Annotated in this window: 103 protein-coding genes, 1 tRNA gene and 1 pseudogene (1 of these 105 running past the window's edge); 60 read left to right on the top strand and 45 right to left on the bottom strand. The window is 43.6% G+C overall.

The window, feature by feature from the left end; all coding sequences use genetic code 11:
• Nucleotides 1–285: 285 nt before the first annotated feature.
• The 3 genes from BW716_RS10150 to BW716_RS10140 are packed head-to-tail and all read left to right on the top strand — an operon-like array spanning nucleotide 286 to nucleotide 2,186.
• Nucleotides 286–825: a hypothetical protein gene (locus BW716_RS10150; protein WP_083722421.1), complete on the top strand. Its 540-nt coding sequence runs from the start codon at nucleotides 286–288 to the stop codon at nucleotides 823–825.
• Nucleotides 826–844: 19 nt separating this feature from the next.
• Nucleotides 845–1,261 carry a nucleoside deaminase gene (locus tag BW716_RS10145; protein WP_083722420.1) on the top strand — a complete coding sequence of 139 codons (417 nt, stop codon included), beginning with the start codon at nucleotides 845–847 and terminating at the stop codon, nucleotides 1,259–1,261.
• Nucleotides 1,262–1,280: 19 nt separating this feature from the next.
• Nucleotides 1,281–2,186, top strand: a complete 906-nt coding sequence (locus BW716_RS10140; protein ID WP_083722419.1) for a hypothetical protein — start codon at nucleotides 1,281–1,283, stop codon at nucleotides 2,184–2,186.
• Nucleotides 2,187–2,392: 206 nt separating this feature from the next.
• On the opposite strand, the gene BW716_RS10135 is transcribed toward BW716_RS10140, so the two are convergent.
• Both BW716_RS10135 and BW716_RS10130 read right to left on the bottom strand, forming a co-directional pair.
• Nucleotides 2,393–3,151 (bottom strand): SDR family NAD(P)-dependent oxidoreductase, encoded by a 759-nt coding sequence (locus BW716_RS10135; protein WP_083722418.1) that lies wholly within the window; start codon nucleotides 3,149–3,151, stop codon nucleotides 2,393–2,395.
• A 182-nt stretch (nucleotides 3,152–3,333) separates the two neighbouring features.
• Nucleotides 3,334–3,684, bottom strand: coding sequence for a helix-turn-helix domain-containing protein (locus BW716_RS10130; RefSeq protein WP_083722417.1), 351 nt, complete (start codon nucleotides 3,682–3,684; stop codon nucleotides 3,334–3,336).
• Nucleotides 3,685–3,791: 107 nt separating this feature from the next.
• Between BW716_RS10130 and BW716_RS10125 the strand changes: the two genes are divergently transcribed.
• The 6 genes and pseudogenes from BW716_RS10125 (at nucleotide 3,792) to BW716_RS10100 (ending at nucleotide 8,155) form a co-directional block, all read left to right on the top strand.
• The gene (locus BW716_RS10125) at nucleotides 3,792–4,544 is read left to right on the top strand and encodes an SDR family NAD(P)-dependent oxidoreductase (protein WP_083722429.1); all 753 of its coding nucleotides are present in this window, start codon (nucleotides 3,792–3,794) and stop codon (nucleotides 4,542–4,544) included.
• A 171-nt stretch (nucleotides 4,545–4,715) separates the two neighbouring features.
• Nucleotides 4,716–5,657, top strand: a complete 942-nt coding sequence (locus BW716_RS10120; protein WP_083722416.1) for an amidohydrolase family protein — start codon at nucleotides 4,716–4,718, stop codon at nucleotides 5,655–5,657.
• Nucleotides 5,658–5,671: 14 nt separating this feature from the next.
• Entirely contained in the window at nucleotides 5,672–6,571 is a 900-nt protein-coding gene (locus BW716_RS10115) for an AraC family transcriptional regulator (protein WP_083722415.1), read from the top strand.
• Nucleotides 6,519–6,764, top strand: a pseudogene (locus tag BW716_RS10110) (helix-turn-helix domain-containing protein); the annotation flags it as partial. The gene BW716_RS10115 and the pseudogene BW716_RS10110, both read left to right, overlap by 53 nt.
• Nucleotides 6,765–7,359: 595 nt before the next feature.
• On the top strand, nucleotides 7,360–7,848 hold the full coding sequence (locus tag BW716_RS10105; protein ID WP_235643589.1) for an SRPBCC domain-containing protein: 489 nt from the start codon (nucleotides 7,360–7,362) through the stop codon (nucleotides 7,846–7,848).
• A gap of 64 nt (nucleotides 7,849–7,912) precedes the next feature.
• Nucleotides 7,913–8,155, top strand: a complete 243-nt coding sequence (locus BW716_RS10100; protein WP_083722414.1) for an Atu4866 domain-containing protein — start codon at nucleotides 7,913–7,915, stop codon at nucleotides 8,153–8,155.
• Between the two features lie 11 nt (nucleotides 8,156–8,166).
• Here the strand turns inward: BW716_RS10100 and BW716_RS10095 are convergent, their stop codons facing one another.
• Nucleotides 8,167–9,696 (bottom strand): FAD-dependent oxidoreductase, encoded by a 1,530-nt coding sequence (locus tag BW716_RS10095; protein WP_083722413.1) that lies wholly within the window; start codon nucleotides 9,694–9,696, stop codon nucleotides 8,167–8,169.
• Nucleotides 9,697–9,759: 63 nt separating this feature from the next.
• On the opposite strand from BW716_RS10095, the gene BW716_RS10090 reads away from it, so the two are divergent.
• On the top strand, nucleotides 9,760–10,710 hold the full coding sequence (locus BW716_RS10090) for an AraC family transcriptional regulator (RefSeq protein WP_083722412.1): 951 nt from the start codon (nucleotides 9,760–9,762) through the stop codon (nucleotides 10,708–10,710).
• A gap of 148 nt (nucleotides 10,711–10,858) precedes the next feature.
• On the opposite strand, the gene BW716_RS10085 is transcribed toward BW716_RS10090, so the two are convergent.
• The 3 genes from BW716_RS10085 to BW716_RS10075 all read right to left on the bottom strand — a co-directional run bounded on the left by BW716_RS10085 (nucleotide 10,859) and on the right by BW716_RS10075 (nucleotide 13,089).
• On the bottom strand, nucleotides 10,859–11,584 hold the full coding sequence (locus BW716_RS10085) for an SDR family oxidoreductase (protein WP_083722411.1): 726 nt from the start codon (nucleotides 11,582–11,584) through the stop codon (nucleotides 10,859–10,861).
• Between the two features lie 93 nt (nucleotides 11,585–11,677).
• A complete protein-coding gene (locus BW716_RS10080) occupies nucleotides 11,678–12,814 on the bottom strand; it encodes a nucleotidyltransferase family protein (protein WP_083722410.1) in 1,137 nt (378 codons plus the stop codon).
• Nucleotides 12,814–13,089: a PqqD family protein gene (locus BW716_RS10075; RefSeq protein WP_083722409.1), complete on the bottom strand. Its 276-nt coding sequence runs from the start codon at nucleotides 13,087–13,089 to the stop codon at nucleotides 12,814–12,816. Before BW716_RS10075 ends, BW716_RS10080 begins: the two co-directional genes overlap by 1 nt.
• Nucleotides 13,090–13,139: 50 nt before the next feature.
• Here BW716_RS10075 and BW716_RS10070 point away from each other — a divergent pair, with 50 nt between their 5' ends.
• The 4 genes from BW716_RS10070 (at nucleotide 13,140) to BW716_RS38435 (ending at nucleotide 16,649) form a co-directional block, all read left to right on the top strand.
• Nucleotides 13,140–14,084: a hypothetical protein gene (locus BW716_RS10070; protein WP_143708812.1), complete on the top strand. Its 945-nt coding sequence runs from the start codon at nucleotides 13,140–13,142 to the stop codon at nucleotides 14,082–14,084.
• Complete coding sequence (locus BW716_RS10065) at nucleotides 14,081–14,500, top strand: lasso peptide biosynthesis B2 protein (RefSeq protein ID WP_083722407.1); 420 nt, start codon at nucleotides 14,081–14,083, stop codon at nucleotides 14,498–14,500. Before BW716_RS10070 ends, BW716_RS10065 begins: the two co-directional genes overlap by 4 nt.
• Nucleotides 14,501–14,503: 3 nt before the next feature.
• Nucleotides 14,504–16,318 (top strand): asparagine synthetase B, encoded by a 1,815-nt coding sequence (locus tag BW716_RS10060; RefSeq protein WP_083722406.1) that lies wholly within the window; start codon nucleotides 14,504–14,506, stop codon nucleotides 16,316–16,318.
• A 202-nt stretch (nucleotides 16,319–16,520) separates the two neighbouring features.
• The gene (locus BW716_RS38435) at nucleotides 16,521–16,649 is read left to right on the top strand and encodes a hypothetical protein (RefSeq protein ID WP_255373864.1); all 129 of its coding nucleotides are present in this window, start codon (nucleotides 16,521–16,523) and stop codon (nucleotides 16,647–16,649) included.
• A gap of 12 nt (nucleotides 16,650–16,661) precedes the next feature.
• Here BW716_RS38435 and BW716_RS10055 read toward each other — a convergent pair whose 3' ends face one another.
• From BW716_RS10055 to BW716_RS10020, 7 genes are all read right to left on the bottom strand, one after another.
• Nucleotides 16,662–17,531 carry a formyltransferase family protein gene (locus tag BW716_RS10055; protein ID WP_083722405.1) on the bottom strand — a complete coding sequence of 290 codons (870 nt, stop codon included), beginning with the start codon at nucleotides 17,529–17,531 and terminating at the stop codon, nucleotides 16,662–16,664.
• Between the two features lie 5 nt (nucleotides 17,532–17,536).
• Nucleotides 17,537–18,112, bottom strand: coding sequence for a phage tail protein (locus tag BW716_RS10050; protein WP_083722404.1), 576 nt, complete (start codon nucleotides 18,110–18,112; stop codon nucleotides 17,537–17,539).
• Nucleotides 18,113–18,140: 28 nt separating this feature from the next.
• Entirely contained in the window at nucleotides 18,141–18,686 is a 546-nt protein-coding gene (locus BW716_RS10045; RefSeq protein WP_083722403.1) for a phage tail protein, read from the bottom strand.
• A 35-nt stretch (nucleotides 18,687–18,721) separates the two neighbouring features.
• On the bottom strand, nucleotides 18,722–19,270 hold the full coding sequence (locus tag BW716_RS10040) for a phage tail protein (RefSeq protein WP_083722402.1): 549 nt from the start codon (nucleotides 19,268–19,270) through the stop codon (nucleotides 18,722–18,724).
• Between the two features lie 165 nt (nucleotides 19,271–19,435).
• On the bottom strand, nucleotides 19,436–20,305 hold the full coding sequence (locus tag BW716_RS10035) for a helix-turn-helix transcriptional regulator (RefSeq protein ID WP_083722401.1): 870 nt from the start codon (nucleotides 20,303–20,305) through the stop codon (nucleotides 19,436–19,438).
• 430 nt (nucleotides 20,306–20,735) lie between these two features.
• On the bottom strand, nucleotides 20,736–21,263 hold the full coding sequence (locus tag BW716_RS10025) for a DinB family protein (RefSeq protein WP_083722399.1): 528 nt from the start codon (nucleotides 21,261–21,263) through the stop codon (nucleotides 20,736–20,738).
• Nucleotides 21,264–21,326: 63 nt separating this feature from the next.
• On the bottom strand, nucleotides 21,327–22,247 hold the full coding sequence (locus BW716_RS10020) for a LysR family transcriptional regulator (RefSeq protein ID WP_083722398.1): 921 nt from the start codon (nucleotides 22,245–22,247) through the stop codon (nucleotides 21,327–21,329).
• Nucleotides 22,248–22,336: 89 nt separating this feature from the next.
• On the opposite strand from BW716_RS10020, the gene BW716_RS10015 reads away from it, so the two are divergent.
• Complete coding sequence (locus BW716_RS10015; protein WP_083722397.1) at nucleotides 22,337–22,933, top strand: NAD(P)H-dependent oxidoreductase; 597 nt, start codon at nucleotides 22,337–22,339, stop codon at nucleotides 22,931–22,933.
• A gap of 231 nt (nucleotides 22,934–23,164) precedes the next feature.
• On the opposite strand, the gene BW716_RS10010 is transcribed toward BW716_RS10015, so the two are convergent.
• Entirely contained in the window at nucleotides 23,165–23,986 is an 822-nt protein-coding gene (locus BW716_RS10010) for a hypothetical protein (RefSeq protein WP_083722396.1), read from the bottom strand.
• A gap of 92 nt (nucleotides 23,987–24,078) precedes the next feature.
• Between BW716_RS10010 and BW716_RS10005 the strand changes: the two genes are divergently transcribed.
• A complete protein-coding gene (locus BW716_RS10005) occupies nucleotides 24,079–24,882 on the top strand; it encodes a siderophore-interacting protein (RefSeq protein ID WP_083722395.1) in 804 nt (267 codons plus the stop codon).
• Between the two features lie 6 nt (nucleotides 24,883–24,888).
• Here BW716_RS10005 and BW716_RS10000 read toward each other — a convergent pair whose 3' ends face one another.
• The 7 genes from BW716_RS10000 to BW716_RS09970 all read right to left on the bottom strand — a co-directional run bounded on the left by BW716_RS10000 (nucleotide 24,889) and on the right by BW716_RS09970 (nucleotide 29,867).
• Nucleotides 24,889–25,719 carry an AraC family transcriptional regulator gene (locus tag BW716_RS10000; protein WP_083722394.1) on the bottom strand — a complete coding sequence of 277 codons (831 nt, stop codon included), beginning with the start codon at nucleotides 25,717–25,719 and terminating at the stop codon, nucleotides 24,889–24,891.
• A 66-nt stretch (nucleotides 25,720–25,785) separates the two neighbouring features.
• Nucleotides 25,786–26,562, bottom strand: coding sequence for an alpha/beta fold hydrolase (locus BW716_RS09995; RefSeq protein WP_143708811.1), 777 nt, complete (start codon nucleotides 26,560–26,562; stop codon nucleotides 25,786–25,788).
• Between the two features lie 22 nt (nucleotides 26,563–26,584).
• Entirely contained in the window at nucleotides 26,585–27,163 is a 579-nt protein-coding gene (locus BW716_RS09990) for a histidine phosphatase family protein (protein ID WP_083722392.1), read from the bottom strand.
• 49 nt (nucleotides 27,164–27,212) lie between these two features.
• Nucleotides 27,213–27,878, bottom strand: a complete 666-nt coding sequence (locus BW716_RS09985) for a response regulator transcription factor (RefSeq protein ID WP_083722391.1) — start codon at nucleotides 27,876–27,878, stop codon at nucleotides 27,213–27,215.
• Nucleotides 27,879–27,929: 51 nt separating this feature from the next.
• Nucleotides 27,930–28,670: a sensor histidine kinase gene (locus BW716_RS09980; RefSeq protein ID WP_083722390.1), complete on the bottom strand. Its 741-nt coding sequence runs from the start codon at nucleotides 28,668–28,670 to the stop codon at nucleotides 27,930–27,932.
• A 15-nt stretch (nucleotides 28,671–28,685) separates the two neighbouring features.
• Nucleotides 28,686–29,348 (bottom strand): hypothetical protein, encoded by a 663-nt coding sequence (locus BW716_RS09975; protein ID WP_083722389.1) that lies wholly within the window; start codon nucleotides 29,346–29,348, stop codon nucleotides 28,686–28,688.
• Nucleotides 29,349–29,867 carry a hypothetical protein gene (locus tag BW716_RS09970; protein ID WP_083722388.1) on the bottom strand — a complete coding sequence of 173 codons (519 nt, stop codon included), beginning with the start codon at nucleotides 29,865–29,867 and terminating at the stop codon, nucleotides 29,349–29,351.
• A 318-nt stretch (nucleotides 29,868–30,185) separates the two neighbouring features.
• On the opposite strand from BW716_RS09970, the gene BW716_RS09965 reads away from it, so the two are divergent.
• Nucleotides 30,186–30,803 (top strand): MarR family winged helix-turn-helix transcriptional regulator, encoded by a 618-nt coding sequence (locus BW716_RS09965; protein WP_083722387.1) that lies wholly within the window; start codon nucleotides 30,186–30,188, stop codon nucleotides 30,801–30,803.
• A 155-nt stretch (nucleotides 30,804–30,958) separates the two neighbouring features.
• On the opposite strand, the gene BW716_RS09960 is transcribed toward BW716_RS09965, so the two are convergent.
• The gene (locus BW716_RS09960; RefSeq protein WP_083722386.1) at nucleotides 30,959–32,404 is read right to left on the bottom strand and encodes a PLP-dependent aminotransferase family protein; all 1,446 of its coding nucleotides are present in this window, start codon (nucleotides 32,402–32,404) and stop codon (nucleotides 30,959–30,961) included.
• Between the two features lie 157 nt (nucleotides 32,405–32,561).
• On the opposite strand from BW716_RS09960, the gene BW716_RS09955 reads away from it, so the two are divergent.
• Nucleotides 32,562–32,831, top strand: a complete 270-nt coding sequence (locus BW716_RS09955; protein WP_083722385.1) for a helix-turn-helix transcriptional regulator — start codon at nucleotides 32,562–32,564, stop codon at nucleotides 32,829–32,831.
• 79 nt (nucleotides 32,832–32,910) lie between these two features.
• Here BW716_RS09955 and BW716_RS09950 read toward each other — a convergent pair whose 3' ends face one another.
• A complete protein-coding gene (locus BW716_RS09950) occupies nucleotides 32,911–34,341 on the bottom strand; it encodes a PLP-dependent aminotransferase family protein (RefSeq protein ID WP_083722384.1) in 1,431 nt (476 codons plus the stop codon).
• Between the two features lie 117 nt (nucleotides 34,342–34,458).
• Between BW716_RS09950 and BW716_RS09945 the strand changes: the two genes are divergently transcribed.
• From BW716_RS09945 to BW716_RS09900, 11 genes are all read left to right on the top strand, one after another.
• A complete protein-coding gene (locus BW716_RS09945) occupies nucleotides 34,459–34,989 on the top strand; it encodes a helix-turn-helix transcriptional regulator (protein ID WP_083722383.1) in 531 nt (176 codons plus the stop codon).
• A gap of 145 nt (nucleotides 34,990–35,134) precedes the next feature.
• On the top strand, nucleotides 35,135–36,028 hold the full coding sequence (locus tag BW716_RS09940; RefSeq protein WP_179091073.1) for a DNA-3-methyladenine glycosylase: 894 nt from the start codon (nucleotides 35,135–35,137) through the stop codon (nucleotides 36,026–36,028).
• On the top strand, nucleotides 36,007–36,537 hold the full coding sequence (locus BW716_RS09935) for a methylated-DNA--[protein]-cysteine S-methyltransferase (protein WP_235643578.1): 531 nt from the start codon (nucleotides 36,007–36,009) through the stop codon (nucleotides 36,535–36,537). Before BW716_RS09940 ends, BW716_RS09935 begins: the two co-directional genes overlap by 22 nt.
• A 378-nt stretch (nucleotides 36,538–36,915) precedes the next feature.
• Nucleotides 36,916–38,313 carry a pyridoxal-dependent decarboxylase gene (locus tag BW716_RS09930; protein ID WP_083722381.1) on the top strand — a complete coding sequence of 466 codons (1,398 nt, stop codon included), beginning with the start codon at nucleotides 36,916–36,918 and terminating at the stop codon, nucleotides 38,311–38,313.
• Between the two features lie 42 nt (nucleotides 38,314–38,355).
• The gene (locus BW716_RS36710) at nucleotides 38,356–38,499 is read left to right on the top strand and encodes a hypothetical protein (protein ID WP_179091072.1); all 144 of its coding nucleotides are present in this window, start codon (nucleotides 38,356–38,358) and stop codon (nucleotides 38,497–38,499) included.
• A gap of 11 nt (nucleotides 38,500–38,510) precedes the next feature.
• Nucleotides 38,511–39,425, top strand: a complete 915-nt coding sequence (locus BW716_RS09925; RefSeq protein ID WP_083722380.1) for an EamA family transporter — start codon at nucleotides 38,511–38,513, stop codon at nucleotides 39,423–39,425.
• Nucleotides 39,409–40,362, top strand: a complete 954-nt coding sequence (locus BW716_RS09920; protein WP_083722379.1) for a GNAT family N-acetyltransferase — start codon at nucleotides 39,409–39,411, stop codon at nucleotides 40,360–40,362. The genes BW716_RS09925 and BW716_RS09920 overlap by 17 nt, the downstream gene beginning before the upstream one ends.
• A gap of 161 nt (nucleotides 40,363–40,523) precedes the next feature.
• Nucleotides 40,524–41,081, top strand: coding sequence for an NUDIX hydrolase (locus BW716_RS09915; RefSeq protein WP_083722378.1), 558 nt, complete (start codon nucleotides 40,524–40,526; stop codon nucleotides 41,079–41,081).
• A gap of 79 nt (nucleotides 41,082–41,160) precedes the next feature.
• Complete coding sequence (gene rlmB / locus BW716_RS09910; RefSeq protein ID WP_083722377.1) at nucleotides 41,161–41,964, top strand: 23S rRNA (guanosine(2251)-2'-O)-methyltransferase RlmB; 804 nt, start codon at nucleotides 41,161–41,163, stop codon at nucleotides 41,962–41,964.
• Nucleotides 41,965–42,061: 97 nt separating this feature from the next.
• The gene (locus BW716_RS09905) at nucleotides 42,062–42,907 is read left to right on the top strand and encodes a hydroxymethylglutaryl-CoA lyase (protein ID WP_083722376.1); all 846 of its coding nucleotides are present in this window, start codon (nucleotides 42,062–42,064) and stop codon (nucleotides 42,905–42,907) included.
• A 2-nt stretch (nucleotides 42,908–42,909) separates the two neighbouring features.
• On the top strand, nucleotides 42,910–43,887 hold the full coding sequence (locus BW716_RS09900) for a GSCFA domain-containing protein (RefSeq protein WP_083722375.1): 978 nt from the start codon (nucleotides 42,910–42,912) through the stop codon (nucleotides 43,885–43,887).
• A gap of 154 nt (nucleotides 43,888–44,041) precedes the next feature.
• Here BW716_RS09900 and BW716_RS09895 read toward each other — a convergent pair whose 3' ends face one another.
• The gene (locus BW716_RS09895; RefSeq protein ID WP_083722374.1) at nucleotides 44,042–45,526 is read right to left on the bottom strand and encodes an MFS transporter; all 1,485 of its coding nucleotides are present in this window, start codon (nucleotides 45,524–45,526) and stop codon (nucleotides 44,042–44,044) included.
• A gap of 283 nt (nucleotides 45,527–45,809) precedes the next feature.
• Between BW716_RS09895 and BW716_RS09890 the strand changes: the two genes are divergently transcribed.
• Nucleotides 45,810–47,993: a patatin-like phospholipase family protein gene (locus BW716_RS09890; protein ID WP_179091071.1), complete on the top strand. Its 2,184-nt coding sequence runs from the start codon at nucleotides 45,810–45,812 to the stop codon at nucleotides 47,991–47,993.
• Nucleotides 47,994–48,118: 125 nt separating this feature from the next.
• Here the strand turns inward: BW716_RS09890 and BW716_RS09885 are convergent, their stop codons facing one another.
• The gene (locus tag BW716_RS09885; protein WP_083722372.1) at nucleotides 48,119–48,715 is read right to left on the bottom strand and encodes a tRNA-(ms[2]io[6]A)-hydroxylase; all 597 of its coding nucleotides are present in this window, start codon (nucleotides 48,713–48,715) and stop codon (nucleotides 48,119–48,121) included.
• Nucleotides 48,716–48,771: 56 nt separating this feature from the next.
• Between BW716_RS09885 and BW716_RS09880 the strand changes: the two genes are divergently transcribed.
• The 3 genes from BW716_RS09880 (at nucleotide 48,772) to BW716_RS09870 (ending at nucleotide 52,879) form a co-directional block, all read left to right on the top strand.
• Nucleotides 48,772–49,884 (top strand): 8-amino-7-oxononanoate synthase, encoded by a 1,113-nt coding sequence (locus tag BW716_RS09880; RefSeq protein ID WP_083722371.1) that lies wholly within the window; start codon nucleotides 48,772–48,774, stop codon nucleotides 49,882–49,884.
• 418 nt (nucleotides 49,885–50,302) lie between these two features.
• Nucleotides 50,303–52,726 (top strand): penicillin acylase family protein, encoded by a 2,424-nt coding sequence (locus tag BW716_RS09875; protein ID WP_083722370.1) that lies wholly within the window; start codon nucleotides 50,303–50,305, stop codon nucleotides 52,724–52,726.
• Between the two features lie 80 nt (nucleotides 52,727–52,806).
• Nucleotides 52,807–52,879, top strand: a tRNA-Lys gene (locus BW716_RS09870).
• Between the two features lie 575 nt (nucleotides 52,880–53,454).
• Here BW716_RS09870 and BW716_RS09865 read toward each other — a convergent pair.
• Nucleotides 53,455–54,285 (bottom strand): hypothetical protein, encoded by an 831-nt coding sequence (locus tag BW716_RS09865; RefSeq protein ID WP_083722369.1) that lies wholly within the window; start codon nucleotides 54,283–54,285, stop codon nucleotides 53,455–53,457.
• A gap of 530 nt (nucleotides 54,286–54,815) precedes the next feature.
• On the opposite strand from BW716_RS09865, the gene BW716_RS09860 reads away from it, so the two are divergent.
• The 10 genes from BW716_RS09860 to BW716_RS09815 all read left to right on the top strand — a co-directional run bounded on the left by BW716_RS09860 (nucleotide 54,816) and on the right by BW716_RS09815 (nucleotide 68,035).
• Nucleotides 54,816–55,349 (top strand): RNA polymerase sigma-70 factor, encoded by a 534-nt coding sequence (locus BW716_RS09860; RefSeq protein WP_083722368.1) that lies wholly within the window; start codon nucleotides 54,816–54,818, stop codon nucleotides 55,347–55,349.
• Between the two features lie 53 nt (nucleotides 55,350–55,402).
• Nucleotides 55,403–56,578, top strand: coding sequence for a FecR family protein (locus BW716_RS09855; protein ID WP_083722367.1), 1,176 nt, complete (start codon nucleotides 55,403–55,405; stop codon nucleotides 56,576–56,578).
• A 74-nt stretch (nucleotides 56,579–56,652) separates the two neighbouring features.
• Nucleotides 56,653–60,750, top strand: coding sequence for a SusC/RagA family TonB-linked outer membrane protein (locus tag BW716_RS09850; RefSeq protein WP_083722366.1), 4,098 nt, complete (start codon nucleotides 56,653–56,655; stop codon nucleotides 60,748–60,750).
• A 24-nt stretch (nucleotides 60,751–60,774) separates the two neighbouring features.
• A complete protein-coding gene (locus BW716_RS09845) occupies nucleotides 60,775–62,145 on the top strand; it encodes a RagB/SusD family nutrient uptake outer membrane protein (RefSeq protein ID WP_179091070.1) in 1,371 nt (456 codons plus the stop codon).
• A 28-nt stretch (nucleotides 62,146–62,173) separates the two neighbouring features.
• Nucleotides 62,174–63,163, top strand: a complete 990-nt coding sequence (locus BW716_RS09840) for a DUF1735 domain-containing protein (protein ID WP_179091069.1) — start codon at nucleotides 62,174–62,176, stop codon at nucleotides 63,161–63,163.
• 2 nt (nucleotides 63,164–63,165) lie between these two features.
• The gene (locus tag BW716_RS09835; protein ID WP_083722363.1) at nucleotides 63,166–63,663 is read left to right on the top strand and encodes a TlpA disulfide reductase family protein; all 498 of its coding nucleotides are present in this window, start codon (nucleotides 63,166–63,168) and stop codon (nucleotides 63,661–63,663) included.
• A 5-nt stretch (nucleotides 63,664–63,668) separates the two neighbouring features.
• Nucleotides 63,669–64,781 (top strand): TlpA disulfide reductase family protein, encoded by a 1,113-nt coding sequence (locus BW716_RS09830; RefSeq protein WP_083722362.1) that lies wholly within the window; start codon nucleotides 63,669–63,671, stop codon nucleotides 64,779–64,781.
• A gap of 6 nt (nucleotides 64,782–64,787) precedes the next feature.
• Nucleotides 64,788–65,672 (top strand): serine protease, encoded by an 885-nt coding sequence (locus BW716_RS09825; protein ID WP_083722361.1) that lies wholly within the window; start codon nucleotides 64,788–64,790, stop codon nucleotides 65,670–65,672.
• A 5-nt stretch (nucleotides 65,673–65,677) separates the two neighbouring features.
• Nucleotides 65,678–66,829, top strand: coding sequence for a TlpA disulfide reductase family protein (locus BW716_RS09820; RefSeq protein ID WP_083722360.1), 1,152 nt, complete (start codon nucleotides 65,678–65,680; stop codon nucleotides 66,827–66,829).
• A gap of 9 nt (nucleotides 66,830–66,838) precedes the next feature.
• Complete coding sequence (locus tag BW716_RS09815) at nucleotides 66,839–68,035, top strand: TlpA disulfide reductase family protein (protein WP_083722359.1); 1,197 nt, start codon at nucleotides 66,839–66,841, stop codon at nucleotides 68,033–68,035.
• A 192-nt stretch (nucleotides 68,036–68,227) separates the two neighbouring features.
• On the opposite strand, the gene BW716_RS09810 is transcribed toward BW716_RS09815, so the two are convergent.
• Nucleotides 68,228–68,764, bottom strand: a complete 537-nt coding sequence (locus tag BW716_RS09810; RefSeq protein ID WP_083722358.1) for a hypothetical protein — start codon at nucleotides 68,762–68,764, stop codon at nucleotides 68,228–68,230.
• Complete coding sequence (locus BW716_RS36705; protein WP_179091068.1) at nucleotides 68,765–68,908, bottom strand: hypothetical protein; 144 nt, start codon at nucleotides 68,906–68,908, stop codon at nucleotides 68,765–68,767.
• 229 nt (nucleotides 68,909–69,137) lie between these two features.
• On the opposite strand from BW716_RS36705, the gene BW716_RS09805 reads away from it, so the two are divergent.
• From BW716_RS09805 to BW716_RS09790, 4 genes are all read left to right on the top strand, one after another.
• Nucleotides 69,138–69,821, top strand: a complete 684-nt coding sequence (locus BW716_RS09805; protein WP_083722357.1) for an RHS repeat domain-containing protein — start codon at nucleotides 69,138–69,140, stop codon at nucleotides 69,819–69,821.
• Between the two features lie 8 nt (nucleotides 69,822–69,829).
• Nucleotides 69,830–70,192, top strand: a complete 363-nt coding sequence (locus BW716_RS09800; protein WP_083722356.1) for a hypothetical protein — start codon at nucleotides 69,830–69,832, stop codon at nucleotides 70,190–70,192.
• Nucleotides 70,193–70,383: 191 nt separating this feature from the next.
• Nucleotides 70,384–70,710: a DUF3592 domain-containing protein gene (locus BW716_RS09795; protein WP_143708810.1), complete on the top strand. Its 327-nt coding sequence runs from the start codon at nucleotides 70,384–70,386 to the stop codon at nucleotides 70,708–70,710.
• A 242-nt stretch (nucleotides 70,711–70,952) separates the two neighbouring features.
• Nucleotides 70,953–71,354 carry a hypothetical protein gene (locus BW716_RS09790; RefSeq protein ID WP_143708809.1) on the top strand — a complete coding sequence of 134 codons (402 nt, stop codon included), beginning with the start codon at nucleotides 70,953–70,955 and terminating at the stop codon, nucleotides 71,352–71,354.
• A 492-nt stretch (nucleotides 71,355–71,846) separates the two neighbouring features.
• Here BW716_RS09790 and BW716_RS38960 read toward each other — a convergent pair whose 3' ends face one another.
• A complete protein-coding gene (locus tag BW716_RS38960) occupies nucleotides 71,847–72,206 on the bottom strand; it encodes a transposase (RefSeq protein ID WP_083722353.1) in 360 nt (119 codons plus the stop codon).
• Nucleotides 72,207–72,742: 536 nt separating this feature from the next.
• On the opposite strand from BW716_RS38960, the gene BW716_RS09780 reads away from it, so the two are divergent.
• From BW716_RS09780 to BW716_RS09770, 3 genes are all read left to right on the top strand, one after another.
• The gene (locus tag BW716_RS09780; protein ID WP_083722352.1) at nucleotides 72,743–73,039 is read left to right on the top strand and encodes a hypothetical protein; all 297 of its coding nucleotides are present in this window, start codon (nucleotides 72,743–72,745) and stop codon (nucleotides 73,037–73,039) included.
• Nucleotides 73,040–73,050: 11 nt separating this feature from the next.
• Nucleotides 73,051–73,434, top strand: a complete 384-nt coding sequence (locus tag BW716_RS09775) for a DUF2750 domain-containing protein (RefSeq protein ID WP_083722351.1) — start codon at nucleotides 73,051–73,053, stop codon at nucleotides 73,432–73,434.
• Between the two features lie 726 nt (nucleotides 73,435–74,160).
• Nucleotides 74,161–74,628, top strand: a complete 468-nt coding sequence (locus BW716_RS09770; protein WP_083722350.1) for a hypothetical protein — start codon at nucleotides 74,161–74,163, stop codon at nucleotides 74,626–74,628.
• Here the strand turns inward: BW716_RS09770 and BW716_RS09765 are convergent.
• The 12 genes from BW716_RS09765 to BW716_RS09715 all read right to left on the bottom strand — a co-directional run bounded on the left by BW716_RS09765 (nucleotide 74,625) and on the right by BW716_RS09715 (nucleotide 92,926).
• Nucleotides 74,625–76,985 (bottom strand): ABC transporter permease, encoded by a 2,361-nt coding sequence (locus BW716_RS09765; RefSeq protein WP_083722349.1) that lies wholly within the window; start codon nucleotides 76,983–76,985, stop codon nucleotides 74,625–74,627. The genes BW716_RS09770 and BW716_RS09765 overlap by 4 nt on opposite strands.
• 10 nt (nucleotides 76,986–76,995) lie before the next feature.
• Nucleotides 76,996–79,353 (bottom strand): ABC transporter permease, encoded by a 2,358-nt coding sequence (locus tag BW716_RS09760; protein ID WP_083722348.1) that lies wholly within the window; start codon nucleotides 79,351–79,353, stop codon nucleotides 76,996–76,998.
• Nucleotides 79,354–79,646: 293 nt separating this feature from the next.
• Nucleotides 79,647–81,713, bottom strand: coding sequence for a cellulase family glycosylhydrolase (locus BW716_RS09755; protein ID WP_083722347.1), 2,067 nt, complete (start codon nucleotides 81,711–81,713; stop codon nucleotides 79,647–79,649).
• Nucleotides 81,714–82,007: 294 nt separating this feature from the next.
• Nucleotides 82,008–82,184, bottom strand: coding sequence for a hypothetical protein (locus tag BW716_RS36700; protein ID WP_179091067.1), 177 nt, complete (start codon nucleotides 82,182–82,184; stop codon nucleotides 82,008–82,010).
• Between the two features lie 4 nt (nucleotides 82,185–82,188).
• Nucleotides 82,189–82,641 carry a hypothetical protein gene (locus BW716_RS09750; protein WP_083722346.1) on the bottom strand — a complete coding sequence of 151 codons (453 nt, stop codon included), beginning with the start codon at nucleotides 82,639–82,641 and terminating at the stop codon, nucleotides 82,189–82,191.
• Between the two features lie 153 nt (nucleotides 82,642–82,794).
• Nucleotides 82,795–83,382 (bottom strand): RNA polymerase sigma factor, encoded by a 588-nt coding sequence (locus BW716_RS09745; RefSeq protein WP_220388737.1) that lies wholly within the window; start codon nucleotides 83,380–83,382, stop codon nucleotides 82,795–82,797.
• A 118-nt stretch (nucleotides 83,383–83,500) separates the two neighbouring features.
• Complete coding sequence (locus BW716_RS09740) at nucleotides 83,501–84,610, bottom strand: TlpA disulfide reductase family protein (protein ID WP_083722345.1); 1,110 nt, start codon at nucleotides 84,608–84,610, stop codon at nucleotides 83,501–83,503.
• 18 nt (nucleotides 84,611–84,628) lie between these two features.
• Complete coding sequence (locus BW716_RS09735) at nucleotides 84,629–86,047, bottom strand: PKD-like family lipoprotein (RefSeq protein ID WP_179091066.1); 1,419 nt, start codon at nucleotides 86,045–86,047, stop codon at nucleotides 84,629–84,631.
• 1 nt (nucleotide 86,048) lies between these two features.
• Nucleotides 86,049–86,888 carry a DUF4843 domain-containing protein gene (locus BW716_RS09730; RefSeq protein ID WP_179091065.1) on the bottom strand — a complete coding sequence of 280 codons (840 nt, stop codon included), beginning with the start codon at nucleotides 86,886–86,888 and terminating at the stop codon, nucleotides 86,049–86,051.
• Nucleotides 86,875–88,323 (bottom strand): RagB/SusD family nutrient uptake outer membrane protein, encoded by a 1,449-nt coding sequence (locus BW716_RS09725; protein ID WP_083722342.1) that lies wholly within the window; start codon nucleotides 88,321–88,323, stop codon nucleotides 86,875–86,877. The genes BW716_RS09730 and BW716_RS09725 overlap by 14 nt, the downstream gene beginning before the upstream one ends.
• A 5-nt stretch (nucleotides 88,324–88,328) precedes the next feature.
• Complete coding sequence (locus tag BW716_RS09720) at nucleotides 88,329–91,676, bottom strand: SusC/RagA family TonB-linked outer membrane protein (RefSeq protein WP_083722341.1); 3,348 nt, start codon at nucleotides 91,674–91,676, stop codon at nucleotides 88,329–88,331.
• 194 nt (nucleotides 91,677–91,870) lie between these two features.
• On the bottom strand, nucleotides 91,871–92,926 hold the full coding sequence (locus BW716_RS09715) for a FecR family protein (RefSeq protein WP_083722340.1): 1,056 nt from the start codon (nucleotides 92,924–92,926) through the stop codon (nucleotides 91,871–91,873).
• Nucleotides 92,927–93,075: 149 nt separating this feature from the next.
• Between BW716_RS09715 and BW716_RS09710 the strand changes: the two genes are divergently transcribed.
• Nucleotides 93,076–93,780 carry a DUF4198 domain-containing protein gene (locus tag BW716_RS09710; protein ID WP_083722339.1) on the top strand — a complete coding sequence of 235 codons (705 nt, stop codon included), beginning with the start codon at nucleotides 93,076–93,078 and terminating at the stop codon, nucleotides 93,778–93,780.
• 69 nt (nucleotides 93,781–93,849) lie between these two features.
• Here BW716_RS09710 and BW716_RS09705 read toward each other — a convergent pair whose 3' ends face one another.
• Nucleotides 93,850–95,352: a CotH kinase family protein gene (locus BW716_RS09705; RefSeq protein ID WP_179091064.1), complete on the bottom strand. Its 1,503-nt coding sequence runs from the start codon at nucleotides 95,350–95,352 to the stop codon at nucleotides 93,850–93,852.
• 155 nt (nucleotides 95,353–95,507) lie between these two features.
• Nucleotides 95,508–96,380: a RimK family alpha-L-glutamate ligase gene (locus tag BW716_RS09700; protein WP_083722337.1), complete on the bottom strand. Its 873-nt coding sequence runs from the start codon at nucleotides 96,378–96,380 to the stop codon at nucleotides 95,508–95,510.
• A 169-nt stretch (nucleotides 96,381–96,549) separates the two neighbouring features.
• Between BW716_RS09700 and BW716_RS09695 the strand changes: the two genes are divergently transcribed.
• The gene (locus BW716_RS09695) at nucleotides 96,550–97,632 is read left to right on the top strand and encodes a DUF695 domain-containing protein (RefSeq protein WP_083722336.1); all 1,083 of its coding nucleotides are present in this window, start codon (nucleotides 96,550–96,552) and stop codon (nucleotides 97,630–97,632) included.
• 451 nt (nucleotides 97,633–98,083) lie between these two features.
• On the opposite strand, the gene BW716_RS09690 is transcribed toward BW716_RS09695, so the two are convergent.
• Complete coding sequence (locus tag BW716_RS09690) at nucleotides 98,084–98,674, bottom strand: hypothetical protein (RefSeq protein WP_143708808.1); 591 nt, start codon at nucleotides 98,672–98,674, stop codon at nucleotides 98,084–98,086.
• 51 nt (nucleotides 98,675–98,725) lie between these two features.
• Nucleotides 98,726–100,579: a glycoside hydrolase family 2 protein gene (locus BW716_RS09685; RefSeq protein WP_083722334.1), complete on the bottom strand. Its 1,854-nt coding sequence runs from the start codon at nucleotides 100,577–100,579 to the stop codon at nucleotides 98,726–98,728.
• Nucleotides 100,580–100,777: 198 nt separating this feature from the next.
• On the opposite strand from BW716_RS09685, the gene BW716_RS09680 reads away from it, so the two are divergent.
• The 8 genes from BW716_RS09680 to BW716_RS09645 all read left to right on the top strand — a co-directional run.
• A complete protein-coding gene (locus tag BW716_RS09680; RefSeq protein WP_083722333.1) occupies nucleotides 100,778–103,018 on the top strand; it encodes a glycoside hydrolase family 38 C-terminal domain-containing protein in 2,241 nt (746 codons plus the stop codon).
• A complete protein-coding gene (locus BW716_RS09675; protein ID WP_220388736.1) occupies nucleotides 103,015–105,258 on the top strand; it encodes a GH92 family glycosyl hydrolase in 2,244 nt (747 codons plus the stop codon). The genes BW716_RS09680 and BW716_RS09675 overlap by 4 nt, the downstream gene beginning before the upstream one ends.
• Before the next feature lie 11 nt (nucleotides 105,259–105,269).
• Nucleotides 105,270–106,658, top strand: a complete 1,389-nt coding sequence (locus BW716_RS09670; RefSeq protein WP_220388735.1) for an SGNH/GDSL hydrolase family protein — start codon at nucleotides 105,270–105,272, stop codon at nucleotides 106,656–106,658.
• Between the two features lie 8 nt (nucleotides 106,659–106,666).
• Nucleotides 106,667–107,479, top strand: coding sequence for an alpha/beta hydrolase family protein (locus BW716_RS09665; RefSeq protein ID WP_083722332.1), 813 nt, complete (start codon nucleotides 106,667–106,669; stop codon nucleotides 107,477–107,479).
• Nucleotides 107,480–107,676: 197 nt separating this feature from the next.
• Nucleotides 107,677–109,458 (top strand): RagB/SusD family nutrient uptake outer membrane protein, encoded by a 1,782-nt coding sequence (locus tag BW716_RS09660; RefSeq protein WP_083722331.1) that lies wholly within the window; start codon nucleotides 107,677–107,679, stop codon nucleotides 109,456–109,458.
• Nucleotides 109,459–109,477: 19 nt separating this feature from the next.
• A complete protein-coding gene (locus tag BW716_RS09655; RefSeq protein ID WP_083722330.1) occupies nucleotides 109,478–109,900 on the top strand; it encodes a DUF5004 domain-containing protein in 423 nt (140 codons plus the stop codon).
• Nucleotides 109,901–109,907: 7 nt separating this feature from the next.
• The gene (locus tag BW716_RS09650) at nucleotides 109,908–110,924 is read left to right on the top strand and encodes a DUF4961 domain-containing protein (RefSeq protein WP_083722329.1); all 1,017 of its coding nucleotides are present in this window, start codon (nucleotides 109,908–109,910) and stop codon (nucleotides 110,922–110,924) included.
• Nucleotides 110,925–110,926: 2 nt separating this feature from the next.
• A protein-coding gene (locus BW716_RS09645; RefSeq protein WP_179091063.1) for a SusC/RagA family TonB-linked outer membrane protein crosses the window boundary here: on the top strand, nucleotides 110,927–111,991 show its start. Its footprint extends 2,013 nt past the window's final position; 1,065 of the gene's 3,078 nt are visible here — the first part of the coding sequence; its start codon is at nucleotides 110,927–110,929; the stop codon falls past the right edge of the window.

Genomic DNA, 111,991 nt, shown 5'->3' with positions numbered 1-111,991 from the left:
AAAAGTATAAACAACTTCAGGAATAATATTTAGAGGTCTATACATTTCTATTTCCAATTTACAAATTAGCGCATTGTTTGCCTCTAAAGGCGGAATCGCCTTTAGAGCTATAGTGCAACTATACTGCTATAAGGGCATCATAAGTACATTAAAAGGGCATCTTAATATCAAATCGATATTGAGGTGCCCTTTTAATGATGTATTAGTACTCATTTAGTGCTATAGTTGCACTATATAACCAGACTTATCTTTATATTTGATCTTATAACCCCAAAAGTGTTTGTTATGGCTCTAGTAAAAGACAATTTACTTCTTTATGCCGTCCGGGGCAGCCTCGGCGATCAATTCACGATTTACGAAAGGAATGACCAGATTATCATTGCCAAGAAACGTGGTCCGTCAAAGAAAAAGCCGACTAAAAAGCAGCTGGAAGCCCGGTATAAGATGAAAATAGCGGCAGCTTATGCTATAGCGATCCTGCAGGATCCTGAACTGAAGGCTTATTATAAGTCGCTGGCAGGCCCGGGGCAGAATGCTTATAATATGGCGGTGAAGGATGCTTATAAGGCTCCGGAGATTCAAAATATCCGGTTCGAAGAAGAGACTGTGGTAGTGACTGCGAAAGATGAATTTAGGGTAGCATCTATAGATATTCGTGTAGTTGATGCTGCCGGCAGCATACTCGAAAGAGGAAAGGCTGTTTTAGGCCGAAATGGCGTGGATTGGCATTATAAGATAGCGAACCTGCCACCCGGTGGCAAGGTCGTCGTAGTGGCGGTAGATCTGCCCGGAAATGAAACCGTGAGGGAAGTGAGATTAGAATAGTGAATATGTATATTTGGGTATGGAAGATCATGCCTTTTATTTGAATCGCTGTCTGGAACTCGCGCAAATAGCCGCCGGGGTAGGAGAGAGCGCGGTAGGTTGTGTCATAGTAAAGGATGGAATAATAATCGGAGAAGGCAGTGAACAAAGCCGCCGTCTGAAAGATGTAACCCGCCATGCCGAAGTGGTAGCGGTTTTGGATGCTGTACATACGCATGGTTCAGGCTCATGCGAAGGAGCCTCTTTATACTCTAATGTGGAGCCTTGTATTCTTTGTGCTTATGTGATCAGGCATTATAAAATCGCACATGTTGTATTTAGCAATTACTGCGGGGAATTGGGTGGTACGGCGCAGCCTTTTAACATGCTGACTACCGATGTGATTAAAAAATGGGGCCCTGCACCGTTCGTGGAGGTCTTATCTGGTAATCAATAAATTAAATTTAACCTATAAAATGAAATTCATCCTTAGCCCACTCATTCTGTTACTTCTTGTAGCCGGTTGTAAAAAAGATACGCCTGGTTCCCCCGGAGAAAACAACCCGGATTCTGTCAGCATTATCACCCAGGCATTATATTATCAAACCAATCTGGCTGCCGCCCCGGATACAATTTCCGTTAATTATAATGCAGACCATAGAATTGAAAAAATAAACCAGGCATATCATTCATCACCCGGTATTGGCACCTGGACCTTTACCTACAATGCAAATGGAACAATTGCAAACGTTAAAGGTGGCAGGTTATATTGGGAATCAAAACAGGATTATTACCTTTATTACAATAATTCAAAACGGCTGGATAGCTTGCTGATTAACGATGTTTCCTTTGATGGTGATAGCGTTCGCCTCAAAAACGTGTACACTTACGACGCTAATAGTCATATAAAAAGTTCTTACACCATTGTATCAAATGGAGGCACTTCTACCGGTTTTTACACCGGCGATACGATCGCAAAAGCGGTGTTTTCCTTCAGTAATGATATCGACTCAGTTAATTATAATTTGTATAGCTACCAACATATCAATACGGATCCTCCCGTTACGAATGTATTTACTTCTGCTGATGCAGTTCACTTTAATAAGACTGTGGTGGATATAAGTACTTTAGATAACTCACTCCTTTTCTGGCTTTCTATCAAAAGTAATGTATATGCACCTTTAAATTTGTTCAATCCTTTCTGGTATCAGTATATAAATCCTGATATACTGATGGCAAGAGGAGGAACAATTAATACAGAGACGTATGATTTTAGTACGACTAAAAGCGTGAATGGCGATATTGCAGTTGTATCATTCGTAGATGCCAGAGGTGCGTATTCAAGACTTATTAAATTAGCGTATACCAGAATTCCTTATTGATTGATGAAAAATAACCTTGTATGTAGCCGCTTTCCTTTTGGAAAGTAGGGATGAATTTATGAAGAACCACCTTTGCTACCTGCTTTTAGTGAACGTAATTTTATAATCGGCTGATCGCTGCAGGTTCAGTAGGCGTCAACCCAAACCTGGATTTGAACGATTACCGGGTGCTGCACTTTGCTAAGTCCGCACCCGGTATAAATAGTTTACCACGGAATGTTGGTATTTCCCCACCGGGTAAATGTACCACCTGGTTCATCAGGACCAAATAAAGCCACTCTAACTACTTCACGTGATCCATCTTCGAGCGTCTCTGTTCCCTGAAAATTATTCAGTGCTGTACTTGTGAATTCAGGTGATACAAGATTCACCTTGATACCGTCGTTTTCATGCTCGATCATCATTGACAATGCCATGATGTTAAATGCGCTCTTCGACCCTGCATACGCCGGGCTAAACATTTTCCGGTATGGAAAAGAAGGATCCGCATTTAATGTGAGAGAGCCTGCGCTACTCGATACATTCACAATACGCGCATCCTTTGAAAGCCTTAACAGCGGCAACATAGCCTGGTACACCGCCAGTGCACCAAATACATTTGTCTCCCAGATGGCACGTACCTCATCCAAAGAAACAGTGCTTACACCATATTTAGCTGCATAATTCTCCAGCGTAATCTCATTTCTTCCTGAACGGGAAATAGCGGCATTATTCACCAACAGGTCAAGACGACCAAACTCACTTTCAATACGTTTGGCTGCTGCCTGAATAGAAGTGGCATCCGTCACATCCAATTGGATAGGAATCGCACCTGCTCCGATTGATTGAGCGGCTGTTTCACCGTTTTGGTAATTACGGGATCCGACAAGTACAATATGACCATGAGCCGCCAGTTCTTTTGCAAGCTGGAAACCAACTCCCTGATTTGCGCCTGTTATTAAGGCAATTCTTTTCGTGTTGTCCATAATTTGAAATTGATATTCCAAAGGTCAAAAGAAGAGAATTGGCAATTGTAGCTCAATCGGGGATTTATGTAGTAATTTAAAAATATAAGGATCGGTCCGGAAGATTGCCGGAATATAGGCATATGTGACTATGCGGATAACACTTACTTTGCCAGGTATTTTTTTATGTTTCCCAACCTACACTACTTCCCGATAATCTCCATCCGGTGTTTGATCCCCCAATCCTTCAGGTTTACGATAATCGTCTTTAACGATAGCCCATGTTCAGTCAATTCATATTGAACAGTGATCGGTTGTGTCTCTAACACCGTTCGTTTGATCAGCCTATTTAATTCCAGTTCTTTCAGCTCCTTGCTCAGCATTTTATTAGAAATCCCATCTATATCGGCTAATATATCCGAGAACCTTCTTTTGGAATAAAAGCAGATAGAGGAGAGGATGGATATTTTCCATTTGCCACTGAGCACATCCATTGAATCCTGCACGGCTCTCATCTCTTTTTTATGGTCGCGTTTTACGTTTGTACAATCCATGATTTGTCACTTTGTTACCTCCAGGTTACTGTAACTTTTAGTTACAAAATTACCAAAATAAACCGGTATCAACTAGTTTTGTATCTCAGCATTAAATGATCAACAAAATGAAACTAAAGAACAAAGTAGCGATCGTAACAGGCGCATCAAAGGGAATAGGCGCAGCAATTGCTAAGCATTTTGCAGCAGAAGGAGCAAAGGTGGTTGTCAATTATGCATCCAGCAAAGAAGGAGCGGAAAAGGTAGTAAAAACCATCACAGATAACGGCGGTACTGCTATTGCTGTACAGGCCGACGTAGCAAATGAAGCGGATGTAAACAGGTTGTTTGAAGAAACAAAGCATGCTTTCGGTACACTGGATATATTGGTAAACAATGCAGGCATTTATCAGTGGGAACCGATTGAGCAGGTAACGGCAACGGCCTTTCATAAGCAATTCAATATCAATGTTTGGGGATCTATTCTCACCATTCAGGGTGCATTGAAACTATTTGGAGAGAAAGGTGGCAACATCATCAATGTTAGCTCTGGTGCGGCCAGAACACCTATGGCTACAGGATCTGTGTATTCTGCATCAAAAGCGGCGTTAGATGCTATTACAGTGGCATTGTCAAAAGAACTGGGAGGGAAGAATGTTCGTGTCAACTCGCTGCTACCTGGTACTGTAGAAACAGAAGGAACACATACCTCAGGAGTGATTGGTAGTGATTTTGAAAAGAAATTAGTGGCGAATACCCCACTGGGTCGTATGGGACAGCCGGAGGATATTGCAAAGGCGGCAGTGTTTCTGGCTTCAGATGAGGCAGCGTGGGTAACGGGAGAGAAGTTGGCCGTTTCTGGCGGGATTTATGGATTTTAAGATAGATAGCCTTCAGGTATTTGTATGGCCTGAAGGCTATTGCTCATGACACAAAGGTCATTACTTATGGCCCGAAGGTTGTTCCCCCAAATTCTGCTATCATTACCCCAATCTCTTTATTGATATCCAGCACAGACTTTGTTCTCTTTGCATTGATTTAAAACCAATGACATGAGAATAGTTACTTTAGAAGAGCACGTCTCCTTCCCGGAATTATCAATATCGAAACCAACCGCTGCCGCACAGCATATGCAGGCAAAACTGGCAGACATTACAGGTGAACGCCTCAGCTCCATGCGGGCAACCGGTATAGCCATGCAGGTGCTCTCCGTAGAAAATACTGATGTATACGCGCTGCCTGATAGCGAAGCACCCGCCTTTGCCACAAAATACAATGATCTGCTGGCTGAAAAAATGAAAGACCACCGGGAATCATTCACCGCATTTGCCCTCCTCCCCATGACCACACCGGCAGCAGCAGCTGATGAGCTGGAACGTACTGTAAAAACGCATGGTTTTCAGGGTGCCATGATTAAGGGCACCATTCTGGGTGAGTTCCTGGATGCGCCTAAGTTTGCCCCTGTATTCGAAAGAGCGCAGCAACTGAACGTACCTCTCTATATTCACCCCGGTGTACCCCCACAGGCAGTGATCGATGCCTATTACAGCAATGTTGGCGACACTACCGGGCCTAATGAAGCAATTGCCTGCTACGGCTGGGGATGGCACTCAGAAACAGCGATTCATATACTCCGCCTATTTGCTGCCGGCATTTTTGACAAATACCCTGATCTGAAGATCATCATAGGTCATATGGGTGAAATGCTGCCTATGATGTGGACAAGGATGAATGGTATTTTTAAACAAGGTAAACGCTCGCTGATCGAGACCTTCAAAGCACAACTCTTTATCACCACCAGCGGTATCTTTACACAACCTCAACTCCAACTTGCCATAGATACTATTGGTATAGACAATATCCTGTTTTCCATAGATTACCCTTTTAGCACGAACCAGATGGGGATCGATTTCCTGCACAACATTCAGCTCCCTGCGGAACAGATTGCCAAAATTGCACATGGAAACGCAGATAGATTACTGAGACTTAAATAGGCTATTTTTGGGGTATGAACAGTGTTCCAATAAGTAAATTACAGGATAGAAGCAACCTGGGATTTGTGCTGAAACCCTTTTCCCCTGATAAGGATGAGGATGAAGCTGATCGCCGGCAATCTACGGATTTAGGTGCACACCGGGATGATCACTATATATTTTTTGTCATTGTAGAAGGTTCCGGTACTACAGTGGTAGATTTTGAGGAAAAGAAGGTGGGCCCTAATTCACTTTATTATATCCTGCCGGAACAAATACATTATCGCATCAAATCGAAAAAGGCAAAAGGTTGGTACCTGGCCGCAGATCCTGCTTTGGTAGATCCTGCATGCAGGAATATGATCGAAAGCTGGGCAGGGCAACATGAACCGATCACTTTAACGCCGGAGGAGATAATGGATTTTGATTTATTGCTGGGTATTTTACATCGTAAAACACGGGCTTTACAACAAAACGTGTTGCATGCATTGCTGCGCACTTTCTTTGAAATGGCTGCCAGTGCTATTCAGCAGTCTTCAACAATTATAGCGGACAATTCAAGACCTGCGCTGTTGTCTATGGCGTTTAAAAAACTGTTGAGCGAAAATGTTATAAAATATAAAAGCCCTGCTGATTATGCTGAGATGCTTCATATTTCGGAGCCGTACCTGAATGAGGCGTTGAAAAAGATAACCGGTTCCACTGTTTCATTCTGGATAAAATACAAGGTAGTTACGGAGGCTAAGCGTCTGTTATACTTTACGGATTTGAATGTAAAGCAGATAGCCGGAGAGCTGGGGTTTGATAATCATTCTTATTTTTCGCATATCTTTTTGAAGGAAACGGGTATGACGGCATTGACATTTCGGAAAAGGTTTCGGGAGGGAGAAAGAAAATCACCAGGTACTGGAACGATTAGAGCAGTTATTAAATGATTATTTCAATAGCTCCAAAGAGTTACCAACAGTGGCATATGTGGCGCAGACGCTGAATTTGTCTCCGAAATATTTAAGTAGCTTGCTGAAAGTATTGACAGGACAAAATACCCAGCAGCACATCCATGAAAAATTAATTGAAAAGGCGAAGGAGAAACTATCTACTACAAACTTGTCTGTCAGTGAGATCGCTTAGGTAGGGTAGGGCGGATGGAATTATACAGATGTAGGAAGTTTTGATACATTTTTACCTAAGGAGAGAGAACCGCGGAATTACCTGTTTTTTTATCCGCTACTGGAAAACCGAATACCTACTTCGGAAAATTTCTCCGGACCCTACTCAGCGTCTCCCGCGTTAATCCTAAATAAGAAGCAATCATATGTAAGGGTACTCTTTGAGCTAATTCCGGATACGTCTGAACAAAATTCCCGTACCGCTTTTCCGCCATATCACTAATATTACTTAAGATGCGACTTTGACTCGCATCAAAACTCCTGCTATCCGGTCTATCCTTAAACACCTGTAAATTAGGGATCGTTTTTACCAGTTCGTCAAAATCGCTCTTACTAAATATAGTGAACGAAGCATTCAAAGAAGGTGCGCTGAAAGGAGATTTTTATCCTCCTTTATTGCAGGCATGGGGTTCCTGATTAGTTTGGACAATTTTTGGGAATGCGCTATCTTGTAGTGGACAAAGCATATATTGTCCATCTTTATTTAAAGGAATATATGCCACAGGGAACCTATCAGATAGCGCCGAATGGCTCCATTATTAAATCCACCCATCATGAATAACTTATTGTTCGACTTCATCCCAAATAAGGGTAATAATACCCTGACCATCAAACGTGAGTTCTTAGCTGATCGTGCAAAGGTATGGGACCATTATACCAAAAGTGAATTACTGGAACAGTGGTTTGCCTCCCCGCCTATGCACATGCGGACTAAATTAATGAACTTCCGCGAAGGCGGACGCTGGCATTATGCTATGTCAGAGCCAAATGGCCCTGTGTATTGGGGATTGACGCAGTATAAAACCATTCGTCCTAAAGAGGAGCTTTCATTTTCAGATGCTTTCTGTGACGAAGAAGGTAAGATCAATACAGACATTCCCAGTGCAGACTGGACCATCACATTTACGGAAGAAGGGGAGAAGACGTTGGTACAAAGTGTCCTTACTTTCAAATCACTTGCAGACCTGGAACAGATCCTTGAAATGGGTATGGAAGATGGTATGAAGTCTACTTATGCCACACTGGATAATTTGCTTGTTTGAATTTCGTAAGTATTTGTTTCCGTCCTGCAATAATGCACTCCGTTGCTCAGGCTAATTTTGTTGTATGGAAAATCAAAAATACCTGGGTATGTGGATGACTGCTGATAAATATATCAGGCAGGAATTATTACCCAATGGCAGATATGACGAAGCACGCGGCACCCGGCAAAGCGCCTATACGGGCCGCTATGAAATCAAAGGTGATCATATTGACTATTGGGATGATACTGGTTTTACGGCAGACGGAAAATTTGTAGATGATGATACCTTACATCATGGAGGGTATATTTTCTACAGGGAAAAATGAGGTTTGCGGAACTATATGTTCCGCAAACTACAGATCTTTTTGATAGTTTTCGCTAACTGCTCACATGGATGTAAGGCGTTTAATCTCGCTGCCACAAAATCATCTGGTCTTATTAATATTGCATCGGTAGGTGTAGCCTGTGTTAATGTCATCCATGGTTCGTTCGCAGGTAATTCTACCAGTTTTACCTGGATATGTGATAGTTTACTTGCTGCCCGCCAGTATTCAAAATGTCCGTTCGCTATTAAGACAAATTGTCCTTTCACCCAGTCGAGAGAGGAACTTCCATCTTCCAGCCACATATGGGGAATACAGGTACCGGGTTCACCTCTGAAAAGTTGTGATGGTCTCACAACAGCAGTAGAGTCATATGCATAATCTGGCAGTCCCAATAGCTTTTCTCCATATTGCATCATCTTTGATTCATCGATCAACCCGTTTTTATCTGCCATTTCTCCTGATAGATTTGCATAGAATGCACCTACAGGTTGGCGTTCAGTGTGATAGGTATCCAACAATGCATCTCCTGCCTGGTGTTTTAAAACAGCGGCCAGTTTCCAGGCCAGATTCTGTACATCCTGTATACCTGCATTCGCACCTTTGCCGGCATAGGGTGTCATGGTATGAGCAGCATCTCCGGCAATGAAGATCTTATTCACCCGCAATTGGGTGGAAATCCGGACCGTAAGTTGCCAGGGGAGGATGCTGAGAATAGACATTTTCAGATCTGGAATACCAATCACTTTCCTGAGAATTTCATCCACGGGTACTTCTCCTTTTTCAGGATCATAACGTAAATGGAACGTCCACCTGTCAGCATTGTTTATAGCGAGCAAAAAGCCTGTAATTTCAGACGTTTCTATTAAGAACTGGCTGAACTCCCTGCCGCGTACTAACGTGCTTAGATCAGCCTCAAAATAGATATTAAGGAGATCCATCCAGGCACCATGACCGGCAAGGGGGATCTCCAGTTGTTTACGTATCATACTATTCGCACCATCGGCGGCAATCATATAATTTGCCTGAATGGTATATATTTCCTCCGTTTCCCTGTTCTTTACTACGGCTGCTACTGAGTTTTCATCCTGCTGGAATGTCAATAGCTGATGGTTAAATCGCAGATCATGGTGCTTTGCCTTTTGATAGATAATGGCTTCGCTGATATCCTGTGTACAGCGACAAACACTTTCAGGTGATTTTTCGCCCAGCGCTTTCATGGCTGCAAATTGCTTTGGAAAGTTTGCATTCCCGATGATGTCTGATTTTGTCGTGTTCAGAGTTTCTACCAGGTTGATACCGCGTAATATTCCCCAGGCCGGTGCCAATGCTTTTCCGCCTTCACGCAGTTCCTCACTTAATCCAAGGCCTCTGAACAACTCCATGGTACGGATATCGATCGTTCTGGCGCGGGGATGAATGGAAGTACCTTTGTGCTTTTCAATCAAAATGAAATTGACTCCCTGTTGTGCCAGAAATAATGCTGCTGTCAAACCCGTAATACCACCACCTACAATAAGAACCTGTGTGCTATCTTGTTTCATTTCTCTATTTTTATGCAAATTTCAGGGGAGCGCCTCTTGTGATTGTGCACAAAACGGATTAAAATGTACCATGATCTGCTTGAACAGCTAAAAACATTTGAATATAAAAGGGTGGAAGGGCAATTCGACGCCAGAACAGGGGTATTGCAAATTTATAGAGGAGCGGATTTCATCATTTCTGATTCAGAGATGATAACTGTGGCGGATACCCCATCATGGGAGCATTACAATAGTCCGGGATGGGCAGAGTTTACATTCGTGGTAAAAGGGAGTATCCTGCAAACGCAGGTGGGGTTATATGAAAACCGGGTACTTCCTCAGGGGAGCCATAGCTTTCTGTTTAATCCTGATACGCTGGAAGTGAACCAGTTGATGGGGAAGGGGGATTTTAGGATTATCAGTATCCTGATGCCTGCCGAGAGGGCGATAGCCTTATTCAATGAATACTTACCTGAATTCCCGCATGTAGCGCAGCAATTAATATCCGGCAAGGCGCTTTTTCATGAATCACCTGATCTCCGGTTTTCTGATCGGATAGCGAATATTCTCAACCATCTATGGGAGTCTCCGAAACAGCCCCAGCTACAAAAGCTCTATTTTGAAAGTATGGTGAATGAGTTGTTTTGTTTGCAATGGGAGTCGATGCTGCATGAGCCGAGGGTACATACCGGAATAAAGTTACGGGCTTCTGATATTGAAAAACTGCATTATGCTGCTGGTATTCTTGCCCGATCGTATCAGGAGCCGCCATCGCTGGAGGAGTTAGCGAATAAGGCTCAGTTGAATGAGTATAAACTTAAAGCGGGGTTCAAACAATTGTATGGTACGTCTGTATTGAACTATGCGTTGAATTTAAGGTTGGAACAGGCGCAGCAAATGATAAAGGATACAGATAAGACTATTTCTGAAATTGCTTATGAATTGGGGTATGCGCATTCACAACATTTTCAGCGGGCGTTTAAAAAGAAGTTTGGGATCACACCGAATAGCTTCAGGAAATTATTTAATACCTGACAGCGTATCATCTTCCGGTTTTGGAAACCTGGTTATTGTAAACCCAACACTATATCTGATAAGTTGCCCGTTATGATAAACGTATTAAAAATTATAAAGTAACTTATTAAAAAAGCCGCCTCAAAAATCGAGACGGCTTTACAATATCTTACCATGGACTTACCCCTGTTTCCGGCGCATTATCATCACTAAAAAACTGCCCTGTCAATCCATCCTGCCCTAACTCCGCTGCTTTTACCACTCTCGCTGCTGCATCCTTCACTGTTCCCGGACCACTATGATTATTAAAATCCGTAGCCGTATAACAAGGATCCACCGCGTTTACCTTAAACGCTGTATCCCTTAGTTCATACGCCAACACAATTGTATAAGCATTCATCGCTGCCTTAGAAGATACATACGTCACCGGCTTCACCTGGTAATGTACATAATTCGGATCACTCTGACAGTTCAAAGAACCTAACCCCGATGTCACATTCACAATACGTGGCGCAGCCGACTGTTTCAGCAGATCTATAAACGCCTGTGTTACTTCTATCACTCCAAAGAAGTTCGTTTCAAATACCTGTCTGAAGACATTGATATCCGTCTTTGTACTACTCTGGGGCATTCCTCCACTTATACCGGCATTATTAATTAATACATCCAGCTTAGTCACCTTAGCTCGCGCAGCCTGTATAGATGATAGATTATCTACATCAATCAGCAAGGTTTCCACCTGATCCAATCCTTCATCGCGAAGTTTGTGTACTGCCTGCTCTCCCTTCTCCATATCCCGACACCCCAGGTATACATAATACCCTAATTTCAATAACTGCCTGGCCGTTTCAAAACCAATACTCTTATTTGCTCCTGTTATCAATACTGTTTTCATAATAAGTGATTTAACAGTAGCAAAATTACACGCACTCTCCACTACCGCCGGAACACATCCAACGGTTTTAATGGTACATTTTCCGGATTCGCATCAACTCCAGCTAAAAACTTTCTTAAATCTCCCGGAGATGTTCAGCAATCGAATTATTTTGGCTAGATAATATAGCTTAAATGAAGGTAGTTGAACGTTGTTAATATCCCTCTCATTGGGTAAAGCGAAGTAACACACCGCCCTTGCCATTGACCGGAGTTTGTGGAGAATAGATGGACTAAACCGTATATGCATATAGATTCTCTCCCAATTAGTACGGGGTGTGGCGGTCAGTTGCCATTCAGTAATCAGAGTGGCACATTTAAGCAGCGTTCTGTCCGCCGTACCCGCCGGTGCCGGACAATTCAACAACTGCGAAGTTAATTCCTGCCCAAGGCGTTCATAACGTCGTAACTTTGGTGGCACATCCATCACCCGGTCCTGAGACAACATGACTATATCAACCAGGGATCTTAGATTCGGATAATAATCACTGGCACCATGATTTAACACCATCAGTCTGTAATATTGCTCGTGGGTAAAAGGAGAGGAGTCTTTCCCAAGCAACTCATCGAATCCAAGAGATTGATCCATCATGAAATTAGTGGGCCGATAGTGGAACTCAAATCCAAATAACCGACCCAACGGGCTCCGCTTATAAAAACAAATGTCTTTTTTGTTTGTTACAAAATCTGTAGGGAAGCGTCGTAAATATTCAACCTGGCTACATACATATCCTTCTGCCTTCATTACGTTTACCATGGCGGATAGTTGCCCGGGGGCAATCATCATATCCATATCCGTGAATTCACGCAAACTGATATCTCCACCATATACTACCTTTGTAAAATCCAGTCCTTTATACATCCTTACCGGAATTCCCTGCTGGCCCAATACCTGCTGAATACGTGCGGACTCTATCTGCCGTTCAAAAGCAAATACAGATAGTGCATGACAATAATTTCGAAACCTGATTAAGGTTGATTCGGGAAGATGGGTATTATTCAACACTCTGTAAACGATAGGACGTACCCGGTGCAAAGTTGCTACCCGGTACACTTCTTCCCAGTCAATATCACCATGCGCTACAAAATGCTCCAGATCTGTTACGGCAGCTGTTTTAATAAATACTCTGCAACAGAGAATGACACAGGCTATTTCAGGAGAATAGGTTTGGCTGATTGCATCAATCTCCATTATTGTATATTTAGCATATGGTGCTGACGTAATTTTTGCAAAAACTTCAGGGTATCCCCTTCACATTGTGCGGTAGAAATATCAAACTCTTCTACCAGCGATTTGATCAGATCCTTTATAGTTACAGGTGCCGCCAGTTTTTCCCATATCACGCTGCCCACCGGATTTATATTAATATAATGTCCCTGTTGAATGTCCATTAATACAACTTCATCTCCCAGGTGACTGATCATAAAGTTTTCATCATTTCTGCGGATTATATCTTCCTGGTTCATAGCTGTTATTTTTGGGATGTGGAATTATTTCTTTGTAAAAATAAGTAATATTGCATTATAAACTTATTATTTACAATCGCCCATCTTCCACCATGTCCAGTTATAAATATTGGGGGTTTGGTTTAAATATTATATCCGAAATACCGTTCCCCGAGTTATCCCCTGTATCATCATTCGAACAGGCTCATGTAAATATCAGAATGGGTGAAATGCCGGAAACCCCTGATGGCATTTCATTTAGCACAGGCAGAATTTCATATACCATGAATGATCAGGAATTGTTATTTATGGTACAGGATATAGGAAAATATTATGTAAAAGAAGGAAACACCATCATTATACATCCGGATCATGCCGGTATTGAAAAGCGCCTGTTGCGCCTGTTTATACTGGCAGCCGCTATGGCGGGTATCTTACAGCAAAGACGTATCATCCCCATGCACACCGCGTCATTGTTAATCGATGGCAAACTCACCCTGATAGCTGGGCGTTCAGGTGCAGGGAAGTCTACCACACTGGCCGGACTTATGAATAAACAGTATCGGATATTCAGTGATGATATAGTCGTGCTCGCCAATGGTGCGGATAACCATATGCACGGAATTGCATCTTACCCCATGATCAAACTATGGGAACAGAGCATGCAGGCATTTGAATACGAAGATCGCTCTTTCCCTATCATGCCTGGAATGGAAAAATACGGACTCTTCTTCCATGAGGAATTTGATACCCGGCCATACCCGATAAACAGGGTGATCCTCCTGAAACTAAGCGATGATGGCCAGTTTACAACAGAACGGCTCTCAGGCGGCAATGCCTTTGAAGCCGTTGTTGAACATATTTACAAGCCCTCTTTTTTCAATACCCCCGACATGCGCGTACTTAAATTTAAGACCATCACACAGTTATTACAAAACACAGCAGTATACCAGATTGCCAGACCGGCAAACTGTGCCCCGGATGAATTGCTTTCGCATGTAACTTCCATCATATGAATAAAAAAGACATGAGAATGTTTACTGAAGCCTGGTTGTTGCTGGCATTGGCCAGAACAATGCTCTTGTTTTTGCCCTTCAGAAAACTAGCGCCCATTCTTGGTAAGAAATCCCTCCCAGCTCCTGAAAATGAATACCTGTATCATGACAAGAATGATAAGCTGCTTCGCATAGGCAAAGCTATTCTGCGTGCCGGAAAACGGTCTCCCTGGCGTACTGAATGCTTTGAACAGGCGCTGGCCGGAAAATTGATGCTCAAATTCCGTCGTATGACGAGTACCGTTTTTTTTGGCGTGAGCAAAAACAAACAGAAAGGTAAGTTCAACGCACATGCCTGGTTACAATGCGGCAATTATATTGTAACAGGTTATAAACATTTAGAACAATTTACTGTTATTGCTTGTTTCAAAAGTTGAACCATGAGTGCCATATTCGGTATTATTAACAAAAAGTGCAACCCACTGGAGCCGGCAGTAGTTCAACGTATCAGTAAAGTTTTGCAACACCGGGCTATAGATGGAATGGATGTCTGGACCGATCAATATATCGCCCTGGCCTATTGCAAATTGGCCATGAATGAGACAGAACGACAGCAAACTATGCCCTTTGTAACAGAAGAACTGGTGATGATTGCTGATTTACGGATTGATAACCGGGGGATACTCCTACAGGAAACAGCTGCTCCGGCAGACTGTTCGGATGTTGTATTGCTTCTACATGCCTGGAACAAATGGGAGAAAGCATTTGTGCAGCACCTGGAAGGTGAATTTGCTATTTGTATATGGGATAAGATCAGGCAACAATGCTTTCTTGCCACAGACCATATTGGTTTTCGCGCGTTATATTATTACGATTCCCCAGAGGTATTTATATTCTGTAGCGAACAAAAAGGAGTGGAAGCCTTCAAACCTTCTCCTCCAAGATTCAACGAGGTGAGCCTGATTGAATACTACTTCAGGCAATCGTGCCCAACAGCCACCTATGATGCCGATGTATGGACCCTGTGTGGTGGAAATATACTGGTATTGGCTAATGGCATAATGACTATCCGCAAATACTGGGAGCCTGTAGGTGGTCGCTATCGGTTTAAGAAAGACAAAGACTGGCATGAATGCCTGAAAGAACTGATATATGAAGCGGTGAGCAATAGGCTGAATACAGATAAACCTGTTGGCATTACCTTGAGTGGTGGCCTCGACTCATCTGTCCTTGCCTGCATACTATCCGAAGTATTGCAGAAAAAGAATAAACCGCTTTATGCTTTTTCTGCAATATTGCCCGAAAAGCATCATCCGGAAGAAGATGATGAGCGTACATATATAGATGTGATCGGCAGTCACTGTCACAACCTTATCCAAACATATGTAACAGCCTCTTCCTATGGCCCATTTGATGGTATTGAAGCCGCTTTTGAACGGGACGAAACATTTCCTAACATATTCTATTATATGGATCATGCGATCCTGGAAAGCGCAAAAGAAAAACAAATTGGCTTATTATATACTGGTTTTGGTGGCGATCACTGGGTCTCCTGGAAAGGTAATCCCGTTATCTACAACATGGTTAAGAGCGGTCGCTTTTTGGGTGCTTTGAAACTGATGAAGGAGTTCGCCAACAAAGAAGGAAAGAAGGTTTCCCATATCATCAAACGGGAATTGATAGCGAAGGTTGCAAAAGGGAAAAAGGGGGATGAGGTACAGGCACCATTTCTGCAGGAAATGTTTTTTCAAAAGTATAGCAGGGACCTGTCCTTCTCATCAGTAGATGACATCCGTGCGCATATGTGCGACAACCTCCGGAATGGCAGAACCGGCTTATTTCCTGCCATGCTTGCAAAACGTAATGAACGGTTTGGTATGCAGAGTGCAGTACCGCTACTGGACAAAAAAGTCATGGAATTTATGATAGATGTTCCCATGCATTTGTTTGTAAAAGGAGGATATAAAAGAAGCTTCATTCGCCATGCCATGCAGGGAATAGTGCCAGGGGAAGTATTGTGGAGAAAGGATAAGGGCATGTATTCGCCTGACTATATATCACGTGTTCACAGGCATGAAGACTATATCAAAGCAGTTGATAAACAAAGCATTGCATTCCAGCGTTACCTGTCCGGAGATGGATTGACTTTCAATCATACAAACAGAAAAGACACAGCTATTCTGAGGACAAGCCAGTCTGTAATAGCCAGTGAAATTCTGACTGCATTAGCACAAAAAGGATACAAAATACCTTAATATTTAAAACAAAACAGCATGAACGAACAAGCATCCCAAAAACTGGTGTGGACTACACCTGATATTAAAGTCTACGAAATAAATGACATCACCCTAGGAGGTGGCGGAGTAGGATTTGACTTCGCTTCAGAGTCAAGCAACTAAATTATTAAAGGGGGCTCATTGCAAAATGAGTCCCTCTATTTACTAATAAATCCAACAAATGAAAAGCGAACAAACATCATCAAAGCCCATCTGGACGACTCCGGACATCAAAGTGTATGAAGTAAATGACCTCACTCTCGGAAATGGAGGCGGAGGTTTCGACTTCGGCTCTGAAGTGAGCGCCTAAATTAACAAGGACTCATTGCAAAATGAGTCCTTGTTTAATTCCATAATATTCCGCATGATATGCCGGCACAAAGATATCTTCCAGCGCCAGCATATTGACCTGTATACAATGACCATCCTTTACAGCAATCAATCCTTCGCTGACTATACTCCCCGGTGGTAATGTAGTTGTCATAACACTTTGCATACCATCCATCAGTTTTATTTCCTGCCCGTTCAACCTGGTAGCCGCACCTTTATTCCATGGATTGCATGCCCGGATCAGGTTACAAATTTCAGTGGCAGACATGGTATTCCAATCAATCAGCACATCCTTTGCCACGGGCCGTTTTTGGTAAGCAGCAGGTCCGGCAGCAGGCAGATCTGGTAGTGGCATTCCCGCAGCTAGTGCCTGTAATATAAAGAAGACGCCTTCAATCACCACCTGGCTAAATATCTGGTGCACCAATGCATAATTATAATGTGGCTGATCGGGAATATTTTTTACCCAGACCACAGGCCCTGCATCAAACCTGTTAGTTAGTACATGTATGCTAAGGCAGAGTTGTGGCATCCCCTTTTTCAATTGCCAGAATACAGGCGCTGGTCCCCGGAAAGCCGGGAGTGAACCTGCATGAATATTAAAGACAGGCATAGTGAATTTGCTGACATCCAGCAGGTGCGGATATCCATATACAAACACCACTGTTGGTTTACATTGTTCCAGCCAGTTATATACATCACCGGTTGCCATTGCAAAATGTGCAGCAAGCGTATTCACTTTTTGGTTGACATATGCATCCTGCCCGGGTGCAAAAAAGATACACACCTGCAAATTGTTATTTGCAAGTGTGTATGCCAGTGGCAGAAACTGATCACTGGACGAAATAATTCCTATTGTCATATCAGTTAAGAGAAGCTAGGATATATACCCACCAATGCGATGATAAAATTAATGGTGACATAAGGCATCTGGTTATCGTGCGGTAACGAACTACCAGTGACCGTCATCGCAGTAGGATCCAGCGTTACATTTGGTGCTGATGCTCCTGATGGCAATGGCAGCGCCGTATACAGTTTTACATCCGGGTAGGGAGTAGGCGGTGGTGGCGTGCTGGTAGTACCATTCGTATTGGCGAGGAACCCATTGTTAGGTTCACCGGTAGTAGCATTGCTGGTACTTGCCATCAGATTGTGTGTATGCGAAGGTATCTGGGTAGTGAGCAATGTTACATTGGCTAAACCGGCATTTTCACCCATTGTATAGGTAGCCCCTCCCTGCAGTGTGCCCTGGCCATAAGCTATTCTCTGCTGCAGGTTCGGCAATGCAAAATTGGTGCTGCCATTACCACCGTAAGTGGTGCCGATAAGGGTGAACAATGCCTCATTTTCACTGATTGAGAGCAGACTCCCATTGCAAATTGACCAGCCAATAGGTGCATAATTGCCGGCAAAAACTCTGATTTCTCCGAGGTAATTATCCATAAAATATTTTTGAAGGTTATTGGGAATGTTATTGCCTGGATGGGTATATGCCTTGTGTGGCAATGCAATAATTGATCACCAGGTATGGCTGCCTGTTTTCGTGAGGTTGGTTATTACCTGCCTGTGTAATACAGGGACCCATCTGTGTCAAAGTGCCTGCACTCGCAGCATATAAGTTGACCGTCGCTTTATTGGCCACAGGCGATGTACCTTTTATGTCAGGATTTCCCAGGAAGTTGGTTGACGGCGAACCTACATCATAAGCACTTTTGGTACGAACGAGGTGATTGTGTAAGGGGAGCTCGTTGGAATTAAGTGTCACCGATTCAGTGCCAGCAGCCTGACCTATAGGATAATTACTACCACTTTTGCTGGTACCGGTACCAACAATACTTCTGCCGTTTAAGTTAGGTAATTGGAAGTTGGTGGTGCCGTTGCCCCCATAATATATGCCCAGTAAGGCAAATAAAGCCTGGTTTTGTGCGAGCGGTAAAAGTTGGCCGTTGCAGGGAACCCAACCTCTTGGTGCCCGGCCATAACTAAATGCACGAATCTCTCCGAGATAATTTTCCATAAGTGAAATTCAAATGTGTGAATGAAAATTGTGAATCAGGGGTGTTGTGGATATTCGCCTTCCACACAGATACAATAAGTCATGGCCAGGTAGGGCGACATATTGTTATGTGCCTGACTGCCGCCTGCAGTCGAAATACTCTGAGGGTTCAGCGTACCGTTGGCAGTATCTGCATAAGCAATAATACCCAGACTAAGGCCTGTGGAGTAAGCATTGGTAAGATAAGCAGTGGGTGCCGGCACATTCGTTGCCTGTGTTAATTGAGCTGCACTTGAACGTGTAACTGCACCTATCTGGTGATTGTGCGCCGGAATAGTGCTCACCGTGAGTGTTACATTTTCAGATCCTCCGGTAATGCCTGGGGTGTTATATCCGCTTTGTGCAGTATTTACACCAACGAGCGTTACACCTCTTAGATCCGGAAGCATGTAATTTGTTGTTCCGTTCCCTCCAAATCGATTACCGATAACGGAGAAGAGGATAGATTGTTGTTGAATCTGGAGCGTGCTTCCATCACAAGGAAGCCAGCCAGTAGGTACAAAATTAAAGCCAAATGCTCTGATTTCGCCAATGTAACCATCCATAATGTTATTGATTAAAAGTGAGGTAATAAAAAAGGGCTATTAAAAAGTTGTGGTGTTTGGGATTTAAAAATGAGTACGACAGTTTACAAACAATACTTAACATTACGTAGGTATGAAAAGTTCAAAATCTCAAAAAATAATTTTGAGATTTTGAAGGTAAATCCATTATTGATACATGGCCCTTGCCTGGTCACGATAAGTAGCAGGAGTGAGGCCGGTTTCGCGTTTAAAAAACCGGTTAAAATAAGAAGTGTCCGAGAAACCAAGCTGGAAGGAAATATCCTTCAGTGGCTGATCTGTGTGAAATAATAAACGTCTGGATTCCATGATCAGGCGATCATGAATATGCTTGATGGCAGGCTTGCCACTTTGCCCCTTAACGACGTCACTTAAATGCCCGGCAGAAATATTAAGCATGGATGCGTAATCATTCACTTCATGATATTGCTGATAAAATTCATCAATCTTTGCCTGAAAGCGTTTTAATAATATTTGCTCACTGCTAAGGTCATTGCCTGTATATTGTTCCGTATAGCGTCTGCTCAGGTATGTGAGCAATACGGTGAGGTAGGCACATAGCATACGTTGCTGCCATTCTCCCCGTTGCCTGTACTCGACATTGATCTTCTGCAATAATTCTTCTACAACGATTATATCCTCTGTGGTCATTTCCAGCTCATACCCGTTATAAGGATTTACAATCAAGGGCAGTTTTAATAAAGCTTCATTTCCATACAGGGATAAAAATTCCTTTGTAAAAGCAATCCCCGTACTCCATAATTGCGTTAGCTCCTCTTTTACAATCACCTGCTGTGGGTTAGTAAAATAAACCGTATTCTTCTTCAGTTCGATAGCGTTCATATCTATCCACTGACGGCGGCCCCCGGTTCGGATCAGGACAACTAAATAATGATCTTTGCGATGAGGGATCAGTAATTCTGAGCGGTCCGGATAATTGCCTTCAAAATTGTAGACTTTAAATTGGCCATCCTTCATGAACTCGTCCTGCTCCAGCTTATAAATAGGTACTGTCATATTTTCTTCGGCATATGCACGATCTTTGAAATACGATCGTTACTTTATCAATACCCAAATTTACCTAAATCCCCTACATAGCATCATTATATATGCTAAGAATCCAAATCCCGGCGTGAGCCACGGTATAAATACGACGCCATGGGTCGCAATCATCCATCCGCCCAAAGTCTTATCCAAAGTAACACCCAGGTTACCTGAGGATGTTGCCCGGCTATTTGCAAACTCCTTCGCATTCAGTGGGGAAGAAATCATATAAGTGCTCTCATTCAAAAAAAACGAAGAATAGGGAAATACCCACAATCCAATTACGAATATAGTCGCCAGGGGTATTTCCTCCTGAATAATATAATAAATAGAGGAATGAGGATGGGGGCGAAGCATAAAAAACAAAAGCCGTCCCCTCAATAGAGCCGGCTTTAGGATAATTTTAAAACAGTTTTTCCTGCGGAGGTGTTACGCCTGCCAGGCGGAGGTAAACAGTGGCCTGCCCTCTGTGATGTGTTTGGTGCTCAAAAGCTTTGTAAATAGCCTGTTCTTTGGTGATCTCAAATTTTCCAAACAGGTTAATTTTGTCATTCAGCTGAGCAGCTGGTATCTTTTGGATACTTGCAATTACAAAATCATACCCGTCCATAACGGCTTTGGTTACAGCTGCTTTGGATTTGTCAGCAGATTTTTCTGATTCCCCAAAACCAACAGGACTCTTTTGTCCGCTGACGGCGGAGATAAATCCATAGTTTGCATCCGTCAGGTGGAGGAACTGGTCTGCGAATGAACGCATTTCAGGGGTTGGTTTCAGGCTGTAGTCTTTATCCGGCATCGCATCCAGGTATTCTTTGGTGTAGGCCTTTGCTCTTTCCCATTCTTTTACCAGGACTTCGGTTTGCGACTGTGCTTTGGCATTGCTGGTGGCGCCCAGCAATACCGCAAGGAGGTAGATCGTTGCTAACTTCATGAATTACAGGTTTTAGAAGCCGAATTTAGGTAGGTTTTGTTATTTCCAGCAAAAAGGTTTGTTTCAGCTGATCCCCTTTACCTCACCCTTTACCATCTCACGTAAAAAGATCTCTTTTACCTTCGCAATCTCACCCTCATATATACTTTTCTTCCTTGTGCCAAAATAGAGCGTGTTTTCGTGTATTTTGCTCCCTTCCCATATCAATTTCACCTTGCCCTCTTCCAGCTCCTTTTTAGCCAGAAAATCGGGTACTACAGCGATCCCATCTCCTACACTCAGGCATCGTAAGATTGAGCAGATATTCGGCACGATATAATTCGGTTTAAAATCCGGTCGTTTATCGAAATTATTAAACCAAAACCGCCGCAGGTGTTCCATATCCCCGGTTGTTCCATACCAGGTCTGTTGTTTGAGCCAGTCCAGTATGCCTGATCTGTCGTCCGCTTTCAGCAGTTTTCCGAACTTAGTTGTATTCGTCTTCGCACCACCTACCACGACAATTCTTTCTTTAAAGAATGCCTCATACTTTAATTGAGGATAATCCCCTTTTTGTGGCGTAATGATCAGGTCGAGAATGCCTGCATCCAGATCGCTCAGCATTTCCGGATACTCCCCGAATTTAATGATCACATTAAACGGCAGGGTCGGTAGATATGGCTCCAGTGTAAACTGAAAGGTTTCAAAACACATTCCTACACTCACCGTGGGCCTTTCCGCTTCAGTACTTCTGTGAAAGTGTTGCTCCGCCTCTTCCAGCTTATTCAGGGCATCTAAAATATAGTTGTACAGCAGCTTTCCACGTTCGGTGGCAATCAACTTACGGGAAGTTCTGTCAAACAACTTATAGCCTACATAGGCTTCCAGCGAACTGAGATGCAGACTGATGCCCGGTTGTGACACGTACAGCGCTTCTGCAGCACCTGTAAGACTACCAGTCTCATATATAGTTTTAAAGGTTCTAAACCATTCGAGATTTACCATCTATCAGAATTATGATACAAAGGTATAATTTATATTATTTTAATAGTAGATGTAGGGGTAGTAGTTTTGCATCGTAAATAAAAACGACAATGAAAAAGATCTTCGTGATAAATGGTGGACAGGTATTCGGTCACTCCGGTGGCCGGTTTAATAAAACGATTTCTGAGGCCACCAGGGCCTTCTTCGATAAGGAGGAAGGATATGAAGTACGCTATACCGACATCAACGATACATACGTTCCGGAAAAAGAAGTAGAGAATTTTGTATGGGCAGATGCTGTGATTTATCATACACCTGTATGGTGGTTTGGTCTGCCGCATGAATTTAAGAAATACCTGGATGTAGTTTTCACCGCTGGTCAGGGCAAAGGCATCTATCGCAGCGATGGACGTAAAGCAGAAAATCCTGCTATCAACTATGGTACCGGCGGTATGCTGCATGGCCGCAAATACCTGGTCACAACTTCGTGGAATGCACCTGCTACGGCCTTTACATTACCCGGAGAGTTCTTTCTGGAAAAGTCAGTAGATGAGGGGGTACTCTTTGGGTTTCATCGCATGAATGCCTTTACTGGTATGACTCCGCTGGAAAGTCTGCATTTTCATGACGTAGAAAAGAATTCAGATATTAATAGAGATTTAAGCAGGTATAATGACCATCTGCAAAAAGTATTTACGAATAATTAAAGTTTTATTGTGGCTACTAACTTTTAGAGGTTTAAAAGTTAGTAGCCTATTTTAATTCGTAATCTCCTCCACGGTGTATTGAAAAAATACACCATGCAAGAACTGAAAATACCAGTAAAGTACACGGACATTTAAAGAAATAAGCCCAATNNATTGGGCTTATTTCTTTAAAGAACGTTATTTAATATCCACCTGATAGAACTATCCTCGTTTCATTGAGTGTATCTTCATTTAAAACCCGGCCCAACTTAACCAGCCGCGTTTCATTGTGCTTTTATTCAATGCTATGATCGCCTCTTCGAGATATTCGTTGACGTTATCTTTATTCAAACCCAGATCCTCTGCAATCACCCCCTGCAATAACAACGGTGCTATATGTCTGCCACCTGCCATCAAAGCCGGTCTTACTGGTGCTTTTGCCCAATGCTTTGCCAGCTTTATTGCTGAATCAGGCTGATCATTCTTTGCTGCCAGTTCTGCACCCAATGCATATGCTTCATCAGAATCATATTCCTCTTCTGCCAGTCTTTCAATCATTTCAAGTGCCAGCAATTCTTTGTAAGCTACCGGAAACTCATCTTCTGGCTGAAGATTTACTGCATGCAGCGTGTCGTTCATAAAATCAGTGACATCTTCGTAATTCTCCTGTACAGGCAGTGCCCTGTTTTTAAACATACCAGCTGTAATAAAAGCCTTTCTCACCAGGTTTACGCCTGATAGTGAAGTCCAGGGCATTGCTGGCATTTCATACGCCCACTTATCTATGGCAATATAATTTCGCATAGATCTTTCAATCTCATCTATATTCCCTAACTCAAAAGGTACATCCGCAGGTACAGCACCTGCCGCAGACCATAACACCGTAAATGCAGTATCTGCCAGCCAGGTATCGCGTTCATGCCGCCTTTTGAACTTCCATAGTTCCTGCAATAGCCGGTTGCCTTCTTCAAGAAAGCCGCCAGTAGCCACAAACAGCGCAATCTCCGTGACTTTGCAATAAATGTGTGCTCTCCTTCCTTTTTCGATTGTTCTGAGATTGTCTGTAGTCAGCATAGGCTAAAGTTATAAAAAAATACCAATGATTATTTAATATTTACCAATAAACCCGTGCTGCTATCCGGAATTTTGTCTAAAATTATTCAACAATGCAAATCGATCCCAATAGCCTCATGCGGGCAATCCTAAAAGTAAAGCGCAGAGAACAACTGACCCCTCATTACATCCGGATTATCCTTACCGGCGATGATATCCAGATTTACCAGAGAGCCGAAGCAGGAGACAATAATAAGATTATTATCCCAAAGGATAAATCTGTTCCTGTCGAATTGCCTGATATGGCTACGCGTAGTCTGTTTGATTATCCCAACCAGATAGTGAGAACATATACCTTACGATCATTTGATGCGGAGAAAGGGGAGATGGCTATCGACTTCGTCGTGCATAAAAATCCCGGTCCTGCATCTGCCTGGGCTATGAATGCTGAACCCGGTGATGAACTTGGTGTGCTCATGAAAGCTAATAGAAAAAAGCTTATGCGGTCTGCAGAAGATTATTATTTCTTTGGTGATCATAGTGCTTTACCAGTTATCAGTGCATTGCTGGAAAAGCTGGGCCCTGCTGCTAAGGGCCATGCGTATATTGAAGTGCATGGTGCTGAAGATGTGTTACCGATCAACAAGCCGGCGGGTATTGACATTACCTGGTTGTATAATGAACATCCCGGTGATACTTCCGGTTTACCTGCAGCATTTAATGCAATTGAAAATACGCTGCAAGGTAGTTCATATATCTATGCATTCGCAGAACATGGAGCTGTGAACGAAATACAGGATAAACTCCGGAAACATACAAGCGTGAAGCGTGATAGCTGGCAGGCGTACGGTTACTGGAAACATGGCGAATCGGAAGATCGTTCTATGATGGAACGTGCGGCTACGATGTCAAGGTAAGGGTTGTCACGACAACACCGCTTTCTTATATGCCGTAGGACTCATCTGGTAAAACTTCTTAAACGTTTTCAGAAAATGACTTTCATCCGTAAACCCAAAGTCATGACTGATCACCGAAACGGGAACATTGTTCTTCCTGATCATACGGCCTATCATCACCATCCTGCACTCATTGATATATGCCTTCAATGACTGCCCCATATGCCGCTTAAAATACGCGCCGATATAGGTAGCAGGAATATTGAACACCTCCGACATATGCTGTGAAGTGAGCAGCAACGGTAGCTTCATATGCTTATGTATATGCTTGACCATCTGGTCAACAATGAGCCTGTCAGGATTGGGATACCGCCTGTCTGTCAGGTTACGTTCCATAATCACGATGAGCGAAACCAGCTGATGTAAGATCAGTTGTTCATTCAGCATCGTCTGATCTTTCATGGCTTCCACTGCATTGAAGATATGTGTCACAATGACCTTATCTTCAGTGCTCAGCGGAATGTAGGCATTCAACGGCGATTTGGCACTGGCCATTACTACGCCATCAATATCCCACTTGTTGACATATGTTTTTAGTAATGAGCGCAGGTCGTCACTAAACTTGATCAGCGTTGCCTTTGCCACGCGGGGAATCAGGAATGAATGTGGTTCGCCGGGTGCAATAAAAAAGAGATCTCCTTTTTGAAAAGACACCTCCTGGTTACGAAATATATGCTTGCCTGTTCCGGAACGGATGAGGAAGAATTCATGATAGGTATGGCTATGGGTAGTATATGCTTCTGTCAGGATTTCCCTTGTCTCAATAATTACCGGTTCGAATTGCCTGTACTTGATCATATTTGCAAGTTACATACTTAACTATTCAGAAACGCTAATATCTGTATCTGGGTACCGGTGACCTACCTAACTATTCAGAAACGCCAATATCAGTTTCGCCGCTATTTCCGGCTGCTCCCCTGATAAATGTCTTTGCGTCACCTCTCCCAGATATCCGCCATGACCACCGGGCAATATCGCCAGCTGTGCCTTCGGAAATAATCTAAACATCTCCACAAAATGCTCCGGCACCATCACATCCTGATCCCCTCCAATAATGAGGGTAGGGGAGGTAATATTCCTAAGCATCTCATCCGGCCAGTCCTGAAAGCCCAACATCCTGTCACGATCACGGTTATGCATGATCTCCAATGCTGCACGATCATTATTGATAGCCAGGTATGCCTCCTGCAATCCCATCGGCATATTATCCAGGCTGGCAGTATTCATAAAATCAAAGAAACCTTTAAACAGCCCATCTCTCTTATAAAACGAAGATGCGATCACCAGCTTTTTTACCACCTGCGGATGTCGTGCGGCCAGTTGCATAGCAGTATTCCCGCCATTGCTAAACCCCAGTATTTCTGCCTGTGGAATATTCAAAAAAGCCAGTAATGCAGCTACATCATCTGCATCCTGTTCAAAACTGGTGGGAGTGCCCCGGTCTTTCGTATGCCCATGTGCCTGTAGCTCCATGGCAATGATCTGGCGATCGCCAGTCAGCAGGGGAATGAAATAGCCAAAATTGCTCTCAATAGTAGAGCCGCCACCATGAATCAATACCAGTGGATCTCCACTGCCATAAATTTCATAATAGAGGTCTAATCCATTTGCGGGTGCATATCCGGAAGTCGTGGGTTTCATAACAGGAATTTATTTAAAATAATTAATCCAGATGAGTCGTACAATTATACAGGTCGCAGAACCATTCAGTATCATCTACCACAAGTCTTGATACGCCTGTATTCTTCAGGTGTTCGGTCAGTTCAAATTCAGGTGTCAGGTGACGGAGCATATGGCGGATAAAGCTTCCATGACTCACGATGAGGATCCGTTTGCCGGCATGTTCTTCCAAAAGGTCTTTCATAAATGCTACGCCTCTTTCGTATACAGCATCGGCACGTTCCATTCCCAGATCCAGCTGGCGCCAGTCGGGTCCCCATTTGGCAATTCTGTCTTCTTCCACCGTACCTTCTGTCTGACCACCGGAAACTTCGCGCAGTCTTTCATCTGTCAGTACCGGTGAGAGGCCGATGGCTTCAGCAATGATTTCTCCGGTTTTTTTCGCCCTGGAAAGATGACTGGTGTAAATAATATCCCAGGGTTGTTCAGCTGCCAGTCTGGCCCCCAGTTTTTGTGCCTGTTCAATACCCTCTTCATCCAGCGGTATATCTGTGCTGCCTTGCATTCTGCCTTGCTTGTTCCATGAAGTACTTCCGTGTCGGATGATTGTGATACGTGTCATAGGTCCTAATGAATGTTGATAGGACAAATGTAATCAAGGAGGGGGGCTTTTACAATAACTCCGCCTCACTTATCAAATTATTCTTTAACGCAAACACGACCACTCCAGCCGTATTCTTTACATTCATTTTTTCCAAAATCCTTGTCCGGTGACCTTCCACTGTCCGTTTGCTCAAAAATATCTTCTCCCCGATCTGCTGGGCAGTATACTGTAAACAAATCAACCGGATAATCTCCTTTTCCCGATCCGTAAATATAATCGGGTGTGCATCACGGTAAGGGTTGAACCGGCTCCTCACAATCATCGAAGCCAGCTTGGAACTCGTCTGTCTGCAATAAAAGATCTTATCGTCAAACACACTGGTGATCGCTTCCACAATTTCCTGTTTATCTGCATTTTTAAGCAAATACCCTTTCGCCCCTGCCTCCAGCATCTCCACAATCAATTCCTCTTCATCAAACATAGAAAGCGCAATGATCCTGATATGGGGAAACCGTTGTAATAAAGTGCGGGTAGCGGTAATGCCATCCATCAATGGCATTTTCAGATCGGTCATGACCACATCTACTGCTGTCGTTTCCAATAGTTCCAGCAATTCCCTGCCATCACCTGCCTGACCTACCAGATTAATATTTGGTTGTCTGGAAAGCATCAGTGCCAGGCCATCACGGAATATCTCATGATCATCAGCTATCACTAATCGGATGTCGTACATGTTAGTTGAATCTTTTGGGGGTAATGGTATCGGTATGATGGTAAAATTACATCATCCTGCGGGAATTTTAATGAAATAGTTCGTTCCCTGCCCCGGGGCAGATTCAATCGACAAATGCCCATGCAAAATATCCGTTCTGATTGCCAGGCTTTTCATCCCCAATCCGGTAGATTCTGCTTTTACTTTCCTCACGTCAAATCCTATCCCGTCTTCTTTGACCAATACCAGGAAGAACCCGTTTTCACGGCTCAGTACGATCTGTAACTGGGTGGCTTTGGCATGCTTAAGGGTATTATGAGTGATCTCCTGGATAATACGGAACAGATGGATCTCTTTCTCTGCCGGAATACTGATCTGACCGGAGGTATGAAACCGTATATCCAGCTGGGCTTTGGCAGAAACCTGTCTGATAAATTCATGAATAGCATCCGTCAGTCCTTTCCTTTCCAGGGTAGCGGGCAGCAGGTTGTGAGAGATCTGCCGCAATCCCCTGATAACCTCGTCGATATAGGTACCCGAACGGGCAATGACCATTTTATCATGTTCATCATGCACCTGGATACTATTGATGTTCAGCTTGATGGTAGAAAGTAGTGGCCCCATGCTGTCATGCAGATCTGCAGCAATACGTTTACGTTCATTTTCCAGGATGGTGATTTCCGCTACAATCCGCTCCCTTTGCAGCTGTATATACCTGCGGTGGTAGAGAATAATGGAGACGACAAAGAATATGATAATGACCGCTATCAGCAGTGAAATAAAGACGGTCGTATAAAAGATCTTATCATCCATGGGGCATTGACGATGCTACGCTTCAAAGTGTTTTTTAAAGTAATAAGCAGTCTTGACGGGGATAAACAACACCGCGAGCACATAGATCAAATTTACAAAAGCATTGATATAGTTGAACATAAAAACAATCTTGAGGGTCAATATAGTATCTGACCCCACGAAGAAGGAGGCTTCATAGATGATCTGGTAAATAAAAATGATGATAAATCCCATGCAGATGAGAAAACGGGAGTTACGCAACAGGTTCTTGTTGTCCTGAACAATAAGGTAATTAATTTCATTGATACTGAGCAACACGGCAATGAATGCATACGTGACCCTGAAAACAGGGCTGAAATTTTCGATCTGTGAAAAGAATAGATTCTCAGTGATCCATCCGGCAGTGAGGCTTGCGGCAAGTACGATATAGAGACGGTACTTCCGTTTTAGAAACCCCCATATATAAAACTGATACAGTACAACCATACATTCTGCCAGCCCATATAGGTTGAAAGGTATCGCATTGCTGGTGTTGAGTACTTCAATGCAAATAAAGCTGATAGATTCCGAAATGAAAGCCAGGGCAAGCAAAAGGAGGAAGGGCTGATAGCTGGTCACTGTTTTGTTAAAGCGTATCAGCCCTATCACTAATGGGATAATTACAATCTGGCTGACAAAGAATGCGCCTAGATTATTCATTTATTTGGGTTGTACGACATCTTTACAAAGTGGAGGACAACGTTGTCCGCTTTCCATTGCCTGCAGGTTACCCTGTGCTTTTGCGGATTCGATACCTGGTACATTGAGGGCGGTTTCACGGCTTACGAGGGTGGTATGGATATCATTGCCTTTGCGGTCTACCGGCAGTAATACCAGTCTTACCTGGCCTTTTTCATCCTTACCGAGGTAAATGCGGACACCATCTGCGCCTTTGGCATTCAGCAGAGCGGCAATAGCATCACGGTTGAACATTTCAGCATTGGGAAGGTTGAAAGCGCTGTCGAGATAGTTGCCTGGCAGGCGGGCCTGCAATTCTTTTTTACCACGCTGGAACCCGGTAATGAGGTTGTCAGCTTCCTGCTGAGAGATCACATGACGGCTGGCGCGTGCTTTGTCCAGCGGGATCTGAAAATTGTCGGGGTTTCCAGGAGTACATCTGCTAAAGCATAGCAGTAGTAAAACCGGCGCAAAGATACGGATGGAATCGTGGTGCTTCATAAATAAGCGTGTTTTGTAATGATTGATAATGCAAACTAGAAGAATGGGGCGATAAAGAAAAGCGTATAAATACCTGTGTTGTAAGGGTAAATATAACTTATTATCTGCATTTCGCTTTTGGCATTGATTGGCGGCAGCTATTGCTGCCACCAATCAATGCCACTTAAATTGTGTGAATGACTGCCGGAGGTCGCAATTCACACAATTTGATGTTTTCTTTCATACATAAACCTTGGCCTACCAGGCCACTTTGCCTGAAAAATACTTTCATCTGGCTCTTATTCCTCAACTGTAACCACTTTACTTTTGCACCCTTACATGCCACAGAGAAAACCATCCAACTTTAGTCCGCAACAGCAGCTTCACAGCCTGGATGCCAGACTCGTTCTGTCACTACAACGCCTCAGCGACATGCTGAAAGCCTTGCAATGGGAGCAGGCGCGTACCCTGGGGCTTACCCCCCTGCAGTTACAAATCCTCCTCTTCATTGGCTACCATCCGGCGGAACTGAACAAAGTGGCGCACATTGCCACCGAATTACAACTTAGCCGACCTACCATCAGCGATGCTGTCGCCTCTCTTGTTTCGAAAGGCTTACTGGAAATGCAACCTGACAAACGTGACAGGCGTAGCTTCTCTATGTTGCCTACTGAAGTGGGGCGGGACATCCTGCTCAAAGCAGAAGAATATGTATTACCCTTAACTGAAGTATTAGAAAAACGTCCTGCTTTTGAAAAAAACAACCTCTATCAAACCATCTTTGCGATGATAGCAGGTTTTATGAACCAGGAAAGCGGTGAGTTACAAAGAATGTGTTATACCTGTGCACATTATCAGGGCAACAAAAAAAGACAGCACAACTGTCTTTTCCTGAACAAATCTTTAGCTTCGGCAGAACTGCAGATTGATTGTATGTATCATTCTACATTGTCATAAAAAAATTCATTCCCGCATTCCCATAAAAAAAGGAAAAGGCAGTATTACTGCCTTTTCCGGTTAAATTACCATATCCAAGTATAATAGGGCTTGTCAATGTACTTTGTTACTCCAAAGTATGAGAGGTTTTTTTCAATATAAAATCTTCTATAAATTTATCGTTGTAAAATTTTGGCCAGTTTATCCAATCCCTTCACTATAGCATTTTCTTCCAGAGAAGCAAATCCTAATCTCAATCCTGTTTGCCCATTATAGTGTGGAGCATAAAAGCTATTGGGGTTTACGATATAAATTCCAGCTGCGTGCAATTGTGAAATCTGAATCGGCTGGTGCAAGCGGATCCAGATAGCCAGCCCACCTTTCGGAATCGTAAAATCTGCAATCCCCGTAAAGTTCACTTCCAGTATACCTGAAGTCAGTGTCAATCGCTTTTTATACGTGGCATGTGTCTGTTGCAGGTACCTTCTGATCTCGCCTTCCGCCATCAGGTTGGCCATTCCCTGTTCAAGCAGTCGATCACGTTGCTGACTCACCACCATCTGGCAGGATGCCAGTGAATGGATAAATTCAACAGGACCATATACAAAACTCAAGGGTATTGAAGGTGCCACACTACCGATATATACGACATTGTCTGCATGCGGCATACCCGCTACCGGCAATACCGGTTGTGCATCGAAGTGATAATTATGATCATAATCATCCTCAATGATCATAAAATGATATTGTTCACTCAGTTCCAGCAACAGCTTACGTCGTGCTGCTGGCAGCGTAGTCGTGGTAGGGTACTGGTGATGCGGAGTGATGTATACTGCTTTGAGGGATGTATGCTGACAAACTACTGCCAGTGCTTCCACGTCAATGCCCTGTTCATCAACCGGAATATAGTGGAGATGAGCGCCGGTGAGCCTGAAAGCTTCCCATGCTGGCTGATAGCCGGGATGCTCTACCGCTACATGATCACCTGGGAATATCAATGTCTGCGCTACGAGGAACAGGGAGTCCTGGTGCCCGTGGGTGACACAAATATTCTCAGTCACAGCAGCGAGGCCCCTGTCGTTGTTCAATATCAGGTTGATCTCCTGTAGCAGTTGCTCATTACCCCTTTCGTTGTAATTCTTCAGGTGCAATTTGGTGGTTTGCTGGTGCAGGATCTTCCTCACTTCGCGGGTGATCTCCGGTATTGGCGACAGACGTCCATCTGGTTGACCTTCGTCGAATACGGTATCAAATGTACCATTATTATAAGGTAGCGGCTGTGGTGGTGCAAACTTACGGAAAGTGATGTCCAGCGAGGGTTTCGCTTCTGCCTCAGGAGTATCTGGCGAAACCAGTTCCTGGGGTATGGGATCACTAATCCTTGTCCCACTCTTATATTGAGTGGCAATCCAGCCTTCAGCGGCTAAATGTTCATATGCAAGAATGACGGTGTTACGGTTCACGCGTAGTTGCTGGGCAAGCACGCGGCTACCGGGCAACTGAGCGCCGGGCAACAGTCGCCCCCGCTTGATTTCGTTAATGATGTACGATTTGATCTGCTGATAAATCGGAACCTCACTATTCACTGACAATTGTAGATGTACCTGACTATGATGCTTCATGGTTGGCTTAAGGTGTTCCTACCATATACGCAGTAGAAAAAGTTACGGTTGTTAACGATTTGTAATTTTGGGAGGGTTTTTGAAAGTTTTTTTCTTTTCTTTTTTTGGGTATGAAAGGGCATCCCCTCTTTTGGGAGATTTATCATACTTTTACGTAATGGATGCAGTAATGATAGAGAAAGCAGCAAATGCAATTGCAGATAAACACCGTTTATCCATATTGCTGGCGGCTTCCAGACAGTCTGCTATACAGTGTTGTGATATCACAGAGCTGACTGGTTTGTCCCAACCCACAGTTTCACATCATATAAAGATATTGGTAGACAGCGGTATATTAATATATGATAAGACGGGAAGAAACGTACAATTGACAATTAATAAGGAGATGATGAAGTACCTGAGTTCGTTTTTTTCTCAATTGAGTTAAGAGGTAGCTGATGACATTTAAGGCCTTTCTATAAAAGGAGTTTATACCCGTTTGGTACCTTTTTGATTTTCATTAAGAATTAACTCATTAGCTTTCTTGCCAGCCGGCCAACTGTCTTTAACCCATCTTCCACCGTTTTACTCCACGGGTTACTATAACTTATTCTCAAACAATTTGTATACCTATCCTGTAGGGAGAAGATCCTGCCCGGTGCAAAAATAACCTTATGCTTCAGGGATTGCTCATACAATTCAAAAGTATTGATCTTTGGATTCAATTCTATCCAACACACAAATCCGCCTCCGGGCCGGGTTACACAGGTGTCCTCCGGAAAATAATCGGAAATAGCCTGTAAATGCCGCATAAACTGGGTATGCAAAATTTTTCGCATTCCTCGCAGGTGATGCTCATACCGCCCATTTTCCAGAAAACACGCAATGGCAGCACTGGGCAAAGAAGGAGAGGAGATAGCACGGTTACGTTTAATCCGTAATACTTTTTCTTTATAACGCCCCGGCAATGCCCATCCTACCCGATACCCCGGCGCCAATGATTTGGAAAACGAATTACACAGCAGCACTAACCCGTTTTTATCAAAGGTTTTACATAACCCCGGTCTTTCTTTACCAAAGTACATATCACCATATATATCATCTTCTATCAGCGGTATATCATATTTTTCTAATATTCTTACCAGCTCCTGCTTATGACTATCCGGCATGCAAGCCCCCAGTGGGTTAGTGAAATTGGTCACAAAGAGGCAGGCCTTTACCTTAAACTTAGGAATCGCTTTATCCAGGTAATCTAAATCTACCCCTGTCAAAGGATGTGTAGGTATCTCCAACACCTTTAACCCCAGGTTCTCTGCCAGCTGCAGGAAGCCGTAGTAGGTGGGACTTTCCACGGCAATCGTATCTCCGGGTTGCGTCGTCGCAGAAAGACATAATGATATGGCATCAGAGCAACCCGCCGCAATCACACTATCATCTTCCGTCACCGCACCACCCCATCCGATAGACATACGTGCTATTTGTCTGCGCAGGTCTTCATTGCCCTGTGGACTGTCATAGCCCAACCCTCCATTCGGTAATCTATGAATAGCCTGTACCATGGCCTTGGTCATCTTGGCAGCAGGGAGTTGTGCGACGGGAAACACGGCAGAAGAAAATTTCAGGATCTCAGGATTGGAACCATGTAAATACATGCGCGAGATCATTTCATGCACCGTTACTTCAGACGGCTTTTTGACGGCCTCTGTTTGTTTCGGTAGTTCCGGCATGCGCCGTGGACTGTAGGTGACGTAGTAGCCTGATTTGGGTCTGGATTCAATCATGCCTTTGCTTTCCAGGTGATAATAAGCCTGGAAGGCAGTGCTCATGCTCACGCCTTGCTCTTCACTCATGTTGCGTACAGACGGGAGTTTGTCTCCTGTTTTTAATACCTGTTTGATGATGAGTTGCTCTACATTCTCTGCAATCTGCAAGTATAGATGGTCGGCAGTTTTTAACATGTGATTGAATTTCTGATATGGTCAAATGTAAGAAAAATAAATCTGTTTGTTTTTAGGAAAAATAATTTTGTGCAACTAAAAAATTGCATAAATTAGCGCAACAAAAAAGTTGCTTAAATGGACGAGTTGTTCAAAGGCATTGCGGACCCGCTTCGAAGGGAAGTCCTTGACCTACTTCGGAAGGCCCCTCTCAATATAAATCAGATCAATGATCACTTCGGCAATATCAGCCGTCAGGCGGTCTCAAAGCACTTGCAGTTGTTGGAAGATACTGGTTGGATCCGTATTTATCAGGCAGGTCGTGAGCGCTTCGGGTATCTGAACAGATCTGCCTTCTTTGCTTTTAAAGAATGGGTAGAGGAGTACATTCAATGGGGCGCGCATTCAATAGACAATGATCATGGTGTTTTTCTTGATAACACGGATTATAAAAAAGGTACGCCGCTGACGCAACCTGTCATGCTACAGGCCTTGCTGAGTAAGGATAAAAATTTCGATGGGGTATTTTATACTGCTGTCAAAACAACTGGCATCTTTTGTAAGCCTTCCTGCGCTGCCAATCCGAGGCCGGATAATGTGATATTTTATGAAAACAGGGAGGATGCTGTGAAGAACGGGTATCGGGCTTGCAAGCGGTGTAAGCCTTAGTTTTAAGTTACGGTGTAAACTTTAGGTTCAAGTTACAGTGTAAACTTTAGATTCAAGTTACAGTGAAAGTCTTAAGTTCAATTACGGTCTAGCCCTTTTTAAGTTACAATGTAAGCTTCAGGTTCAAATTACAATGATCGCGCACATGAAAATTCACATACCAGTCACCGACCATGCTAATTTTTCCTTCGCAGAATGCCTGGTATTCCTCAGTCGTTCCGACAAGGAATGTCTGCATGAAGTAGACGGGAATATCCTCCGCAAAGTGATTGTGGTGAATGGTAACCCTGTGCTTACTGCCATTACAGATGCACCCCAAAAGGAAGGACTACAGGTAGAAATATCCGCTGATGCTGATAATATAGATACCAATTACATCAAAAACTATATCACTCACTGGTTACACCTGGATGCAGACCTCCATCCATTCTACAAGTTCGCAAAAAAGGACGGCGTGTTATCGCCCCTCATCCAGCAATACAAAGGTCTCCGATTGATCGGAATTCCCGAACTGTTCGAAGCCCTTACCTGGACCATCACCGGCCAGCAGATCAATCTTTCATTTGCATACACACTAAAACAACGATTGATCCATGCCTATGGTGCTGCAATTTCCTCCGGCAATAAGACATATCATGTCTATCCTCAACCAGCTACAATCGCAAAGCTGGAGCCTGCTGACCTCATCGCGATGCAGTTCTCCCGTAGCAAAGCTGATTACATCATCTCTCTGGCCAGGGCGATGGCTGAAGAACGCCTTACCCTCGCACATTTACAATCACTCGACTACACCGCTGCCCGTGAATATCTGATTTCATTCAAAGGCATTGGCAACTGGTCCGCCAATTACGTGCTGATGAAATTCAGCCGTTACTGGCAGGCATTGCCACTGGAAGATGCAGGTTTACACAATGCGTTGAAACAACAATTGCAATTACCAGCAAAGCCTTCACTGGCCGAAATTAAAGGATATACACAGCACTGGCAGCAACATGCTGCTTATGCAACATTCTATTTATGGAGATCATTACAACAATAAATGATATGGAACAGTACTATTACTTTACCCCCACACCCGTAGGCAGTCTGTTGATCATAGGCACGAATAAGGCGATCAATGCACTCAGTATCCGTGATAATGATAAGACTGATCTGCCAGTCTTGAGTAAGACAGAGTTGCCTGATGTATTCGTGCAATGTGTTGCAGAGATGGATGCTTATTTTGCGGGTAGTCAGAAGGGATTTACGTTTCCTATTGCGCAGGAAGGTACGCCTTTTCAGCAGTCTGTATGGGATAGGCTGTTGACCATTCCGTATGGGCAGACGACTACTTATTTGAAGCTGGCAAAGGATTTGAATAATCCTAAGGCGATTCGTGCGGTAGGGAGTACTAATGGCCGTAATCAGCTGTGGGTGGTGGTGCCGTGTCATAGGGTGATTGGGAGTAATGGGACATTGACGGGGTATGCAGGGGGAATATGGCGGAAGAAGTGGTTGTTGGAGCATGAGACGAAGCATAGGTTTGGTTCGCAGGGGCAGCTGTTTTAGGAGAGCCTTTGGTGTTATGGCAAAGCCTACTGGCAGAACAGAATAGCCTTAAGCAACAAGGAAGACCTATTCCTGCAGTACAGAACATTTTTCTGTGCTTAGGACAACTTTCCTTCCTGAATAGGAATATTGCGCTGTTTGTGAAGTGCATTTTTCCCTGACGGGATAAACTTCCAGGCAGGATAACCATCCCTGCAGGATAACCTTTTAGCTGGATATCCTTCCAGACTGTATTACCTCCTGACAAGATAAACCAACCCCTCTGTACCCTTAAACAAACTATTCTAGTTCTCCATTCTGATCTGGTCGAAATTCAAAAAACTGAATCTGTTTTTTATTGGCTTTTTATTTCATTTTTGTGGTCTCAAACCTACCGCCATGAATGAAACACTCTTCCATGATTTACAACAGATGGATCAGTTGCTACAACAAACCAAAGACTACAGTGCTGCTTTCCTATCCGGAATAGACAGCTTACCCGTCGATGTGGCGAAAGGCAACCTCACCCCATTATCCCTTCCTAAACAAGGCATCGGCGCCTCACAAGCGCTGAGTACCTTCAAAAAACGGTACGAACCCCTCCTCGCCGGTAATGCTGGCAGCCGTTACTGGGGATTTGTTACCGGTGGTGCTACTCCCGCAGCCATCGCTGGTGATTGGCTGACATCAGTATATGATATGAATGCCGCCAACAAAGACGGCGCCTCTTTTTATATAGAAGGAGAAACCATCGCGTTACTCAGACAGTTATTCGGTTTGCCAGATGCCTACACCGGTGTATTCACTTCCGGCGCTACTATGTCGAACTTCTCAGGACTTGCCATCGCCCGTCAGTGGCTCGGTAACAGGCATGGTGTAGATGTAGCCCAGGAGGGTGTAGCTGCATTACCTGCCATAAAAATACTCTCCTGTACCCCGCACTCAAGCACAGTAAAATCTATGGCCATGCTGGGAATAGGCAGGAATGCCCTCGTTAAAATTCCTTCCCTGCCAGACAGGGAATCAGTAGATATCACTGCACTTACAGCCTACCTTGAAGCACATAAGAACGAATCTTTGATCTTCGTTGCAGCTGCAGGTACGGTGAATACGGTGGACTTCGACGATCTGCAGTCACTCGCTGTGCTCAAACAGCAATATGGGTTCTATCTCCATGTAGATGCGGCTTTCGGTGGCTTCGCAGCTTGTCATTCCGACTACCGCCATTTATTACAGGGATGGGAAGCGGCAGACAGCATTACTATTGATGCACATAAATGGCTGAATGTACCATACGATTCCGCCATGATCTTTACCAGACATCCTACACTGCAAATGGCTGCTTTCAGGAATGTAGGTGCCAGCTATTTGCCTGACCCGGATGAGTTTTTTGTATATAGTAATTATACTCCTGAAAACTCACGCCGCCTTAGGGCTTTGCCGGCATGGCATACGCTCATGGCTTATGGAGCAAATGGATATGCTGATATAGTGGAGAATAATGTACGGCTTACTAGAAAACTGGGTGCATTGATTGAGGACAGTGATACGTTCCGGTTATTAGCGCCAGTGAATTTGTGTGTGGCGTGTTTTACACTCAATGCTGTGGCCGAAGAGTTGCCTGCGGCTATAAAACAATTTCTGCAGTCAATGAATGAAAGCGGGAAAGTGGTGATGACACCAACGGTGTATCAGGGTATACCCGGTATCAGGGCGGCCATGGTGAATTGGCGTACGACGGAGGAGGATGTAGATATTGTGTGGGAGGAGATGTCGCAGTTGATTGCAGTCATTTGAGGCAATGACACGGATAAAGTTATCGACATATAACAAAAGACGATGTCAACCTTTTACGTAAAGAAACCTTCCATTGCAGTCATCAAATACATCCTTCCTGCAATCAAAGAGTATTATTTTCCCATTGCAGTCATCAAATACACCATTCCTGCAATCAATGACGAATTCACCCTTATCGAATTATAACATCGCGCACAATGAAAAATTCTAACACGAATGCCTATATAGCATTGGTAATGGTCAGTTTCTTCTGGGGTACCACCTACCTCGCTTCCAGCGTGGGAGTACGACACATGCATGGCCTCATGCTCGCAGGCCTGCGGCAAACCGCTGCCGGTATTATCCTGATCAGCTTTTTCCTGCTGAAAGGCTACCGTCTACCTGACAAAATCGTTCTTTCCCGCTTATTTATAATAGGCGTAATGATGCTTTGTCTGAGCAATGGCCTGATTACCTGGGCCATGCAATACATTCCCAGTGGATTATGTGCTATCATCGTAGCCACAGTCCCAATCTGGATTACTATATTCAGTTATTTCATGGTACAGCGTACCCGTTTATCACCTTTATTAATAGTAGGCATGCTGGTAGGGTTGCTGGGGGTAGCGGGTATTTTCTATAATTACCTGTCCAGTTTAATGAACCCTGCATTCAGGCTAGGTATTTTCCTCACCTTCATCGCCTGTATCAGTTGGGCCATTGGTTCTGTACTCACTGCCCGCTGGGCACTAAAAGTGAATTTCCTTTATGGGGCAGGGTTTCAGATGCTCTTTAGTGGCATTGTCATGCTTATCACGGTATCCCTGATGGGGTATAGTTTTCATTTATCAGCTATGAACTTGCAATTGTGGGAGAGTTTGCTGTACCTGATTTTTGTCGGATCGATCGTAGGATATTCCTCCTATGTCTTTGCGCTCAATAACCTGCCGACCTCACTGGCATCAGTATACGCTTATATCAATCCTATTGTAGCTGTCATTCTTGGGTGGCTGATCCTGAAGGAACAGCTTAACTGGACAACGGCCTTGTCCTGCCTCGTTACATTGGCAGGTGTTTATATAGTAAATGTATCCGTCAATAAAAACAAAAGGAAATATGAACACAGCAACTGACCCTATCCGGCTGATAGGCTGTGCACCAGACCTGTTGCCACACTTTGAAAGATTAAACAGACATTGGATCGAAAAGTATTTCACCATTGAACCGACAGACATCGCGGCATTACAACATGCCGATAAAGATATCCTTAGTAAAGGAGGGAAGATTATCTTTGCAGCAGCCGAAGATGAAATAGTAGGCACCGTCGCCCTGAAACACATAGATGCAGAAAGTGCAGAAATGACGAAACTGGCAGTAGATGAAAAGTTTCAGGGTTACAAGATAGGTTGGCGCCTCGTAAAAGAAATCATGCGCATTGCGGAAGAACTGGGATACAAAAAAGTAGTACTTTACTCCAATACAATCCTGGTGCCTGCGTTGAATATGTATGAAAAAATCGGCTTCAGGGAAATACCTGTAGAACCGGGGAGGTACCAACGCAGTAACGTTAAAATGGAATATACCTTTGGAGCTGAGCATCCGCAGTACACGGTAGCGGGGGAACTGAAAACGCTGATTAATGAGTGGGGACAACTTCTGGCCAATATCAGCGATATGCAGGCAGCAGCGCGGCCCAAAGCCGGAAAATGGAGTATAAAAGAAATATTGGGACACCTCGTAGATTCAGCAATTAATAATAACGTTCGGATAATACGCGCACAACAGATATCTTTGCTGCAAATTCCAGGATATGATCAGGAATTTTGGGTAAAGGGACAGGCCTGGCAGTTTATGAACTGGCAGAATTTAATTAAATTGTGGACCATTTTCAATGAGCACCTGGTACTAACGATACGGACTATACCAACAGAAGTCTTGCAACATACAGTTAAAGTAAACGAGAACGAGCCGGTAACGCTAAATTACCTGATCGTTGATTATGTAATACATATGAAGCACCACTTGTCACAGATAAACGAATTATTCAATTTGAAGAAAGATACGATTTAGATTTAGGTATGATGATCAAAGGTATTTACCGCCGTTCATCTGGTTGACATCGTCCCGCCTCTGCGCGGGACGTTTTTTTATACCCCATTTTTGATTTTTATAACCTGTATTTAATGACAGGCCCGGCACAATCCTTGTCACAATTCCTACATTTGTAAATTATGGATCTGAATCATAACCCATGGACGATCTTGTCCAGCAAAGTAGAATATGACAATCCCTGGATCAGTGTAACGGAACACCAGGTACTGAATCCGGCAGGAGGGAAGGGCATTTATGGCGTAGTTCATTTCAAAAATGCCGCCATTGGTGTTATTCCCTATGATGAAGAAGGTAATATTTACCTGGTAGGGCAGTTCCGTTTTCCATTGGAAGAGTTCTCTTGGGAGATTCCAGAAGGTGGAGGCCCCCTGGGTACAGCTCCCCTCGATTCTGCCAAAAGGGAGTTATTGGAAGAAACCGGTCTGATTGCGCATAGCTGGATGCCGATCGTAAAAATCCATTTATCTAATTCAGTGTCAGATGAAGCTGGTGTGGTTTACCTGGCTCGTCAGCTGGAGCAGCGGGAAGCTGAGCCGGAGGAGACGGAGCAGTTGCATATCAGAAAAGTTCCTTTTGAGGAGGCTTATCAGATGGTGAAGAGGCATGAGATCACTGATTCGTTGTCGATAGTTGCTATTCAGAAGATAAAGCTGATGCTGCTGGAAGGGGAGCTGTAAATTCCCTTTGGATGGTAGTCTTTCAGAAGATACCCCCCTGCTGCTGGAAGGACAGCTCTAAATCTTTATCTTTGCGGCAATGGAACATAGAAGACATAAGTCTGCCGGTTTTCGGCAGCATTCGCCCAGACAACATGCGCCCAGGCCAAAGGCCTCGTCCATGGTAATAGGGCGTCAGCCGGTAGTAGAGGCCATTCAGGCCGGAAAAGCCATCGAGCGCATTTACCTGTTACGCACAGCCACGGGAGATATTATCCCCCAGATCAGAAGTCTGGCTACTCAGTATAACATTCCCATCAACATGGTACCGATGGAAAAGCTGAATGGCCTTACCCAGGCTAATCACCAGGGGTGTATTGCCATTACAGGCCACATCAGTTACCTTGACCTGCAGGATGTAATCTCTCACGTCACTGAAGCAGGCGAGACTCCACTGTTCCTTATCCTGGACGGCATCACTGATGTCAGAAATATCGGGGCCATTGCCCGTAGCGCGGTATGTTGCGGGGCACAGGCCATCATTATCCCTGATAAAGGTATTGCTGCACTCAACGAAGAAGCGATCAAATCATCTGCCGGTGCATTGGAGAAAATCTCCGTCTGCCGTGTAAATAGTCTCCTGAAAGCAATAGATACCCTACACCTGAATGGTATTAAGGTAGTCGCCAGCGAAATGGAAGCCGAAGCCAAATTGTTTGACCTGCCTTTGAATGAACCGGTGGCGGTGATCATGGGATCGGAAGATCAGGGCGTTTATCCAGCTCTGCTGAAGGCGACGGATGTACAGTTCCGCATTCCGATGAGTGGTAATTTTGAATCTTTTAACGTATCAGTGGCAGCAGGGATTATCCTATACGAAGCGATGAAGCAGCGAGGGATCTAACTCCCTTTAAGCTACATCCACCGTGGCAGTAGGAATTATCCTATACGAAGCGATGAAGCAGCGAGGGATCTAAACTTACTTTCTAAAATCATCCACCATGAAACTCATTGAATGTCCCCGCGACGCAATGCAAGGCTGGCACCGGGCCATCGACACCTCCGATAAGGTTAAGTACCTGAACGCCTTGCTACGCGTCGGTTTTAATACAATAGACTTTGGCAGCTTTGTATCTCCCAAAGCCATCCCACAAATGGCCGATACAAAACAAGTCCTGTCAAAACTAGAACTGTCAGGTGCCAAAAGCCGGCTCCTGGCTATTGTAGCAAACCAGCGGGGGGCAGAAGAAGCCGTGGTGCATGATGAAATCGCTTACCTTGGATACCCGTTTTCCATCTCAGAAACCTTTCAGCTACGCAATACTAACAATACGATTGCCGATTCACTGGAACTCGTAGATACTATGCAGGAGCTCTGTATCAAAAACAGCAAGCAACTGGTCATCTACATTTCCATGGGTTTTGGCAATCCCTATGGTGACCCGTACGATGCAGCCATAGCTCTGGAATGGGTGGAGAAACTGGTAGAAATGGACATCGTTACCATTTCACTGGCAGATACGGTAGGGGTAGCCACACCCGATATCATTAAAAAGCTCTTTTCTACATTAATAAAAGCATACCCTGTCGTGGAATTCGGCGCGCATTTCCATTCTGCTCCCCACAACTGGGAGGAGAAGGTGGCCGCCGCCTACGCAGAAGGGTGTCGCAGATTTGATAGTGCTATCAAAGGGATCGGCGGCTGTCCGATGGCAAAAGATGAACTGGTAGGCAACCTCGCTACAGAACGCCTGCTGGAATTCTGCCTGCAGCAGCACGAGCCCTTACACCTGGATATGGAAGCTTTGCGCACCGCCCAGCAGATAGCAGACAGTATTTTTTATTAGTCATGAACTTTCGCCTTACATTTCCGGTTACGCCTTTTTCCTCACCATTGCAATATGCAGATCGCTTATTGCTGATGGGGTCCTGCTTCGCAGAAGAGATAGGAGAGCGGTTGCAGGGGCATTACTTTGATGCGCTGGTCAATCCGCATGGTATTTTGTACAATCCGATCAGCATTACCCAGTCGATTCACAGCTACCTGGATAACAAAGTTTATTCGCAGGAAGATCTTTTCCAGCAGGGTGACCTTTGGCATAGCTGGGATCACCACAGCCGTTTTTCGGGATTGGACCCTCAGACCGTACTGGCAGGGATCAATGCCCAACAGGAAGCTGCAGCCAAAAGACTGGAAGAAGCAGATTGGTTAATGATCACCTTAGGTGCTGCCCATACTTACACCTTACAGGAAACCGGAAAGGTAGTAGGCAATTGTCATAAAGTACCTGCATCAGCTTTTTATAAGAAAATGCTGACTGCACAGGATATCATCTCTGCCCTGGACAATGCAATGCACCGGTTGTTTTTCAGAAATAGAAAAGTAAAGATCCTGTTTACAATAAGTCCGGTAAGATATGTAAGAGATGGGGTAGTGGAGAATAACCTGAGCAAGGCCATCCTCTTACAGGCAGTACATCATATGGTCAATAAGTTCGACCGGTTGTTTTATTTTCCTGCGTATGAGCTGGTCGTAGATGATTTGCGGGATTACCGGTTTTATAAAGAAGACCTGGTACACCCCAACGAAATGGCGATAGATTATGTATGGCAGCACTTCATCAATGCCGGACTTGCTGATAAGACCTTATTCAATCAGATATCTGACCTAAATCGTGCAGCTGCGCACCGGCCATTTAACCCGGAAGGGAAACAGCATCAGCAGTTTGTAAAAACTTATTTAAATAAGGTAGAACAACTGATAAAAGAGCATCCTTCTTTACCGCTGCAAAGTTTATCAGACCGCTTCACCTCACAACTATTATAAGCGGTTGCGGAAATAAAAAATCAGTTTCTGTTCGCCAGATCCAACACCTTCGCAATTAAATTCCTTCAATAAAAAGCGGTTGCGAACCACCAGGTCCGCAACCGCCCCTACTAAAATCCGGAAGAATTGAGCAGCAATTCTTCCGGATTCTACCCTATTCTTTAGATATCATATTCTCCTTAATAAACACCATCCCAATCACAAAACAAATCCCCGCCACCCCAATCGGGTACACCAACCCCGCCAAATGATGATGCGTCTGCGTCACCAATATCGTCGCCACTGTAGGCAACAACCCTCCAAACACCCCATTCCCCAAATGATAAGGCAAACTCATCGAAGTATACCTGATCCTCGCCGGAAACAACTCCACCAAAAACGCCGCTATCGGCCCATACACCATCGTCACAAATAACACCTGCACCCATACCAGCAATACCAATTGTATCACACCACTCTTGCCCACTACCACCTCCGTCTTCTTCTCCTCTTTCCCATCTGTATTCACCACCGTCTCCTTCACCTTCGTCTCATCATCATACACCCTCGTCTTCACGGTCTTCTCCACATTCTGCATCTTCTCATTCCTCGTCATCGTATTCTCTATCGTATACTTCGCCTTCTCCTCCGTCTTCAAACCAATATTCCCAATCTGATCCATCCTTGCATATATGGGATAATACGCCAGCGCCGCTACCAACATCCCCGCCATCATAATCTTCTTTCGCCCGATCTTATCCGACAACCACCCAAAATAAATAAAGAACGGCGTTCCCAACACCAGCGCCACCGCTATTATTATATTAGACTGCACAAATTCAATGTTCATCGTCTTTTGCAAAAACGACAAAGCATAAAACTGCCCCGTATACCAGATCACCCCTTGGCCCATCGCGGCTCCAAACAACGCCAGCAACACCACTTTCAAATTCTCTTTCTTGCCAAAACTCTCTTTTATCGGGTTCTTCGCCGTCTTCCCCTCCGCTTTCAACTGCGCAAACTCCGGCGACTCCTGCAACCGGATCCTGATATAATAAGACATCAACACCAGCAACACCGACAACCAGAACGGCACCCGCCATCCCCAATCATTGAACTGATCCGTCGTCATGCTACTCCTCGTAATCAGGATCACCGCCAGCGATACAAACAACCCCAACGTAGCCGTCGTCTGTATAAAACTTGTATAATACCCACGCTTGTTATGTGCCGAATGCTCTGCCACATATGTTGCAGCACCTCCATATTCTCCACCCAGCGCCAATCCCTGTAATAGCCGTAATATCAATACAATAATCGGTGCCAGTACGCCAATCGTTCCATAACCCGGTACCAGGCCAATAGCAAAAGTAGACCCACCCATGATGAGCAGGGTAAGTAAAAAAGTATACTTCCTCCCGACAATATCCCCCAATCTCCCGAACACAATCGCGCCAAAAGGCCTGACCACAAACCCCACTGCAAAAGTGGCCAGTGTCATTATGTAAGCAAGATCAGGATTGCTGGGCGGGAAAAACTTTTCAGCAATTATAGCAGACAAACTGCCAAAGATGTAGAAATCATACCATTCTATCAGCGTGCCGGCCGAAGAAGCCAGGATCACCTGCCAGATGTTGTGCGCAGTCGTGTTTTTTATCATACTTGTGGAAATATAAGGTAGTCCTAATAGTTTGAAATGCTACAAATAGTTGTATAAAATAATAATAAAAACGCAAATATTATATTTTTTGAAGAGGCAGTTAAACCGTAGATTTTGGATAAAATTGAGTCTCCCTATGCCTGCTACAGATCATCGCGGGAAAACTCATTTTTTAAACTTATTCTGCTACCTTCGGGTCAAATCAGGGAACTTACAGTCAAGATATATGCGTTTCAGAAGGGTATTTGTTTGTTGGTTAGGGATCATTTTATTTCCTGCTGTCATGTTTGCACAGCAGCCGGGGACCGGTCGTCCCAAAATAGGAGTGACCCTCAGCGGTGGAGGCGCCAAAGGCCTGGCCCATATCGGTATCCTCGAAGCCCTTGACAGCGCCGGACTACATATAGATTACCTCACCGGCACCAGTATGGGGAGCATCGTTGGTGCCCTCTATTCCATGGGCTACTCCGGTTCCGACATCGAAAGAATGGCCAGGGAACTCGACTGGAACAACCTTTTTACCAACCAACCCGTTCTCACCGACATCTCTTACGAAGAAAAGAAAGAGTATAATAAATATATCATCGAAATCCCCTTTGAATTTGGCAAACCCAAACTGGCCTCCGGCGTAATTTCCGGTGAACAGCTATGGCTGGAGCTTGCACGTATGTGCTGGCCTGCCAATGGGGTGCGGGATTTTTCCAAATTCAATATTCCTTTTAAATGTATCGCCACCGATGTGTCCAATGGAGCCATCGTCACACTCGATACCGGCGATATTGTCACTGCTATCCGTGCCAGTATGGCCATTCCTTCTATTTTTACAGCGATCAATATAGGTGACCGTAAGTTGGTCGATGGCGGTGTAGTCCGCAACTTCCCGGTTATCACCGCTAAGGAAATGGGGGCCGACATCGTGATCGGGTCCAACGTATCAGGAGGTCTTCGCAAATCAGATCAGTTGCAAACACCACTGGATGTGATCCAGCAACTCGGTTTCTACAAAGACGCCGACGACTTCAAGGATGAACGACAACTCTGCGATATCTTCATTCAGCATAAACTGGAAAACTACAGTGCCGCCAGCTTTGGCAGCGTTGATTCTATCATAGAAATAGGTAAGCGCAAGGGCAGAGAGATGTATCCCGTGTTTAAGCACCTGGCCGATTCACTACAGGCCATCAATCCATTGCCACCTTTCGAAAAGAACCGTTTACCTTTTACCGCTGATATTGAACTGACTGAAATTCGAGTAAATGGTCTCAAGCACTCAGATGAGAAATTTTTCCTGGGGCGCCTTGGGCTCAAAACTGGTGGCTGCTACACTTCCCAGCATATCAAAGAAGCAGTGCTGAATGTATTTGGTACCCGATTCTATAAAATGATCACATACGACCTCATACCGGATGACAAGCGCCAGACTATCATGAACGTAAATGTGGAAGAGAATCCGCTCACGTATGTAAAATTCGCACTTAGTTATAATAGTTTTACAAATGCCAGCGCGATCGTCAATGTTACACAACGCAACTTTATCATACCTAACTCCCGTGCATTTGTGACCGTCGCTATCAGCGAAAATCCGCGTGTGCAGGCAGAGTACTTTAAATATACCGGTCATGACAGGAACTTCGGTGTAGGCCTTGGTTTTTACTTCGAGGATAACTCGATGACACAATATGAAAACCTGAAAGCAAAACAGGATTATCATAGTAAATACTTAAACACCGATATACATTTCCAATGGACATTAAATAGTATGATGGCCATGGGTATCGGTACCCGTTGGGAGTTCTTAAACCTGAACCCCCGCTATGCAGATGAGCAGGAAATACGTGGAAACAGCACACAACTAAACAGCTATTTTTATATCGGTATGAACTCGCTCGATAGAAAGATCTACTCACGCAAAGGGATCGATCTGCAGTTCGAAGCAGGCTGGATCTATAATGAAAACCCGGGTTTCAGGGTGTTTCGTGATGGGGTGCAGCAATCACTGGATTCTACCAATATCAACTTTGCCGATTACCAGCGGGCTTTGTTGCAGGCAAAATACCATATTCCATTTGGATATAAAGGCGCTTTGCAAATTCAGGCCGGTGGCGGTGTGAACTTCAATCACAAACAAGGTCCGATCAATGCTTTTCAGATTGGGGGATTGAACAATGTCCTGCGCAACCAGTTGCCGTTTGTAGGGATATTGGAAGGAGAGGTGAGTACATCTTCTGCCGCTACATTACAACTGGCGTATCAGTATGAAGTGGCACGGAATATCTTCACCACGCCAAGGGTAGGTGCTGCAGTGTATGATTTTATGGGGGATGTGGAAACGAAATTTAAATACCTGAGTGGGTATGGCATATCAGCTGGCTATTCTACATTCATGGGGCCGATAGAAGGCACAATGATGTATTGCGATCAGGATGGCCGGTTACGTTTTTATGTAAATATTGGGTTTAATTTTTAAGCTATAAAGAAGGCTTCAAGGGAACCACTATTGAAGCCTGTGAATAATTACTTGTATAGATGCTGTCCCGCTGGTTTCAGGATCGGTTTCAATGATGAACCATGTAGGATAATGAAAGTCTGCTTCTAATGAATCCTATCTCCCCTCACTTCCATTTTATCCATTATATCCGCCTCAATCGTCAGCCATTCCTGCCAGCGCGCTTTTACCTTCTCTTCCGGTAAATACTCATTTGCCAGGTCGATAAATAACCGGTAATGCCCTGCTTCAGAAATCATAAATTTCCGGTAAAACTCACGGAGATATTCATCTTCCAGATCTTCACTCAATAATCTAAACCGCTCACAACTTCTTGCTTCAATCAGCGCAAAAGTCAGCAACCGATCCAGGAACACCGTATCCGGATCCCCCCCTTTATTCTGATGCTGCATCAACGCATTTACGTATAGATCTTTTCGTTGTTTCCCCAACTGAAACCCTCTCTTTTTCATCTCTGCCAGTACCTGCCGGAAATGTCCCCACTCTTCAGTCACGATCGGCGCCAGTTCCTGTACCAGTCTATCTCTGTGCGGATAACGCTGAATCAAAGAGATACAGGAAGTTGCAGCTTTTTGCTCACAAAAAGCATGGTCTGTCAATACTTCTTCCAGGGAAATAGCGGCCAGGTTTACCCAACGTGGGTCAGAAGGAAGATGAAGTCCAAGGATAGATACTTTACTCATGCGCGTTAAGTTGCTTTTCATTAATTATCGTCCACAAAGTTACTTAGCTTTGAAAGATGAAAGAAGATTTTCTTTTAGCGCAACTGGCAGCACGCAAAGAACAGCACGCCCTCCGTCAATTACGCCTGCCGGCACCCGGTATGGTAGACTTTTGTTCCAACGATTACCTTGGCCTGGCAAAGAGCATGGCCATGCAGGAAGCCGTACATAATCTCCTTGCCGCGCGGCCTTTCGCCCACGGCAGTACCGGCTCACGTTTACTGGCAGGCAATTACCTCTGGGTAGAAGAAACGGAAATTATGTTGGCAGGATTTCATCAAAGTGCCGCCGGGTTAATTTATAACTCCGGCTACGATGCGAATCTTGGATTATTCAGCGCTGTACCCCAAAAAGGAGATACGATCATTTACGATTCCCTTATCCATGCCAGTATCCGTGATGGCATCCGGCTTTCCAAAGCGCAGGCATTTTCTTTCCTGCACAATGATACGATTGATCTTGAAAAGAAACTCTCCAACGCCACGGGCAATATCTTCGTGGCAGTAGAGTCTGTGTATTCCATGGATGGAGACTTTGCCCCTTTAACCGCCATCGCGGCCATTTGTGAAAGGGCAGGCGCCCACCTCATTGTAGACGAAGCCCACGCCACGGGTGTAGTCGGTGCAAAAGGCGAGGGCCTGGTACAGCACCTGGAATTGCAGGCTCAATGTTTTGCCAGGGTACATACATTTGGCAAGGCTGTAGGATGTCATGGTGCCGTCGTGCTGGGTTCCAGTCATTTACGTGATTATCTTATCAATTTTTCCCGCTCATTTATATATACCACGGCCCTGCCACCTACTGCGATGGCAGCGATCATGGCCAGTTACGATTTGTTTCCTTATATGCAGGAAGCCAGAACTCACCTGGCGGCTTTAATTACCCGATTCCGGAAGGGAGTGGCGGCGCTGGATACATTGCCCAGTGAAACGCCTATTCAGGTTGTTTTGACCCCTGGAAATACGGCTACTAGGGAATTGGCGGCGCGACTTCAGGGAGAAGGATTGGATATCCGGGCCATTTTACATCCTACTGTGCCCAAAGGGAAGGAAAGGCTGCGTATTGTATTGCATAGTTTTAATACAGAAGAGGAAGTGGATAAGGTGATTGGGGTTTTGACTAAGGGGTAAATAATGGGAACTCGCTGGTTATCGCATTTCTTGCTAAAAGGTAGTCGATACCCCCCACGGGATATCATTTTTCTTGCTAAAGAGTAGCTAATGCGTCCTCGCTGGTTATCGCATTCTTGCTAAAAGGTAGTCGATACCCCCTCGCGGGATGTCGCTTTTCGTACTAAAAAGTAGCTACTCCCCCCTGCTGGTTACAACCGTAGCCATAGCACTTCTTTTGCATTCTCAGGGAGATAACCCGCCTATAAGCCGCCTATATCCCGGCTATAAGCCGCCAATAACCCGCATCTATAAAGAGGCGGGTTATTGGCGGCTTATAACCGGCTCACCTACGATTCATCCATATGATTTCATTATTGCCATCCACCAAAATCACCGCGGCTGAAAAAATTGTATATTAGCTATTCACTTCCTTGCTATGAGAATCATACCATTTGCCATTACGACCGGAATAACCGCTTTACTTATTTTTGCTTTGTCCCACAAATGGGGTGCACTGCCCCCTGTTGGCCCATTACTCAGTCCTCAGGAAGGTTTTTGGCAAAACGCCACCCCCATCAGCAAAGATTATAATGAAACCATCCACCTCCCCGGCCTCACCGGCAAGTCCGAAGTCTGGCTGGATGACCGCATGGTCCCTCATATCTTCGCTGAAAACGACGCAGACGCCTACTATATAGAAGGTTTCCTCCACGCCCGTGATCGCCTCTGGCAAATGGAATTGCAGATCTTCGCCGCCTCTGGTCGTCTCTCTGAAATACTCGGCCCTAAAATGGTCGATTACGACAGAATGCAACGCCGCCGTGGCATGGTTTACAGTGCTGAGGTCGCACTGAAGGAAATGGTAAAGGATCCTTTTACCAAAACCGCTATCGAATCTTACGCTGCAGGTGTAAATGCCTACATTCAAACATTGAGCAAGGCAAGTCTGCCCATAGAATACAAGCTCCTTGACTACAAACCGGAGCCCTGGACCACACTGAACTCCGCTGTCCTCCTCAAACTGATGGCAAACGATCTGGCCGGTGAATCCGAAGACCTCGAATACACCAACGCCCGCCGTATTTTCAGCAAGGAAGATTTCAACTTATTATACCCTGATTTCAATGATAGCCTGGACCCGATCGTGCCTAAAAACACCCACTTCGATCCGGCTACCGTGAAAGCAGTAGCGCCACCAGACAGCATTATCAAACTGGCGGGTGCCTTACAGCATTTTAAAGAAGAAAAACCGGATCCGGACAATGGTAGCAACAACTGGGCGGTAGCTGGTTCTAAAACCCGCTCCGGTGCGCCGATCTTGTGTAATGATCCTCACCTTGGCCTGAGTCTGCCTTCCCTCTGGTACGAAGTGCAGCTGCACACACCGCAACAAAACACTTATGGTGCTTCGTTGCCCGGTGCGCCCGGCGTGATCATTGGCTTCAATAACGATATTGCCTGGGGGGTAACAAATGGGGAAGAAGACGTAAAAGATTTCTACAAACTGCAATTTCGCAATGGCCGCAAACAGTATTTATTTAATGGCACCTGGCGCGATGCAGACCTTCGTATAGAACAAATCAATATCAGGGGACAACAACCTTTCTACGATACCGTCGCCTACACCATATGGGGACCTGTCGCCTACGATAATACCTTCCCTGCACATCAAAAAGAAGAATTTCAGTTCCTCGCCATGCGCTGGAAAGCCCATGACCCATCGAACGAACTGCGTACTTTCCTGCTCCTCAACAAAGCAAAAAATTACGACGACTACCTCGCAGCTATCAAAGACTATCAATGTCCGGCACAGAACTTTGCCTTCGCTTCTAAAGATGGTGACATCGCTATCTGGCACAATGGAGAATATCCTTTGCGCTGGAAGGATCAGGGTAAATTCGTGATGCCTGGTGATGACAGCACCTTTGCCTGGCAAGGGTATATACCACGAAACGAATTACCACATCTGCATAATCCTGCCCGCGGTTTTGTTAGTTCTGCCAATCAAAATCCGACAGACGATACGTATCCATATAACTTTGTCGGTGGTTATGATTTGTTCCGTGGCAAGCGTATCAATGAAGTGTTGGCGGCAGATAGCCAGATCACTATCCAGGATATGATGGCTTTGCAAAATGACTACACCAATTTGCTGGCAAGGGCTGCCATTCCTGTATTTGGTGCACACCTTTCCCAATCATTACTCACAGCCGATCAGAAAAAATACTGGCAACTCCTCACATCCTGGAATCAGCAAAGCACTGCTGATAGCAAGGCTGCGACTGTGTTCCAGTTAGTATGGAATAATCTGCAAAGCGAAATATGGGATGATGATATGGCACAGTTCGGAGAAGATGTATACCAGATGCCATGGGAAAAAACAACGTTGAATCTGCTGATAAAAGATACTGCATTTCACTTTATTGACAACATCAACACACCAGAGAAAGAAACCTTCTCCGGCCTGATGTACGCTGCCCTGGCCAAAGCAGCGGATACCGCAAAAGCGTTGGAGGTGAAAAATAAATTAGAGTGGGGGCGTTACCGTGGTACAGATATCAGACACATCACCCGTAGTATAGTTCCGTTTGGCGCATATCACTTATATACGGGTGGTGGCAGACATATAGTGAATTGTATAAAGGAAAATCATGGTCCTTCATGGCGTATGATCGTGCAGATGGGAGACCCTGTAGAAGCTTACGGGATCTATCCTGGCGGGGAAAGTGGTAATCCTGGAAGTCAGTATTATGATAATGCGGTGCAGGATTGGGTGAATGGGAAATATTATTTGTTGCATTTGTTTAAGCCCGACCAGCGCGAGGATCCGGCTGTGAAGTATAGAATAATTTTAAATTAATTTAAAAAATAATTGCGTTTGGATTTGGAAGAAATAATTTAATTCCTATCTTTGCACTCCCAATCACGAAGAAAGGGAATGATTCCGTAGCTCAGTTGGTAGAGCAATACACTTTTAATGTATGGGTCTTGGGTTCGAGTCCCAACGGGATCACAGATACAGAAAGTCGCGATTAATCGCGACTTTCTGCATTTTATATTGATTATATCCGTTTCGACCCAATAACACTATCTCAGGTTTTATATCGATTTAATATACCTGTTTGTAAAGTATTACCCTATAAATATTGTCTTTGATTATTGTAAAGTTCCACACCCTATATTTCAAATTGGCTAGAGTAGTTGATCTATGCAACTCGCTGCCCTCTTTTAAGATAAAGCCAAATACAATTATGCTTCTTTTGATATACAGTCTGGGATTACTACAATTCCATCGCGCTTTTCTATTTCTAAAGACTTATTTCCTCGGCTAGCACAGTCATTCAAAGTATCTCGAATCCATCTATGAGATTCCGACTACACTTCATAATCAAAACAAAATAGTCGCGATTACCCGCGACTATTTTGTTTTGATCAGGCTGTCGTAAACAGGTGAAATGGAAAGAAGGCTGCAGGCAGTTGTTAGGAGGTTTAGTAAAGCAACACATCCTCCATATCCAGGTTCGATTACTTACCTGTCCAGGGTAGAACCATAAAAAAGATCAGCAGCAATACTGACTTTTTGTATAATTATTTCGATTTAACATAGGTATAGTCAATAGTGAGCGTTGTTCCCATAAATGTAGTCTGTTGAGAAGACAGGTAACCTGTAACTGTATCGTAAGTAAGGGCGAAAACGTACTGTGAATCGGATTGTGTAATACCTGTTATATTATTTTTGCCCATAGAAATATATGCTAATGCAGAATTGCTCAGGAGATATACAAGAATAGGATCAGCACGAAATACAGCCTGAAATGCGTTTGACTTATTATCGTATGCATAGTTGGAGGTGAAGTTTGTTATTTGCGGCTGAGTCGTTGCAGAAGCAGCATAATAGCTGTACGTTGTGAAAGTTTGAGGATTCCCGTTAATAATCGAAAATTCTGTATAGTACAGCGATTTACTGTCGCCATTTCTAACTGTATCCTTATTACCCATCATAATAACATCTCCCTGGCTATTGAATGTGAATACGGTGCTGTCCTGCACCATGCCTACATTATCCAACAGTAATATGATCATCTTTCCATCACGGTATACGAGTGAGTCACTCCCCCCTACGAGGCCCATATTATTAGTAAAAGTTACTTTCACACAATCTCCATTTGCGTTGTGTGAAAAATGGGCAGTATCTATTTCCCCCTCACTTGTTGACATGGAACTCGTTAGTGTTGCTACGCTGTTGTCATCATTATAGGTCAGCTCATAATTCGCGAAGGATCCGTCAGAAACAGTTAGTTTGAAGGTTGCAGGCAGATATGCCTGTTCTGTGGGCGCCGACCCATTATTATTATCCTTTTTACAACTAAAGATAAGGGCTAAGACAAACGCCACAGGGATAAATTTTGATAACTTCATAGGATTTAATTCATTTATTATTCCCCGCAAATTAGTCCATTGAACAATCCATTATAGCCTGTCGATACTTTGTCGACACTTTATCTTCCTGTTTAAGCGCCTCTTTTCCTCCCTTACACAAGCCCAGTCTATACTAAGCATTTTTTACGTCAACCACCACTTTTGTCTTTTCCCTGTTGTATGGCGTAAAGATTAACTGCTTTTCCTGTTATATCAGCACCACGAGAGTGATATTTTGTTCTTTGATATCTTCCTCAAATTGCACGTTCAATTGAAATTTTTTCCCGTAAACCCGTAAAAAACTTCGCCGATGATGCTTTATTATATGGATACATATCTTCCAGCTTTAAATATTATTACGACATAGTTGCCATATTTAACAGATATTGAATACGAGGCCTAAACAACAGATCAGGTCCGTATCAAATTAACCCAATTCCATACTGCCTTTGAGATGGCTATCCCCCAAATACAATAAAAAACATTCAAAAAACCCATACTTTTTGTATTTTAACCGCAAGGCCGTTAATATGTTTGGGACAGCTAGAACATCTGAATTTAATACCGTGGTAAAACACTATTACCCGGCTATCGTCTTTTTTGCAGAAAAAATAATCGACAACCATGCTGTAGCACAGGAAATCGCCCAGGATGTATTCGTCAAACTATGGGAAAAAGAACAAAACTTTGACAATGACACCAGCATCAGAAACTTCCTGTACTTATCTGCCAGAAACCGCTGCCTGAACTACATCCGGGACAATAGAAGAAAACAACAACGAGAAGAATCCATCCCGCTTGCACCCATTCCTGAAGATGACATCACCAACAACATCATCATCGCAGAAGTATGGAGAGAAATCGAACTCGCCATCAACACCCTGCCGGAACAATGTAAAAAAGTGATAAAAATGACCTTCCAGGAAGGTAAAAGCACAGATGAAATCGCCAACCAACTGAATATCACCGAAAGTACTGTTCGCAATCAAAAAGCCAGAGGCCTTTCTCTGCTCAAAAAATCACTGTCTGACAAAGCATTTACTTTCCTGCTGTTATTAATTTAAAATATTTTTTCAAACCCTTTAGACAAATACCACCCATTTGGTGTTATTATATTATGATGAGCCAACCACCATTAGAATTGCCATTTCGGATTGCTGCCTTAGTAAAAAATTACATAGCAGGCAATATCACGCCGGATGAACAGGCGGAGTTGGATGCATGGATCAACCTATCTGAAAAGAACAGGGAACTATGGGCCGAAATTTCACAAGGCGCAACTAATGAATGGACTTCCACACCACTCCATAATTATAATATGGAAAATGTGATCGGCTCAATTCATCATAAAATAAAGAAGAACAAACAGCGACGCACCTTCATTTACCTGTCTGCAGCAGCAGCTATTTTAATTATGATCGCTGCAGGTCTGCAATACCTGAAGGCGCCAAAAGAACCAGCCATGGAGTACGTTGTCATTGGCAACGAAGTTCCTCCCGGCACCACAAAAGCCCGCCTCGTAATGGCAAATGGCCATACAATCGGGTTAGACAAAGCGCGCGATTCCAGTTTTACGGAGGGCAATGGTGTACAGGTACAACAACAACAAGGTGTATTGTCATACCAGGCAAAAAACAACACCAAAGAAATGCCGACTTATAATACGCTGATCACACCCAAAGGGGGAGAGTATAAATTAGTGCTTGGGGATGGTACTGTAGTATGGTTAAATGCAGCTTCTTCCATCCGGTTCCCGAACCGGTTTTCAGGGAATCAACGTGAAGTACAACTGACCGGTGAAGCTTATTTCGAAGTGACACACGATCCGAAGCGACCATTCATTGTAGCTGTAAATGGTACGGAGGTTCAGGTATTGGGAACAGCCTTTGATGTAAGAGCCTATCAGCCTGCTATTACCTATACCACACTGGTAAATGGCGCTGTCAGAGTAGCACCCAACGGTAGTAAAGGACAGGTGCTGCAACCCGGTCAAATGGCCAGATCTGGTAACGGTGGGCTGAGCATCACCAATGCCGATATCGAGCAGGTAACCGCCTGGAAAAACAAACAGATTATATTAAGAGATGCAGATCTCAGGGACATTATGGAGGAACTGTCGCGCTGGTATAATGTAGATGTAGTATATGCAGGCGATTTCAATACAGCCACAGGTGTAACTATTGAAATCAGCAGAGAGGTGCCGTTAAAGAAGATATTAGAGATGATCATGCTGACAAAATCAGCCAAATTTAGAATAGATGGTGATGTAGTAACAGTTTTGCCGTTCAGATAAAACCAACATTTAATAATCAACCAAAAAAAAGCCGTAGACGTGTGGCCAGCGTTACGGTACTTAATCCTCCGACTATGAATCTAAAAATTACTTCACGGATGTGGAGACGGCTATGTATTGTCTTTACCCGGGGATATCTGGTGCTGCAATTGATGCTCTTCATGCCCGACGTCATTGCGCAGTCTTCTATTTCATTCAGTGTAAACAATGCCAGCTTACAATCGGTATTAACTACTATCAAGGCACAAAGTGGTTATGGAATCGTGTATACAAAGGAGCTAATGAAAAATACACGGCCTATTACGGCGTCTTTTTCCAATCAACCACTGTCTGCTGTACTGGCCCGCTGTTTCGACGGTCAGCCTGTTACCTACAAAATTGTAGACCGTAATATCATTATTACTGAAAGGCCGAAGGAAAACCTGTCTCAGCAAATGGCAGAAGATACCACGGTGGTAGTAACAGGGCAGGTGAGTGGTGCAGACGGATCTGTGCTGATCGGTGCTTCTGTAAAAGCACTGAATGGTTCTGCAGGTGTGACCACCAATAGGGATGGTCGTTTTGTGATCGCTGTTCCCAGAGGGAGTATACTTTCTATCTCCTATGTTGGCTTTAAACCTTACAAGGTAAAGGTCCAGACAAACATGGGGCGTTTATCTATCAACCTGGAACAATTAGAAACCACTTTAGGTGCTGTTAATATTTCCAACACCGCAAAGGTAAAAGATCCTACTTTGCAGATAGACCTGACCAACCGTAGCTATATGAACCTGGGACAGATCTTACAGGGTACTGTGCCGGGATTGAGTTTGCAAACGAGAAGTACGACCGTCAGATCAATCACCAGTATTGGGGTGTATAACCCAAGGCTGCTCTGGACATTTATGACGCCCGAACAGTTTGTGAAAGCCTATCCTACTTATGGTCAGTTAGTATTGGATGCATTTCTCTCCGGCAATTTTCCCACATGGATGAATAAAAACATCTACCAGGTTCGCTTTGCTACCCGGGTTTCTACTACACTGGTGCCTGAATTACGTGGATCCAACTCATTTGCCGGCAATACAGATGGAATGCTGATCGTAATTGATGGCTTTCCAAGAGAGGGTTTCCCCGCCGATTTTCCTATGAGCAATGTAGAATCGGTAGAAGTGGTCAAAGACCCAAAGGAACTCGTGAAATGGGGACCTAAAGCCATTAATGGGATCATCATGGTGAGAACCAGGCAAGGTAAAACCGGGGAGATCCATGTCAACTACTCTGTAAATTTATACTATACCCCTGCACCTAAATTTAACAGGGAAAAACTCTATCTGCCCTCAACCGGAGATGTGCTGGACTATGTAAGACAATCAGATACTTTATTTAACCAAAACACCTATAACCCCAACAACACCTTCCAGATCACACCTGCTGCCCGGTTGCTCAGCAAGCTGCATAATAATATGATTACGCAGGAAGGGTTTAATGCAAGCTGGGATTCGCTGGGACGACTGGACAACTCCGCTCAGCTGAACATGCTGCAGCAAAATTCATTTAACCAGAATCATTCCCTGTCTGTAATCGGAGGCACTAATAAATATAAATTCTCCTTAATCGGCGGGTACGCCACCAGTAGTGATAATGCGCTGAACGGGTCAAACAGGACCGTCAGCCTGAATGCCAATAACGGGTTTAACCTGCTGCATGACAACCTGAGTATCGGCTGGACTTTATATATAGCCAGTGTGACAAGTCGCGCAGGCTATAGTGTAAATCCCAGCAACTTAACGATACAGCCTTACCAGATGTTGCTCGATAATAATGGAAAATATGTATACGATTATTCATCGTTCAACCCTGATGCGAATGATATTATTATGAGCAAAGGCTACTATAACAACGGGGTGAACCTGCTGGAAGATGCACGGGTGAATAATTCGACGGATAAAAGTCTGCAGGCCCAATCCAGGTTAAACCTCAATTGGAAATTACTACCCGGATTACAATGGAGTGCTTCGGTGTTAAATACTTTACAGGATAATACCACCGATTTATTTTATGATAAATCATCCAGTTACGCCAGGCAGCTGGTCAATCAATACGGTCAGTATTATCAAAACGGGGTGAAATTTTATATACCCTATGGTGATATCCTGAACAGGAGTAAAAGCACTAACAAAGAATGGAACGTGCGATCCGGTTTAGCGTACAATAAAGCATTCGGCAGGAATGAGATTGAACTATCTGTAGGCGGTGGCGCAGCCAGCGTAGGTTACAGACGCCCTGGCAATTATGTATTGTATGGTTATAATTCAACTACCGGTACCGGTGCGCCTATATATCTGCCTACTCCTGATCCGAATGCTTCGATCGCAAACTATTATGCATTGTTTGCCGGCCAGGGTGCAACAGTCTATCCTTCCAGCCTGGTCGTGCCTGTCAACTTACTGAATACAAATTCAAGGAATATCAACTGGAACGGGGCAGCAAGATATACATACAATAAGCGATTCACCTTGTCCGGCCGTTATAACAGTGTGCTGAACCCAACCTATGGCCAGACTTCAAAATACTCCACGTTGACGAATTATAACGTAGAGGGTAGTGCTGAATTGTTCAAAGAACCTGTCAACAAATGGATCGATGATGTGGCGGTTGCTACAGGTATTACGACGATGCTGATGCCCGATCTGCCTGTCAATTTTGCTACCAGCAGATACCAGCAGGTATATTGGGATGACTATGGAATATGGGTAAATGGTTATTCTCCTACTCAACAGAGTGGCCAGTCTTCCCGGAATATTTATCAGCGTGTGAAAGTGGGTTTGGGCAGAGGAAGATATGAATTGTCTGTTGGATATAACACCCAAAAGATGACAGGGTTGAGCAGTACAGGTAGTACTGACTTAACAACGGCGGGTGACAGCAGCGCGGTGATCCATTATGTAAGTGCATCCCTGAAAGCTAACCTGCGCAAGGGGTTATTCAGCACCATGGTCACTTACAATAAATCTCCTGAAGGACAATCGCAGGTCAATGGCGTGCTGAAATATAACCTGGCAAAAGAAAAATACTTTCATTCTAACCTCATAAGTACTTTGGATATTGACGGTTTGATACAGAATATCAGCTCTTACCAGGGACTCGATTTAATGATGGGTACCAATGTGGCCGGCGGCGGTTCTTATACAATGGCGACCAACAGTACATTCACTACGTTGCCACCCCGCAACCTCAATTATGAAACAAGGGTCCGGATAGGTATTCTCCATGACCAGTATATGCTGGATGTAAGGTATTATAACCGCACCTCATCAGGTGTGAATAGTAGTATCTCCGTCGCTGCAGATGCATCCAGTGGCCTTAGTAGCCAGATAGCCTATAGCAATATCGTGAATAAAGGAATAGAGTTTTTCCTGAAGTCAGATTTTGTAAAGACAACGAAATTCTCCTACACCGTTACATTAAACGGCGCCTACAATGTCAATGTCGCAAAGTCTGTACCTACCCCGGGTTTTACCGCAACCGATGCTTATGCCACAGCTTACCGTGACGGTTATAATACAAGCAATCTCTGGGCCTTTAAATGGGCAGGTCTGGATAACAAGGGCAATCCTCAGATCTACGATAAAGAAGGCAAAAAAACGGCTGTATTGGACAGTACTACCCTCGCTACTTCATTGACCTATGCTGGTGTACTGAGAGCCCCATGGAACGGTGGATTTATACATGAAGTGGCCTGGGGATCCTTTTTTGGAAGAGCCGCACTAACCTTTAGCTGGGGCGCTGTGATGAAAAGATTTATTCCTACTCCGTCTACTGATGTGGCCAATAGCAGTTTGATACGGTACAGATGGAAAAAAGAAGGAGATGAATTACATACAGATGTTCCTGCGATGACAAAAGATGGCTCCAATAGTTTCCGTGGTTTTGTTACGAACAATTCAACGAATAGTGTAATGTCCGCCAACTTCATCCGCTTGCAGGAAGTAATGATTGGCTGGAGGTTCCCACAGCAACTGGTGAAAAGAATGAAACTGAACAGTGCGTTGGTTACCCTTCAGGGACAGAACCTGGCCATGTGGACACAAAATAAATACCATATGGATCCCTCCGTGGTCGGTTCTAACGGTGTGATGGGAATGCCTATTCCTAAACAGTATTCATGCAGTTTCATGATCGGTCTCTAATGTTGAATCTTTAAACACATGGCAATGAATAAGATGATTTGTTTTTTACTGATGGTAATTGTGTTCACTGGTTGTGAAAAATTCCTTGATGTGAATCCATCGACACAGTCTGTTAATCCTACTACCATAGCTGACTTCCAGGAGATGTTGAATTCAGACTCACTGGCTGTTGGCAATTATATGCTGTCTGATTTAATGAGTGATGATGTACGTTTGACAAATGTAGAATTGAGCGGGCAGGATAATTTTTATACCCGCACATACCTCTGGAGCAATGTGATATGGAATCCTGCAGATGAAGATTACATGTATAGCAGCTCTTATAGCCGTATTCTACAAATGAATATTATCATGAACAGGGTTGGTTCCGCACCACAGGATTCTGTCAATACAGTGGAGAACCGGAGTAATGTGATCTCACAGGCGCTCATTCAGCGAAGCTACTATTATTTACAACTGGCGAATATTTACGGGGCAGGATATAACAGTGCGACCGCAGCTACTGATCTGGCAGTGCCTTTAGTACTATCGCCAGATGCATCTGCCAAGCCATCCAGGGCAACTGTAAAAGAGGTGTACGACAAAGTGATCACTGATTTGCGACAGGCGGTGAATAACCCCTATCTGGCCGGCATGGGCCGTAATATTATCCATCCCGGAAAGGCCGCAGGATATGCGCTTTTGTCCCGTGCTTATCTCTATAAGGCTACTTATGATTCCGCATTATTGTATGCAGATTCTTCATTGGCACTGGCTAGTTCACTCATGGATATTTCATCCAGTTATTCAGGTGCCACACAGTTGATAGACCTGCGCACAAACCCTGAAATCCTCATGGCCAAGGTGGCATATGAGCAAAATTTCTATTCACTGTCTAGTTATTCTTTCCAGCTAAGTTCCTCCCTCTATTCCTTATTGTCTTACTATGATGGCAGATATAATACCCGGCTCAGCGGATATTATTACAGAACGTCTACTTACAATGGTGCGACCACCTTGTTTTCTGACTTCAGCGTAAGCGTTCCTGAAGTCATGCTGACAAAAGCGGAATGCCTGGCCCGTAAAGGAGATGCTGCCGGAGCTGTAACCCTTGTCAATACACTGGCTGCTAAAAGGATCAGGTCTTATGTACAAGTAACAACGAGTAATGCGGATACTGCGTTGAGTTATGTATTGAGAGAACGTCGCCGTGAATTGTTTGTACGTGGCGGATTACGTACGTTCGATCTGAAGCGGTTTAATGTGAATACCAATACGCAGGTTACGCTTACCAGAAAACAGGATGACAGTACGGTGATCGCCACCTTACCACCTTTGTCTGGCAGGTACGTGATGCCATTTACCCAAACAGTACTGGCGAACAATCCTAATATGGTGCAGAATGTCAGACAATAAATTTTATCATCAAATTCAGCATGTATTTATGAAAAGATATGGTGTCGCAATATTATTATTAATACTCGTGTCCTGCACGAAGAAAGACGATGCGTTGACTGAGCTGGCCAGGGAATTAGGATCCTACAAATATTCCTATATAGAAACAGGTAACGCTATAATTTTAAATGGAGTTACGTCAGGAGAAAAAACGCTGACTTACCGCGGATTTCCGGTATCCCTGACAGGCAATGCTTCGGGAGAGACTGTGGTGACGGCTACTATTGATACTTCGCTCGTTGCTTCTTATAATATATTGTACAATGAAACGAATCCTTCCATTAGTGCAACAGCTTTTCTACCATCATTTAACGGTAGCTACCGGATTGCTGCCGGTGAAAATACGGCTACAGATTCGCTGTACATCACATTAAATGACGCATCAAAACTGAAAGACAGTACCCTCTACCTGGTACCGGTCAGACTGACTGCCAATAATGGAGGACAAGTGGCTACGTCTATCGTGTTTTTCAAAATGATGGTCACCATTACGGCGGTGGATCTTTATATTAATGGAGGTGCCAGTTTTGGGTATAGTTATCCGTACGCACGAAATGGTAGCCAGTACTGGGGATTATACCTTTCGACAGATGATTCCGGTCAGCCAATTGGTCCGGCCTCCCTGAACATAAGTGTGGCGGCAGGGGTACGTTATCCTGTTGATGAATTGCATGCCTATGCAGTTACAGACGTCAGCGATTCACTCATCACTGCTTTTTCAGCAGCTGCATATACGACCTACGAACGGTTCCCCGAGGGTACTTATGCAATTACGAAATCCAGTGCGACTGTAGCCCCCAATACATTGTACAGCAAAGATAGTCTTACGGTTTCATTCAGTAATTATTCAGCATTTAAGCCAGGTACCTTTTACCTTATGGGGGTAAAGCTGGTGACAGATTCGAATGATCCTTTAAGCGCACCAGCCAGAAAAGGTGTGACATCTTATGCTTTGTTTAGTTTTTACGTTTTTCAATAATTATGAAAAGAATATTTATCGTACTAGGCCTGTTGTGGTGTAATGGCGTGAAAGGGCAGGAGTTGAAAGATACAGTGGCTTATGCTGCAACACTGGGTGCTTATCAGTACAGGTTTGCAGATACCGCAGGCGTGCAACATTCATTGCAGGAGTTCGAAGGGAAATATGTATACCTGGACATCTGGGCTTCCTGGTGTTATCCATGTCGTAAGGAATATCCCTTCCTAAAAGAGCTGGAACACGCTGTTGATCCACGGAAAATAGAAGTGGTCAGTATTTCAATAGACCAGCAGGAATACCGGTGGAAAGGAGGGATGAATGGATATGGGATCAATGGAGGGGTACAATGGTGGGCCAGTGATACAATGTTTGTACAGGCCTTCCGGATAGACCGGATTCCACGATTTATACTGCTGGATAAAAAGGGGAAAGTCATGCAGTTTTCAATGACACGCCCATCGAATGAACAAACCATTACGTTCTTAAAAAAACTTAAATAAAAGGTATGAGGTGTAAAGTAAGTATGCTGTTAGTATTGCTGGCGGGTTCCTTTGGCATGGCAAAGGCACAGCAGCATTTTGTAATCAAAGGAAAGCTGGGGCATGTAAAAGAGCCGGCGAAGGTATTTATTATGTATAGGAATAGATACATACAGACAGATTCTGCCGAAGTGAAGAACAATGAATTCACTTTGTCAGGGGCAGTGGACCTGAAACAACGTGTAAACATCTTTATGCGGCAGGGTGGTGAGAGGGTGAATTCAGGAAGAATCTCCGACCAGGTCGCTATTTATCTCGAAGATGGCGTGATAGAAGTTACATCTCCTGATTCATTGACGCATGCAAAGGTAGGTGGTTCACAGCTGAATAAGGACCAGCAGGAAATGGTAAACAGTGTTGGTAACCTGAAAGAATTACAGGCGGGTATTGTTGAGAAATTTAAGAACGAACCAGATTCTGTAAAGCGGATGCAATTGATGGATGATTATAAGCAACTGGATGTATTATTGCAAACCAACCTGGTTGGATTTATCCAGTCACATCCTAACTCACTGGTGGCGATGCATGCATTGAAGAATAATTTTAATCCCACTGATAATGTAGAACTGGCATCCAGCCTGTTTAATGCAATGTCAGACTCCGTAAAGGCTTCCTCATCCGGGGAGATATATAAAGAGGCTATCGAAAATGTATTTAAACTGGGTATTGGTAAAACCGCGCCTGATTTTGCTGCAAAAGATCTGTTGGGAACTGAAAAACATTTATCAGACTTCAGAGGGAAATATGTATTGCTCGATTTCTGGGCCAGCTGGTGCGGACCTTGTCGCAGGGAAAGTCCAAACCTTGTGAGCAGCTATGAAAAGTTCAGGAATAAGAAATTTGAAATCATCAGTTTCTCAGTAGATAAGGAAGCCGATGACTGGAAGAAAGCGGTAGAAAAAGACCAGTATACCTGGACAAACCTGGTTGATTTTATAGACCCTAACACATCAGTTGCTAAACTGTATGGTGTAACGGCGTTACCTACAAATTTTCTATTAGATCCTACAGGGAAAATCATTGCACTGAATCTCAGAGGAGAGGATTTAGAAAAACAATTGGCTGCAATTTTAAATTAATCATTCATGTTTAGAAAGTTAGTATTATTAGGACTGTTGTTGAGAGCAGGTTCATTGTTTGCACAGGATACAATGCGATTCCGCGATGACGAAAAGTTCAGGAATTTAGTATATAATAATGCGAGAGCCGAAATGGAGCAGGGAGGTATGAAAGGGTTCAGGGAACTATGGGCACAAGCTGTCAATGTCGTTCCGTCACAAAAGGTGACCGTGAAATATGAACGGGCCAAAGCGCGCAAACCAATGACTGCTGTAGAAGTAGCGAAACAATTAAATGACCAGGTATTTGTGATCTGGAAGTTTTTCAGAAAAACAGATAAAAATATAGAAGGGATTTCTATTTCAGCGACCGCATTTCCGGTTAATGAAGAGGGAACCATGGTAACCAATCATCATGTATTTGAAGTGTTATTTAAAAAGACTCCCGGGTTTTATGAAATGGATAGCACCCTGTTTTTGTCTGATGTAAATGGCAATGTATTTAGCATAGACAAAGTGTTGAGTTATGATGAAAATGCAGATCTGGCCCTGTTTACGATCAAAAATAACCATGGGATTAAAATACATCCCATCACATTGGGAAATGAAGCGCCTGTAGGAGCCCCGGTTTATTTGCTGTCTAATCCTGAAGGATTCCCGTATTACTTTTCAGCAGGACATGTGGCCCGGAATGCAAAGTATGAAGAGTTTGGTGCCAATACGGAAAGAATGGATATCACTGCTGATTATGCCATTGGTTCCAGTGGAGGTCCAATCGTCAATGAATTTGGCGGATTGGTTGGGGTTGTATCAAGTACGCATTCTATTTTTAGCAGCCAGCGGCAGGATTTGCAGATGGTAGTGAAGCAGACTATTCCCGTAAGATCTATTTATTCAATCATGACAAAATAATTCAAATGAACAGAGTTTTAAAATATATGCTGGTTTCTTGTGCAATGGTGCCGGGAGTGCTGAAAGCACAGGATCCACAACAGTTTAAGCTGGAAGGTACTATCAAAAAACTTGCAGCAGAGAAGAATAATAAGGCAGTGTTAATGCATATGTTGCCGGGTAAGATGGTATTTGATACGGTGGATGTAGTGAATGGAACGTTTACAATAACAGGAACGAGTCCCATGAAGCAGAAAGCATTTCTGTATGTAACACATGGAGGTATTATGCCGCAAAGTATAGGGATGGGTGATAATGTACCGGTATACCTGGAAAACGGCACCGTGAAGGTGACAGCTGTTGATTCGTTAAAGCATGCCAGAATAGGTGGTACAGCGCTGAATGATGATCAACAGGCATTAGTAGATCTGCTGGCACCGATTCAAAAGAAGGTAGCGTTATTGGAGCAACAGTATGCAGCAGCTAATGGTACAGAAGATTCGCTGGAAGCCGGTGTGGTAAGAATGCGTTATGAAGCGGTGACTGCGCAAAGGGATAGCGCAGTATTGGGTTTTGTGACCCGACATCCAAAGTCCCTGGTGTCATTGCTTTCATTGCGGTCATATTTTGATCCTGCTACAAAGATGGATAAAGCGGTAGCAGGTTTTGATATACTGGATCCTTCACTGAAATCGTCTGCGCAGGGGCAGTTATTTGCAAGAATGATTAAGAAAGCGACGGTATTGGATATAGGTGGAGAGGCGCCTGAATTTACAGCGCAGAATACCTCAGGAGAAAATGTTTCCCTGAAAAGCTTTAGGGGAAAGTATGTGTTGGTCGATTTCTGGGCCAGCTGGTGTGTGCCTTGCCGTCATGAAAATCCTAATGTAGTAAAGGCTTATAATAGATTCAGGGAGAAGAATTTTACGATAGTAGGGTTCTCGCTGGATGAAGGGAATGATGGCAGAGAGAAATGGCTGAAGGCAATAGAGAAAGATGGTTTGCCATGGATGCAGTTGTCAGACCTGGCTGGTTGGACGAGTCCTGTTGCTATGATGTATAACCTGAAGGCGATACCTGCAAATTTCCTGCTGGATCCTTCCGGGAAGATAGTGGCGAAGAACCTGCGGGGAGAGGAACTGGAACAAAAGCTGGAAGAACTATTTGGGAAAAGCTAACCAATAAAGATGCGATATTTTCTTTTATTAATCCTGGTTGGAATACCTGCAGGTCTTAAAGCACAGCTTTCTAATATCTATCAGCTGTCGAAGGGCAGGATGATGGATTCTGTCTATAAAAGTACGTTGCATGATAGTTTCAGCATCAGTAAGCTGGATGATATCAGGTCTTATATAGCGGCTGAATTTGCATATGAACGAAATACTGCGAAGGTCGATGAGTATGTAGGTCAGTTGCAATACGGGCCAGAAAAGTGTAACCAGTATTTCAGAATAGCAAGGTCTTTTGAAAATGCCAGTGACCTGTCGAATACGGAGCGGTTTGCGAAATTGGCGGTGGATACGGCGGTGAAGTACCTGGATAAACAGGGAAACGGTGTCACGCCAGCTTCCATTCTCGCGTCGTCATTAGTGTTATTGACGGGTGTATTGGAGAAGCAGGAGAAGTATGAAGAGGCGATTCAGTGGTTAACTGACAAAATGGGGTATAGTTCAGAGAAGAACAGACCTGGTTTGATGCGATTGAAAGGGGATATGCTGGTACGCGCCGCAAGATATAAGGAAGCATTGGATACGTATACAGCGATGTTGAAAGCGAGGGCAGGAGGGCCGGCTGTGGAGCAGAAAATGAAGCAGGCGTATATTGCATTGCATGGTTCAGATACATTGGGGTTTGATACCTATTTATCGGGCGTTAAGGCCCGGATAACCCATGAGTTCAGTGATAGCATCAGGCGATCGACCGTAAAGCTGAAAGCTCCTGTGTTTGAACTAAAAGATCTGGAAGGAAAGGTGGTCCGACTGGAAGATTATGTAGGCAAGGTAGTGGTGCTCGACTTCTGGGCTACCTGGTGTGTGCCGTGTAAAGCCTCGTTTCCGGCCATGCAGAAGGCGGTTAATAAATATGGTGCAGATACATCCGTTGTTTTCCTTTTTATAGATACGTGGGAGTATAGCAATGATGTAGCGCCTGCAATTAACGACTTTTTGGGAAAGAAACAGTATACATTCAGGGTATTGCGTGATGAAAAAGATGCCGTGGTGAAGCAGTATGGGGTGGATGGTATACCCGCTAAATTTATTATTGATAAAGAGGGATATATACGATTTAGTATGAAGGGGTCTAATGGGACAGAAGAGGAGGCGGTAAATGAATTGGAGGAAATGATTACTTTAAGTAGAGGTGGAAGTATCAAAAATAAATAAACCTCCTCAGAATTGCTTAAAAGACTACTTATCTCCTTAGGTTCCCTAATAGGGGATGTATCATAAGTAACAGGAAGGCCATGAGAATGGCATATACGAAAATTCTCTCCATCTGGTACCCGAATAAAAAGTGGGCGTCTCAGAAATTCGAGACGCCCACTTCTGAAACTGATTATATATTCATTGAATGATTTAAAATAAGATCGGCATAAATCCTCCCAGCGTGCACCCCGGAATAGGAATCAACTGATCACCCGCCTGATCTACATGGGGCAATTCAGTGATGCTTTGGTACCATCTTTTTTTGAATGGCACTTCAACAGAAGTCGGATCCACCAATACATGAAATCCTTCTCTCGTTTCTACGAACTGTACTTTGGCCGATTGATCTACCCGCTCATAAATATTTCGTTTTAACTCCTCTCCGAATTTTTCATCTTTATAGTCAAAATCAAAATCCACAAAACAGCTCCTGCCTTTGGATTTCTGAATTTCATTCATCACTTCCTGATGAGGATTTGCCAACATGTTTTTATGTTGAATCGTCTTTGCCAGTGTAACAAGAGAACTGAAAATGGCATCGTGCATACTCCTTGGATTCGGGGTAATGTAGATGGCAAGGGCTTCCTGTGGAATGGGTTCACCTTTTTGTGTGTAAGCACCAATGGGGCATTCCAGTTGCCAGATCTTGTTAAAGTGATCTTCTTTCCGGCTGGTGAACCTTTTCAATTATTGCTTATCTGACTTGATCGTATCAGAATATTTGCTTCTGGCAAGTAATGAGACATAATATACTTCGCTTTCTTCGAGTACTGGCAGCCAGTCGATAAATGCGCGCAATACAGCTTCGTCCCTGATGATTTCGTAATTCATTTCTGAGGCATAGGTTTGGGGGGAAAATACAATGTTTATTTCAATGTCGTTTAGTTAAGACTAAAGCTGTTTATATCCCATCGCTGGTGGTTTTTTAGCTTTGTGATTGCGAGGGAACTTTCTCCCAATCCTAATGCTTTCACATGTTTTATGAAGGATATGATCAATTGCCATTATAGGTTTGGAGACCATTGTCTTAATCCATAGGCCTTCCCAAACTTCTTTACATATGGCAATTGCATTCGTTCTATTAATTTGTTTAGGATACTTATTAGGGGAGGATTTAAATTCCGCTATTTCGTCAGCATATACATCCAGTGAGTACGAAGAGTTGATCAGCAAGGATGCTGATGAGAACCTTGCTACTAAACCAAAGGCGTATCTTACCTATGTACTTTTTGACGACCTGTTCAACATGGCAGATGATAATAGTGGTGTGAAACAGGTACAGGGAAATCCTGATGAATTACAAACATTGACGGTAGAGAAGTTTGTTATTAAAAAAACAGGATTTGTTTATATTTATACGAGTAATGAGAGTGGGGAGAATGTCTACTTCGACAATCTTGTTATATCTCACAATAGTGGACCACTGTTAGAAGAAACTCACTATTACCCATATGGGCTGAAGATGGCGGATATTAGTTCATCTGCGCTCAAAGGTGTGAATTATCCGGAGAATAGGAAGAAATACAATGGTAATGAGTTGCAGTCGAAAGAATTTGGAGATGGATCAGGCTTAGAATTGTATGATTTTAATGCACGGACATACAATCAGCAAATAGGCAGATTTTTACAAATCGATCCCTTACCTGATGATGGAGAACAAGAAAGCTGGACTCCATACCATTATGCGATCAATGACCCGATTAGAATAATGACCCTGACGGGAAAATATGGGGTAATATTTTAGGTGCTATAGTGGGCACAGAGGTTGATTATGGTGAGCAGGTTGCTACAAATTATTATCAAGGAAAAGAGCATCCCTGGACTAATAATATCAATTTAGTGTCAATAGGTACAGCAGCTGTGACAGGGGCTGTTACGAGTGGGGGGAGTGTAGTATCAAGGGTTGCGGCAAAAGTGGCGCTAAAGGTAGGTACAGCAGCAATTAATAATGCAGTAGAAGTAAAGACATCTGAAAATGGATTACAGGTTAAAGTAGAAACAAACGCAGTTAATCTTGTTAAGAATACAGTGATGGATTTAGCTGTTGATGCTGTTGCAGCCGGTGCGGCTAAAAATGCAGGGAAGATTTTATCTACAGTTGGTGTTAATAAATGAGCACTTGCCAAAACTGCTAAAAGTGCGGTTAGGGCTGCAGGAGGAAGGGTTACGAGAAGTACTAATCAAGCCATTAAGAAAGGAGCAGAGGCGATAGTGGAAGGTACTGAGAAGACCCTTGAAAGTGCATCTAAGGTTATAACTGGTGGTGCAAAAGATAAGGTAAAAGAAAAAACAGAAATAAAAACGCTATGAATAAACTAAAAAAAATAGGAACAATTATTTTCTTTTTAATTTTGTTTGGTTTTTTTATCTGTAAGGTTGGTAGAAGGATACTAACTGGATATTTATTAAAGCACGATGCGCAGCGGACCAGGGCCGTAATTATTGATGAGAAAAATCCCACTGGTAATAGCCCAGTGAGTCATGATGGCTCTTATTCGTATGTTTTTTATATCAATGGAGAAGCCTATACGAATGATTCACAAGATTCCAAATTTCAGATAGGTGACTCTGTTGATGTTGAGTACGTAAAATCCTGGCCTTTTCTGAATAGACGAATTCGTACATCTAAATAATTTTTATTGAAGCACAAATATCCGCAGGTGTTGTCTGCGGATATTTGTGCTTTTAGGTGTTTAATAGTAGGAGAAAATATGTGCAGGTAGGCAAACAGTCTATTCTGCCAGCTATTTCAGAAAGTGCTACGCATTTATACCTGTTTATTCAAAGAATGGATAGATTATCAAACCAGAAGTTATGAAATTATCCGATTTAAGATTTGAACTTTCAGTTTATGGTCAAGTTAAAGGTGATAAAGATGGCGAAACTGGCTATTATGATCGCAAATAGTCCTCAAAATCTAAGCGAAAGGGAAATTAATTTTCATTCTCAGTATCAGAATATTGAGATTAGCCATATGATTTATGATACAATAAAAATTCGCCAAAATGAGTTGGAATTAGTCTCAGAAGATAAATATGAAATTGAGATAAAAATTATCAGCCCTGAAAAACTCAGAATACTTACTGACAGTAAAAAGCCGATACTCGTTCTTGTATTAAAGAATAGGCAATATGTTGCTAAGGCTAATCATATCGCCAGCTCATCTGTCCCTAATAGTTGCGATTGGTTTTATCCGGTGAATGCCGCCGGTAGGATATTTCTTTCTGATAACAATATTAGATTTATGAAAATAGATGCGCTCAATATTCCATATTAAAAAGGAAATATTGAAGCCTGTTTTTGATTAGACGGCTTGAGTTCGATCTTGTATTGGACTCAAGCCGTTTGCCTTTTATTCGGTTTCAAAAAAATACCATAGTCAATACACAAACAACATTATTAACCTATCTATAATGCTAAATCTCCGACGTTCGTACCGTAGGGCAATTGGACTTTTAATTGGTTTACTTAATTTATACCTCTATACCGGGTGTAAACATAAAAAAAGTAGTATGCGGGTATGATAAAAAAATCTTTCCGCCAGCTACTACGAAAGCGACAAAGACAATTATAGACATTGGCATCGCACAAGTTGGAATGGTAATCTGATTCAGGACCTGAATAAAGGGATAAGTGCCATTACCTACAATTATTTGAACTTGCCGAGCAGATCACTTTTACAAACAAAGGAATAATCACATATCAATACAACGCTACCGGAGTCAAAATGAAGAAACTGTGATTGATATCTCCGTTACACCTGCTGCTACTACAGTTTCTGATTATGATGGAATGTTCCTCTACAAAAAAGATACATTACAATATATATCGCAATCGGTAATCCTAAACTATCAACTGCCAGGTGTCTCTTTCGCCCATTGATATGTTTGCCTCCATCAATACCGGTTTCTATACTTACAAATGCACTTTTCTTTACGCTTTGACTATCAATAGCACCTACTGATGGAGCGTAATTGTGTCCCTGATAAATTCTTTCCTTCCTTACCAATTTTAACATCACCTGTTCCAGCACTCCTGATTTCTTCCATTTGTCAAAATAGTAGTAAACTATCTGCCAGTATAGATATTCACTGCTTAGATTACTCCACTGACTGCCGGTTCTGCAAATCTATAATATAGCATTGAAAATAGTCCGAAGGCAATATTTACGCTTTCTTTTGTCCGTTAATATATTTTTAATACTTTCCCAGTGCGAATCGGTCAATAATGTGAACTTGCTTCTCATAGTTTGTTTTGTGGTAAATCCAAACTAATTGATCGATTCGTACTTTCCTAATTTTGGACCCACTGAAATTTAAACATACTCTTAGAAAAAACAAAGAAATGAAACTTCAAACAGTAGTTGATCTAGCATTACTTACGGCTAGAAAGATATTCATGTTTCGACTACTAACATGGATTCTGTTTAGTTATATCTCATAATAGTGGACCATTGTTAGAAGAAACTCACTATTACCCATTTGGGCTGACGATGGCGGGGATTAGCAGCAAAGCCTTAAAAGGGCAATTGTACCCGGAAAATAAAAGAAGTATAATGGAATTGAATTTGACGATGATTTTGACCTCGACCAATTTGAAGCTTTTTATCTTACATTAGATCCGCAGACAGGTAGATGGGGACAAATAGATCCTAAGGTAGACGATATGGAAGCATGGAGCCCCTATGCTTCGAACTATGATAATCCTGTTAGATTTAGCGATTTTCTAGGTGATGAACCTGTTGGTCCGGGTGTAATAGGCCAGATTGGCCCCGTTCCTATTCCGGTTGTTGAAGGTGTAATAGAATCTATAGGCGCAGGTTTAACTTCGCTGGGTGTAGTTGGAACATTAGCGGTTTTTGGGGACAAAATTAAAGATGCAATAGATCATTCTAAGGTTCAAGATATTGATTTACATAAAACTCAGCACCAAGTAGAAAGAGACTATAGAAGAAGTCAATAAATATATTTACCATGATAAATGAAAAGGAAATTAACTCAATGATTAACCAAGATGCCAATACTCGTCTTGAATACACAATTAAGCGAATTGTAGATTTGGGTGTTGTTTGGTTCATTGAAAGAGATAAAAAGCTTGTTTTATTAAATGACGAATTTAGTAATATAATAGTGCCAATCTGGCCATTTAAGGAATTTGCAGATCTTTTCGCTGAGGTTGAGTATGCTGATTGTAAAGTTAATTCAGTAAGTATGGACGATTTTTTAAAATTTGATATTCCAATTTTTCAAAGAGAGAATTTTAAAATTTCTCTGTTCCCTCTTAACACAGGTAAGGGAAGTGTAATAGAAATTGATTTGTTTTTAAATCTGGTAAATGAAGAAATGGATAAATATTGATTTATAATTACTACCGATAGTAATTTGCATTTATTTGACAAGGTTGACAGTTTAGGAAATAGAGCGGCAGAGCTATCAAATTGGGATGCTTTAGCTTTTAACACATCATACATCAGCGAAGTAGTAGCTATGCAGCGTTCGGCATCTGCATGCCTACCCATATTATGTACCCCAAATTCTTCCCTGGTTGTTTTGTGATTCGGCATTACACAAGTACTGCCGTCTGCCGCTAATAAACGATGCCCTTTCCACCTAAGATAGGGCGCATCCTCATAGAAAGTTCTGCCGGCCTCTGTGTTCAGATCTTTAAATGCTTCAGGGATTAATTTTGCTCGGGATTGACTCAAGGCTCCCTTTGTTATTTGCTGTATACTATAGTCCTGATCAAGAATATTTCCAAAAAAATCGTTAAGCTCACGCTGAATTGATCGCATCATACCACGGCTTATAAGTACTATTAGTTCTTTGAATGTAAGTTTACGATTCCGGGTAAATCCTTTTTCACCGTCTTTGTTACGGGTCTTGTATTGATCATTATCAATCAGTTTTACTATATGTTTAACTACTTTTGTCCTATAATCCTTGTTCGTTTTTTCAGTAAAACAAATTTACTGATCTTGTAGCCATTTTTAACTACTTTTCGATGAAATTTGCTTAACTAAACGACATTAATAATAAATCTATAAAAAAGAAAATACCCTTCATAGCAGCATAAATATAACACTTATGACGATTCAGGAGATGATTGCCTTTAAAACCAATCTAAAAAACACAGGGCTGGCATTAATCAATAAGCGTATCGAATTGGCAAAACAAATGATTGCCAATGCGCAGGAAGCTGCCAATAATGAAGAAAAAAGCTCCGCAGGTGATAAATATGAAACCGGCCGTGCCATGGGGCACCTTGAAAAAGACATGCACAGTCGCCAGCAGGAAGAAAATAAGCTGGAACTGGACAGACTACAAAAAGTAAACACTGAAAAAATCTACACCACCGCACAACCGGGCTCCTTTATTAATTGTAAAGGTCAATCCTTTTTCATCGCCGCAGGCTTAGGTAAACAAACCATCAATGAAGAGACCGTATTTTTCCTATCTCCTTTATCACCTTTGGCAAAACTGCTACACGGTAAAAAAGAAGGAGATACTTTCTTTTTCAACAAAGAAGAAAGAATCATTCTAACATTATATTAATCCGACTTCAAACTTTTAACAGGATTCATCAGCGCCGCTTTGCAGGCATGATAGCCAGTGGTGAGCAGGGAAATCAATATCATCAATAACCCTGTTGCTACAAACACCCACCAGTCGATCATTGTTCTGTAAGCATATCGCTGCAACCACTGGTGCATGGCATACCATGCTATAGGAGCCGCTATTAACAGCGCAATGCCTACCAGTACCAGAAAATCCTTCGTCAGCAAACTAATAATCCTCACGACCGAAGCGCCCAGTACCTTGCGAATACCAATTTCCTTAATCCGCTCTTCCGCCATATAACTTGCCAGCCCAAACAAACCAAGACAGGATATCAGCACCGTCAGCACAGCAAATAAGGTAGTTAAACGCGCCACAATAGACATATCCACGAATTTCAATTCATAATCCTTGTTCACAAAATGGTATTCAAACGGATAATCCGGATTATATTTATTAAAGAGTTTTTCTGCTGCCTGCACTTGTTTTACTACATCTCCACCCGCTGCCAGCTTCATATGAATAATATTGAAAAACATATTCTTTGCACCCACAATAATCATCGGATGTGTATGCTCATAAGGAGAGCCAAATATATAATCACCAAATACACCTACTACATGATAATCTGTTTCGAATTCATGCACTACTTCGCCAATAGGATGGGTAAAGCCCATGGCCTTCATCGCCGATTCATTGATGATCACAGCCGTTGAATCAGCCGGATACCTTGCCAGGTCCAGGTCCCGCCCCTGTAGCAGTTGTAGACCTGCTGTGGTGATCAATCCTTCATCCTGTGCGCCGCGTTCAAAATCGGTATTGTCATTAGGATCTTTTCCCCTCCATTTTACGGAGGTCGATGAGCTGAACGGCTCTGTCAGTTGTGACGCCGTACGGGTCACGGAGGTCGCAATACCCGTAGATAACAGCTCATTCTTAAGGGCGCCAAAATTATTATTGAGTGTTGGATTATTCCAGTGATACATCAACAGGTCTCCAGAAAAACCCGCATTCCTGTTACGTGCGTGTTCTAATTGACGGACCACAATCACTGTAGATATAATGAGCGTAATGGCAATACAGAATTGCAATACCACCAGTACCTTACGGTGATTGATCGTGCCATGACCTTTTTTGAAAGTACGTCTGAAGATGCCGGCAGGATGAAAAGAAGAAAGGAAAAATGCCGGATAACTGCCCGCCAGTAAGCCGGTCAGTAGAATAAAACCTACCAGTGTAGCCCAGAATATCCAATTGCCATACGGTAATACAAGTTCCTGATTGATGAGTAAATTGAAGACCGGCAACAAGAGGAATACTGCTATGAGCGCCAATATACCAGCAATGGTCACCACCATAAGTGATTCCAGCAGGAACTGCAGGATGAGAGATTTTTTCTGTGCACCGACTGCTTTACGAATACCTACTTCCTTCGCCCGCTTTTCACTTCGTGCCGTACTCAGGTTCATAAAATTGATACATGCAATCAACAATATAAAACTGGCAATGATGCCAAACAATCTGACTATCTCAATACGGCCACCTGATATCACCCCATTTTCAAAGTTGGAATACAAATGCCATTTACTCATGGGATGGAGGAAAACTTCCGTATCCTCTTTGTCTCCAGTATGTTTTTTCGTAACATCCCTGATCTGTTGATTGATAGCAGCCGCTGTGGTATTGGGTGTAAGTTGAACGAATACATTCACTGAGTTGTTTTTCCAGGAAGCATCTTCATTGCCTGATAAGTAAGCATAATACTTCCATGGGAGCAGGTATTCAAAATTGAATGTACTGTTTAAAGGAAGATCTTTTAAAACACCCGTCACTTTGAACTGATCCTTATCGATTGTTATTATCTGGTCCATCGGATCTGCTGTACCAAACATTTTCTTCGCCATCTTCTCTGTGATCACAATCGATAAAACATCATTCAACACTGTCTCCCGATTCCCCTTTACCAGCGGAAAACTGAACATCGATAAAAAGGACGGATCCACCACAAGTGCCTTTGTAGAAAGTTTCTTTTCGCCTACAGCCGTTACAAACCAGCGGATATCTGTACGGCAGGTGTTTTTTATACCGGCATATTCATCCTTCAGTGCTGCAGCCAATGGATCAGGTACCACATTCCAGCATTGCAGTTTATTATCAAAAGTGCCTCTGTTCCACGCCTGGTATAGATAATCTTTATTCTTATGAAACTTGTCATAGCTGACTTCATTATAGATCCATAAACATATCAGCATACAGCATCCAATACCCAATACTAACCCTGTAATATTGATCAGGGAAAAGGATTTGCTCCGTAGCAGGTTCCTGTATGCTATAATGAAGTAACTTTTAAACATAATAAATGATTTATTCTGCTTTCAGACTCTTTACGGGATTTGTCAATGTCGCTTTATATGCATGATAGCCGGTGGTGATCATAGAAATCATAATGACCAGTACACCTGCGCCTGCAAAGATCCACCAATCTATCCCGATCCTGTAGGCATAACCCTGCAGCCATTGGTGCATGGCATACCAGGCGATAGGGCCTGCTATTATAAATGCAATAACTACTAAAACAATAAAGTCTTTTGTCAGCAATTTGATGATCTTCGCAGTAGATGCTCCTAGTATTTTGCGGATGCCGATTTCCTTTATCCTTCCTTCAGCGATATAGCTTGCCAGTCCAAATAACCCCAGGCAGGAGATGAAGATAGTCAGGATGGCAAACAAAGTAGTCAGTCTCGCTGTGCGCTGCATATCCTCGAATTTCTTTGCATGATCTTCATTTACAAAATGATATTCGAAAGGATAGCTGGGGCAATATTTAGCATAGATCTTTTCTATTTGCTGCACCTGTTTTACAACATCAGCAGCAGGCGCCAGTTTGATATTGAGTATACCCAGTTCTGTAAATTTAGGGCCGGTTAAGAGAACAGGTGCCGCATTTTCGTAGGGAGAGTCAAATATGATGTCGCCAAATACGCCAATCACATGGTATTCTCTGTCATTATCTTTCACGATTTCGCCAATCGGGTTTTTGAAGCCCATTATTTTTAACGCAGTTTCATTCAGGAGTACAGCTGATGAGTCAGACGGAAAGTTAACTAAATCAATGTCGCGTCCCTGTATCAATTTCAGTCCAGCTGTTTTCACTAATCCGCCATCTTCTGCTTTTCGCTCGAATATGGTATTATCTTTCTCCGGCTTACCTCTCCAGAATATTCCCCACGTAGAACTATATTGTTGTGTGAGTTTGGCATTGGTAGCGGTGACAGAAGATGCTAACCCGGCTGCTATCAACTCGTTTCTTACTACATCGCGGTTCTTCCATAATTCTGCATTCAATGAATGGTACATGACCAGATCACCTGTGAAACCGGCATTCCGGTTACGCGCATAGTCTAACTGGCGGATTACAATCACCGTAGATATAATCAATATAATAGAGATACAGAATTGCAATACCACTAATACTTTACGTGGACTGACAGCACCTTTCAGCTTTTTGAACGAGCCCCTGAATATACCGGCAGGATTGAAAGAGGAGAGGAAGAATGCAGGGTAACTGCCTGCCAGCATACCTGTAAATAGAATGAAGGCAACCAGTACCGTCCAGAAAAGAATACTATTATAAGGTAGTGTAAGTTCCTGGTTGATCAGGTGATTGAAGGCTGGTAATATGATGAAGACAAGTATGATGGATAGTATGCCGGCGATGGTGGTGAGCAGAATAGATTCTATGAGGAACTGACTGATCAGTGATTTTTTCATAGCGCCAACTACTTTCCGGATACCGACTTCTTTCGCACGTTTTTCACTACGTGCAGTACTAAGGTTCATGAAATTGATGCAGGCGATCAGGAGTATGAAAATGGCAATGAAGCCGAACATTCTTACAATTTCAATACGACCGCCAGCGATTTTCCCATCTTCAAATTTGGAATATAAGTGCCACTTACTCATGGGATGGAGGAACACATCAATGGGCATTTCTCCATTGGAGTGTTTTCTGGTTACATCCTTAATACGGGCATCCATGGTAGCTTCAGCTACGTTGGGTGCCAGCTGAACAAAAGTATATATGCTGTTATCACCCCAGTACTGGCCATCGTATCCTTTGGCTTTCAGGTAGAACCAGGACAGGAGGTATTCAAAATCAAATGTGCTGTTGATAGGCAGGTCTTTTAGTACCCCGGTTATTTTGAAATTTTGACCGTCAATACCAATCATTTTGTCGATGACGTCGGTGGTACCAAACATTTTCTTCGCCATCTTTTCTGTTACCACCATCACATACGGATCACTCAGCAAGGTGTTGATGTTCCCTTTCAGTAAAGGAAAGGTGAACATATTCAGGAAGGTCGTATCTACAAACATGCCCTTTGAAGAAATCTTTTTTTCACCTGCTACTGTTACAAATGTAGTATAAGAAGTACGGCAGGTATTTGCAATACCCGGATAATCCTGTTTGAGTGCAGCAGCCAGTGGTTTGGGAGTCGCATTCCAGCAGAATAGTTTACCGTCAAGGGTAGTGCGGTTATAGGCCTGGTAGATGGTAGCGCGGTTCTGATGAAACTTGTCAAATGTTACTTCATTGTAGATCCACAGGCAGATGAGCATGCAACAGGACATTCCCATTACAAGGCCGGTGATATTAATAAAGGAGAACGTCTTTGTTCTTACCAGATTTCTAAATGCAATTTTGAAGTAATTTTTGAACATGCTAAATTATTCAGTCTGTACGGTTCGCTTCAAAGGCAATGCCGGATCATAAATTGCTAAAAATCAGATAATTATTTCCATAGTTTGCAGGGGATTTGTCCGGTTGCGGACAAATACTGTACAATAATGATACATATTTTTATATTTTAGAGTCATGTTGTACCCACGTTTGAGAACGCTATTGATATGCCTATTGGTGAAGGTTGGGGGGCAGGAAGATATTGATTATGCAAAATCGAAAATTGCAGAATTGAAGTAACAAAAAGGCCACGCAATTTGCGTGGCCTTTTTGTTTATTGCTTTACTATCTTTTTAATAGTTCTTTGATCACCCTGTTGGATCATGATGAAATATACGCCGGCAGGTAGTTTGGCGATATTCATATTATAGACCCTGTCAGTAGTGGTCACGGTGCGATACTTCGTACCACTCATGTCGCCCATACTGATATAGGTTTTTTGTTCACTTGCAGGCAATGTGATAGTTAAGTGATCGTGAGCAGGAACAGGGTATAAAATAATATCCTGCAACTTACTGTTGGTCGCCACTGTTTTTAGTGCGCTGCTGCTGCCACTATACACTTCCAGTTCATATAATGAATAGCCATAGGCAGAGCCACGGGCAGTACCGTAAATGCGTACATATCTGCCGGTAGCAGATAAGCCGGTGTGATCGTTGGTTAAACTGGTATTTCCTGCAACTGTTTTTACCGTGGTCCAGTTGGTATTATCAGCAGATACCTGTACAAGGTAGTCTTTTGCATAAGCGGCTTCCCAGATCAGTTTTACTTCACCAATGGAATAGCTGCTGCCCAGGTCTACCTTGATCCATTGTGGATCAGCATAGAGGGTAGAAGACCAGCGGGTAGCCGTATTGCCATCTACTGCATAATTGCCTTCCAGGCCAGTGGCTTCTACAGAAGAGGTAGAGGTTGTTTTGTTCAATGCCAGGTTAGGATTGTTAGCATTTGTTCCATATACTTCCAGCTCATATAATGAATAGCCATAGGCAGAACCACGGGCAGTACCATAGATACGTACATATCTGCCGGTGGCGGATAAACCGGTGTGATCGTTGGTTAAACTGGTATTTCCTGCAACTGTTTTTACCGTGGTCCAATTGGTATTATCAGCAGATACCTGTACAAGGTAATCTTTTGCATAAGCCGCTTCCCAGGTCAGTTTTACTTCAGAAACAATGTAGGAGCTACCCAGGTCTACAGTGATCCACTGCGGATCAGCATAGAGGGTAGAAGACCAGCGGGTGGTGTAACTACCATCCACAGCGTTGGAACCAACGAGGGAGGTAGTAGAACTTTCAGTAGAGGATACGGTCACAGTTTTGCCGAGTGCGATATTCGTACCATTGTTGGTGGATCCGAAATCATCCGCAGTACGCATGTTATTACGGATAAAAACACCGGCCTCTTTGAGTTGGCTGGTGGTCCAGGTGTTACCAGAACAGGTGCCACTGTTCCATACAGCGCCACTATAAGGGTTGTCGCTGAAGTTCCAGTTCGTCCAGCTGATTTTTTTGCTTTTGCACAGATCCATATAACGTTGACTCATGGTGAGGTCATTGGCGCCATCGCCGGAGGCTTCCTGTGTACCGAATTCGGTCACGAAAACCGGCAGGCGGTCAGATGCCCAGTCCAGGTGATTGATGTAATAATCCTGGTGGCTTTTTGCATAGAAGTGAAAGCTATACATCACATTTGCATAGCTGAGTGGATTGTCGAGGATCTCCTGGGCCGTACTGCCTTCTGAGAGACCTAATGAAGACCATCCTCTGGTTCCTACGCAAATGACAGCGTCATTGTCGATGCCTCTGATGAGTGGAATGATCTGATCAGCGTAGTTCTTGATGGTAGCCCAGGTCACGCCGTTTGGTTCATTGCATATTTCATACAAAACGTTGTTGTAGTTTTTGTAGGTGTTGGCAATATCGGTGAAGAAGGTTTTGGCTCTGTCGGTGTTGTAATTTGGATCACCGGGAGTCAGGATGTGGAAGTCGATGAGGGCGTAAAGGCCACGGGCAGTGACTTTGTCTACATAGCTCTTAACGAGGGAGGTGTAGTAGGAGGGATTGGTTTCGTAACCACCTTCCTGTACGTACATGGCGATGCGTACGATGTCTGCTCCCCAGTCGCTTTTGAGGGTATCCAGGGAGGCGTCGGTAATACAGCCTGCGTACCATTGGATACCGTGGGTGCTCATGCCTCTGAGTTGAATAGGGTAACCGTTCTGGTTACAGAGTTTGGTGCCGGTTACTTTCAACTGGCCATTGAGTGATACGGGTGTTTGTGCGTAGGTGAAAGCTGCGAGGAGCAGGTTAACCAATAAGATGATTGTTCTTTTCATTTAGGTTATTTTGATGGATAAGGGATATCTATTATGGTTTTTAATGATATGGGAAGAAAAAACCTATATAGGATATGCCTTGGTACAGTGTTTATGAGGCTTTTAATTGATAGGGAAAGAAAAAGCCGCATTGGTTTATCGGGTCAAATATAGAAAAATTTTGATAGGGGAGAAGGGTTGGGAGGATAAAGTATGTAAGTGTTTGATTCTATTAAGGATAGAAGGGGATGAGGGTGTGCAATAGAAAAGATTCATAAATAATATAAAAGGTGAGCAGCATGCTCACCTTTTATATTATTCTTCATCATCGCCGATGAATTTTACACCCCATTTCTTTTCATTATAATCTCTGCGGGAATCGAGATACGCACATAACTGTCTCATATCCCCATTAAACCGGTCATGCATCTGCTCCCGGATTTTTCTTACTTCGCCTACGCAGTCGTAGCCGGGTATAATTTTTGGTTTCATAATGTTATGGATTTAAAATTTCCTGAGGAGTTCGAATTTTAATATTTCTATACCCCATTTTTTGATTGATATAATTAAAAAGTTCAATCTTCTCTTTATTTACAATGTGCTTAAAATTCCAGCTAGCCAGTATATCTGCACCATGCAACGTAGCCATTGCCACATGATAAGCATCACTTAAACTCTTGTACCCTAATGCGCCTGCTTCAACGTACATCATACCTAATTGTTCTGCTTTAACAGTTTGTTTAACTTCTACCTTAAATAGTTTTGGCACTTTGGTGACCTGTTTTTTTACCTCTTCTCTGGCGTCATTCAATTCCTCCCTTACCAATTCTGAAATCATCATCTTCTTCTTCCCCCTCTTAAACTCATTAAATAACCCCAGAATTGAATCCGAAAATTCATTCTCAAAACACCCCCCAAACACAGAGGTGTCTACATAAACTGTATTCATAAAATTATGGTTTTTTTTCTGGGCAACAAACCATCAAATTCCCCGTGGAGAAGGGAATGAGCATGATATTCACAAATTTGTGGGTAACAAACTCAATATTGTAAACGTATGTCCTTTAATGATAGATCTACTATTAATTTACGAAAAAATGATTTAAAAAAATATAGGTATCACCTTCAAAAAATTTTCTACCCTCCCCTTTAATTGCTTCACCGCCTTATACACCTGCTGCTTAACCGTTTTATCAGAAATATTCAACAACTCTCCAATAGACTTATGCGACAACTCCTGTTCACGACTCATCAAAAATATTTCTCTCATCTTAGGCGGCATCGCCTCAATCTCTCTTTCTATCACCGCCGCCAGTTCTTTTTCGCGCAGTAGCTCATCGGCGGTATAACCGCCTGCTTCCATATAAGTTCGAATACTATCCAGGTATTTGTCTACGACCTTCTGGTGTGTAAGATGATTTAATATCCGGTTACGAACGCTGGCATATAAATAACCTGAAAGTGATTTTGCCCCTGCTGCCCCGGCTCTTTTTGTCCAAAGCATGAGAAACACCTCTTGGATCACATCCTCCGCCTCAGCCCGGTCTTCCAGCATATTATAGGCATGCCTGAACAGTATTTCACTATATCTCTCATAAATGACGGTATAGCTCGCCTGGCTCCCCGCCGAAAGTAGCTGCAGCAATTGATGGTCTGGTAATAATTCTAGTTCAATATCAGGTTTTGCCAAGCTGGTAGTGTTAAATGAACAAGGTCGAAAGAAAAGTATAAAAAATAACTAAATAAAAAAAGGTGTATCATAGATTAATATGATACACCTGTGAAATAGGGAAAAATAGGAGGATAAACTAATGTATATATTCTGCCAGTTTGCTGGTCAGTTCCGGACCTCTCAGGTTCTGGGCTATGATTTTGCCTTCAGGGTCAATGAGGTAATTCTGCGGTACAGCACGAATGCCATACAATACAGCCACCTCGTTCTGCCAGCCTTTCAGATCGGAAACATGCACCCATGGCAGGCCATCCGTCTCAATCGCTTTGATCCAGGCATTCCGGGTTTGCTTATCATCCAGTGAAACTGCCAGCACTTCCATGCCTTTTTCTTTGAATACCCCATAAGCCTTTTTCAGATTGGGATTTTCCTCCCTGCACGGGTGGCACCAGCTGGCCCAGAAGTCTACCAGTACATACTTTCCCCTGTAGTCGGAGAGTTTGATGAGCTTACCGTTTACATCAGGCTGCTCAAATTCAGGGGCAGCAAGCCCAACCTGAATTGTGTGAGTGGCTACTATGCGGGATTTCATCTCCTTGCCTGGAGTAGTGGTACGTACTTTTTCACTCAGGCCGTTATATAAAGTCTCTACTTCACTCATAGGGGCTCTGTTCGCTACATCTGTCAGCGCAACGATGGAAAAGTAAGAATCAGGATGAGCGCTTATGAATTTTCTCTCTTTCTCACGCATGGCAGCAAATTTGCTGTCGTATTTTTTGCGAATGGCGGGAATCGCTCCTGTATCTGCTGTACTCATCTCCTGATTGGCAGAATCGATAATATTCATAAACCCTCCACCTATTTGTGACAGAAATGCGGCATATGCCTTTTGGGTGGGTGACCCGGTTACCGTTGCTTTTTTAAGAGAATCCTTTACCGCCACTTTGTATGTTTCATTCGTCAGGTAAAAATAGAACCGGTCTCCTATATTTAATACCCAATAGCTCCCCTTGTTTTCATGGTCAAATACCATGCGGGCATAAGACAATTCCTTCACACTACCCTTAAATGCAAACTGCCCATCTTTTACGGCAGTGGAATCCATCAATAATTTGCCTTCGGATTGGTAATTCAGATATACCTTACACCCATTTTTAGCGACAGGCGCTGTTCCCTGAATATTGAAGGTCTTTTGTTGTGCTACGCCTATTACTGGTAGCAACAAGAATAATATGAATTTATGCATAGTGAATGATTTTAAAAGTTATGGACGCCATGCGATATCGACTGGCTTTCCGGGAATTCCTGTAATTGTTTTTGTCAGCACCCCATATTTACCTGTGCTGATATCCATATAATAGAGTGAGTTGCCAGCTCCTGCAATGAGCGTATCCTGATCGTCGGAGAGCTTGATCATGCTTACTGTGTTTTCACCGAATGAAGTTTCCAATGCACGTACTTCCTGATTTAAAGGATTATATCGATACACCTTTTCTCCTGATGCGATATAAAGTACCCCATTGATTGCGGCCTGCCATTTGGTATCTTCATTGATCAGGCTTTGCTGGATGAAAGCGCGCTTTTGAACCGGCGTAAAGGTGTAAGGACTATTCGTGAAACTTACGGTGAACTTTAATTCGTATACTATGCCATCAGCACCTTTAAGATAGGCATAGCAATCCCCGCTATTTATCTGCTCCATATGTATCAGTGACAGGCCTACATTCGTAGGATCAAAAGCCGTCGTACTGGTAGTCGTATACTGCGTGCCATAATAATAAGGCGTGCCGCTGATGCGTACAAACTGTTGCTTATCCTTGTCAAAGCCTATATAAGAATAAGACCCATTGATCAGGGTAGAAATAAAGGAAGGCGCCAGATTATAAGTGCCGGCAGCATAATCACCGAACATCCCGAAGGAGGTTGCCTGATTCCACGTAGTGGTATAACCTGAATAGAACTTGTCATTCACAACACCCACCAGACTACCCCTGTTACCCTGCTGGAAAGATCCCACTACAATACTATCCGGTGCAGAAAAGAAATTACCTGCCAATGTATTCGGATAAGTCGGATCATCCTGCAGACTACTTACATTCAGTCGGACACCACCATTTTTACATATGATCCAGTAACCCAGCGCCATATCTCCCTGCACCTGGTCTTTCATATAATACAACTGCAATGGATCCGGTGGCAGACTATGCCCATTCACGGTTTCATAGATATTGGGTTTTACTTCTCCACCAGTTGTAATGAATGAGAGTTTCGATACACCATTATCTACACTCAGCACTGTCGTACCAGCAGTGAAATCCGTCACCCCCTGTATCTGGAATGCATAAAAATACCTGATACCATTGTTCTTGTCGTACACAGAAAGCCGGGCCGAATATAAATTGGCCTGTAAACCAAAGAGCATACGCATGGAAGAACCTGTGAAATACAGGAAACCTGTTTCACTCTCCGGGGCACTGATCCGCCATTCCAGCACCAGCGAATCACTATTGCCAATGGTTACCTTTGGTGTGATGATAAGACTATCGCCCACTACTGCATTGTAGATAGAATCCAACCCACTGACCGTAGGTGTAAGCGGCATATTTATATCATAATTGCCTTTGTCCTTATAACACGCTGTCAGGAGCAAAAAACATATTATTGCTGTCAGATGATTTTTCATATTAATTGACCTCCTTGCCGTTTTCGTCAATGAAATAATATTTACCAGCCGCTGCATTCCAGCGCAGCAATATCTTCCTCGCAGGATTCTCTATGCTATAGAAATAGTAGTCATCTCCACTGGCTTCCAATACATATCCTTTAGTCGGATTATTAGCTACCCATTTGAAAGGATCATTCAGCATAGCCGTGAGCAGATTGACCAGGTAGAGATTGCGGGGTGCATCAAGACCGTTGGTGGTAAGAGTGGTCACACCTGATACGATCAGGAAGAGCTGATGTTTGGTACGGGAATAGTAACTACCCAGCCACATATCCCACCAGTTTGGCTTTTCGAGCATAGCGGAGAAGACGATCTTCGCTTTCAGGAGATTACTGCCATCATCGGCAGTCGGGATCTCAATGCCGAGATCATTGGTAGCTTTTAGCTTGATCATTAAAGAGACCGATTCACTTTCCAGATCAGATACATTGTAGATGATTACTGGAATGGATGCCCTGCCTGTATCTGCACGAAGTGTGTAAGTGGATTTCAAAGGTTCATAATGTACACCTGCCTGTGCTGTAGAGGAATCTGTTTCTACATAGGCACTGTATGTTCTGTCCTGATTGACCTGAATACCTGCCAACTGCACGGGCAACCAGATCGTATCCTGCGAAAGGGTAGGTGTATAGGCAAAAGTATATACAATGCTATCCTTATCCCCGCTGCTCAGATCGAAATGGATATTGGCTGCATGATCATAGTGTAGTTCTTCTGCTTTCTTACATGCTGCAAATAGACACATCAGCAGGATGATATATATCGCTTTCATGGTGTCGTCTTTTTTATCTTCCGCCATAAAGAATCTCATCGTTTGGAAGTGGTAATACAAATATTTTGTCTGATGCAGGAATGCTGCTACCGTTCTGGCTCGCAATGTCGTGGTTCAATCTTTTGTACATGTAAAAGATCTGTCCTTCCGCATACCATTCTTTGCGGCCATCTTTCAATAACGCTGTATTCAGATCTCCTGTGACAGGGCTGCCAATGCCCCTGTGGGTGCGTACTGTATTGAGATAATCAGCATTAGAAGTACACTCTGCTGCGATGTAGTACATCTCACTCAGCCGTATGGCCGGTGCCATCATGTAATGCAGGTTCGCATCAGTGGCTGTATTGTCTGTATTATGGAGATACTTGGTAATGTTCAGTGTATTGGAAGTTGCACCACTGCTGGACACAAACCACTCTTTATAACGAAGATCATCCGCACCTGCGCCACCGGTTTCGTAGATGGTTTGACCTGCATTTTCAGAGAGATGTATACCACTGGTGCTACTCAGGAAAAAGGAATTCTTGTAGGTCGTGGCCATTGAAGGAATGTACCAGCCGAACACCAGTTCCTTATAAAGGATACGATCTTTTTTATCATCATCTACGGCCAGAAAATCAGTGTTGTTTGTCCAGGGAAATTTATTAGAGTTGATCACTTCCAGTGCATTCGTAAGTGCATTGGTTTTATCATTCTTATAAAGGTATACCCTGGCCAGTGTACCGCATACCGCATAGTAGTTCAACCGGTGACGGCGGTCCTGCAGAAATAGTTCCGGATTGCTTTCTTCCGTATTCAGGGTCGTATCACTTTCAGTAGGATAGCCTACTATATATGCCTTGCTGATAATGGGATCTATAGCCAGCAAATCCTTTGCACGCTTCAGGTCGTCGATGGCAGAGTCCAGTACAGCACCTACTGTAGACATAGGTGTGATATCCTTTGAATATTTGGTGACGTAAGGAATACCTGTAGCTGAAGTCGTGACAGGCGCAAACAGGCGCAACAGATCAAAGTGAATATAAGCTCTGAGTGCGAGTGCTTCCCCTTTAATCAATGCATAGTTATTACCAGTAAATATCTTTTGTTTACTATCGATATTGGCCAGCAGCAGATTGCAGTTGGCAATGGCATTGTACAACCCCTGCCAGATATTGTCTTTCCTGCTGATGAAGTCAGCATCTGTGTAAATGTAGTTGCTGGTCTTCAGATAATAATACGCATCATTGTCTGTAAGGGTATAGTTTTGCGCCAGTACTTCCGGCGTGCCTACAGTGAGTTCTTTGCCATAAAGAGATTCCTGTGAGCATTTGGTATACACCCCGATCAGTGCCTCCTGAAAACCTTCTTCTGTTGAATATAAAACCTCGTCAGAGATCTCACTTTCCGGTTGTATATCCAGCCATTTTTTACAGGAGGTAAATGTAAGGGCCAGTATTAATGTTGTTATTAGTAGTCGCATGATAATCAGAATTGGGCTTGTAATGAAAAGGTGATGCTACGCGCAAAGGGATAGTCAATCCCTCTTTCCTGCTCTACTGATGACCAGCGCAAAATGTCATTGGCCGTCATTCCCAGTCGTACCATTTTTTTTACTACACGCAGGTCATAAGAGCAATAGATAGATTGCAGAGACAGTACGTTGTTTGGCTGAATAAAACGGGAGGATACCTGTGTCTGTCCCCAGTCTGAAATACTTTTGTAAAATGTTTTATCTCCCGGTTGCTTCCATTTCTCTGCAAATACACGACTGTCTACATTGTACCGGGGATTGGCATTTTCTACCCTGTCTACCAGTGTCTGGTTGTACATGTCTCCACCGAACTCTGTCTGGAAGTTGATACTCATCATGAATTTCTTATAATGAAATGAACCACCAAATGAACCTTGTGCAAATGGGGTGGCATCGCCAACTACCCTTACATCACGGGCATCCCATTGGTAGGTAAGTGTACCATCCTGTTTTACAAATATCTCTTTCCCATTTTCCGGGTCAATACCCAGTGAGCGTACAGCATAGATCGCATCATATGATTGCCCCTCTTTGTAACGGAGCAATGGTACCCCTTTATAATTGCTGTTATTCTCCTGTTCCTGGTTAACTTTGTTGTTATAGGCTTCCAGTGAATTGGAAATGCGGACGATCTTGTTGGTATTGTGTACAAGGTTAGCATAGACATTTATACCCCAATTCCTGTTTTGTACCACCACAGCCCGCATACTGAGTTCAATCCCTTTATTCTCCATGTCTCCCAGGTTTTCTTTGTAGGAACTAAAACCTGTTGAAGGAGCGATACTGATATCCGCCAATAGGTCCTTTGTAAGTTTATAGTACACACGGGGAGAAAGGAAGATCCTGTCATTGAAGAGACCGAGATCGAAGCCGAAATCTGTGCTGCGTGTTTTTTGCCATCCCAGGTTTTTATTGCCGTAATTATCAACGGTAGCGCCTATGCCGGAGGAGTACCAGTTATCCTGATCATATGTATAGGTTGTGCGGGAGAGATAAGGACTGAATTGCACAGAGCCGGTAAGACCTGTTGTAAAACGAAGCCTTAACTGGCTGATAGCAGGATTGCTGAACCAGGCTTCCTTATGCAGGTTCCAGCCTACACCCAAAGACCAGAAAGGTGCCAGTCTGTTGTCCGTACCAAATTTAGAAGAACCGTCTGTACGCACAGTGGCATCCATCAGGTACCTGTCTTTATAAGAGTAGTTCGTACTGATAAAGTCGCCAAACAATCTTGACCTTTCTATATTGCTACTGGGGTGGGCACCTTCTGCATACCCTTTGGCAAAACCTACGCTGGTAAAACGATCATTGGGAAAGCCTATCGCCGTAAAAGAAGAATAGTCGGAAAATTCAGTTCTGATATTCGCACCTGCTACAAGGTTGATGCTATGTTCGCGGATTTGCTTTACATAGTTCAGGCGAATGTTTCCATCCCAATAAGTTTCTTTTGTTTTACTACTGGTATAAGAACCTTTCTGATCCGTCTCAGAGGCCGCATAGAAATAAAATTCATTGGCCAGCGGGGAGAGAAAATTATCGCCATTGGTTTGTCTGTTCGTAAAACTCATCTGACCACGTACGCGAAGTCCTTTGGCAATTTCAAACTCCGCAGCAAAGTTGTCAATGATCTCGTTATAGTTGTTATTATTAAAACTGCTAAGGGTGGAGTTGTACAATGGATTCAGCACATAATCATATTGGTAAGCGCCTCCTGTACCATTGCGGTCACTCCATGTTTCCAGTTCACGGAGCATATTCCCGTTATCATCTGTAATGCGGTAGTAAGGGTTGGTTTTTACATAATCTGAGAAACTGCCATAGGGAGATTCTTTTGCCTTTACCTGTGTAATGGTCAGCTCATTCTGGAATTTAATTCTATTGCTGAGGTTATAGCTAAAATTCATGCCGCCGGAATACTGATCACGGGAAGAGCCTTTCATCACACCGGGTCTGGTTTGATAGCGAAGGTCGATGCCATACCTGAAATTCTCGGCACCACCCTGCAGGTATACCCCATGCTTCTGGCCAACGGCCGTGCGCAGTGGTTGTGAGAGCCAATAGGTATTCACACCGCCGACTACATTTTTCAATTTCTCGTAATACAAAACATCCAGGTTATCCTGTGGCACTTTTTGCTGACCGGCATCGTACACGCCTGCCAGCTGTTCGTACTGTAGTTTTTGTGTCGCATTCAATACATGATAATCTGTAAGGTCCGGACTATTGATATTGGTTTCATGATTATAAGTAACCTGCAATTTCCCATTGGCAGGTACTTTGGTCGTAATGACCAATACCCCGTTTGCCGCGCGGGAACCATAGATGGCGGTAGCTGCCGCATCTTTCAGCAACGTAACGGAGGCAATGCGGTTCATATCAAGATCAAATACTTTTTCGAGACTCACTTCGTAACCATCCAGGATGAAGGCCGGCAGGTTCACAGAGCTGGTGATGTTATCCCTTCTGAGTATGCCATCGCTACCGGTGGGCAGGGCAGATGATCCTCTTACATTGATCACTGGCAGACTATTCGGATTAGAACCATTGAAATTGTTGTTGAGTATTTTAAAGGAAGGATCTACCATCTGCATACCCTGCAACAGATTTTGCGGACTCAGTTCTTTCAGCTTTTCACCACTTACCACCACAGCAGTACCTGTGTAGTTGTCGCGATGTATTTCCTGATAACCGTTCACCACTACTTCATTCAGACCGATTTTGGCATCTTCGAGTACGACATTGAGTTTGCCGTTTTTAGCCTGTCCCGCTTTATATACAGCAGGTTGGTAACCAATAAAACTAAAGGAGATGGGGGCATCCTCATTAGTGATCTTAATTTTAAATTCTCCATCATTGCTAGTCTGGTATACTTCATTCTGTACCCTGATGCTTACACGGGGCAGGGGTTCACTGAGCCGGTTTCGTACCGTACCGGTTATTTCCCGCACAGTATCCTGTACATTGGATGGGGTCGTGGCCCTGATCACGACTGTTTTGTCTACAATATGCCAGTTGAGCGGCATGCCTTTTAAAAGTTGTCCCAAAGCTGTTTCCAGGCTTACATTTTTGAATGCTACATCTACTTTTCCAAGTTTGCGGATGTCCTTGTTATTGTAAAAAAAAGTATAGCCTGTCTGATTGCTGAGTTGATCAAACGCCTGATCGAGAGGAATGTTTTTGGCTGAGATAGTGACCTGTGCATAGGACTGAATACTTACAAAAATGAGTACCAGGATTACTGAAATGCTGGTACACAGCGATTTCCGGCTAATAAAGATTTTAGCCCCAAGATTAAAATGCATACTTTTGGTTGATTTTAATAAAAGCATAGCCAGTTGCTATCCGGCCCATCGACATGCGGGATAGCAAGGCATTGTTTTCTGCTGGTAAGTGTTGCTTCACTTACCAGCTTTTCCTTCGTTGTGGTACGCGAGAAATCAGATAAATAAAATATTTATCACGGTGGACGAAATACGATTTTCATGTAGTTAATTAATTAGTATACGATTAATTGCCGGCCATTCATTTTAAAGTTGATTCCTGATAGTTTTAAGATCTCCAAAACCCTCCCCAGTGGTTTATCCCTCGGTATTTGTCCATTAAATTCATCTCCTTTTCGTTCTGATTGGTAAGTCACTTCTATATCGTACCAGCGTTGCAGCTGGTTCATGACGGTTTGTAAACTGGCATCTTTGAAGTAAAACAGGCCGTTTTTCCAGGCTGTCACTACTTTTAGATCAGATCGTGCTACCTGTATGCCTTCAGGTGAAAAATGAGCCTCAAAACCTGGTTTTAACAGCGTCTCGTTTACTTTGACTGCACCAGATACCAGGGCAGTCTGGATAGCGCTTTCATCTGCATAGGCCATAATATTAAATTCAGTACCCAGTACTTGTACTGTCTGTTGCCGGCTCTTTACAATAAAGGGTTGTGTGCCTTTTTCAACTGCGAAGTAGGCTTCACCATCCAGTTCCACCTGTCTGTATTCCCCTTCAAAATGGTCGGGATACTTTAGTTTAGTGGCGGAATTAAGCCATACCTGGGTGCCATCCGGCAGGGTGATCTGGTATTGACCACCTTTGGGGGTGATCAGTTGCATGTATTGTACGCCAATATTTGTGTTGGTGACCTCATTTCCATCCTTATAAATCACCTGTTTCCCTTTGACCACAATGCCCTGTTGCTGGCTGTTCAGCGTTATTTGCCGCCCGCTGGCCAGTTGCAGAACGGCATGATTGCCACCGGGACGAATAGTGTCAATGTGGTTGACCAAAGGCTTTTCTACCGGGTTGACTGTATGGAAGAATAAGATCCTGACTGCAAACAATATGGCAACAGCAGCAGCAACGAGCCGGGGCCAGATGTTAACCTTCTTTGGTAAAGGAAGCCTGTTCCCAATACGTTGCAGGCTCTCCTGCACATCGTCAACAGGGGCAGATGGTTTAGCCGCCTCCATATTATACCAGGATTCCAGCATCGCTTTTTCTTCATCAGATATAGTGCCCGCCTGATATTTTTCAAGTAATTCGATCAGTTGTTTGTTTTCCTTCATTTGTGGTGGTATATGTTAAAGACAAGAAAGGATTGAAAAGGTCATATCCGTTTTTGAAAAAAAAATTTCGTTTTGCGTAAATAAAATTTCCGATTGGCGCATCTCGTCTATGTAGATTTCCTCATTTTTGCGGCAAAATTTCAACCTAGATGAAGAAACTTACCCTCAGTATTGCGCTGCTATTGTGCGCATTTTTTGCATCCGCCCATGCTGTATGGATTGAAACCGCTTTGAAAGGCACAAAGAATAAGGCGCAGGACGTACGGGTGTTCCTGGGAGAATATGCCGCTAATGAAAGGGATTCAGTCAGCAACTGGTTTAGCAATATGAAGGATGTTAAACTGTTTGTGACCACACCTGCTGGCGCCCGTGAGGAAATCTCCCTCAAAGCAGACGGCAGAAGTCTGGCCGGTCAGTTTACCCCTGCTACAGAAGGTACTTATACCTTAGCTATCAGTCATACTGTCGAAACAATATACGGAGAAACGAAGATTGAATACTATGCAACTGCTACTGTAGTTGTTGGTAAAGAGAGTCCTTCTCAGTTGTCGGCCAGTACATTGCTGTCTGTCGTACCTGGTGCCGAAGAGCCTAAAGGCTTTGGGAATGTGCCATTGACAATATATAAAGGTAAAGCACCTCTGGCAGATGCAAAGGTAGAAGTGATTTCTCCTGATGGTTGGGTGAAGGAGTTAAAGAGCGGACAAAATGGAGTGGCTAACTTTACACCTTTACAGGCAGGACAGTACCTGGTGGAAGCTTCTTATAATGAGAAGTCTGAAGGTACGCACCACGATAAACCTTATAAATCAGTCGTGCACATTGTAACCCACAATGTGAATGTGAAGAAATAAATCATACATAGCAGTTTGATAAATGAAATGGTCTGGAGTTTTTCCAGACCATTTTTAATTGTGGAAATTTTAATTTGGCGAAGCACCTAAGCCTGCAATAGCCTGATCCAGCCATGCCATTCTGTTATGTAGCCATGTCTTCATGTAAATCACCTCATTATCGTACGAGCCCCAGATAGCATAGTTCGGAAAGGTGTAATTGTATAGTGTATTATACTTGTTGTTGTTCTCAATCACGGACCATTTCAGATCGGTAGCATTCTTATTAATAAAGGCCAGAATATCATTTTCCTTTGCTTTAAAATAGAGCCACCGCTCTTTTACTTTGTCTACGAATGCGGGGTCTTCAAAGAGCCGGGAGATCCAGATGGCATTCTTTATCCAGAAACCAGTGTAGTCCTGGTTATTATTATAATATACATTCCCAAGGGAAATGTCGAAATCCCAGATAGGTCCCATCTTTAATTTACCACCAGGTTTCAGGTTCATGTAACAACTGGAATAAAAAATGGCATCATTGTTCTTTGTAATTTCATTTACCAGGTACCAGTCAACAAAGCTGTTTACATCCAGGTATTTGTTGTATCCTTCTACAGAATCCGTGAAGTTAGGGCTGTAGAGTGCTACTTCGGCCATGTACACAAACTGATGGATGTAATTATATTTCGCATCGCCTGGTGTGACAACCGGATCTTTGATAGTGCAGGTCATGCCCATTGTCTGGAAGTAGATATCGTCTGCCGCCAGTCTGTTCAGCTGGTCTATTTCCAATACATAACCATTGTCACCTACGTTAACCCGGTTGGTACCTGCTTCGATCTTTTCCATGACCTGATAGGTGCCGATGTACACTTCGTTCAGGAATACTTCTGCAAAGTGGCCGTGGGGTGTCCAGTCCTGGTTACTCAATTGACCCATGTAATAGGCAGTTGCATTGCGTAGCATGGTCTTGTCAAAATAGTTAGCGATCAGGAGCCAGTCTTTTGCTTTAGGTTCACCGAGTACAGAAGTCTTGCTGTCGAATTTGATCTTGTAGGGATTTTTGGGATTGCCCCAGGTGGTGCAGCCATGGCCCTTTATCTGCATTTTTGCTTCTCCAAGATCGGCGTATTGGCCGGCACCGTCGATAGTGACCGAACCTTTGACATAAGTATCTTTAGAGGTGATAGCTGCTTCGGTTTGAATTTTGATGACAGGTAATCCTGTAAAGTTAACCAGGTTGACGGTGTAGTTTGATTTAGCACCGTCAGTACTGGTGATTGTGTAGGTGAGTGGCTTTTTAAAGTTCTGTGGAGTAACGCCGCTGGTTTGCAGGCTGTCATTGACTGTGACGGTGGCGCCCTCGCTCTCGAATGATGGAATTAAATTACTTAGATTGGAATAATATGGGATTCTGCCTGTGATCGTATTTCCACTGATGGTCATATTGATCGTGTCATTCAGGTAGAGTTGGTTTTGGGCGGTGTCAAACCAGAACCGGTAGAAGTTGTTTGCTGCTGCGACCTGCGAGAATGTCTGGACAATGATTTCTTTTTTACAGGAATAACTGGCAGTCAGAATAAGGAATAGCATAACATGCCTTTTTTGTAAAAGCTGTGGTCTTTTCATGTGGATGGAGGTTATGGCGTAAATAGTTCGGAAATGGTAATTTGGGATTCTTAGGGGGCGAATTTACTGTAATTATTTGAAAATCCAATATTTATGAAAGTCTGCTAATCATGCAGGACTTAGTTTATCTGTGCTAAAATAGCCTGATAGTACTTTTCAACAGCATTTTCTCCATAGGAGAGATACAGGTAAGGCTCTATCAGTTCCAGTTCCATCAACACAAAATGACCGTTGACCATCAATCCATCTACACGGGCATACAGACAATCCCTGGCATATTGTGCTACATAAGTCGCTGCATGGGCGATTTCCTCTTCGGAAGGGTAGAGGGGATCGATAGATCCGCCATAGATCTGTTGTACCCTGAAGTCGCCTGCTTTTGGTTTTTTCAGAATAGTATGGCTGTACTGACCATTGAAGAAGGTATAGGACCATTCTCCATTCTGAACTTCATTCATCAATGGTTGTACAATGTAATCACCATCCGTCAGTAAAGCTACCACCTTGTCATAGCAGTCCGCCGCTTCATCTTTGTGCACCACAATAGTATTTTTAGAACCACCGCTTACGCAGGGTTTGATGATGATGGTGTCAGTTTTTAACGCTTCGAATAAAGGGTATAGATCTCCCTGCCAGCCCTGCGCTAAAAATGCGGAAGGAATCACATCAAAACCATCCGCAATGATCTCTTTCAGGTAATGCTTATCCAGGTTCCAGCGAACCACCTTATAATCATTCAGGAGACGGATATTCAATGATTCGATCTTATCCAGCCATGCCTTGAATACATCTATTTTCTGGTGGTAATCCCAGGGCGTTTTTAATAAAGCTACATCATATTTTGTCCAGTCTACCGTAGGGTCATCCCATATAGTGGCTTCAATATCAAGGCCTTTATTTTGTAAGTAGGGTAATAAGTCACTGTTTTCATTAAACCCATTGGCACCGGAATATTTAATGTCCCCCGCATAGGTAATGTATGCAATCTTCATCTTTGTATCAGTTATAATTAAAACGATGCAGTATGTTCTCCTTTCGGCACGATGTTTTAATGCGTTGCAAAGCTAAGAATTTTATCTGTTTCACGCTGGCTCACTGTCGCTGTAGTTACTTTGAAGACAAAACAGTAACTTTCGCCTGAATTAAAAGATTCGTGACCCCATGGGACTATTTGATTTTCTAAAGCAACCCAGTCCGAATGCTTATTTCTGGAGTTGGTTCAAAAAGCACGAACGGGACTTTTTTAAGGTACTACAAGAAGAAGAAGATATTCAGGGACAGTTTATTAACCCGCTGGCCAACAGGCTGGCGAAAGTCAGGGACGGTTATTTCTTCCTGGCGGGCATGAATAAAGGGACTGCTGAACTGATTTTTACAGCAGATGGTAAGATTAAAAACATTCCGTTTGTAGAAGACCTGGTAGCATCGGCACCCGCTATCCCGGGGTGGACGTTCATTGCATCCAAACCGGCATTCCTTACTGAAATCCAGTCTATTGGTATGGGCGGTTTCAGCTTTGACTTTAATTCCCTGTTTTTTTATGCCAATGAAGATCCTGCTTATCCTGATAAGATTAGTATAACAGTAGTGCATGATCAGTATACTCCGGAGGATAGAGAGCAGATATTCATGGGCATATACATCTTTTTGGACAATTATCTGGGAGAGCTGAAGTCCGTCACAGTCATTGACTCGGTGGAAGTAGCCGGAAAAGATGACACGGAGAAGGAACTCATCCCCATTCATAAATTGAAAGCTTATATCGACTGGCGGGAAAAGGAGTTTGTAGAAAAATACGATGGGGTCATTTATGATAAAGCCAAAGACAATTATACCCTGTTATCAGGAGAGGATAATAACGGTATGCCCATGTTGCTGGTGATCAATACAGGTGCCATGCAATACGCCCATCCTTCCTCTTATCCGTGGATACTGGAATTTATTATGAAATATAATGGGAGTGATGGGCTGCCAGAGAATGAGACGCTGACTTTCATGGATGAAATAGAAGAGGAAGTGAGAGCCCTGATACCTGACAATGATTTCCTGGATATTGGTCGCGAAACGGCAGGTAACAGCCGGAGTATTTACTTTGTTAGCCGTGAATTTCGTGAAATGGCAAGGGCTGCCGATGCCATCAGCAATAAATATGAGAATAAAATGGAAATAGAATGGGACGTTTATAAGGATAAATATTGGCAATCCCTGGATGTCTTCAGATTGGAAAACTGGAATTTAGAATAAATAGAATACACCATATGCGTTTAACTGTAATAATGCTGCTGGCATCAGTGATTATTTCCTGTAACTCCAAAAGTCATGTGATGAGTCAGGACAAGTTTGCGCATGCGTATCTGGAGGCGTTGAAAACCAAACACCCAGCCGTGGGGATTATGTGGTGGCGATTCCGAACCGGGACCTGATCTTTATCACCGGGAGTAATAACAAAGCAGGGATTGATACATTGAGGAAGTATGCAACAGAGAGTTATGCTACCGGCAATTATACGGTATCAGATCACCTGTATAAATGGAACGGGACTAAGTTTGAAGTTTTTTAAATACCAATGCGGGAAAAAAGGAGCGTGTATCAAAAGTAAGATACGCGCTCCTTTTAATTCGGACTCCTGATGAATCCAGGTATCCATTTATGCAGTTCTAAGGAGTTTCATTTATTTTTGATGCATCCTGCTTTTTTAGTTATAAGCCGTAGCTACTAATTGCCCATCTACATCTGTCTTTATCTCTTTTTCTTCACCCTGCATTAAGGAGAAGTAAGAATCACTGATAATCGCTGGCAGTATCTGGTTACCTTTACTATCTTTTAGCTGGAGACGGATACCTACAGCAGGTGTATGGGTTGAGTTATTCTTAATGGTATAAGTGCGATTACCTTTTTTAGTTATTATAACACTTGAAGAAGGTAGTTTATTTAATAAGGTATAATCACCTACCATATACTCATTCGCAGACAATAACTTTCCATGGTCATATAATTTCAGCCGCAGGAAAGATAAGCCGGTAGTATCTTCCATAGTGGTGAATACATCACTGATATTCGTTGGCGCTACCTTTACAGTCGCTTTTTTAGTAGCGATTTGTTTGCCATCCGTATTATAAATACTGGCTTCTACGGTTACCTCCTGCAAAGGATAGTTCTTATTATTGATCACCTTCACGATTTTACTTGCCGGGTTCCATTGTACATGTATTGGCTCACAAGCAGACTTAGCACCAAAGTATGCACCTGTCAGATCATAGTAATAATCGTATGTTTGCCATATCATAGTTGGATATGCAGACTGACTCATCCAGATGAGCATACCAGATGCATCCTTTCACATATGGTCATTCCAGCCTTCGAACATCGCCTTCATGGTTTCAAGATTCAGCAATTGAGCTTTCTTACAAAAGTCTTCCAAAGATAGAGAAGGTCCATACTGCTGATTGATATCGTTGATATATTTTACCGGATCAGCCCCACCACCAAGGCCGAAGTCTGTGCAGAAGAAATGCCTGGCCCACATATTATCCTTGCTATTTACCGCTTCTGGTGTAGGTGCTACCCAGAACTCTTTCGGCATAAACTTTTTAAAGCTCTCCACGTTGACAAAGGTGGCTGTACCTAATTCACTCCGCATCCCCCAGCTGTTGTTGGAGAAAAGATAACCATTGTGTGGATCAGTGAAATAAACCTTAGGAGCTACATTCGCCCAGATGCCGCTACCAGAGAGCACTTTGCTGCTACCATGAATGGAGAAGTTTGGATTGTCTACACTTGCATTAGAACGCGGCAGGTAGAGTTTATCATCTGCATCATATTGTTTGATGGCAGTGGTGATGGCATTGCTGATATCACCATGCGCATTGCTACCAGGTGTACCTTCGTTTGCACCACACCAGATGACGATGGATGGATGGTTCCGGAGTTTTTTGAGTTTTTCAACTACGTTGTCTGAAAACATCTGCAGACTATCAATCCCCCCGATATTATTCAGCCAGAAGTCATCCCATACCATAATACCGTATTTGTCGCAGTATTCATAGAAGGCATTGTCGGTAACTTCGCCTGTCCAGTTACGGATCATGTTGAAGTGCATGTCCTGGTGCATACGGATGCGTGGTTCGTAGTCCTTGTCTCTTACCTTCAGCATATAGTCAGACATCCCCCAGTTGCCACCTTTTACAAGAATAGGTACATTATTGATGTATAGACGCATGGGGCCATTCAAAGCCGTAGTATCGCTGCTCACTTTCCGCACACCAAAGTTTTGTGTAACCGTGGTAGCTGTTTCAAAAGAGAGTTTGCAGGAATAGAGAAACTGATCACCATAACCATTGGGCCACCAGAGATGAGGATGTTGTAGCAGCTGTTGTGGCAACGAAATTTCCTGATGGGTGCCGGGTGCTAAAGTAACAGGCGTAGAACTGATGGTGATATTGCCCGGTGTGATCACAGCCTTCAGTTTACCGCTGATTGCAACAGGGGAGGAGTTTGTCAGCTGAGCGGCAATGTGCAGGGTAGCCGAATTGGTATCCGGCATTACCGCGCGTACCCAGGGATCAGAGATAGTAACTGGTCCGCTGACGGTGAGTGCCACCGTATCAGTAATACCGCTGTTCAGCCCTGGCACCGCCGGCATCCAGTCCCAGCTACCACTACAAATATAGGTAGGGCTTTCCCAGTTGGCCAAAGGATGATCGTGATCAGGATCCCATTTGGGAGGCGCGATCAATACCCCGATGGCATTTTTGCTTTTTAATAGATCTGTGACATCATAAATACCCCTTTGCATGTGGCCATGTAAAGAGCCAAGCAATTTGCCATTCAGGTAAATGGTCGCATACTTATTAATACCATTGAATTTCAGCCATAAGCGCTGATTGTTTTTCAGGCGGGGCGCGGCAAACTCAGTCCTGTACCAGAAAGGACGGTTATATTTTGCCTTGTCCACCTTGTAAATGTTTTCTGCATAATCGGGATCCGATTCTTTTCCAGCTTTCACATAGGCATAGAATACGGTGCCGGGAACGATGCCGGGCACCCAGTCGTTGTCGTTGAATCCTGCTGTGGCAATGTCCGCTGCATGCGCCTTTGTGTCGGCTTGCGGACTAATTTTCCAGGTAAGTTGCTGACCATAGAGTATTGTACCAGTAACATGGAATAATAGCAACAATGCAATTGATTTCATAAGTGGTAAAATGTTTCCGCAAAGATTATGGATTGTGATTGAGAATAAAAAATATTTGCTAAACCGGTTTAGTTTACTTTTACAAGTATATAATAAATAGTTTAATAGGTATTATAATAAAAATAATATGTTAATGCTATTGCTGGATAATTTCTTTTATTCTTTATTTGCTAAATCAGTTTAGCGAATTTCACGTTTATGAAAAGTACCTTATTCCTATTACTAGCATGGGTTATATGTGGATCTGCTTCTGCACAGAAGGCCTGGTATATCGATGGGTACCATGGTGGTGTATGGGGGCATTATCCTGACTGGAATACCCGGTTTATGGCCGATCAGCTGGCCGCCCATCCTGACTGGAATATTAATATTGAAATTGAACCGGAAACGTGGCTACGCGCTATTCAGGTTGATTCTCCGGCATTTAATGACTTCAGAAAGTTCTTCGACGCAGGACGGATTGAATATGTCAATCCAACTTATGCGCAGGGATATTTATACAATGTTTCCGGAGAAAGCATTATCAGGCAGTTTCAGTATGGGATACAAATACTCAAAAGGTATTTCCCAAATGCTGAATTTACTACCTATTCATCCGAAGAACCTTGCTTTACCAGTGCATTACCACAGATCCTCACCTCCTTTGGGTTTAAATATGCTTCTTTAAAGAATCCGAATACCTGTTTCGGCGGCTATACCCGTGCACATGGCGGAGAAAAGGTATACTGGACAGGGCCGGATGGTAGTACGATCCTCACTTCTCCCCGGTATGCAATAGAAGCTCTTTCCAATCAATCTACCTGGCAGACCATTGCCTGGAATAATGGTCCGGGTTATCTGCATAGTGCATATAATGATGGTATACTACATCCTATTGGTATGACCTTGCAGGATGCAGGTTGGAAGGGTGGTCCTTTTATCGGGAATAATGCGAACTATACCACCTGGCGTAATTACTTTGAGCATGTAGTCAATAAAGACAGCGCTACCAAATGGAAAGTATCGCAGGAAGATATCTTAGTCAATCTCGTATGGGGATCACAGGTAACACAAAGGATTGCACAACAGGTGCGTGCAGCTGAAAATAAGATCCTGCAAACAGAAAAACTTTTAGCCGTGGCTGTGTGGGAAGGAAAAATGCAATGGCCACAAGCGGCATTTGATACGGCATGGCGTACCTTATTACTGGCAGAACATCATGACTGCTGGATCGTTCCTTATAATGGACAACCCGGCGATACCTGGGCGGATAAGGTACATAACTGGACGACACAAACACACCATATATGTGATAGTCTGGTAGACGTGGCCTTTGCCAGACAAGACTATGCACACATCACCCTTATCAAAAACGGTTACCAGCTGGAGAATGACATGTACCGTATCAACATAGATACTGTACATGGTGGAGTGATTACCGAATTGTTAGCTAAAAAAATAAATAAGTCTTTTGCTGTAAATGGCTTCAATGAATTACGTGGCAACTTCTATGAAAAAGGAGGCCGTCATTCTTCCATGGAATCTCCTGTTAGGGTCACCCAATTACCAGACGGTTTGCAAATGAAAGGCCTGATTGCAGGTACCCCTTTTACTCAAACCATCACACTAACATCCGGTGATCCAAAGATTGATTTCGTCTTAAATATGGACTGGAAGGAAAACACCGGAATCGGCCAACCCGTAAAAGGAGAATACAAATGGGAGATGCGGGAAAAGCCTTTCTACAATGACAGCAATAAACTACTGGTCGTTTTCCCATCTACTTTAAAAAACGTGCATGTAGCCAAAGATGCACCATACGATGTAACCGAAAGCCAGCTGGAAAATACCTTCTTCAATAGCTGGGATAGCATTAAAAATAATATCATCCTGAACTGGGTAGACATTACTGATGGTAAATATGGTATGGCATTATTCACAGACCATACTACCAGCTATACGCATGGCCGTAATTTCCCTCTGGGTCTTGATATTCAATATTCAGGTATGGGGTTATGGGGCCGGAACTATACCATAGATGGTCCCACCACCGTGCATTACGCCATAGTACCACACAAAGGTAATTGGGAACAGGGCAATATTCCTGCTGAAAATATGCAATGGAATGAGCCAATGATCAATCAAAACTCAATCTTCACACTGGAAGGCTCCCCTGTACAGGTAACCTCCATGACCTGGAAAGATGGGCGCCTGATCGTAAGGCTATATAATCCATCTGCTAAAGCGAGTCAGGCACGGCTGAGTTTCAGTAGGGAAATAGGAGGGGCTACGCTGCTGGAACTAAATGGTGAAAAGAGGAAAATAGGAGGAGCCACATTGGTAAAAATAAATGGGAAAACAAAAGCAAACGGAAAAACGAAAGCAATTATGAACAATAAGCAGGTAATAGTAGATTTACCTCGTTTTGCTATTCGTACACTTTCAATAAATCCACAATGATGCAACTCAGGCACGTACTTATATTTTCTTTAATCGCCGGCAGGACCATGGCTCAAACGCCTGCTGACTATGTCAATCCATTTATCGGGGCCAGTACCAGCGTGGGTGCGGCAGGTATTTATCATGGCCTGGGAAAGACCTTCCCCGGCGCTACCACTCCTTATGGCATGGTACAGGTTAGCCCCAATACCATAACAGGTGGAGATAACGGTTCCGGTTATAGTTATGAGCATACCAGCATCGAAGGGTTTGCTTTTACCCAGATGAGTGGGATCGGTTGGAACGGAGACCTCGGTAATTTCCTCGTAATGCCCACTCTGGGACCTTTAAAGACCAGCAAAGACGGTTACCGTAATGATTATATCAAATCAACTGAAAATGCTGCTGCGGGGTTTTATTCAGTAAAACTCAACAACCAGATCCTGGCAGAGATGACCGCAGCCCCACATAGTGGTATGCTCCGCTTTACTTTCCCCGCCAGTAACCAATCCCGTATTCAGATCGATCTGGCCCGTAGGGTAGGAGGTACGGCTACCAAACAATATGTTAAAGTTGTAAACGACAGCACAATCACCGGCTGGATGCAATGCAGTCCTGCAGGTGGTGGCTGGGGCGATGGCGAAGGCCATGCTGATTATACTGTATATTTCTACGCTGTCTTCAGCAAGCCACTCCGCAATTATGGTGTTTGGAGCGCCGATATCCCCGATAGCTGGACCCGGAAACTGGAAGATGTAACCAGCGATCGTTATCTGCAACAGGTAGCCAAATCCCAGGTCTTTCCAAAAATAAAAGAAAAAGAAGGTAAACACCTCGGCTTCTATACCGAATTCGATACCAAAGCAGGGGAACAGGTCCTCATGAAAGCAGGTATCTCTTTTGTAAGTATGGCAGGCGCTGAAAATAACCTCCGTCATGAAATCACCAACTGGAATTTTGATGGCGTAAAAAATCGTGCACATGCCAGTTGGGACAAAGCCCTTTCTAAAATTAAAGTATCCGGTGGTACTACCGAAGAAAAGAAAGTATTCTACACCTCTCTCTATCATACCATGATCGATCCCCGTATTGTAGAAGATGTAGATGGTAAATATACAGGCGGTGATGGCAAGGTGTACACTGGCAACACCTTTCACAAACGCTCTGTTTTCAGCGGATGGGATGTATTCCGAAGTCAGATGCCTTTGCAGACGATCATCAATCCATCTCTCATCAATGACCTGATCAATTCTCTCGTTACCCTGGCAAAAGAGAAAAACAAAGACTATCTCGAACGCTGGGAACTACTGAATGCTTACTCCGGTTGTATGCTGGGTAATCCTGCCATATCTGTCATGACTGATGCCTATGCAAAAGGTATTCGCAATTACAATGTCAAAGATGCTTACCAGTTATCTGTAAACTCTCAGCAACGTTTTGGTAATAGTCAACTGGGTTATACCCCCGGTGATCTCAGCATTTCCTATACACTGGAATATGCCTATACTGATTGGTGTGTAGGGCAGCTGGCGAATTGGTTAGGTGAAAAATATTCAGCCGATGGCGGTGCTTACAAAAACATCTTTGACAAAGAAAAAGGATGGTTCAGACCCAAAGATAAGGAGGGTAACTGGTTACCCTGGCCTGAAGAAGGCAGATTAAAACAATGGTATGGTGCCATCGAAGCCAACCCTTATCAACAGGGATGGTTTGTACCACAGGATGTAGATGGCATGGTCGCACTCATGGGGGGCAGAGTCAAAGTCGTAAAAGACCTCGAATCATTCTTTGAGAAAACACCTGAGAATATGATGTGGAATGACTATTACAACCACGCCAACGAACCTGTGCATCATGTACCTTTCCTCTTCAACAGATTGAATAAACCATGGCTCACCCAGAAATGGACCCGCGCTATCTGCCGCCGTGCTTACCACGATGGGGTAGAAGGGCTGGTAGGTAATGAAGATGTAGGACAGATGTCCGCCTGGTATGTACTGGCCGCTATCGGTATTCACCCTGTATGCCCCGGCGATACCCGTCAGGAGATCACCAGTCCTGTATTTGACAAAGCTGTCATCGGCAACTTCACCATCAAAGCCACTCACAATTCACCAGAGAATATTTATATACAGAGCGCCCGTCTGAATGGTAAGCCTTTCAATCAATGTCACATCGACTACAAGGATATTGTAAAAGGGGGCGTACTGGAACTTGTAATGGGCCCATCTCCCAATGAGCAATGGGGTATCACTAAATAACTAAATTTCACATGCGAAAGAAATTACTGATTCTGTTCATGGCTGCCGGCGCAGTAACGGCAAAAGCACAACAACAAGCTGCACCTTTCCAGAAAGGAGACCGCGTTGTCTTCGTTGGCAATAGTATCACAGATGGCGGACATTACCATTCCTACATTTGGTTGTATTACATGACGCATTTCCCGGAGCGACGCATTACCTGTGTCAATGCCGGAATTGGTGGCGATGTGGCACAGCAGATATACGAACGTTTTGACGATGATGTATTATCGAAGAAACCCACCGTGCTCACCCTGACCTGGGGCATGAACGATTCAGGCTATTTCGAATGGTACCGTGCTGATGGAAAGGATACTATGCAAAAGCGTATAGCTAATTCTTACAATTACTATGGAAAGATTGAAGAGAAATTGAAACAAAGATCTGATATCAAAAAGATCCTCATCGGTGGTTCTCCTTATGACTACACCGCTAAGTTCAATGATAAAAATCGATTTCCTAATAAAACCGAAGCCCTTACTGAAATTGTAGCTTTCCAGGAACAGGCAGCCAAAAAGAACAACTGGCCGTTCGTTGACTTTTACCATCCGATGATGGCGATCAATCAACGCGGACAACAAAAGGATTCTACCTTTAGCCTGACACCCAGTGACCGTATTCATCCTGACAATGACGGGCATATGGTCATGGCTTACCTGTTCCTGAAAGCGCAGGGCCTGGACAACAAACCTGTAGCTGTAATCCATGTAGATGCCGGCACAAAACAGGTAAAACAACAAACCAATTGCCAGATAAGTGGTGTAGCTACAACTGCCAATGGTGTGAGCTTTGGTTACCTGGCGCAGTCACTGCCTTATCCATTGGATACCATTCCTCGTGGCTGGGGCCAGCTGCACAAACAATCTGATGCATTGAAAGTAGTGCCTTTCGACAAAGAATTCAATCAGGAAATACTACAGGTGAGCGGTCTGAAAGCCGGTAAATACAACCTGCTCATGGATGGTGAAAATGTAGGTACCTACGATGCCAGCGAACTCAATGCCGGTATCAATCTCGCAGAAAACACCCGTACGCCTGAATACCAGCAGGCTATTCAGATCCGTGAAATGAACGAAGAACGCTGGGACATCGAAAGAAGAACAAGAATGTATGCGTGGATGAACTACGACTTCCTGAAAGGAAAAGGCATGCTCTTCAAAGATAGCAATGCCGCGATGGATTCAGTGAATGTATTTGCTGCGGGCAACATCTTTGTAGCCGGTAACCGTGACAACTACACCCGCTCCCGTTACAAAGCATTACGCGATGTATGGCAGCAGGAGCAGGATGTGCTGATCAATAAAATTTATGAAATCAATAAACCTCAGTTGCACAAAGTAGCCATTGTTGCAGCCAGATAAGCCGATTTATGAGATACATCTTATCATTACTTTTTGTACTGAGTTCGGTGCGCCTGCTGGCGGCCAAAGTAGATACTATTACAACCTATAGTTCGTCTATGCAAAAGGAAATAAAGGCGGTGGTGATCACACCTGCTGATTATAACAGCAGCCGCCATTTTCCTGTATTGTATCTGTTGCATGGGTATAGCGGTAACTTTGGCGACTGGATTAAAAAGGATCCGGAGCTGGCCGTGCTCACAGACCTGTATCATATGATCATTGTGTGTCCGGATGGTGACTTTGGCAGCTGGTACTTTGACAGTGAAATAAAGAAGGATTCCAAATACGAAACCTATGTAGGAACAGAGCTGGTCAACTGGATGGACCAGCACTATTCTACTATTCCCAATCGTTCAGGCCGGGCTATTACCGGTCTGAGTATGGGAGGACATGGCGCATTGTTCCTGGCTTTTCGCCACCCCAATACTTTTGGTGCGGCAGGAAGCATGAGTGGGGGAGTGGACCTGCGTCCATTTCCACTCAACTGGGACCTGGAAAAATTGTTGGGTAAGTATAGCGATTACCCGGATCGTTGGGAGAAAAACAGTGTGATTAATATGGTGCACCTGCTGATTCCCAACTTACTGGACCTGACCATCGATTGTGGCGCGGAAGACTTTTTCCATAATTGTAATGAAAAGCTCCATGAGAAACTGCTGGAAAGGAATATTCCACATGATTATACCGTGAGGCCGGGTGGGCATACATGGGAGTATTGGTCAAATTCCATCCAGTACCAGGCATTGTTCTTTCATAATTATTTTCAAAGGGAAAAATAGCATTTTTAATTTGCTAAACCGGTTTAACAATCGTATTTTAGTGCTCTGACAAACAATCAACCAGAACAGGATTAAGAACAAGGGGGGAAGAAAGATTTCACGTTTTTATTGTGCTAAATCGGTTTAACCACTTAATATGTTGAACCTTAGAAACTATACCACGTTAATATTCTGATACAAATAAATCACGTCCATTTATGATAAAACGCTGTATTCCCGTTTTTATACTAATGGCAGCAGCTCTCATCTACTCTTCCTGCAGAAAGGAAGGATTCCTGACAGCAACTACTACCACGAACCTGGATGAAAAAAGTGTATTTGGCGATAGTTCCAGAACCGTGGGATTTCTTGCCAACATTTACTCCAACGTAGGATTAAGTGCGAGCCTTAGCCGCTTTTCCTACAACTACATCGTATGCGGTGGTTTAGAAGCTGCCTGTGATGAAGCTGAACCTTCACACGCATTCTCCACACCTGCTACCCAGTTCGCCACCGGCACTGTTAACTCGGGCATCATTGGCGAAGAGCCTTACAAAACCTGCTATTCTCAAATCCGTGCTGTCAATGTGCTGTTAAAGAATATAGACAATGCCCCCTTAAGGCAGGCCTATAAAACACAGATGATTGCGGAAGCCCACTTCCTGCGAGCCTGGTTTTACGCCATTCTCGTACAGCACTATGCGGGTGTACCTTTGGTAGGCGATACTTTGCTATCTTATGATAAGCCTATTGTGGCAAAAAGGAGCACCTACGAAGCGTGTGTCAACTACATCCTCTCTGAATTAGATGCTGCCGGCAATATTTTACCTGTCACACAAACCGGCCTTAACTATGGACGTGCCTCCAAAGGTGCTTGCCTGGCCCTCAAAGCAAGGGTGCTGCTGTACGCTGCCAGCCCTTTATTTAATGGCACCACCTTACCTGCCGATGCAGGTCCCGGTGGTGGTGTGAGTGTTGATCCATCATTGGTAGGTTATCCAACTGCTGATAACAACCGCTGGAAACTGGCAGAAGAAGCTGCTCTGGCAGTGATTACTTTAGGTACCTATACACTGAATACTAAGAACGATTACCAGACCAGCTCTCCCGGATATGGCTTCCAGGGCCTGTTCCCTCAACGTGTGAACACAGAATACATTTTTCAGCTCATGCGCCCCACCGGCAACAGTGACTTTGAAAATATGTTCCTGCCACCATCCAGGGGTAGCAATGGTACCGGCTCTTTCCCTTACCAGGGTTTGGTGGATGCCTTCCCTATGAAGAATGGCAAACTCATTACCGATCCATCTTCCGGCTATGATCCGAATGATCCGTACAAGAACCGTGATCCCAGGCTGGATTACAGCATCATCCACGATCAGACAGTGTTGCTCGTACGCACCAGCAATGGTCAGACAAACGGTTCCGCACCTGTGAATATTTATGTAGGCAACTATAATGGTGTTTCTACTGGTCAGGATGCCGTTCACCAGGGTACACTCACCGGTTATTATAATAATAAGATGCTGGATCCCGAAGCTATTGCAGCGACCATCAACCATGGTTCCGACAGGGTACAACCATTGATGCGCTATGCTGAAATGTTGCTCAACTATGCAGAAGCTGCCAATGAATACGAAGGTCCTACCGGCAATGTATACGCTGCTGTAGAAGCGATCCGTGAACGTGCAGGCTTAGATCCTTATCAGCTTCCTACCGGTCTTTCTCAGTCTGAAATGAGAACCTATATTCAAAATGAAAGACGTATAGAACTGGCATATGAAGGGCATCGCTTCTGGGATGTAAGAAGATGGAAGATTGCCCCGCAAACAGAAAATATTCAATCAGCAGGTATGGAAGTAGACAGGAATAACGGAACTGTGAGTTACAAACCATTCAATGTAACTAAACACAACTTCCGCGCAGCAATGTACCTGTGGCCTTTCCCTTTATCTGAAACAGGTAAATCTTCTGAACTGGTCCAAAATCCCGGCTACTAATCCTTAATCACTGCATGTTATGAACCGCTATATAATTCCATCACTCCTTTGCCTGCTGCTCTTTTCCTGCAAGACAGAAGAGATCTCTCCGGTAGGCGAAGCTCCCAAAAATATTTCCGGTAGCTGGAAGATCCTGAATGCTACAAGGAATGGAACTGACATCACCAACGCGTTTGACTTCACACAATTCAGGGTGAAATTTGATTCCACAGGCAACTATACCATCGTAAACAGGGTGCCTTTTCTCGTGAATGCAAATGGCACCTACGTACTGGATGATCCTGCATATCCATTCAGAATCACGTTCACCCCTCAGGGGGGATCTGCTGTTGCCACTCCCTTCAATTACATCACCACGGCGGGCGTGCGGCAACTGAACCTCACCTTCGTACCGGGTTGTGAACTGAACGCATATATCTATACACTGGAAAAAGATAACTGATAATTTTATGCTTCCACGTTTAAATATTAAAGGACGTAAGATCTGGATGCTGTCCGCATTACTCCTTATCGGCATAGTGTTCAGCTTCTGTCATATAAAGATCTCTAAAGTTACCATCCCTGCGTCCGCCAAGGTAGGTGATGTTGTACCCATCCAACTGGACATAGATGAATCCTGCAACTCCGGTGGTAGTGATCGCCTCATACTTGGTGTACTGATGCCCAAAGGCTGGAAAGGTACGCAGAACATGACGGCGACCTACAAGAGCAGCAAAGGCGATGGCTCCTTTACCATGGTGCCACTCACCACCCTTGCTGCTCACGGAGATGGCAAGAACTGGCCTGATTATATGAGAGCTACCTTCGGCATTGCCGGTAACCTCATTGATGATATGGAATGGGTCGTTATGCAAAGTGATAATCCATTCACCTATGCAAATGGCGATAAGATCACGGGCTCTATTTATATCAACCTGAAAGTAGGTGCGGATGATAATCCTACTGTTGTAAAACTGGCCTATGTAGTCGCTAATACGACCAACGGTTTTACCTCCGATACCTACTTCGATGAAGGCTATGGTCCTACCGCAGAATATTACAACCAGTACATAGGCGATTGCTTTACGGTGACTGGCGGCAGCGGCGACCTGGTTGACTTCTGTAATCCACAACTCACTACCGTTTCTCCACCAAAGTCGCTGGACAACGATCTCGTTACTATTACATTCGACTCCAATGTAATTGAGACGGAACTTTCCGGTAGTGATGAAGTATACCTCTGTGCAACAGGTACGACCAGTGATGGACAGACAATCACTATCTGTGAACAGACTTCCAGAACACTGATGAAAGGGGTAGGCAGCGGCCGCTATGAGATTACCCTCTGGCCCCGGTCATTCTTCGGTGTGAGCGATAGCCAGACCGTTACCAACATGACTTACTACATCACAGATAAGACCGGCACCAAACAGGTGGGATATGGTAACACCACTGCTCCTTTCACTTACAAATTTAAATGTGGATGATTATGCGCTACATATTTTGCCTGATCTGTCTGTTTGCATTCACGCAACAAAAGATCTTTGCCCAGGACGCAAAGAAGTCCGGCATCAATGGCACTGTTGTCAATGAATTCAGCGAACCACTGGCCAGCGTAAAGGTCATGGTAAAAGATTCAAAGAAGGAAATATTTACAGATGCAAACGGAGAGTTTCATCTGGATACACCTCCCGGTACCATGTTAGTGTTTTTGTGGAAGGACTATTATACCCGTGAACTGAAAGCCACCGCTGAAATGACGGTACAGCTCACTGATGCATTCCTGAAATCTCCTAACCAGGTAGATATGCTGTATGAAAGAGTAGACCGCTCCAAAGTATTGGGTGCCGTGTCTACCATCTATACAAAGCAATTGACCACTACACCTGCTTCTTTATATGTATACGCCATTCCCGGCCAACTGTCAGGCGTGTATACCAAACAAAACAGTGGTTTCACTTCTTTCAATGTGAGTGAAATTTCTTCTTCTGCCATCATCGGACAAACACTGGTGAACGCCTCTTCCAATAACAACCGCTCTACTGATAACTCTGAAATTAGTCTGAGTGTAAGAGGACAAACACCCGTTACCGTGATTGATGGCGTGCAAAGAGAAATCTCTTCTATCGATCCGGAATCCATTGAATCGATCTCTATGCTGAAAGATGGGTTGTCTACCTTATTATTAGGTAATAACAGTTCCCGACCGGTAATGCTGGTGACGACGAGGAGAGGGGAGATGGGTCGCCCGCATATCACATTCACGGCGCAGACCGGCATGCAGCAGTCATTAGGTTTACCAAAACCACTGCCCGCTTACCAATATGCTTACCTGATGAATGAAACACTGATGAATGATGGAAAGCCTGCCCTGTACAGTGCAGAAGATTTCGCTGCATACAAGAATCATACGGATCCTTATGGCCATCCTGATATCAACTGGTTCAAAACTCTCCTGAAAGATTATACACCTATCTCCAACTACAAACTGAATGTGAATGGTGGTACAAATGTGGCCCGCTATTCCGTATCACTCAGTTACTTTGACCAGGAG

It is taken from the genome of [Flexibacter] sp. ATCC 35208, assembly GCF_001975825.1.
Taxonomy (GTDB): Bacteria; Bacteroidota; Bacteroidia; order Chitinophagales; family Chitinophagaceae; genus Chitinophaga.
The sequence above is the reverse complement of the archived record's forward strand: the minus strand, read 5'-3'. Positions and strand labels throughout refer to the sequence as shown.

Coding starts and splice junctions, on each gene's coding strand:
- BW716_RS09750 (WP_083722346.1), bottom strand. CDS start 82,641: ATGAATACAGTTTATGTAGACACCTCTGTGTTTGGGGGGTGTTTTGAG.
- BW716_RS09890 (WP_179091071.1), top strand. CDS start 45,810: ATGTTTGCACAGCAGCCGGGGACCGGTCGTCCCAAAATAGGAGTGACC.
- BW716_RS09715 (WP_083722340.1), bottom strand. CDS start 92,926: ATGAAGGAAAACAAACAACTGATCGAATTACTTGAAAAATATCAGGCG.
- BW716_RS09995 (WP_143708811.1), bottom strand. CDS start 26,562: ATGAAACCCACGACTTCCGGATATGCACCCGCAAATGGATTAGACCTC.
- BW716_RS10085 (WP_083722411.1), bottom strand. CDS start 11,584: ATGAAAACAGTATTGATAACAGGAGCAAATAAGAGTATTGGTTTTGAA.
- rlmB (WP_083722377.1), top strand. CDS start 41,161: ATGGAACATAGAAGACATAAGTCTGCCGGTTTTCGGCAGCATTCGCCC.
- BW716_RS10000 (WP_083722394.1), bottom strand. CDS start 25,719: ATGATCAAGTACAGGCAATTCGAACCGGTAATTATTGAGACAAGGGAA.
- BW716_RS09825 (WP_083722361.1), top strand. CDS start 64,788: ATGTTTAGAAAGTTAGTATTATTAGGACTGTTGTTGAGAGCAGGTTCA.
- BW716_RS09925 (WP_083722380.1), top strand. CDS start 38,511: ATGAAAAATTCTAACACGAATGCCTATATAGCATTGGTAATGGTCAGT.
- BW716_RS36710 (WP_179091072.1), top strand. CDS start 38,356: ATGTCAACCTTTTACGTAAAGAAACCTTCCATTGCAGTCATCAAATAC.
- BW716_RS09840 (WP_179091069.1), top strand. CDS start 62,174: ATGAAAAGATATGGTGTCGCAATATTATTATTAATACTCGTGTCCTGC.
- BW716_RS09885 (WP_083722372.1), bottom strand. CDS start 48,715: ATGAGTAAAGTATCTATCCTTGGACTTCATCTTCCTTCTGACCCACGT.
- BW716_RS09705 (WP_179091064.1), bottom strand. CDS start 95,352: ATGCTATTCCTTATTCTGACTGCCAGTTATTCCTGTAAAAAAGAAATC.
- BW716_RS09935 (WP_235643578.1), top strand. CDS start 36,007: ATGGAGATCATTACAACAATAAATGATATGGAACAGTACTATTACTTT.
- BW716_RS09960 (WP_083722386.1), bottom strand. CDS start 32,404: ATGAAGCATCATAGTCAGGTACATCTACAATTGTCAGTGAATAGTGAG.
- BW716_RS09650 (WP_083722329.1), top strand. CDS start 109,908: ATGCTTCCACGTTTAAATATTAAAGGACGTAAGATCTGGATGCTGTCC.
- BW716_RS09880 (WP_083722371.1), top strand. CDS start 48,772: ATGAAAGAAGATTTTCTTTTAGCGCAACTGGCAGCACGCAAAGAACAG.
- BW716_RS10010 (WP_083722396.1), bottom strand. CDS start 23,986: ATGCTGACTACAGACAATCTCAGAACAATCGAAAAAGGAAGGAGAGCA.
- BW716_RS10105 (WP_235643589.1), top strand. CDS start 7,360: ATGAATAACTTATTGTTCGACTTCATCCCAAATAAGGGTAATAATACC.
- BW716_RS09685 (WP_083722334.1), bottom strand. CDS start 100,579: ATGAAATCAATTGCATTGTTGCTATTATTCCATGTTACTGGTACAATA.
- BW716_RS36705 (WP_179091068.1), bottom strand. CDS start 68,908: ATGAATTACGAAATCATCAGGGACGAAGCTGTATTGCGCGCATTTATC.
- BW716_RS09725 (WP_083722342.1), bottom strand. CDS start 88,323: ATGCGACTACTAATAACAACATTAATACTGGCCCTTACATTTACCTCC.
- BW716_RS09915 (WP_083722378.1), top strand. CDS start 40,524: ATGGATCTGAATCATAACCCATGGACGATCTTGTCCAGCAAAGTAGAA.
- BW716_RS10140 (WP_083722419.1), top strand. CDS start 1,281: ATGAAATTCATCCTTAGCCCACTCATTCTGTTACTTCTTGTAGCCGGT.
- BW716_RS10150 (WP_083722421.1), top strand. CDS start 286: ATGGCTCTAGTAAAAGACAATTTACTTCTTTATGCCGTCCGGGGCAGC.
- BW716_RS09975 (WP_083722389.1), bottom strand. CDS start 29,348: ATGAATAATCTAGGCGCATTCTTTGTCAGCCAGATTGTAATTATCCCA.
- BW716_RS10145 (WP_083722420.1), top strand. CDS start 845: ATGGAAGATCATGCCTTTTATTTGAATCGCTGTCTGGAACTCGCGCAA.
- BW716_RS09930 (WP_083722381.1), top strand. CDS start 36,916: ATGAATGAAACACTCTTCCATGATTTACAACAGATGGATCAGTTGCTA.
- BW716_RS09940 (WP_179091073.1), top strand. CDS start 35,135: ATGAAAATTCACATACCAGTCACCGACCATGCTAATTTTTCCTTCGCA.
- BW716_RS10130 (WP_083722417.1), bottom strand. CDS start 3,684: ATGGATTGTACAAACGTAAAACGCGACCATAAAAAAGAGATGAGAGCC.
- BW716_RS09775 (WP_083722351.1), top strand. CDS start 73,051: ATGATAAATGAAAAGGAAATTAACTCAATGATTAACCAAGATGCCAAT.
- BW716_RS09795 (WP_143708810.1), top strand. CDS start 70,384: ATGAATAAACTAAAAAAAATAGGAACAATTATTTTCTTTTTAATTTTG.
- BW716_RS09860 (WP_083722368.1), top strand. CDS start 54,816: ATGTTTGGGACAGCTAGAACATCTGAATTTAATACCGTGGTAAAACAC.
- BW716_RS09815 (WP_083722359.1), top strand. CDS start 66,839: ATGCGATATTTTCTTTTATTAATCCTGGTTGGAATACCTGCAGGTCTT.
- BW716_RS09765 (WP_083722349.1), bottom strand. CDS start 76,985: ATGTTTAAAAGTTACTTCATTATAGCATACAGGAACCTGCTACGGAGC.
- BW716_RS10135 (WP_083722418.1), bottom strand. CDS start 3,151: ATGGACAACACGAAAAGAATTGCCTTAATAACAGGCGCAAATCAGGGA.
- BW716_RS09895 (WP_083722374.1), bottom strand. CDS start 45,526: ATGATAAAAAACACGACTGCGCACAACATCTGGCAGGTGATCCTGGCT.
- BW716_RS09830 (WP_083722362.1), top strand. CDS start 63,669: ATGAGGTGTAAAGTAAGTATGCTGTTAGTATTGCTGGCGGGTTCCTTT.
- BW716_RS38435 (WP_255373864.1), top strand. CDS start 16,521: ATGAAAAGCGAACAAACATCATCAAAGCCCATCTGGACGACTCCGGAC.
- BW716_RS09835 (WP_083722363.1), top strand. CDS start 63,166: ATGAAAAGAATATTTATCGTACTAGGCCTGTTGTGGTGTAATGGCGTG.
- BW716_RS09680 (WP_083722333.1), top strand. CDS start 100,778: ATGAAAAGTACCTTATTCCTATTACTAGCATGGGTTATATGTGGATCT.
- BW716_RS09805 (WP_083722357.1), top strand. CDS start 69,138: ATGGCAATTGCATTCGTTCTATTAATTTGTTTAGGATACTTATTAGGG.
- BW716_RS10035 (WP_083722401.1), bottom strand. CDS start 20,305: ATGACAGTACCTATTTATAAGCTGGAGCAGGACGAGTTCATGAAGGAT.
- BW716_RS09760 (WP_083722348.1), bottom strand. CDS start 79,353: ATGTTCAAAAATTACTTCAAAATTGCATTTAGAAATCTGGTAAGAACA.
- BW716_RS09965 (WP_083722387.1), top strand. CDS start 30,186: ATGCCACAGAGAAAACCATCCAACTTTAGTCCGCAACAGCAGCTTCAC.
- BW716_RS09845 (WP_179091070.1), top strand. CDS start 60,775: ATGAATAAGATGATTTGTTTTTTACTGATGGTAATTGTGTTCACTGGT.
- BW716_RS10015 (WP_083722397.1), top strand. CDS start 22,337: ATGAAAAAGATCTTCGTGATAAATGGTGGACAGGTATTCGGTCACTCC.
- BW716_RS10045 (WP_083722403.1), bottom strand. CDS start 18,686: ATGGAAAATTATCTCGGAGAGATTCGTGCATTTAGTTATGGCCGGGCA.
- BW716_RS10005 (WP_083722395.1), top strand. CDS start 24,079: ATGCAAATCGATCCCAATAGCCTCATGCGGGCAATCCTAAAAGTAAAG.
- BW716_RS09790 (WP_143708809.1), top strand. CDS start 70,953: ATGGCGAAACTGGCTATTATGATCGCAAATAGTCCTCAAAATCTAAGC.
- BW716_RS10080 (WP_083722410.1), bottom strand. CDS start 12,814: ATGGAGATTGATGCAATCAGCCAAACCTATTCTCCTGAAATAGCCTGT.
- BW716_RS09865 (WP_083722369.1), bottom strand. CDS start 54,285: ATGAAGTTATCAAAATTTATCCCTGTGGCGTTTGTCTTAGCCCTTATC.
- BW716_RS10120 (WP_083722416.1), top strand. CDS start 4,716: ATGAGAATAGTTACTTTAGAAGAGCACGTCTCCTTCCCGGAATTATCA.
- BW716_RS09770 (WP_083722350.1), top strand. CDS start 74,161: ATGACGATTCAGGAGATGATTGCCTTTAAAACCAATCTAAAAAACACA.
- BW716_RS09900 (WP_083722375.1), top strand. CDS start 42,910: ATGAACTTTCGCCTTACATTTCCGGTTACGCCTTTTTCCTCACCATTG.
- BW716_RS09710 (WP_083722339.1), top strand. CDS start 93,076: ATGAAGAAACTTACCCTCAGTATTGCGCTGCTATTGTGCGCATTTTTT.
- BW716_RS09740 (WP_083722345.1), bottom strand. CDS start 84,610: ATGCATAAATTCATATTATTCTTGTTGCTACCAGTAATAGGCGTAGCA.
- BW716_RS09720 (WP_083722341.1), bottom strand. CDS start 91,676: ATGCATTTTAATCTTGGGGCTAAAATCTTTATTAGCCGGAAATCGCTG.
- BW716_RS10100 (WP_083722414.1), top strand. CDS start 7,913: ATGGAAAATCAAAAATACCTGGGTATGTGGATGACTGCTGATAAATAT.
- BW716_RS09905 (WP_083722376.1), top strand. CDS start 42,062: ATGAAACTCATTGAATGTCCCCGCGACGCAATGCAAGGCTGGCACCGG.
- BW716_RS09985 (WP_083722391.1), bottom strand. CDS start 27,878: ATGTACGACATCCGATTAGTGATAGCTGATGATCATGAGATATTCCGT.
- BW716_RS09690 (WP_143708808.1), bottom strand. CDS start 98,674: ATGATATGGCAAACATACGATTATTACTATGATCTGACAGGTGCATAC.
- BW716_RS10115 (WP_083722415.1), top strand. CDS start 5,672: ATGAACAGTGTTCCAATAAGTAAATTACAGGATAGAAGCAACCTGGGA.
- BW716_RS09980 (WP_083722390.1), bottom strand. CDS start 28,670: ATGGATGATAAGATCTTTTATACGACCGTCTTTATTTCACTGCTGATA.
- BW716_RS36700 (WP_179091067.1), bottom strand. CDS start 82,184: ATGAAACCAAAAATTATACCCGGCTACGACTGCGTAGGCGAAGTAAGA.
- BW716_RS10040 (WP_083722402.1), bottom strand. CDS start 19,270: ATGGATGGTTACATTGGCGAAATCAGAGCATTTGGCTTTAATTTTGTA.
- BW716_RS09970 (WP_083722388.1), bottom strand. CDS start 29,867: ATGAAGCACCACGATTCCATCCGTATCTTTGCGCCGGTTTTACTACTG.
- BW716_RS09850 (WP_083722366.1), top strand. CDS start 56,653: ATGAATCTAAAAATTACTTCACGGATGTGGAGACGGCTATGTATTGTC.
- BW716_RS10050 (WP_083722404.1), bottom strand. CDS start 18,112: ATGGATAATTACCTCGGAGAAATCAGAGTTTTTGCCGGCAATTATGCA.
- BW716_RS09990 (WP_083722392.1), bottom strand. CDS start 27,163: ATGACACGTATCACAATCATCCGACACGGAAGTACTTCATGGAACAAG.
- BW716_RS09955 (WP_083722385.1), top strand. CDS start 32,562: ATGGATGCAGTAATGATAGAGAAAGCAGCAAATGCAATTGCAGATAAA.
- BW716_RS09755 (WP_083722347.1), bottom strand. CDS start 81,713: ATGAAAAGAACAATCATCTTATTGGTTAACCTGCTCCTCGCAGCTTTC.
- BW716_RS09675 (WP_220388736.1), top strand. CDS start 103,015: ATGATGCAACTCAGGCACGTACTTATATTTTCTTTAATCGCCGGCAGG.
- BW716_RS09735 (WP_179091066.1), bottom strand. CDS start 86,047: ATGAAAAATCATCTGACAGCAATAATATGTTTTTTGCTCCTGACAGCG.
- BW716_RS10095 (WP_083722413.1), bottom strand. CDS start 9,696: ATGAAACAAGATAGCACACAGGTTCTTATTGTAGGTGGTGGTATTACG.
- BW716_RS09855 (WP_083722367.1), top strand. CDS start 55,403: ATGATGAGCCAACCACCATTAGAATTGCCATTTCGGATTGCTGCCTTA.
- BW716_RS09945 (WP_083722383.1), top strand. CDS start 34,459: ATGGACGAGTTGTTCAAAGGCATTGCGGACCCGCTTCGAAGGGAAGTC.
- BW716_RS09695 (WP_083722336.1), top strand. CDS start 96,550: ATGGGACTATTTGATTTTCTAAAGCAACCCAGTCCGAATGCTTATTTC.
- BW716_RS09820 (WP_083722360.1), top strand. CDS start 65,678: ATGAACAGAGTTTTAAAATATATGCTGGTTTCTTGTGCAATGGTGCCG.
- BW716_RS10075 (WP_083722409.1), bottom strand. CDS start 13,089: ATGAACCAGGAAGATATAATCCGCAGAAATGATGAAAACTTTATGATC.
- BW716_RS09875 (WP_083722370.1), top strand. CDS start 50,303: ATGAGAATCATACCATTTGCCATTACGACCGGAATAACCGCTTTACTT.
- BW716_RS09780 (WP_083722352.1), top strand. CDS start 72,743: ATGGAAGCATGGAGCCCCTATGCTTCGAACTATGATAATCCTGTTAGA.
- BW716_RS10125 (WP_083722429.1), top strand. CDS start 3,792: ATGAAACTAAAGAACAAAGTAGCGATCGTAACAGGCGCATCAAAGGGA.
- BW716_RS09670 (WP_220388735.1), top strand. CDS start 105,270: ATGCGAAAGAAATTACTGATTCTGTTCATGGCTGCCGGCGCAGTAACG.
- BW716_RS09920 (WP_083722379.1), top strand. CDS start 39,409: ATGAACACAGCAACTGACCCTATCCGGCTGATAGGCTGTGCACCAGAC.
- BW716_RS10055 (WP_083722405.1), bottom strand. CDS start 17,531: ATGACAATAGGAATTATTTCGTCCAGTGATCAGTTTCTGCCACTGGCA.
- BW716_RS09950 (WP_083722384.1), bottom strand. CDS start 34,341: ATGTTAAAAACTGCCGACCATCTATACTTGCAGATTGCAGAGAATGTA.
- BW716_RS10020 (WP_083722398.1), bottom strand. CDS start 22,247: ATGGTAAATCTCGAATGGTTTAGAACCTTTAAAACTATATATGAGACT.
- BW716_RS10060 (WP_083722406.1), top strand. CDS start 14,504: ATGAGTGCCATATTCGGTATTATTAACAAAAAGTGCAACCCACTGGAG.
- BW716_RS10065 (WP_083722407.1), top strand. CDS start 14,081: ATGAATAAAAAAGACATGAGAATGTTTACTGAAGCCTGGTTGTTGCTG.
- BW716_RS10090 (WP_083722412.1), top strand. CDS start 9,760: ATGTACCATGATCTGCTTGAACAGCTAAAAACATTTGAATATAAAAGG.
- BW716_RS09665 (WP_083722332.1), top strand. CDS start 106,667: ATGAGATACATCTTATCATTACTTTTTGTACTGAGTTCGGTGCGCCTG.
- BW716_RS09655 (WP_083722330.1), top strand. CDS start 109,478: ATGAACCGCTATATAATTCCATCACTCCTTTGCCTGCTGCTCTTTTCC.
- BW716_RS10025 (WP_083722399.1), bottom strand. CDS start 21,263: ATGAAGTTAGCAACGATCTACCTCCTTGCGGTATTGCTGGGCGCCACC.
- BW716_RS09700 (WP_083722337.1), bottom strand. CDS start 96,380: ATGAAGATTGCATACATTACCTATGCGGGGGACATTAAATATTCCGGT.
- BW716_RS09660 (WP_083722331.1), top strand. CDS start 107,677: ATGATAAAACGCTGTATTCCCGTTTTTATACTAATGGCAGCAGCTCTC.
- BW716_RS09730 (WP_179091065.1), bottom strand. CDS start 86,888: ATGGCGGAAGATAAAAAAGACGACACCATGAAAGCGATATATATCATC.